This window comes from Phocaeicola coprocola DSM 17136, assembly GCF_000154845.1.
GTDB classification, from domain to species: Bacteria; Bacteroidota; Bacteroidia; order Bacteroidales; family Bacteroidaceae; genus Phocaeicola; species Phocaeicola coprocola.
Window position 1 is genome coordinate 1 of the sequence record NZ_DS981441.1, and the last position, 102,473, is coordinate 102,473.

Below are 102,473 nucleotides of genomic sequence, written 5' to 3' on the forward strand. Positions count from 1 at the left end.
ACTCGACCAATCATGGAATGCTGACTTAGGTTCCATTCAGACGCCGATGTAAGCTGATAATATGACAGAGCTCGTGACTGTACAGCAGCTATCTTATCAGTAGAAAAGACAAGCTACAGAGCCTGTCCAGAACGGTGGTGCAGACGCATCTTTTCCAAGGAAACATTCATAACAACCTATGTGTGAGAACGATTTCCATGTCATCAGCCGCTTTCGGAATGACGTAATCCTGTACTATCCGACATTGGAGCAGAAAACAGGAAAACGTGGTCATCCCAAGTGGTTTGACGGCAGGATTGACTTTGCCAATCTGGATTTGACCCGGTGCAAGGAATACGAGGTGAACAAAGGAAAGCTATACGGATTGAGGGTATATGCAAAAGCTCTCAAAAGGTATGTTTCCTTAGCCGTCTGGTATCCGATGGACGGGAGGACAGACAAGTGGCAGCTTTACTTCTCTACAGACGATTCCATGGATGGACGTGAGGTGCTGGATTATTACAGAACCAGGTTCCAACTGGAATTTTGCTTTAGAGATGGCAAGCAGCATGCAGGAATCACCAACTGCCAGTCAACCGACTTCAGGAAGTTGGATTTTCACTTCAATGCATCGCTCGCAGCTGTCAACTTGGCCAAAGCGGCATGTAAGAGGCTCGGAATAGCCTATTCCATATCCTCTTGCAAGTCTTTCATACACAATGCTTATATGCTTGAACGATTTATTTGCGTGTTCGGGATTAACCCAGACCCGCAAGTTATTGACAAACTTTTCAAAGAACTCATTTTATTTACTGCCAGAGCCGCTTAGGCTTGGCGAATTTTTAACGAACTATTGAAAAATAGTATATGCAAAGTTTATTGCTACGTTAACGTCAAAACGCCCTTTTTCTTTCTTTATTAAATACCTATTCTCGATTAATGCTCTGATATCATTTATAGGGTAATTAAAACATGCATCTCCATCTATAGCATAATATCCTCTATATGGAGCATTTTCACTATTCTTCCATACCCAATATTCCACTTTTGAATTAAATTCCATATTTCATCGACAATTAAAAGGATATAACCTCGTGACTATTTCGTCACAAGGTTATATAAACTCTGATAATCTTTTGCTACTCCATAAACCACTTTACTATCACTTATCGCTGCAAAATGGCGGCGTGCACATTCGATCTTTGCATCCTCAGAATCTCTAAGTTGTGATTCCTGCCAATCATTACCTTTAGTTTCAGCAATGAAATATATATGCTTCACAGTGCCTTCCTTAAATGCAACAGCCCAGTCCGGATTATAGTGTCCCATAGGTGTATTGATATAGAATCCACGTGGCAGTTTGGTATATACTTCCACTGCATCCTCTTTTTCCAATGCTTCTGCAAAATTTTTCTCAATACCCAGACTATCGACAACTACAATATCATATAGAGATTTAGCACTTTCCAATGCATTAATCCCTAGTTTACCTCTAATGGTACTTTCTGTGAAAATATCCATATCATAAGTGTTCGTACTACGCTCGTATGCTATTTTCTGGATAACAGCTATAGCTTTGGCATCATTAATGATATTTGCAGTCTTTATAATGAATTCTTCCGGATTCATCTTAAACTGAGCAAAAGTTGCTGGTTTTATGCCCTTTAATATTTCCACTATGGTTTTTCGTGTTAATCCGGTTGCATTTACCAAATCACCTACCAAATCATAGCGAACACTATTACCAACAGCTTCCGAAACACGGATTGTGCGTGTCTTTCCTGCCGTCATGGCTACTCCAGCCTGTAAAGACTCCTTGTCGCGGATATTTTCTAATGAACCACCCTCTATTACAATTCGTATTTCTGTAACACTCAGATGTTTGTCAATACTTTCTATGGCCTTCTTTATCAATTCATCTGTACTGAAATCCACTTTATAGTAAGTCTTCACATTGATACGTTTCCAGACTTCTGTGAACTTTTCTTTGAACAAATCTTCTCTAAATGTGGCAACTTTTGGCTTACGTGCATTGTCCGGTTTCATGCTATCCGGGTTAAAGATGGTATCAAGTCTGCCAAGTATTCCGGCTTTAATTGGATTCAGTTCTTCTCCCAAATCAATAGTTCCGGATTTCTTGTCATTGAAATACTTCTCTGTAAGTTTGCCTTTCTTCACATAGCCATTACTGATAAGCTCCTCATGAATTTCACACGCCAATTCACGGTTGATTTTTATCTCTTTACCGTCTGAAGATACCATTACAATGTCTTCAAACAAATGCGCCGTTACTTGAACAGGCCTGTCTGCCACATCTTCAGCGAGCTCACTCTGAAGCTGCTTACTGAAATGCTCATAGCTTTCGCTGGCTATCACCGTCAGAATATTGACATCGAACACACCATCACCCAACACATCTTGATCCTGGCGCTCACCATTCTTATTTACGCAAAGACGCATACCACGACCAACTTCCTGACGCTTCTTTATTTCGCTGCCGGTATCTTTCAATGTACAAATCTGGAATACATTCGGGTTATCCCAACCTTCTTTCAGGGCAGAGTGAGAGAATATAAAGCGTACCGGTTCCTCAAAACTCAACAGCCGCTCCTTATTCTTCATAATCAAATCGTATGCACGTATTTCATTATCTCCCTCTTTTTCTTTTGAATCAACGGCTATCCCCTTTTTATCCTGAGAAAAATATCCTTGGTGTACTTTTTCTGCTGAGAACTTATTCAGATATCGTACATATTCTTCATCAGAGAAACGCGGCTGCATTTCCTCAATTACATTTTTGTATTCTTCTTCGAACATATCAGCGAATTTACCGTTGCTTGTACCGTCTTTGTCATAAATACGATAGCTGTTTACATGGTCAATAAAGAAGAGTGAAAGCACTTTAATTCCTTTATGGAACAATTCTCTTTCTCTCTCAATATGAGTGCGAATAGTTTCACGTATCTGAATCCTGCGAAGCACATCCTCATTTACTTTTCCAATAGCATCACCCTCATAAAGAGTTATGCCATTCAGGAAACGGACAGAACCATCTATTCCATCAATGCGTTCAACAATGAAATGATTATCATATTCAGCCAATTCACCGCTTTGTTCATAAAGATTAAATCCTTCACCCACCAATCTCGTTGCTTGCTTGAAACCATTGGCTGTTTTTACATCAAACGAAATACGGGCTTGCGGATTACCTTTTCCTATTACAATTTCATCCAGATAGACAAAACCATTTGTAGCCGTTGAGCCTTTTTGTGATATACCTTTTACTTCAATCTTCTTCACCAACTTACGGTTGTAGGCATCCATCGCATCCAGCCGGTACACCATATTGTACACATCATCTTTCCTATGGGTTGCACTATAAAGCAAAGTGAACAGAGGATGAAACTTCGCAATTCCTTTTCTTGTGGCGTTTGCCTTATTCGCACCAAGAACACTTTGCGGCTCGTCAATAATCATAATCGGATTTGTCTGAGCCAATATATCAATAGGTCTGCGGCTACCGAACTCATCACGTCTGGAGAATATAATACGTGCAGCAGCATCACCACTACGTCCTTCTTGATTTTTATCCTCATTCATGGAGCTGTTGAATGCTTGCATATTGATGATCATCACATGCAATCCGCTATCACTTGCAAAACTATCTATTTTGGAAAGCTGTTTGGAGTTATAGACAAAGAACTGGATACGCTTGCCGTATTCTGTGGCAAAGTGTTCCTGCATGGTTTCAAAACTCTTCTGCACACCTTCACGAATGGCAATACTGGGCACTACTATGATAAACTTATTCCAGCCATACAACTTGTTCAGCTCATACATCGTCTTGATGTATGTATAAGTCTTACCGGTACCGGTCTCCATTTCAATGGTGAACATCGGGTTTGAAATATCACCTTGCAAATATTCAACAGGTTTAAGTCCCCAGTTCATCTGAATTTGTCTCAGATTCTCCGTAATTGACTCCCGGTCAAGCATCAACTTCTGATTGCCAAAACCCGTCAAATCAAACACTCCTTTATTCTTACCCTGGTCTATCAGAAAATCGGCACTATCACAATATTGCTGACCGGTAAATATATCTGTCACACTTTTGGCTGCATCAGCCTGAAAACGTTGGTGCTTATATTTCAGTTTCATTCTGATTCTTCTTTTTTTTCAAGTTGTCCAACATACGGATAGAATCAAGATAATCTTGTTCTACGTCACTGATGGTTCGTTGTTTATATTTACGGTATTCGTTCGTAGCATGTTCCATTGCCTCTGTGTGCGACACTTTACCGGAATCTTGCAATAACTGTTCTCCCGACATGGTCAGGATTCTGTCAAGATAGTTTGCCCAGTCACTCATTGTCATGGGTTGTTCACGCTCTGCCTGACGCTCCGCAAAGTCCAGATATCCGGAAACCAGTTGTCCCATTGCGCGAAGTTCTTTTTCGTCCAGATAATTCTTGGCCGTCTTTGCTTCTGCCAATGTAGGCTGAGTACCCTTAAACGTCAGCAAACCCATAAAATCCTTTTCGGCATCGGCACGCTCCACAATCAGTTCAGCAGCCGTATGTCCGTGAACCGCATAATGAATTTTATTCTGTACTTTTTTAAAGAACTCCTGGCTTACGGAAGCACGAGGATCATAATCTATACTTGTAGCATATATTTCCAACACCTGACGGTAGAACACCTTTTCTGTGGCACGGATATCACGTATGCGTTCCAGCAATTCCTTCCAATAGCCACCGCCACCCAACTTTTTCAACCGCTCATCGTCCAGTGTAAAGCCTTTTATCATGTATTCTTTCAGCCTTTGTGTTGCCCATTGCCGAAAGCGAGTGGCTATCACAGACTTGATACGATAACCAAGTGCTATAATCATATCCAGATTATAGTATGTAGTATTATATGATTTTCCATCTGAAGCAGTTGTTCGGAATTTCCGAACAACTGAATTTTCCTCCAATTCTCCTTCTTCAAAGATATGTTTGATGTGTTCACTCACATTCGACTTGCTCGTCTGATACAGTTCACACATCTGCGCTTGAGTAAGCCAAAGTGTTTCATCCTCCAGTCTGACATCAATCCTGATCTGACCGTCAATGGAGGTATAAATAATCATCTTATTTTCTTCCATACCTCAACACTTTATATAACCTTGATATTTTTTATGGCTTCTTCCTCGCTCCAGTCCAACAACTGTTTCAGGGTTTCGAACACATTGATTTTTGCATCGTCACGGGCAAAACAACTGTCACGGAACAATACACGGAGCGGTTGCTTGTCAGCCATGGCTTTTACAATATTTTCCGTAATATCATCTGCAAAGCAAGCCACAAGGTCACCATCATTAACCGAATAAATCATCTTTCCATCCACTTCTTCACTGGTCATAGGTAAAGAAAGCTGTACACCCCAACTGAGCATAGCTCCAAACAATAGATCGAGATCTGTACGACCACTCTTTACGTTATTGAGGAAAAGGTCAAGCTGCGATTGGTCGTATTCGCTTGGTGCTTTCTTTACTTCCTCAAAATTGCTGTCTGCCAAACGGAAAACACGAAAACCTGTATCAAGGTTTTGGGTTGTCAATGGGGATTCTTCCTTGATTTTCTTGCCAGCACGACGGATACGTTCTTTGGCTATTTCTGGAATTGTGTTATAGCCTGCTTTACGAGCTGCGCTGTCGTCAGGAGTTTCCTCTGGAAGTTGAACCATGATGTATTTACGATTACCATCATCTTCTGCATTTTGCTGCATCACGGCATGAGCAGTAGTAGCTGATCCAGAAAAGAAATCCATAATAACATCTGTATTTCTACATGATATTTGTATAATTTGTTTTATTAATTTTAATGGTTTAGGAGTATCAAAAGGCATTTCATCAGGAAATATTTGTTGTATTTCTCTTTTAGCATCCTGCGTATGACCGACTTCATCATATGTCCAAATAGATCGTGGAACAATTCCATCTTGAACATCCTTTAAAAAAAGTTTTATAGCAGGAGAGCCTGTTCCATTCATGCCAAACATTATACGGCCATCTTTATACATTGCCCAAAACACATCCTCAAGCATTCTCCAATGACTACCTTTGGGAGGAGATATTAAACGACCTGTTGGGGTTTTTATCGTATACATAAGACCTTCATGTCTTTCTCCACTCGCAAAAATTGGCCCTAATCTCCATGGTCCTCTTGGGTCATTATCAGGATTTTTATATTTCTCACTACTTTTTAAATCTCTTGGTAATAGGTTTCTGATATTTTTCCACTCTTCACCAGCTTTTGAATAAATCAGGATATAATTATGGGCAAGAGAAATTGCAGCCGCATTACTTCTACCATAAAAATTTTCCCAAATTACAGTAGAAATAAAAGACTTCTCTCCAAAAATTTCATCCATTAATTTTCTCCCGTTTACGATTTCATGATCATCAAGTGTTAAAAAAATAGATCCACTATCTGAAAGAAGACTTTTTGCCACCATTAATCGTGGATACATCATAGAACACCAATCCGAATGAAAACGCCCATTAGATTCTGTATTTTTACGATAACGATTACCTAATTCATCCACATTTCCAGAAAACAAATCATAATCATCTTGTGAAACCGCAAAATCATCATCATACACAAAGTCATTACCCGTATTGTAAGGCGGGTCAATATAAATCATCTTTACTTTACCCATATATGACTTTTGAAGTAACTTCAATACCTCCAAATTATCACCTTCAATATACAGATTCTGTGTATTATCCCAATCCACACTATCCTCTACCACCGGACGCAAAGTCTTTGTAGTAGGGCGAGCAGCTTCCCGACGAGCTTCCTGTTTTCCCGGCCAAGTAAACTGATACATTTCATCCGCATCTTCAACCGCATTATCTCCAAGCAGTTGACGCAAAGTCTTGAAATTTACCACATGGCGTAACTCTCCGGTTTTATCATCCTTTACTTCCGTAAAACAGGATGGTGCTATCTGATAGAGAGCTTCCAAATTCAGTTGTGTTCCATCAACCGAGTTCAATTCTAATTTATTGGGTTTCATGATTATATATTTTTCAAATATCGTTATTTTATATCTTGCACAGTGATTATATAGTCCTAATTATATACAATAATGCGACCATATTATCTATATCAAACAATTCTAAATAAAGGTTATTAATACTAAATGGGCAGCAATAATAAATAAACATAATAATATTATAACCCACTTATGTTTATATCCGTATTTTGTTTTACTAAGTATAAATAATTTAAGTTTCGCAAGTGCTAAAATGATGTAATAAAAAAGGCTAAAGTGTTTGATAATTCGTTAATTATCACTATATTAAAGTCGTCAAACAAAAAACATAGAACCCTTTAGCCATGAACAAAAATAGACATATTATCGGTGAACTCCAAGAGTTTTTTGCAAACAATGATGCCAGCAAGGCAATAAACAGCATATCAACCATAATGAACAGCATTAGGATACAGAGCAAAGTCATCGGTTCAGTCAAGAATCCGAACTGCAAGTTCACCTGTCTTCAGGTGTTGCAGTTGCTCGTGCTCTTCCCGTTCTTCTCGGTGAAAAATGCTGCCAATTATTCGTCCTCTGCACTCTGCAAGTTGTTTACATGCGATAAGGATATGTTCTATCGTTTCATGAATGACGGCAACGTCAATTGGCGATGTATAATCTACTCGGTTTTCAGACAGCTGTATTCTCGTGTGAGCCGCAAGACAACAGCAAAATCTGATGTCAAATGCGTCATTATCGATGATACAGATCTTCCTAAGACCGGATTCAAGACAGAGAAGATCGGTAAAGTCTTCTCTCATACTCAAATGAAGCCTATACTGGGCTTCAAAGCAATGTTCCTATGCTTTACTGACGGTATATCTCAGTCTATTCTTGACTTCTCTCTTCATGGAGAAGAGGGTAAGCGCAGCGACAAGCCACAGGGCTTATCCAAGAAGCAGGCAAACTCACGTTATACCAAGGAACGTTCTGAGGATGAGCGTATTGCTAAACGTAGCTCTGAGTATCTTGCAAGCAAGATTGAGACTGCTATCAGTATGCTGAAGCGCTCAATCATTGAGGGTGTACGCTTCGACTATCTTCTTGTCGACAGCTGGTTCACCTGCACCGAACTCCTGAAGTTCATAGTCTCAAGGCACTTTGGTTGCCATCTTATTGGAATGATAAAGATGGGCAAGATCAAGTATGAGACAGCTCTCGGAACCAAGACCGCACCTGAACTTATCAAGGTTCTTCAGAAGACAAAGAACTTAAAGTACAGCCGATCAATCGGTTATTATACTGCTACCATCTCTGCAAAGATCTCAGGCATCAAGGTCAACCTGTTCTTCTATAGAAAAGGCAAGAACGGTAACTGGAATGCCCTGCTAACCTCCGATCTTAAGTTGGACGCCAAGGAAGCCTTCAGACTTTACTCAAGAAGATGGGTTATTGAGGTCGCTCACAAGGAAATGAAGCAAAATCTAAAGCTCGGTAAAAACCAGTGTAGGGACTTTGCCGGACAGATCGCCGGCATATCATTATGCGTCTTGCAGTACAATATACTCAGTTATGTCAAACGCAATGAGTCTTACGAGACCATCGGAGGACTCTTTGCTGAAATTACAAAGAACTCTGTTGAACTTTCAGTAGCAGAAAAAATCTGGCTGCTGATCGTAGAAGTTATAAGCGTCATTGCCGAGGCTCTCAACTGTGACGCTATGGCTCTGACCGAACAGGTAATATCAAACGATAAACAAATTAAAGCAGTGAAAATGGCCTTTGACAAGCTGGCGGTCGCCGCCTAACGGGGCTAAAATTCACTTGCGAAACTTAAGTAAAGAGGGAAATGAAATTACCGGAGATTTTGTATTGTGATTGTTTATAGAAAACTTATGTTTAACTTAAAATTATATTATGAAAAAAATTATTTTTTATTTTCTATCTGCGATTGTATTAGTAGTGGGAACATCTTTGGTATATGCTTGCACTCATGAAGATATGAATGAGACCTCTGTTTCTCAACAAGATTCCTATGAGAAATTACGTTATGAATTGAAACAGTATAATGATATTTATGCTCCACCTCAATATGTGGAAACTAGAAGAGGAGGATTTTGGCGTAAATTAGCTAGCATATTTGGAGCAGATGCGGCAGGCGCTTGTTTGGGTTCAGCTTTTGGTGGAGTTGGTGCTGTTGTAGTAGGTATTGGAAACTCATTGCTTTTTGCGGCTATGGGTGATGAATTTCTTTGTACAGAAGAATATACGTATGGTGAGGAATTACATATAGGATTTGTAAGAATTTCTGAAGATTTGGAAAATCAACAGAAAACTTATGCCTCTTTCCCAATGGTTCAGTTGACTCCCAAAATTAATAGTCGCGGTTTGGGTGAAGAAATTACTGATATTAATCCTGTTCCTATTGTATATGAAAAAGTACGAACTCTTTCCTTGACAAGTAATAAAGTGGGATATTTGCATAATAAGATTATATCAGATTTATTAAGTGAAGATGAAAATTTATTGCATAGTTCTACATCTGTTATAATGGATAAAGTTGTTGAAAGTGTTGAGCAAGAAGGGTTTCAAGTTTCATCTCAATTAGAACAAGATGTGTTGGAACAGTTAAATAAAATCGCTATACAATGTCCAGATTTGGAAAGTTCTATAGCTGTATATCGAAATAATTTTCCTGAATATTCTGATATGTTTGATATACTTCAGGACATTACTGTCCCGTAAAAGTGGATAAATAGTTCTTTGAAATAACTGAAATATAGCTTATTATACTCTATTTGTAAAGCGCGACGATTTGAAATTGTACCTTTGAAACCAAATCAAATGGCTTCAAATGAATCAAGACAAATATGTTTTCGCTCAATTGGTAGAGTTTTTGAACAACAATAAATTCAGAAGAATCGTGGACAAATACGATGGAAATCGTTACGTCAAACATTTCACTTGCTGGAACCAGCTTCTTGCTATGATGTTCGGACAGCTAAGCAATCGTGAGAGCCTACGCGACCTGATTGTTGCATTGGAAGCACATCAAGCCAAGTGTTATCATTTGGGATTGGGTCGTGAACCCTTGGCCAAAACCACACTTGCATCAGCTAACCAAAATAGGGATTACAGAATCTTTGAAGATTTAGCATTCTTCATGATGAAAGAAGCCAGTGATAAACGAGCTACTCATATTCTGGATATCGAAGGAAAGAAGTACGCTTTTGATTCAACCACCATTCCGTTATGTTTGGCAACATTTCCTTGGGCTAAATTTCGAAGTAAAAAAGGTGGAGTCAAGGCACATGTCCTTTATGACATTGAGGCTCAGGTTCCGGCTTTTTTTACAGTAACCACAGCTTCAAAACATGACTCAACAGCAATGTCTGCAATTCATTATGAACCAAATGCATACTATATTTTTGATAGAGCGTATGATTCGTTTAAGGAACTATATCGGATTCATCTTACTGGCTCTTTCTTTGTCGTAAGAGCCAAGTCGAATCTTAAATTTAAGTTCTGCAAATGGAAACGCAGACTACCAAAGAATATACTATCTGATGCTGAAGTGAAATTATCAGGATATACCTCTGAAAAGAAGTATCCGGAATCATTCAGGATTATCAGGTTCTATGATGAAGAAGATGATCGTGAATTTACCTTCCTGACAAATGCCAAACATATATCTGCACTTGATGTAGCTAATCTCTATAAAAAGAGATGGCTTGTAGAACTGTTCTTCAAATGGTTGAAGCAGCACCTTAAAATCAAAAGGTTCTGGGGCACCACAGAAAACGCAGTCCGTATTCAGATAAGTGTGGCTATTATCACTTATTGTTTGGTAGCTATTATCCAACATGATTTGCACTTAAGCCGTTCGACCTATGAGGTCCTACAGATTTTGAGCATTTCATTAACGGATAAAACACCTTTACAAGAGTTGTTCAATAAGACTAATTTCAATGATGTCAAAGAGCAATTAAATCCCCTTTTCCCGGGGTTGTTTGATTAATATTTAATTCGTCCCGATTTTAACGGGACACTAATGGAGGAAGGTTTTGAATATATGATTAAGGTTTTTGCTAGACATATTTCTCCTGACTGTAAGAATTGTCCTGATGCTTTGGGTTATGATGAATATACTTTGGTGGAAATAATCAGTAAGAAATGTAAATGCGAGTCTTAACATGAGTTCTAAGAATTCACCAAGTATATTCTCCTGGTTATATGTTAATAATTTATGTTTTATACATTTATGTGGTTTATAGCTTTACTTCTTTTGCTGTTGGTGGATGTAGTTTATGTCACTTCTTTCATTGGCGACTACTATCCTGAATTTGAATTCTTTTATTGGGTTGTCGAACTGGTATTGCTGATACATCTTATTTTTCTCATAAAGAGAAAGACGTACACATGGGAGAAACTGTTTTTCATCGATTCTATTGAACGTTATTTTCCGGCGTTGTGCGGTATGAATCGCGGTTTAAGACAGATTCTTCGATTTTGTATGGTAGTGTATTGGATATTATTGCCGCTTGTTCCGACTTTAGCTGTAGCGCTGTCAATGCAACTTGGGTATAGTTTAGGGTGGATGTCTGCTGTTTTGTGTGTGCAGTGTGTATTGACTTTGCTGCTGTTTGTTGTATTCCAGATAAAGAAATGGAAATTGCAGGGAGAAAGAAACAGGTAATGAGCCGGGTTTACTTTTTAAGTTCAGGTGTGACAAATAAACATTCCCAGTGTTGCCGGAGTATCATTTTCCGGCAGCACAGGGAATCATAATATGCAGGTAGAGGGTATTATTTCCCCCTTACTATCTTCTTTATATCGTTCAGCTTGTTCAGCGCCTCCAGTGGAGTCAGGTTGTTTACGTCCAGATTCAGTATTTCGTCACGTATCTGGCACAGTACAGGGTCGTCGAGCTGGAAGAAACTCAGCTGTACTCCGTCCTGATGAACTGTTTTAGGTTCTACCTTATGATGCGATGACATGCCTTCCTGTCGGTTTTCTTTTTCCAGCTGGTGCAGAATCTCGTCGGCACGCTTCACGATGGTCTTGGGCATACCTGCCATCTTTGCTACGTGAATACCGAACGAGTGTTCGCTTCCTCCCCGCTCCAGCTTGCGCAGGAAGATGACCTTGTTGTCTACTTCCTTCACCGAAACGTTGTAATTCTTGATACGTGGGAAGCTCTCTTCCATATCGTTCAGCTCGTGATAATGTGTGGCAAAGAGCGTACGGGCACGGGCGCGCTTGTGCTCGTGTATATGTTCTACGATAGCCCAGGCGATGGAAATACCGTCGTAAGTAGATGTACCGCGTCCCAGCTCGTCGAACAATACCAGACTGCGTGGCGAAAGGTTGTTCAGGATATCTGCCGCCTCGTTCATTTCTACCATGAAGGTTGATTCGCCCACCGAGATATTGTCGCTGGCTCCCACACGGGTAAAAATCTTATCCACCAGTCCGATATGCGCACTTTCGGCAGGAACAAAGCAACCTATCTGCGCCATGAGGGTGATAAGTGCCGTCTGTCGGAGCAAGGCAGACTTACCTGCCATGTTCGGTCCGGTGATGATAATGATCTGCTGCGTTTCCGTATCGAGATACACATCGTTGGCAATGTATTTTTCTCCTGCCGGAAGCTGTTTTTCGATGACCGGGTGACGTCCTTGCTTGATATCGAGGATATCGTCGTCGGCTACCACCGGACGGATATATTTGTTGGCCCGGGCTGCATTGGCAAACGACAGCAGGCAGTCCAGACGGGCTATTTGCGTGGCATTGATCTGGATGGCGGGGATGAAATCGGCAAGCTCTGCCACCAGTTCGTTGTACAGACGGGTTTCCAGAATCAGAATCTTGTCTTCCGCTCCCAGAATCTTTTCTTCGTATTCCTTCAGTTCTTGCGTGATGTATCGTTCTGCATTGACCAGTGTCTGCTTGCGTATCCAGTCGGCCGGAACCTTGTCTTTATGTGTATTTCTTACCTCGATGTAATAGCCGAACACGTTGTTGTAGGCTATTTTCAGGCTGGGGATGCCTGTCAGTTCGCTTTCGCGCTGTTGTACTTGCAGCAGGTAATCCTTGCCCGAGTAAGCAATGTGACGCAGTTCGTCCAGTTCCTGATTGACTCCGTCAGCAATCACTCCTCCCTTGTTGACCAGCAACGGAGGATCATTGTTTATTTCTTTGGCAATCTTGTCGCGGATGGAAGCGCAGAGGTTCAACTGTTCTCCTATTTTTCGCAGGCTTTCGTTGTCGGCATTCAGACAGGCATTCTTGATCGGCTCTATCGCCTGTAAGGCTACTTTCAACTGAACGACTTCACGCGGAGAGATACGTCCTACGGCAGCTTTCGAAACAATACGTTCCAAATCGCCTATCAGATGTAATTTCTCTTCGATAAAATCCTTGAAATCCGGTTCGCGGAAGAAATATTCCACTACATCCAGTCGTTCGTTGATGGGCTTCACGTCTTTCAGCGGGAAGACAATCCACCGCTTCAGCAGGCGGGCTCCCATTGGACTGATGGTATGGTCGATGACGTCGAGCAGGCTGGTTCCGCCTTCATTCATACTGCCTATCAGCTCCAGGCTGCGTACCGTAAACTTGTCGAGGCGTACATACTTGTCTTCTTCGATGCGCGCCAGTGAAGTGATGTGCCCGATCTGGTAATGCTGCGTCATATCCAGATATTGCAGAATGGCTCCGGAAGCAATGATACCATTCTTCAGATGTTCCACTCCGAAACCTTTCAGGTTCTTGGTTTCGAAATGTTTCAGCAGCTTTTCACGGGCAGACGCTTCGGTAAATACCCAGTCGTCCAGCTCGAAGGTAAAGAACTTACTGCCGAAGTTACCTTCGAACATCGGTTTCTTTCCCCGTTCGAACAAGACTTCTTTCGGGGCAAAATTATTCAGTAACTTGTCGATATAGTCGAAAGGCCCTTCAGCGGTAAGAAACTCTCCCGTCGAAATATCCAGGAAAGCGACGCCGCAAGCTGTCTTGCCGAAGTGTACGGCAGCCAGGAAGTTGTTTTCCTTATACGATAACACATTATCGCTGATGGCAACACCCGGAGTGACCAGTTCGGTGATACCTCTTTTTACCAGCTTTTTTGTTGTTTTCGGATCTTCCAGCTGGTCGCAGATAGCTACACGTCGGCCGGCGCGAATCAGTTTCGGCAGGTATGTATCGAGCGCATGGTGCGGAAATCCTGCCATCTCCACCGTCTTACCCTGTCCGTTGGCACGTTTGGTCAGCGTGATTCCCAGGATTTCGGAAGCTGTTACGGCATCTTCCGAATACGTTTCATAAAAGTCGCCACACCTGAACAGCATAACTGCATCGGGATGTTTTGCCTTTAAGTCGAAATATTGTTTCATCATGGGGGTTAATACCACGTCATTGTCCTTAGCCACGGTTAATCCTTTCTTCTTAGTTATTGTTTATAATCACGTTGTAAAATCGGTGCAAAGATACGTAAATATTTTTAAGGGAGGTATATAAAAGAAAATCCCCGAAAGAATAATCTTCCGGGGACTCCTCGTGGCTGTTTTCCGTTGGACTACCAGGATTCGAACCTGGACAAACAGAACCAAAACCTGTTGTGCTACCATTACACCATAGTCCAAACTTTCTTTGTTTTCTCTCGAAAACGCTGCAAAGATAAGTGATTTATCTAATATATTCCAAATTATTTTTCACTTTTTTTTCTCTTCATGCTTTAATCCTTATCTTTGCGAAAACCATAAAATATATGTTCATGAAAAAACTGTTAGTAACTTTAGCTTTGGGAGCTAGCTCTTTTTCAGCATTTGCAATCACTCCGCTTTGGCTGCGTGATGTAAATATTTCTCCCGATGGTAAAGAAATTGTCTTTTGTTATAAGGGGGATATTTATAAAGTAAAAGCCGCCGGAGGGGAAGCTGTGCGCCTTACTTCTCAAGATTCGTATGAGTCGAACCCTGTGTGGTCACCCGATGGTAAGCAGATTGCTTTTGCCAGCGACCGCTTCGGAAATTTTGATCTGTTCATAATGCCTGCCGACGGAGGCACAGCCAAGCGACTGACTATGAATTCAGCTTCTGAAATACCGTCGACTTTTACTCCTGACGGAAAATACGTTGTGTTCTCGGCTTCTATTCAGGACCCGGCTTCGAGTGCGCTTTTCCCGAAATCGGGAATGACTGAGCTTTATAAAGTACCGGTAGCGGGTGGACGTACGCAACAGATGCTTGGTACACCGGCTGAAATGGTTTGCTATGCTCCGTCGGGCGATTTCTTCTTGTATCAGGATCAGAAAGGAGTAGAAAGTGAATGGCGTAAGCATCATACATCGTCCATTACTCGCGATGTATGGATGTACGATACAAAGACCGGCAAGCATACTAACCTGACTGAAGTAGCTGGTGAGGACCGTAATCCGGTATTGAGTCCTGACGGCAAACAGGTTTATTTCTTGAGTGAACGTAATGGCGGATCGTTTAATGTCTATCGTTTCCCTTTGGATAATCCGAAAGAAATACAGCCTGTCACCTCGTTTAAGACTAATCCGGTGAGATTCCTCTCGATGGGAAATGACGGAACGCTTTGTTATACATACGATGGGGAAATCTATACACAGCCGGTGGATGGAAAACCGAAAAAGGTAGCTGTTTCGCTGGTTCGTGATGATGAGGAATTGCCTGTTTCTTATAGTTTCACTCGTGGAGCTTCGGAAGCGGTTGTTTCTCCCGATGGCAAGCAAGTAGCGTTTATTGTACGTGGAGAGGTATTTGTGACTTCTGTTGAATATGGAACTACCAAACAGATTACTCATACTCCGGAAGCAGAGCGTGGACTTTCTTTCGGAGCAGACAACCGTTCGTTGGTATATTCCAGCGAAAGAAACGGTAAGCGTGATTTGTATATTGCCAAAATCAGCCGGAAGGAAGATCTGAACTTCCCTAATGCTACTCTGATAGAGGAAGAGCCACTGATACATGATAAGAAGCTGGAACGTGATTATCCGCAGTTCTCTCCCGATGGTAAGGAAGTTGCCTTTATAGAGGACCGTAATCGCTTGATGGTCGTTAATCTGGATACGAAGAAGGTTCGTCAGGTGACAGACGGGTCTACCTGGTATACCCGTTCCGGAGGATTCGATTATTCCTGGTCGCCCGACGGCAAATGGTTTACACTTGAGTTTATCGGAAACAAGCACGATCCGTATTCGGATATAGGTTTGGTCAGTGCCGACGGAAAGGGACAGATCATTAACCTGACAAACAGCGGCTATACAAGTGGTTCTCCACGCTGGGTGATGGGTGGAAATGCCATCTTGTTCATTACCGAGCGTTACGGTATGCGTAATCATGCTTCATGGGGTTCGCTGAACGATGTGATGATAGCTTTCCTCAATCAGGATGCATACGATAAGTTCCGCCTGAGCAAGGAGGATTACGAATTGCAGAAGGAACTGGAAAAGGAGCAGGAAAAAGCTGCTCAAAAGGATGATAAGGCTTCTAAGAAAGACAAAAAATCGGACGATAAGGATGCCAAGGAAGAAAAGAAGGTGAAGGATATTGTGGTAGAAACGGAAGGTATCGAAGACCGTATCATCCGTCTGACTCCGAATTCTTCTGACTTAGCTTCGACCATTATCTCGAAAGATGGGGAGAAATTGTATTACCTGTCAGCATTCGAAGACGGGTTTGATATGTGGAAGATGGATCTTCGCAAGCGTGAAACCAAGTTGCTGCATAAGATGAATGCCAGCTGGGCTGACATGGAAATGGATAAGGAAGGTAAGAATATCTTTATCCTGGGCGGAGGTACTATGCAGAAAATGGATGCTTCATCCGAAGGACTGAAGCCGGTTACATTCAATGCCCGCATGAAAATGTTGCCTTCTGCCGAACGCGAATATATGTTCGACAATGTATACCGTGAGGAAAAGGCACGTTTCTATAACGTAAATATGCATGGAGTAGACTGGGATGCCATGACTGCTACTTACCGTAGGTTCCTGCCACATATCAACAATAACTATGACTATGCTGAAATGCTGAGTGAACTGCTGGGCGAACTGAATGTTTCTCATACGGGAGGACGATATTATCCGGATATGAAAACGGAAGCAACTGCCGAACTGGGACTGTTGTACGACTGGGATTATACCGGTGATGGTCTTCGCATTGCTGAAGTGATAGAAAAAGGACCGTTCGACCGTAAAACGACTCGTGCGAAAGTTGGAACCATCATCGAGAAGATTGACGGTGAATCCATTCAGGCAGATCAGGACTATACATCGTTGCTGAATGATAAGGTCGGAAAGAAAATTTTGGTTTCATTGTACGATCCACAGACCAAAGAACACTGGGATGAAGTTGTACGTCCTGTAAGCAAGGGAGTGCTCAGTGATTTATTGTATCAGCGTTGGGTAAAACAGCGTGCAGCCGATGTAGAAAAGTGGTCAAACGGTCGTTTGGGCTATGTGCATATCGAATCGATGGACGATGGAAGTTTCCGTACGGTTTATTCCGATATTCTGGGCAAGTACAATAATTGTGAAGGTATCGTCATCGATACACGCTTTAACGGAGGCGGACGTCTGCACGAAGATATCGAGATATTATTCAGCGGAAAGAAATACTTTACTCAGGTAGTCCGTGGACGCGAAGCCTGCGATATGCCGAGCCGCCGCTGGAACAAGCCTTCTATTATGGTGCAGTGTGAGGCAAACTACTCGAATGCACATGGTACTCCGTGGGTATATAAGCATCGCGGTTTAGGCAAGTTGGTCGGAGCTCCTGTTCCGGGAACAATGACTAGTGTCAATTGGGTGAGAATGCAAGATCCGACACTGGTGTTCGGTATTCCTGTAGTAGGTTACCGTTTGCCGGATGGAAGCTACCTGGAGAATGCAGAACTCGATCCTGATATCTACGTGCTGAATGCCCCTGAAACAATTGTCAAGGGAGAAGATACACAGCTGAAGGCTGCGGTAGACGAATTGCTGAAGGAAATAGATAAGAAATGATATCAGACTATGGTCAATAAAAAAATGCGGTGGATTACACCGCATTTTTTTATGTCTGTCTGCTTCAGGCAGGTTGATTGTTTTTGTTTTGCAAGTAAAGTTCGTCGATGATTCCGTCCGACAAGCCGATAACCGGAACATGGATATAAGAGGCTCCGATAATATTGGCGATGGTCAGGAAAATTTCACCAGCCGGAATGATTACATCCGCGCGGTCGGGTTTCATGCCGAACTGTTCCATACGTTCTTCCAGAGAAAGCGCTTTCAGGCGTGTGTGCAACTCCTGTAAGACGGAAACCTGCATGGTCATTTTCTTCTTGTTCTTCTTGTCGGCAAGACGGTATAGCTTATTGATGTTACCTCCCGAACCGATGATATTGGTCTGCGGGTACGACTTAGCTAGTTCGGCCAGATCATTTTTCAGACGCTCCCATTCACTGTCCTTCACGGCATTGTTCAGCATACGTACCGTACCGATGTTGTACGACCGGCTGCAAACCAGCTGGCCTTCCGACAGCAGGTTGATTTCCGTACTTCCTCCTCCTACGTCCACATACATGTAGTTGCCCTTCTGGTCTTCCATGTGCTCCACATGATTGTTATATATAATCTTAGCCTCTTCCTGTCCGTCGATAATATCGATATGCACACCGGTCTTTTTTTCTATCTGTTTGATGATATCCATACCGTTCTTGGCATCACGCATAGCCGAGGTAGCACATGCACGGCAGTGTTTTACATCGTAAATCTTCATCAGATGGCGGAAAGCCTTCATCAGCCGGATCATATTTTTCTCCTTTTTTTCTGAGATTTTTCCGATATCGAATACGTCAAATCCCAGACGGAGTGGAACACGCAACATCAGTACTTTAGAGAAATGAGCATTGCCTTGCTCTTCCTTTATTTCCTTAATCAGCAACCGTACCGCGTTCGAACCTATATCGATGGCAGCATAGTTTGTTTTTCGAGTTTCGTTTTCATTCATATTTATATGTTTTCATTTAGGTAGTGATTGTATAATGCTTCCTGTGAACGGAAAGGAGTTTCTTCCTCCCTGAACAGATTCTTTCCGCTTCCATCTACAATACGTCCCTGCATGGTATCTTTAAATCCATCCTCTACGATGTGTTTCATTTCTTTCTTTATTACCGGATCGTATACAGGTGTAATGACTTCTATGCGGTTGTTCAGGTTGCGTGGCATCCAGTCTGCCGAACCGATGAAGACTTTCTCTTCTCCCCCCGATGCAAATACAAATATACGGGAATGTTCCAGATAGCGGTCGATGATACCGTTTATCCGGATATTTTCACTTACTCCCTCTATGCCTGTTATCAGTGAGCAGTTGCCTCGTACTACCAGCTGAATATCGACTCCTGCCTGAGAAGCTTCATACAGCTTGTTTACCATAAAGGGATCGGTAATATGGTTTATTTTTATTTTGATATAGGCATCCTTTCCTGCCTTCTTGTTTTTAATTTCGTTGTTGATCAGGGCAATGAACTTGTTTCTCATTTCGTTTGGCGAAACAAGCAGTTCCTTGAACTTGACTGGATTGTAAGGACGTTCGATGAAATCGAAAACAGAATGTACATCCTTCACGATACGTGGAGCAGCCGTCATCAGCATACAGTCGGTGTACATGCGAGCATTACCCTCATGGAAGTTTCCGGTACTGATACATGCTATATCCGGTCCTTTTTTCATCTTGATATGCGTAATCTTTGAATGCACTTTCAAGCCTTCAACACCAAATATTACATTGACTCCCGCATCCTGCATCTTCTTAGACCAGTTGATGTTCGAGGCCTCATCAAATCGTGCCAGCAGTTCGATGACTACCGTTACTTTTTTCCCGTTGCGTGCGGCAGCCATCAGTGCCTTTACTACTTTCGATTCTTTGGCAAGACGGTATAATGTGATTTTAATGCTTTGCACATGTTTGTTCACAGCAGCTTCCTGAAGTACCCTGATAAACGAGTCGAAGCTGTGGAAAGGAACATGAATGAAACGGTCTTTCTTTTGTATCTTGGTCAGGATACTGTCGTTTCCATCCAGTTCTTTTTTCAGGATAGGAGGCCATTGAGGATATTTCAGATTACTTCTTCCACAATCGGGAAACTTCATAAAATCCTTGTGATTCTGGTAACGTCCGCTGGCTATCACCGTATCCAGCTTGTCCAGATCCATCTTCTTCAAGACACGTCTGAGCATATCTTTAGGCATACACGCATCGTAGATGACACGCAGCGGTTCTCCACGACGACGGCTTTTTACTCCTTTCGAAATCTTTTGCAGCGTACCGGTACGCAGGTCGTTGTCTATTTCCATTTCCGCATCACGCGTAAACTTGAAGGCATAAGCCTGAAAATCCGTATACTCCAGTCCCTCGAAAACCAAAGGCAGGCAGCAACGGATTACATCATCCAGATAGATCAGATAACTTTTCTCTTCATGATCCGGCAGACGGATAAATCGTCCACAAATGTTTACCGGAAGTTCAAGAAAGGCATAGTCGGAAATCTGTTTCGTACCCTGCTGACGGCTGACTTTCACTGCCAGATAGATATTCTCGTCATTTTCAAAGTCGAAGTATCTGATAGCAGAAAACCAGATGGGGATAATCGAACCGCTCAGCTTTTCCTTGTAATATGAGCGTATGAAATCCAGTTGTTCACTGGAAACTTCGGTATCCGAAATCAAGTATATATTTTCTTTTTTAAGATCTTCGGTAGTCTGTCGGATTGTTTCTTCAAAAATCTTGGTATATTCCGTATTTTGTTTGCTGATTTGCTTGATCAACTTTTTGGCATGTTCACTTTCCCGTGAAGTCGATTTATCCGTACATTCGGCAATACGGTTCTGAGTTGCCATTCGCACCCTGAAAAATTCATCCAGATTGTTCGAATAAATTCCCAAAAATGCCATACGTTCCAGCAAAGGCACATGAGGACGTGCCGCTTCTTGTAAAATGCGGCGGTTAAAGTACATCCAGCTGATATCTCTTTCCAGATAAGGAAGTTCTTTTTTCTTCTGCGTCATAGGAAAATATATTTTTTTGTAAAGAAAATGCATTCTTGTTACAAGTGTATGACAAAAGAAGAGATTTTTTACATTTTAGACAAATTCTTCCACCATGTACATATGTTCCTCAAAGTGAGTAGGAGCAAGACTCTCCAGTTCGTTTAAAATAATGCTTTCGGCAGACTGTACCCAGTAAGTGAATTTGAAGTTCGGCTGATACTCCTTGCTGAAGTCAAGCAGGCGTTTTAAATTGAATGTTTCGTCCACGATTCCTGCCCCGTTCTGCATCGCATCGTATGCATTGCATTCTTGTTCTATATGTGCCGGAACCATCAGGATAGGTTTCCTGAAATACATTGCTTCGCATATCGATTCAAATCCTGCCGTGCTGGCATATGCCTTGCATCCTGCCATTTGCCGGAGAAAGACCGTATCATCCAGCTGATAGAACGACAAGGTATCATCTATTCTCTTTACAGGCTCTTCTTCCCATCTGTCCCAGAAGAACCGGAGAGGTATGTCCGGATATTCTTTATGCCACTGGTATACATCCTCGGCAAATCCGGAATTAACCATATAGCCATGGATATAATTATGCTGCGAGACTTCCTGATAGAATACATCCTGTCTTAGCAGAGGCGGTACGACATAAATATTTTGCTTCTTGTCCGGGTTCATCGAGTGGAAAGATAAGGCAAGGCGCCGGGATGCTCCCAGTGACGTAAGCCGGCTGAATAAATTCAGAAAGAACAGCTCTGTCTTGTTAATTGTAGGCAAGTGGAAATCTTTGTGCAGGAACAGATACTGGTGTCCGATACAGACTAGCGGTGCGGCAGGGCGATATAAGAAATAAGTAAATCCGGTCAGCAGTTCGTAGAAGTTGATTACGATATCCGCTTCACTTTTCTTGATACGCTGGTGTATGAAGCGCATGCTTTCAACATATTCGGGCAGCTTAAGCAGATTTCGTATCAGGCTGTATGGAATATTGGCCCGTGTATTAGCCCGTGTAGGCAGGAAGTTAGGACTTGAAAACTGTTTGATCGGAGCCTGAATGCTACGTGTGAAAAATCCCGGGAGCCGTTTCGACAAGCTTTTTCCCACCAGTACTTCGGTCACATGATATCCGTTGTTTGTCAGAAGCCTTTCCATGGCAATAGCCTGCGTAAGATGACCTCTTCCCTCTCCCTGAACAATAAATATTACTTTCATGATGCAGCAGGTATAAGTGTAAGAACCATATTCTCGTTGTTTGTATTTTCTTTATCCATGTCAGCGGAATAATACAGAATATCCCAGTTGCCCTCTTCATCCTCAGTGAGCGCCGACATCGTTTCAACCCAGTCGCCGGAGTTCAGATAATGCACATCACCTATCATTTTATTCTCCGGATGATGAATATGTCCGCATATCACCCCTTCGCACTGACGGTTACGGGCAAATTCTGCCAATACCTTTTCGAAGTCCGATATATACGAAACAGCCGATTTCACCTTCTGCTTTATCTCCTGCGACAATGAATAGTAAGGCTTTCCCTGTTTGATTCGCCAGCGGTTATACTGGCTGTTCAGCCAGAGCAGCAGTGTATAGCCGATATCCCCCAGTTTGGCAAGCCATTTCATCTGTGTAGTTACCTTATCGAATACATCCCCGTGAGTGATGAAGTAATGTCTTCCATTACTTTCCAGCATATATTCTTTTACAATACTCAGGTTGGCGAATTTCAGCGGAGCCAGGCTGTCGATAAAATCATCATGATTCCCTCTTATATAGATTACTTCTGTTCCGTAATTTTCCATCATCTTCATGATTATTTTGAAGAACCTTGTATGTTGAGGCTTCCACTTTCCGGCACCGAATTTTTGCAAGCTCCATCCGTCTATGATGTCACCGTTCAGAATCAGCCGTTCACAGTTAGCCTGACTGAGGAAATTACATACCTGTTCTACTTTCGAGTGAGACGTTCCTAAATGAATATCAGAAAGAACAATCGTACGATAATTGCGTCGTGATTCCATGCTAAACTTATTTAATGTCCGTATTGATAAAGATTATACCCTAGATAAAACAGATACAATGAAGAGATGCAGACCATAATCAGGCAAACAGCATATGCTTTCAGCCGGTCGTTCGATAATAGATTTTTCATAGTCGTAATTTTATGCCCAAGCTTCTTGATACAGTTCATTTATTTCTTCCAGAAACTCCGACTCCATTGTTTCCAGATTTTCAAGGGCTTCTTCTTCGCTTTCCCCGTAAGCGCAACACTGTTCGTGCATGAGTGAATAGGCGTAATAACTCCCTTCCGGTGTACACGAAACTGCGTATTTTCCTGAGATAATATTCATAGTAGACTTCTTTTAAAAAACTACCTAAAAGTACTGGTATGCTGTTACGTAGAGATGTATAAGAAGTTACTTTTCTATTAAGAACGGAAACAAAAAAATCCCTCACCCGTAAGGGCAAGGGATTCAGAATATACATATAAGGTTATAAGCTTTTTTATTTCGCTATCAGCAAATAATAGTTCTTCTTACCACGCTGAACCAGCAAGTATTTTTCATCAAGCAGGTCAGCTGTTGTAATTTCCTGGTCGAATGCAGTCAGTTTCTCCTTATTAAGTGAAACACCACCACCCTGAACCAGCTTACGCATTTCACCTTTCGATGCGAATACAGCCGCTTTTTCAGTAAACAAGTCTACAGCCTTGATACCCGCTTCGATATCCGTCTTCGATACCTCAAACTGCGGTACACCTTCGAATACAGACAACAGCGTATCTTCGTCCAGCTTCTTCAGAGCTTCCGAAGTAGCGTTACCGAACAAAATACCCGATGCTTCCACAGCAGCTTCGTAGTCAGCTTCAGAGTGAACCATGATAGTAACTTCTTTTGCCAGACGTTTCTGCAATACACGCAAGTGAGGAGCCGGTTCGTGTTCAGCGATCAGTGCGTCTATTTCTTCCTTAGGCAGTGAAGTAAATATCTTGATATAGCGTTTTGCATCTTCATCACTCACATTCAGCCAGAACTGATAGAACTTATAAGGCGAAGTATATCGAGGATCGAGCCATATATTTCCTGATTCTGTTTTTCCAAACTTACCTCCGTCAGCCTTTGTAATCAGCGGACAAGTCAGGGCAAACACCTCTCCTCCGTTTGTACGGCGGATCAGTTCAGCTCCGGTTGTAATGTTACCCCATTGGTCGGAACCACCCAGCTGAAGCTTGCAGTTTTTGGTTTCATACAGATGCAGGAAGTCGTACCCTTGTAACAGCTGATAAGTAAATTCAGTGAATGAAAGACCGTCGCGAGCTTCTCCGTTCAGACGTTTCTGAACAGAATCCTTTGCCATCATGTAGTTTACGGTGATATGCTTTCCTACCGTACGGGCAAAGTCAAGGAAAGAGAAGTCTTTCATCCAGTCGTAGTTGTTTACCAGTTCTGCACGGTTCGGGGCATCCGACTCAAAGTCGAGGAACTTGCCCAACTGCTTTTTGATACATTCCTGATTATGGCGCAATGTTTCTTCGTCCAGCAGGTTACGTTCTTGTGACTTACCCGACGGGTCGCCGATCATACCTGTTGCACCTCCTACCAGGGCAAGCGGTTTGTGTCCGCAGCGCTGGAAATGTCTCAACATCATCACACCACACAAGTGTCCGATATGCAATGAATCAGCTGTCGGGTCAATACCCAGGTAAGCTGTAACCATTTCCTTTTCCAGCAATTCTTCTGTGCCCGGCATCATGGTGTGCACCATTCCGCGCCATCTTAATTCTTCTACAAAATTCATCGAATGAAATTCTTAGTTTAACATAATAATTTGATTGATAGGCAAAAGTACGACTCTTTCTCTGAATAACCAATTTTATTGATTAAAAAAGAGAAGGCTGGTTGTTTCTTGTATCTCCGATACGAGCTGTTCTACCCCGATATTCCGCTGACGGGCAGCCCGCCGGTATAGTTCCTCTATCGGGCAGATACTCTCGTCCGTTTCCAGCAGCAACCTGTCGGCTGGCACGGCCTGCAAAGCCTCAGCCTGATATTTTTCGCCGAACGACAGATAAAAACCCTGCCGGACAAGACTTTCAGCCAGTTCCTTTTTCCCTCGGAAGCCATGAATGATCCAGGCATTTTCAGGTTTCATCCTTTTTTTCAGTGCGATAAGCTTTTCACTGCTTTTGACGGCATGTATCAGTAACGGAAGCCGGTGCCGGCTTGCCAGCAAAGCAATAGCCTGAAATGCCTCCACCTGCAGATCGAACGGCGTATCACACCGCTTGTCCAGTCCGGCTTCACCCAGTGCGATTACCCGCCGGTCGTTCAGCATAGACACCACCCATTCCAGCTGACGGGGATAATCCTCACGCGTAAGATACCAGGGATGAATACCCGCCGAGATAAATCTCGCCCCTTCAGGCAAAGGCACATCACGCATGCAACAGCTCAACAGGGCAGCCGAAGCATCAGCAAGCAAACGATGAGTATGAATATCCAGTAACATTCAGTAAAAGACAGTAAGCTCAGGGAACAGGGTCATATCCCGATCCACCCCACGGATGACAACGCAGCAATCGCCGTATCGTGAGATACAGCCCCTTAAAAGGTCCGTGTTTCTTCAGAGCCTCTACAGCATATTGCGAACACGTCGGAGTAAAACGGCATGAAGGAGGAGTAAAGGGAGAGATACAGTTCCGGTAAAAATAAATAGGAAGCAACAGCAAGTATGTCAGCAACTTTCTCATAGCATACGCTCCGCAGTAATCTGAAGTAATTTCTTGACCTTCTCTTCTATTTCGTCAGAAGCATGCAGTTCATTGTCCAGCCAGATAAAAGCAATGGCAGCTTTTTTTCCGGCAGCCTTCAGCGGATCGATAAGCAGATACTTGTGTTTACGGTACGCTTCACGTATCTGGCGCTTTACCCGGTTTCTTTTTACCGCACGTTTAAAGCGCTTCTTAGGTACACTTATCAGTACAGAAACAGCCGGAAGTTCCTCACCTTCTACCGGCATGTATACGATACGCAGAGGAAAAGCCGGAAGCGACTTGCTCCCGCCTGCAAACAGCTTTTCTATCAGGATAACACTGCTCAGACGTTCTGTTTTCGGAAAGGTATGCTTTTCTTGTTCTGCCATAATAAAATAATTTAGGCACGGATTACTGTTTCATACGTGAAATCCGTATATTTCTGTAGTCCGTGCCCGAATCTAAAATTGTTTTTATGCGTTATGCTTACGGATAAACATATCCAGTGCAGCTGTCATCGACGGAGCTGCTGCCGTAGGAGCTTCCAGATCCAGGCGAAGTCCTGCATCCTTTACAGCCTGAGCTGTAGTAGGTCCGAAGCTTCCGATGGCAATATCTTTCTGTTCGAAATCGGGGAAGTTCTTCATCAGCGACTGTATACCTGCCGGGCTGAAGAAAATCAGCATGTCGTAATCGAACTTTTCTTCCGGAGTGAAATCATTACTTACAGTACGATACATGATTGCTTCAGTGTGCTGTATCTTATTCTTGTCGAGCAAGTTCTTCACTTCGTCGTTATGTACGTCCGACATCGGAATAAAATACTTCTCCGTGTTATGTTTGACTATCAGCGGAAGCAGATCAGCAAACTTACCTGTTGCGCCGAAGAATACCTTACGTTTACGGTATTGAACATATTTCTGGATGTACAGAGCGATTGTTTCCGACGTACAGAAATACTTCATGGTTTCCGGTATCGTGATTCGCATCTCAGAACAAAGACTAAAGAAGTGGTCAATTGCATGGCGCGAAGTAAATACAACGGCGGTATGATCCAATATAGAAACTTTCTGTTGTCTAAATTCCTTTGCCGACAAACTCTCAACTTTTATAAACGGGCGAAAATCTATTTTCACACCGTACTTCTCAGCAATGTCGAAATAAGGCGACTTCTCTGATGTGGGTTTAGGCTGAGAAACTAGAACTTTTTTAATCTTCAATGTCTTAAATTTTTAAAACCAAAATATTGTTTATATAGGTGATCCCTTTCCAAAACAGTATTAAGGGAATGATTTCGAGTGCACAAAAGTACAGAATAAAATGCAGAAAACCATAAACATGTTTGAAAAAGTTCCTGATAGACTTATAAAATAACAATATTTTAGCAAAAAGCAGGAGAAAAACGATTAAAACTTTACTTGTCTGGATACCCAAATTGAAATAAATAATAAGCAACATGACCGGAAAAAGTAAAAAACTAATTCCGCTCACCAGGTCAAAATAGGTCTGGGTCCAGTAATTATTTCTTTCTTTGTCAAAAAAAATCCAATTGACAAACTGATAAGCCACCCATTTGAAGCTGATGTAAAATAAGGACATTCCGATATAGATTCCCAGCATCAGTCCGTTCGAAACCGAGCGTATCAGCATGAAATCCGTTTCGGATATGTACTCATAAATATATAGTCCGGACAATACACAACTGATAATTGTCAGCGTAAAGACATACCGGTTGCTCGAGGTAGTAGCATCATCGAACAGGCTGAACCGCTCTTTATACTGGAAGAGCGCCTTTATCCGTTGCAGCACATATTTCTTTCCGTTTTTCAGCGAATAAGAAAGCAGGACGAAACAAATCAGGATAATACCGGTAACGAAAGCATCCGATCGCAACTGGTAAGGCAACGGCTGTCCCTGCATACCGGCTTTCGGATTTGCCTGTACGCTTGCTGGCAGAGCCAGGTCGAGCCTTTGCTGCTGCTCGTCCATCTTCTCGGCAATATATTTTACACCTATACGGCAGACGGTACTCATATAGCCGCAAATTTACGAATTTCTTTGCTCCATACCGGTGTATTATACAATAAATTTACAGCTTCTTCGGGTGTCTCCGCCACATGCCAGATAGCTCCATGCTCACGGCGCATGAAATTCTGTTCGATAGCCTGGTTCAGCATCTCCAGCAGCGGATCATAAAAATGGTTGATATTTAAAATAACGACAGGCTTCAGATACAGCCCCAGCTGCTTCCAGGTAATGATTTCCAGCAACTCCTCCAGCGTTCCGCATCCTCCGGGCAGTGCAATCACCCCGTCGGACATATCCGCCATGATCTGCTTGCGTTCGTGCATGGTTTCCGTTTCAATCAGTTGCGTAAGCCCCTTGTGATGCCAGCCCTGCTCCACCATGAAATGCGGAATCACCCCGGTAACCGTTCCGCCCGCCTGTAGCGTAGCATCACTGATGGCACACATCAGTCCCAGACACCCTGCACCGTTTATCAGATTAATCTTCCGTTCAGCAAGTATTTTCCCCAGTTTTTCGGCAGCATCGAAATAAGACTGGTCAATTTTAGTGCTCGAAGCACTATACACACATACATTTTTAATATCGTTCATCAGTCAGCGTTGAAGTATATCAAGACAAAAAATGAGGAATACTCCCTTCGGAATATCCCTCATTCTCTTTATTCATTTACATAACAGTCAGTTATTTAATTCCGAAAGCAGCTTTCACCTTGTCTACATAGTCCAGCTTTTCCCAAGTGAAGAGTTCTACCTCTACATCCTTGTTGCCTTCGTATGTCGATTCAAAATGCTTGGTAATCACCTTCGGTTCACGTCCCATGTGTCCGTAAGCAGCAGTTTCACTGTAAATCGGGTTACGCAGTTTCAGACGTTCTTCGATGGCACGCGGACGCATATCAAAGATTTCATCCACCTTCTTGGCAATTTCACCGTCGCTCATAGCCACCTTACTGCGTCCATACGTATTCACGTAAATATTAATCGGACGCGCTACACCGATTGCATACGAAACCTGAACCAGAATTTCGTCGGCAACACCCGCAGCTACCAGATTCTTGGCGATATGACGTGCTGCATAAGCCGCACTACGGTCTACCTTACTAGGATCCTTTCCAGAGAATGCACCACCACCGTGAGCACCAGCACCACCGTAAGTATCCACGATAATCTTACGTCCGGTCAGTCCTGTATCCCCGTGCGGACCACCGATAACGAACTTACCGGTCGGGTTCACATGATACTTAATCTGGTCGTTGAACAACTTCAGCACTTCCGGATTATGAATTTCAGAAATAACACGCGGCATCAAGATTTCGATTACATCCTGACGTATCTTTGCCAGCATCTCTTCATCCGCCTTCAGCTGAGCCTCCTTCGAGTCGTCAGCAGGCTGGATAAACTCATCATGCTGTGTAGAAACCACAATGGTATCGATACGAACCGGACGGCGGTCGTCATCATATTCTATAGTCACCTGGCTCTTAGAGTCCGGACGCAAGTAAGTCATCACCTTACCTTCACGGCGGATTTCAGCCAGCACCATCAGCAGCTTATGTGCCAGGTCGAGCGACAGCGGCATATAGTTTTCAGTTTCATTGGTAGCGTAGCCGAACATCATACCCTGGTCGCCGGCACCCTGATTCATCGGGTCCTCGCGTTCCACTCCACGGTTAATGTCAGGGCTCTGTTCGTGAATAGCCGAGAATACGCCACACGAGTTACCTTCGAACATATACTCACTCTTGGTATAACCAATCTTGTTGATTACCTCACGAGCTACACGCTGAAGATCGATATACGCTTTGGTTTTCACTTCTCCTGCCAGTACCACCTGTCCGGTAGTCACCAACGTTTCGCAAGCTACTTTTGAACTGGGGTCATAAGCCAACAGTTTGTCAAGCACAGCGTCGGAAATCTGATCCGCCACTTTATCGGGGTGTCCTTCCGACACCGATTCGGATGTGAATAAATATCCCATGTCTTTAAAATTAAAAAAGGATTAATTAAAAGTTTATCCGTGTACGGACAAGAGTAGATAGTTGTATCAGGGAAGAGTGTTATACTATGTGTTTTAGCATTTTTTTCCGTGGTTGCAAGCTACTCAAATCTTTCCACTTTTATTTTCGGCTGCAAAAATACAGATATAAATTGGAATAATTACAAAGTTATCCCTCTTTTAACATAGCTTTATATAAATTGGGCAAGCCTTTTTCTCATTTCCTCCATCGTCAGTCCCGAAACAGGGTGCACCATCTCACCGGCAATTTCCGCCAGCGGGTCCATGACGAAACTCCGTTCCCCCATCAGCGGATGCGGCAGTGTCAGTTCCGGAGTCTGCATCACCGTATCATCGTACATCAGCAAGTCGATGTCTATCGGCCGGTCACTATACACCCTTTCCACCGACTTGGCCGTTCTGCCCATTTCCTTCTCGATAGCCTGCGTCAGATGCAGTACCTCCAGCGGATCGAGCAGCGTTTCCGAGCATGCTGCCGCATTCAGAAAATCATTATCCGACACAAATCCCCAGGGAGCAGTCCGATAAAAAGAAGATAGGGAAGTCACCTTCCCTATCCTGTCATTTATCAATCGGACGGCAGTACGTAAGTTTGCTTCTTTATCGCCCATGTTTGTACCCAGGCCCAAGTAAACTTTTGCCATGGTATCCGTTTATTTATCCAGTATCAGCATTGCATCCCCGTAAGTACCGAAGCGGTAATCCTCTTTCAGCGCAATGTTATAAGCATCCATCACCAGTTCATATCCGCCATAAGAACAAACCAGCATCAGCATTGTAGACAGCGGCATATGGAAGTTGCTGACCATCGCATTAGCCAGTGAGAAATCGTACGGAGGGAAAATAAACTTGTTTGTCCAACCCTCGAATTCCTTCAGGTGTCCGTCGGTACCCACAGCTGTTTCTATGGCACGCATAACATCAGTACCTACCGCACACACCTTATTACCACGATCCTTTGCCTCGTTTACGATGCGGCAAGCCTCAGCCTCCACAAACATCTGTTCCGAGTCCATTTTATGCTTGGTAAGATCCTCCACGTCGATATCACGGAAACCACCCAGTCCACAGTGCATGGTAATGAAAGAGAAATCGATACCCTTTATTTCCATACGCTTCATCAGCTCACGGCTGAAGTGCAATCCCGCAGCCGGTACCGTTACAGCCCCTTCATTCTTCGCGAAGATTGTCTGGAAGCGTTCCTCATCCTCCGGTTCAGCCGGACGGTGGATAAACGGTGGCAATGGCGGTTCACCAAGTGCATAAAGCGCCTTCTTGAACTCATCGTGCGGTCCGTCGTACAGGAAACGGAGTGTACGTCCGCGTGAAGTCGTATTATCGATTACTTCCGCCACCATCGAGTCGTCATCTCCGAAATAAAGCTTGTTTCCGATACGTATCTTACGAGCCGGGTCCACCAGCACATCCCACAGGCGCAGTTCCTCATTCAGCTCACGCAACAAGAACACCTCGATACGTGCTCCGGTCTTTTCTTTATTACCATATAAACGTGCAGGAAATACCTTTGTATCATTGAAGATAAATACGTCCTTGTCATCAAAATAATTCAAGATATCCTTGAATACCACATGTTCAATCTCTCCGGTAGCCTTATGAACCACCATCAGTCGCGACTCATCTCTGTACTTCGCCGGGTGCAGTGCGATCTTATCTTCCGGCAACTTAAATTTGAATTGTGACAGTTTCATCTTATTATCCTTTCCTTAATCGTTTGTAATTTCTATATCCTGTTGGTCGAGCCATGCTTCAAAGTCATCCACCTGCATGCAATCCTCCAGTCTGACATCCCCTACCCGTGTCCGTATCAGTCCGGTAAGGTGCGCTCCGCTGTTCAGCGCTTCACCGATGTCGCGTGCCAGCGCCCGGATATACGTTCCCTTGCTGCATACCACACGAATCTTGATTTCCGGCAGGTTACATTCCAGCAACTCAATTTCATCAATCACCAGCGTCTTCGGTTTCAGCTCCACCTCATCCCCCTTGCGGGCAAGGTCGTATGCACGTTTGCCGTCCACCTTACAAGCCGAAAAAGCCGGTGGAATCTGCTCTATCGTTCCCATGAAATTCTTCAGCGTATCCTCCACCAGCTGGCGTGTGATATGCTCCGTCGGATACGTAGCATCAATCTCCTTTTCCAGGTCATACGAGGGAGTTGTAGCCCCCAGTTGCAGCGTAGCGATATACTCCTTGGTGTGATACTGGAACTCCTCGATACGCTTGGTAGCCTTTCCGGTACAGATAATCATGACTCCCGTAGCCAGCGGATCAAGCGTTCCGGCGTGTCCTACCTTTATTTTCTTCACTCCCAGCTTGCGGCTGATATGATACCTCACTTTATTCACAAGCGCGAACGATGTCCATCGCAGCGGCTTGTCAAAATATAACACTTCTCCTTCTTTAAAGTTCATCCGTTTGTGTTTATGACAGCAAGCTTGTAACAATCGTGATGATACCCACGATGGCACAATACACGCCAAACCAGATCAGCTTGCCCTTCTTTACAATATTAATCATCCACTTACATGCGATACATCCCGAAACGAAAGCAGCCAGGAAGCCTACCACCAGCGATGCCGTGCTGATGCCCGCACTTACCGCAGAAGCATCCTTTATAATCTTCATTCCATCCAGCAAAGCCTCTCCCAGAATCGGCGGTATCACCATCAGGAAAGAAAACTGAGCCAGCGTTTCCTTCTTGTTACCCAGTATCAGACCGGTAGCGATTGTACTTCCCGAGCGTGACAGTCCCGGCATTACCGCACAAGCCTGCGCCAGTCCGATAATAAACGCATCCCTCATGCTGATACGTTCCTTCTGTCTCGGTTTCGCATAATAAGAGAAAGTCAGCAGTACAGCCGTCAGCAGGAGCATACATCCCACAATCAGCAGTCCCGAGTCGAAAATCCCCTCCACATAATCCTTAAAGAACACCCCCACAATGCCGATCGGAATCATCGATACCACGATGTTCAATATATATTTTGTTTCTTCGTTCAGCTGCCATTTAAACAGCCCGCGGAATATCCAGTCTATTTCCTTCCACAAGATAACCAGCGTACTCAGCACCGTTGCCACATGCACCACGATGGTAAACGTCAGATTTTCCTCCCCTTCTATGCCGAACAGTGCCGATCCGATAGCCAGATGTCCACTGCTGCTCACAGGCAGATATTCCGTCAATCCCTGCAGAATACCCAAGATCAATGCTTCTATCCAGCTCATTCCGTCAGATTATTATCGTTATCTTGAATACTTTTCGGTTTGCGCAGTATACCGTAAATCATGAAAATAAATCCCAGGAAGCAAACCAGCGGTGCTACCTTGATACGACGTACACTGAAAATATCAGGCTCGAAAGTCGTTTCCGTAGAGCCCGGTCCCGTCATCAGCAGGAAACCGATGATAATCACCACCATACCCGCAGCCAGCAGGATGAAGTTCGTTTTATCAAAGGCAAAGTTCTTTTTGTCCATATTGAAAAGAAAAATTGATTGGTTAGTTTCACCTATTATATATAATACAATTCACTCACTTTCATGCGGAGATACTTGTTGATGGAAATAAGTGCGCAGAGCGAAGTAATCAGCACCCCGAAAACAAAAACCGCTCCCATCACCACAACCATCACCCCCGGTGTAACCACCGCCAGCAAGTCCGGTTCATAACGCACCAGCATATACGCCAGTCCTATCAGTACCGCATCCGCCATCGTAGCAGCCAGTATCCCTATCCACATGTTGCGCAGCAAAAACGGCCGCCGGATAAACGACCAGCTGGCTCCCACCAGCTTCATGGTATGAATAAGAAAACGTTTCGAATATACCGCCAGCCGGATGGTATTGTTGATAAGCGCAAACGAAATAAGCGTAAGCAGTGCCGCCAGTCCGAGCAAAACAATACTGATCTTCCGGATATTACTGTTTACCGCATCCAGCAGATCCTGCGGGTAATTGATCTCTATCACTTGCTTGTTCTTCGACTGAATCTCATCCTTTATCCACGCAACGCTGTCAGAATTTGCGTAATCCGCATTCAGCTTCACCTCGATGGAAGCCGTAAACGGATTATGCCCCAGAAACTCCGCCGGATCTGTTCCCATCGCCTCCGTCTGCTCCTTCAGGGCCTGCGCCTTCGATATATACGTCGTCTGCTTTACATATACCTCCTTGTTCAGCTGTTTCTGAAAGCGGAGAATATCCGTCTCCTTCATATCATCACTGATCAGAATTGAGAAAGCGATATTCTCGCGGACATATACAGAAAGATTGTTGGCAGCCATTACGAAAAAAACGACTATCCCCAACAACAGCAGGACAAGCATCGTACTGATGCTCGACGTTACGAACTGCATATCAAAAAAAGATCTCGGTTTTCTGCTCATACCCTTACTTTTTTCTGAATATGTAAATCATGGAACTGCTCTGTTCCTTTTTCACCAGCGAAGCAAACCACGCCTCCGTTCCCTTAATCATACCTTTCAGGAAAGGCATACGGCTTCCCCGGTACTTTTCCGAAAGCATGGAAACATAAAACGCGTCAAACGGCATCGGATGCCGTTCGGTCAGGATAAAATCATATTTTGCTCCGAACTGCTGCATGACAGAAGGCGTAAAATGCCACAGATGCCGCGGTACATCATACGCCGCCCACATCTCCCTGTAATGCTGTGCATCGAACGAAACCGGATTAGGTACAGCTACCACCAGTACACCACACTCCTTCAGCATGTCGGCAAGCCGTTTCCAGGTACCGTTTATATCCTGCAAATGCTCCATGACATGCCACAGCGTAATCACATCGAAGCTCCCTTTGCCGTAAGCCGCCAGCGCTTCCGGAGCCTCCACCATCAGCTCGAAATGCTCCTTGGCAAACGCCCGTGCCTGCGGGCTCTTCTCGATGGCAGAAACCTTCCATCCCCGTTTCTGCATGAAATGGCTGAAATACCCCGTACCCGTACCGATATCCAGCAAGCTTCCGTTTCGGGTACCGCAGATCCGCTCTATCAGCGAAGCCTTGCGTCCCAGCATAAATCCCCGTACATAGTGATACAGACGGTTGGCAAGTCCCTTGCGCGTATCCGTGTGCGAGATATAATCCGGCGATTCATAATACCTGCCTATCTCACTTTCGTCGGGCACATGCTGCGTAAACAAAAAACCACACGCCTTACAGCGGTAAATCGTAAATTTTTCACCGGTGGCATAATGGTCCGTGCAAGTCATGACTTCCTCAAAATGCGTTTTCCCGCAGAGAGGACATGTATCTATATTGAGTATATTCACTTTATTCCCTAATTTGCTGCAAAATAACAAATAAATCGGGTATGGAGAGTGTTTTGTTAAGGTTCTTTAAGGGTATAATTCGCGTGAAAGAAAAATTGTAGGGAAATTTATAATCAAAATACTACAAATTAAGCGATGCAGGTTATCTGGGAAACTTCTGTCCGGATAACCTGCATTCATTTATGATAGGATTAAAGCTTATTCAACAAAAGAAATGCTTTTCCATTTATGGTCTTTCCATTCTTCTTCTTGCCAGAACTCATCCCATGTTTCTCCTTTTTTATTGATATTCAGGGTAAGGTCGACATTCTTTGTGATGGTATCGGCTGGTCCGAATGTTGAGTTTTGTACCGAAATGCTTCCTTCGGCGATCAGCTTGATTGTATTTAAGGCTGTACATTCTGTAAATACATCATCACCTAGAGCGGTTGCCTGAGGCAGGTTGACGCTGGTCAGTGCAGTACAGTTATAGAAGGCTTTGTTTCCGACAGTTGTTGCCTGCGGAAGCTCTATTTCTTTCAGTGACTTACAGTTGCTGAATGCATCATCTCCGATGGTAGTTGCTTTAGGCAAGTATACTTTTTCCAGCTGTGAACAGTCGCCAAATGTATTTATTCCTGTACGGGAACCACCTTGTGAAACCAGTGTCGCGTTTCCGATTGTCGTTGCTTCCGGCAAGTTGACTTCTGTCAGTTTGGAACAAAGCCAGAATACACTACCCTCAAGGGTTTGCAATTTGGAGAAGTCTGCAACTTGCAGGGCTGTTGACATAAAGGCATTGGTACCAAGGTAAGTAACTTCAGGCATACTTACTTCTGCTAGTTTGGTGCAACTTTGGAAAGCAAAGCTGTTTACTCTGACTACGCCCGGAGCGGTGATTTTGGTCAGGTTGCTGCATTTATAGAAAGCATAATCTTGCAGTTGCTGTATTTCCTGAGGCAGGATGACTTCCTGTAATCCGGAGAAATCGGAACTGCTTGTATGTCTGAAGCTTTCTGCCGGCAGCTCAGGAAGGCCATTTGCATCCCGGTCTTGCCATCCGGTTACTCCGGATAAGTCGAGTAATTCGATTTGGATACCGCTGAAAGGATTTCCATCATATAGTCCCAGTGCTTCGGAATCTCCTGTGAGTATAAAACGGGTTACACCTGCCTGAGCTGCTTCACTGATGGCTTGTGATACTTGTGCAGCGCTGGCTCCGTCGAGATGGAATGTAGCTTGGTTACCCTCGATATCTACAATAGAGATACTGACAGTGATTGTACAAGTAGCTGTTTTTTCTCCGGCTGTAGCTGTGATGGTAGCTGTTCCCTCGCCTATGGCTGTTACAATTCCTTCGGGTGATACTGTGGCTACTGCTTCGTCGGAAGATGTCCATGTGGCCTCTCCTGCCCCTTCTGGAAGGACTGTAGCGGTGAGCTGTATGGTTTCTCCCTTGCTGGTTAAGGTTGCTGTAGCAGGCGATATTTCTACCGACTGTACTTCTTGGGTAACAGTCACCTCACATGTTCCGCTTTTTCCGCTTACTGTGGCTGTAACGGTGGTCGTTCCTTTGCTTATACCGGTTACAGTTCCATCGGATGATACCGTAGCTATTGCTTCATCGGATGAGGTCCATGTAATATCTCCTGCCGTAGCATTTTCCGGTGATATTTTGGCTGTCAGCTGCTTTGTTTCTCCACATTCCAGACTGATGCTTTCGGGTGAAACGCTTACGCCTGTTATTGTTACAGGTTCGTCTACCGGTTCATTGTCATCGCTTGAGCAAGCTGGTAATATACACGTCAGCAAGCACAATAAATATAAGAATCTTACTTTCATGATATGGATTGTTTGAGGTTCGTTTATCTTACAAAGAAACGGTATTCCGAGAGAATTCTTTGTCACTGAAAACAGTGATTTTTTGTTTGTGGCGTAAAATAAAAAAAGCTTCCGGAGGTCAAATGAATGACTTTCCGGAAGCTTTCCTGTTGATTTATTTATCCTGAGGGTAATTATTTTTTGTAGTTTTTCAATCCTGTCTGGAGGAAGTCTACATATTTAGCAATGTCTTCGTCGTAAGAATATGACTTGTTCAGAGGCATGCCTTCGTTGTCGAGCAATACATAGAATGGCTGTGCATTGGCTCCGAACTTAGAACGTTGCAGGTAGCTCCACTTGTCACCTATTGTACGAAGAGTACGTTCTGTTCCGTTTTCTGTAACCTTTATCGGTTCTGGAAGCTTGGTCTTTTCGTCTACATACAGCGTGATAAGTACGTAGTCGTCGTTCAGCATCTGACTTACTTTCGGGTCAGTCCATACAGCAAGTTCCATCTTACGGCAGTTTACGCAACCATATCCGGTGAAGTCTATCATGACCGGTTTGTTGTTCTGGCGAGCGTATTCCATACCAGCATCGAAGTCGGTAAACTTGGCGTGTACTTCATTCTTGTATAAGTTGAAATCCTGAGTCTGCATAGGAGGTGCAAATGCGCTGACAGCTTTCAGAGGAGCTCCCCAAAGTCCCGGAATCATATATACGGCAAATGCCAGTGAGATGAGTGCCAGGAAGAAACGTCCTACTCCTACCTTATTGTTGTCGTCGTCGTGAGGGAATTTGATCTTACCCAGCAGGTACATACCCAGCAGAGCAAAGATAACGATCCAAAGTGCAAGGAATGTTTCACGGTCGAGCAGTCTCCAGCCGTAAGCAAGGTCGGCTACCGACAGGAATTTCAAGGCAAACGCCAGTTCCAGGAATCCCAGTACCACCTTGATAACGTTCATCCAACCTCCGGATTTCGGCATTGATTTCAGCCATGACGGGAACATAGCGAACAGTGTGAAAGGTAAAGCCAGTGCAATGGCAAATCCTAACATACCGATAGCCGGCGCTACAACACTACCGGTAGTAGAAACTTCTACCAGCAGGAAGCCGATGATAGGACCTGTACAAGAGAATGATACCAATGACAAAGTGAATGCCATCAGGAAGATACTCAGCAGACCGGTTGTTGCTTCAGCCTTGCTGTCGACAGCGTTGCTCCACTTAGACGGCAGGGTGATCTCGAATGCTCCAAAGAAAGAAGCCGCAAAGATAACCAGCATCAGGAAGAATAGGATATTGAAGATGGCATTGGTAGACAATGCGTTCAGTGCACTAGCTCCGAATATCAGTGTAATAGCAAGTCCCAGCGCTACATAGATCACAACGATAGATGCACCATAGGTCCATGCGTCACGAATACCTTTCTTTTTGTCCTTAGTACGTTTCAGGAAGAAGCTGACAGTCATCGGAATAATTGGCCATACACAAGGTGTGAACAGGGCCAGAATACCTCCGATCAGACCGGTGAAGAAGATGTAAATCCAAGAATGTGATTCCTGTTCTTCGGTGCTTCCGTAATTGGATAGCTCTTTGATAACCGGTTTCCAGTAATCGGTAGCTTCCTGCAATGTCTGAGGGGCAGTTGTTACGGCTGCTGTAGAATCTACTGTTTCTGTTGATTCGGCAGGTGCAGTTGCTTCTTCTGTTTTAGCTGGTGCAGCTGTTGCCGAAGCAGCTGCGGCTACAGTACCTTTATAAGAAAAATCAACGCTGGTAGGTGGCAGACAGTTCTGGTCGTTGCATGCACCAAATTCCAGGTATCCGGTAATCAGATAGTCGCCTCCAGTGAGCTTAACTTTCTGTGAGAATTTAGCTGTGCCTTCGAAGAATTTTACTTCCATTTCGAAGATAGGGTCCATCTGTTTGATTTCTTTCCCTATCGGAGTAAGTTTTCCTACCAGCTCTGCTCCTTCTATCTTGTCGATGTTGAAAGTGGCAGAAGTAGGACCTCCTTCTTGCAGGTCGGTAGAATAAACATGCCAGCCCTGGTCCATCGTACCAGTAAAAATAATTTCAGCCTCATTGGCCGAAAGGTTTTTCCATTCGGTCTTGAATCGTACCGGATCTTGCATCTGGGCGAACATGGGCAGGCAGATTAACGCCATGAGCAGCCAACTGAGCGTGATTCTTCTTTTCATTGTTTCTTTTCGGATTTTGAATTATAAATAAGAAATTTGTTTTTATTGTCTGGGGTTATTCGGTTACTTCGATACCTTTCAGGGTAGCAGAACTGGATTCGGTGATACGCACACGTACAAGATCACCGATACGGTGTGTGCCACGGTCGAATACGACTACCTTATTCTGCTCGGTACGTCCGAATAACTGTTCTTTGGAGCGTTTTGATATGCCTTCTACCAGTACCTCGAATGTCTTTCCTACATTGCGGGCATTGCTTTCGGCAGATAACTGGTTCTGCAATTCAATCATTTCGTTTAACCGGCGTATTTTAACTTCTTCGGGAACATCATCAGGCAGATGTTTCGAAGCATATGTTCCCGGTCGTTCGGAATATTTGAACATGAAAGCTGAGTCGTATGCACATTCACGCATCAGCGAAAGACTCATCTGGTGATCTTCTTCTGTCTCGGAGTGGAATCCGGAGAAGATATCAGTACTCAATCCACAGTCGGGAATGATGCGACGGATGGCCTCTACCCTTTCCAGGTACCATTCGCGCGTATATTTGCGGTTCATCAGTTTCAGAATACGCGAACTTCCGCTCTGTACCGGCAGGTGGATATGCTTGCATACGTTAGGTACTTCAGCAATGACATACAGTGTTTCATCACTCATGTCTTTGGGATGTGAAGTAGTAAAGCGTACACGCATTTCGGGCACAGCCTCGGCAACGATACGTAATAGCATCGGGAATGTTACGACCTCTCCTTCCCGCTCGAAGCGATAAGAATTGACGTTCTGGCCTAACAGCGTTACTTCCTTATACCCTTTCTGCTGTAAATCGTGCACTTCGTTCAGAATGCTTTCCACATCACGGCTTCTTTCGCGTCCGCGAGTGTAAGGCACAATGCAATAGTGACAGAAATTGTTGCAGCCGCGCATGATAGATACGAATCCGGAAATGTGATTTCCACAGATGCGTGACGGAATGACATCGCGATAAGTTTCAGTTGTAGAAAGCTCTACATTGATGGCCTTCTCTCCTGCCTCAACTGCGCCGATCAAATCGGGCAATGTGAGATAAGCATCCGGTCCTGCTACCAGGTCGACGTGGTGATTTTCTATCAGATCGTTTTTTACACGTTCTGCCATACATCCCAATACTCCGACAATCAGGTGCTTGCGCTTCTTTCTCAGAGAATGGAAGAACTCCAGCCGGTTCAGGATTTTCTGCTCGGCATTGTCACGGATAGAACAAGTGTTCATAAATACGGCATCAGCTTCATCGAGGCTTTCGCACGGACTGTATCCTGCCATTTGCATGATAGATGCGATGACTTCGCTATCCGCAACATTCATCTGACAGCCGTAGGTTTCGATAAACAGTTTTTTGGTTTCCAGTTCGGTTGCGGATTTAAAGTCCGCTCCCGTAGCTTCTTTTGTCATAATGTTATGTTATTATTTAATAAATTCATTTGCAAAGATATGAGTTTCTTCCCTAAAATCCATGAATGTGTTATATTTATTAGTATCTTTGGGCAAATCCTTAACATTTTGGCAGACTATGGACGAAGTGATAAAAATATTTGTTATAGTGGCGGCTATTGCTTTCGCCACTTATCAGAATTATGCCAAAAAGGAAAAGAAAAGGAACAAACCCTCCCGTAAGAAGATGGCTAAGCCGGCAACAGTCCATGTAGAGCCGGATATTATCATGGCTGGTCAACAAAATGAATGCGTTGAACAAAGTGCTGATAATAAGCTTAATAAGAAAAGAAAAGGAGAGGGGAGAAAGCATCGGAAGTTATCGGAAGAAGCGCTTCAGAAGGATGCGCTATCTACTGCCCAACAGCCTGAGTCAGGTAGCACTGTCCGGTTGAAGACACCTGCGGACGCAAGGCGTGCATTTATTTATTCCGAGATTTTTAACCGTAAATACTAATAAGCAGATTTTGTAAGTTTAATACTAATAATTATAAAAACACCTAATACCATGACTTATAATTTTATGACCGCAGCCGAAGCTGCCAGCTTGATAAAAGATGGAGAGATAATTGCCCTGAGCGGGTTTACGCCGGCAGGAAGTCCGAAAGCCGTAACTGCAGAGCTTGCGAGGCAGGCTGAAGAAAAACACGCCAGGGGAGAACACTTTCAGGTAGGTATTATTACGGGAGCTTCTACCGGAGATTCTTGCGACGGAGTGCTCACTCGTGCTCATGCTATTCACTTCCGTGCTCCATATACCACGAATACTGACTTCCGCAAAGTAGTCAATGCCGGTGAAATCAATTATACGGATATACATCTTTCTCAGGTTGCCCAGCGTTTGCGTTCCGGTTTTTTAGGTCATGTAACTACAGCTATCATCGAAGCCTGTGAAATTACAGAAGACGGACGGATCTATCTGACTGCAGGTGTGGGAATTACTCCGACAATTGCTCGTCTTGCCGACCGGGTGATAGTAGAGCTTAATGCTGCGCACAGCAAAAGCCTGATAGGTGTGCACGATTTGTATGAAATGGAACGCCCTCCTTATCGTCGTCCGATTCCTATTGTACGTCCAAGCGACCGTATCGGATTGCCTTATATTCAGGTAAGTCCGGAAAAGATAGTAGGAGTGGTAGAAGTGAATCTGCCTGATGAAGCGAGAGGATTCCATGAACCGGATCCTATTACGGATAAAATTGGTCAGAATGTAGCTGACTTCCTTGCGGCAGATATGCGCCGAGGAATTATTCCGTCTACTTTCCTTCCGTTGCAGTCGGGAGTGGGAAATATTGCTAATGCTGTACTCAGTGCATTGGGCAAGGATCCCAGTATTCCACCGTTCGAAATGTATACGGAGGTTATTCAGAACTCAGTCATCAAATTGATTAAAGAGGGTAGAATCAAGTTTGGAAGTACTTGTTCACTCAGTGTTACAAACGACTGTCTGCAAGATATTTATGATAATATGGATTTCTTCCGCCACAAGCTTGTACTTCGTCCGTCGGAAATATCTAACTGTCCGGAAGTTGTTCGTCGTATCGGTGTTATTTCAATGAATACAGCCATCGAAGCTGATATTTACGGAAATGTAAACTCAACTCATATCTGCGGTACGAAGATGATGAATGGCATCGGTGGCTCGGGCGACTTTACCCGCAGTGCTTATATCTCTATCTTCTCTTGTCCGTCGACAGCAAAAGGAGGATGTATCAGTTCAATCGTGCCGATGGTTTCTCACCTCGATCATAGTGAACACTCTGTAAATGTGATTATCACCGAACAGGGTATTGCTGATTTACGTGGAAAGAGTCCGATGGAACGTGCACAGGCTGTAATCGAAAACTGTGCACATCCGGACTACAAACAACTGTTGTGGGATTATCTGAAGATTTCTACTAAGGGACAGACTTGCCACAGTTTGTCGGCAGCGTTGGGTATGCATCAGGTTTTCATCAAACAGGGTGATATGCGTCTGACTAACTGGGCTGACTTCGAAAAGTAACTTTTTAATTTATCTGATATCGATTCCCCTCTGGGTTCCGTTATTGGTTCTGCTTTACAGAAAAACGGAAAGCTCAGAGGGGAATTTTCTTTTTGGGTATAGTTGCTGTTAGGAAAAACTCTTTTGATAAGCTTGTTGAAAAGTGTATTTGTATATAAACAGGGGTGTGAAATAAGTGTGAATATCTCTGTTAAAATCCTTGTTCTATATGGGGATGTGATAGATATATATTTCTGATAAATAGAATTTTAGTTATTGTTTCAACAGGTGTTAACAACCTGTTGGTAATAGTTGATTATTCCGTTAAAAACCTGATAAGTATTAGTGTGAAAAGATGCAGTATAATTAGTTGTTGAGTAATGGGGAAAAAGCGGCAGGAATGTCAACTAGGGAAGGAGTATGAGTTAATAGGCTGCAAGATAACGGATTGGTCGGATATTTGTTAGCGGAAAAATCGGTTTTATTCCCGAAGTCTTACTATCTTTGCACGGTATTGTGGGAAATAGTAAAAATCAAATATATAACATCACTATGGAATATAATTTCAGAGAGATCGAGAAAAAATGGCAGCAGAAGTGGGTAGACAACAAAACCTACAAGGTTGTCGAAGACGAATCGAAAAAGAAGTTCTATGTACTGAACATGTTCCCTTATCCGTCGGGAGCAGGACTTCATGTTGGTCACCCGCTGGGCTACATTGCCAGCGATATTTATGCTCGTTACAAACGCTTGCAGGGCTATAATGTATTGAATCCGATGGGATACGATGCTTATGGTTTGCCTGCTGAACAATATGCTATTCAGACCGGTCAGCATCCGGCTATCACTACCGTAAACAATATTAACCGTTACCGTCAGCAGTTGGATAAAATCGGTTTTTCATTCGACTGGGACCGTGAAGTTCGTACTTGTGAGCCGGGTTATTATCACTGGACTCAATGGGCTTTCCAGAAAATGTTCAACAGCTATTATTGCAATACTTGTGGAAAAGCTGAACCTATCAGTGAACTGATCAAGCATTTCGAGGAGAAAGGAACAGAAGGACTGGATGTAGCTTGTAGTGAGGAACTGAGCTTTACAGCAGAAGAATGGAAAGCAAAGAGCGAAAAGGAACAGCAGGAAGTGCTGATGAACTACCGTATCGCTTATTTGGGTGAAACTATGGTTAACTGGTGTCCGCAACTGGGTACTGTACTTGCTAACGATGAAGTAGTGGACGGCGTATCTGAACGTGGTGGTTATCCGGTGGTGCAGAAGAAGATGCGTCAGTGGTGTCTGCGTGTGTCAGCATATGCTCAGCGCTTGCTCGACGGACTGGAAACTGTAGATTGGACTGATTCTCTGAAAGAAACACAGCGTAACTGGATTGGTCGTTCGGAAGGTGCAGAGGTACGTTTCAAGGTAAAAGACAGCGATTTGGAATTTACCATCTTTACTACTCGTGCTGATACTATGTTTGGTGTTACTTTCATGGTACTGGCTCCTGAAAGTGAACTGGTTTCTGTACTGACAACTGAGGCACAGAAAGCAGAAGTGGAAGCTTATCTGGACCGTACTAAGAAGCGTACCGAACGTGAACGTATCGCCGATCGCCGTGTTACCGGTGTATTCAGTGGTTCGTATGCAGTGAATCCGTTTACTGGTGAATCTGTTCCAGTATGGATCAGCGACTATGTATTGGCTGGATATGGTACAGGAGCCATTATGGCTGTTCCGGCTCACGATAGTCGTGACTATGCTTTTGCAAAACACTTCAACTTGCCTATCGTTCCATTGGTAGAAGGTTGTGATGTGTCGGAAGAAAGCTTCGATGCTAAAGAAGGTATCGTATGTAATTCTCCGAAAGCAGGAGCTACTCCGTATTGCGACTTGAACCTGAACGGATTGACTATCAAAGAAGCTATTGCCATAACCAAAAAATATGTGAAGGAGCATCAGTTGGGTCGTGTAAAAGTAAACTATCGTTTGCGTGACGCTATTTTCTCTCGTCAGCGTTATTGGGGTGAACCGTTTCCGGTTTATTACAAGGATGGTATGCCTTATATGATTGATGAGAGCAAGTTGCCGCTGGAACTTCCTGAGGTAGATAAATTTTTGCCTACGGAAACCGGAGAACCTCCATTGGGACATGCTACTAAGTGGGCATGGGATGTGGTTAAAGGTGAAGTCGTAGAAAATTCTAAAATAGATAACGTAACTGTTTTCCCACTTGAACTGAATACCATGCCGGGATTTGCTGGTTCATCGGCTTATTATTTGCGTTACATGGATCCGCACAATGATCAGGCACTGGTTTCTGAGAAAGCCGACCATTACTGGCAGAATGTTGATTTGTACGTAGGTGGTACAGAACATGCTACCGGACACTTGATTTATTCTCGTTTCTGGAACAAGTTCCTGTTCGATCTGGGTGTAAGTGTTAAGGAAGAACCATTCCAGAAGCTTGTTAATCAGGGTATGATTCAGGGACGAAGCAATTTCGTTTACCGTATCAAGGATACTAACACATTCGTTTCATTGGGCTTGAAAGATCAGTACGATGTGACTCCGCTTCATGTAGATGTTAATATCGTTTCAAATGATGTATTGGATGTAGAAGCTTTCAAAAACTGGCGTCCGGAATACAACAATGCCGAATTTATTTTGGAAGACGGCAAGTATATCTGTGGATGGGCTGTAGAAAAGATGAGTAAATCGATGTATAACGTAGTGAATCCGGATATGATTGTAGAGAAATACGGAGCTGATACACTGCGTATGTACGAAATGTTCCTCGGACCGGTAGAGCAGTCTAAACCATGGGATACAAATGGTATCGATGGTGTTCACCGTTTCTTGAAGAAACTCTGGAACTTGTTCTACGACCGTCAGGGCAACTTCATGCCAGCAGAAGGAGAACCGACTAAAGAGGAGTTGAAGGCTGTTCATAAGTTGATTAAGAAAGTAACTGGTGATATCGAAACCTTCTCTTACAATACTTCTATCAGTGCATTCATGATTTGTGTGAATGAACTGACTTCACTGAAGTGCCGTAACAAGGCCGTGTTGAGCGACTTGATTGTCATCATTGCTCCATTTGCTCCTCATCTGGCAGAAGAGTTGTGGGAAGCTTTGGGCAATACAACATCTGTTTGTGATGCACAATGGCCGGCATTTAATGAAGAATATCTGAAGGAAGATAGTGTAAAATATACCATTTCTTTCAACGGAAAGGCTCGTTTCACTATGGAGTTCCCTGCAGATGCAGATAATGACACGATACAAGCTGCTGTAATGGCTGACGAACAATCTCAAAAATGGATTGAAGGAAAGACTCCTAAAAAGGTCATTATTGTTCCGAAGAAGATTGTAAATATTGTACTTTAATAGCAGTCGTTTTATGGAAACGATTCTGAAGAAAAAAATTGGCAGGGAGTCGAAAGACTACCTTGCCATTACTTTCGGACTGATATGTTATGCACTGGGATGGGTAGCTTTTCTGCTTCCTTATCAGATCACGACAGGAGGAGTCAGTGGTATTGCCGCTATTATTTATTATGCTACAGGAGTAGAAATTCAGGTTTCTTACTTTGTGATTAATGCTGTTTTTCTGGGGTTTGCCTTGAAGATTCTGGGACCAAAGTTCAGCGTAAAGACGATATATGCTATTTTCATGCTGACTTTCCTGCTTTGGTGGTTTCAGGTTCTGTTCAGGGGCAGTGACGGAAATCTCCCGCAACTGCTTGGCCCGGGACAAGAGTTTATGGCTTGTGTAATAGGAGCCGGATTGCTGGGCTTTGGAATAGGCATTGTATTTTGTAATAACGGTAGTACGGGAGGTACTGATATTATCGCATGGATTATCAACAAGTACAAGGATGTTACTTTGGGACGTATGATGATGTATTGCGATATTGTAATCATTTCGTCGTGCTATTTTATCTTTCATGACTGGAAGAGAGTTTTGTTTGGCTTCTGTGTTTTGTTCATTATGAGCATAGTTATCGACTATGTAATAAACAGTACTCGTCAGTCGGTTCAGTTCCTGATATTCTCACGGAAATATGAACAGATTGCGGAAGGTATTTCTACCAAGATAGACCGTGGAGTAACTCTTCTTGATGGACAGGGCTGGTACAGTAAACAAGATATAAAAGTTATTGTTGTATTGGCAAGAAAAGGCGAATCACTTGATATCTTCCGTCTGGTGAAGGATATTGATCCTGATGCGTTTATTTCCCAAAGCAATGTAGTAGGCGTGTATGGAGAAGGATTCGACAAGCTGAAAGTAAAATAAACGAAAGTAAAAGTAAATATTTCTCTAAGATATATTTAAAATAGAATGGGTTTTTCCGTTTAATTTGTATTATCGGAAAAACTTATTTTATTTTGTACCATATTAGTGGTATAATTCTTAAATCTGTAATATGAGATGCATGTGGAAAGTTATTCCGATGATGTTTTTAGCTAGTTTTTTATCTTTTGGCACTTCTGTATGGGGCAATGCGTTAGCTCAGAATCTCTTTCTTCATACTAACTGGGAGTTTTCCAAGTATGGAAGCCACGAATGGCTTGCTGCACAGGTTCCGGGCACGGTACATCAGGATTTGATTGCTCACGATAAGTTACCCGATCCTTTTTATGGGATGAATGAAAAAGAAATACAATGGGTTGAGAATGAAGACTGGTTGTATCGTACGTCTTTTGTATTAACAGAAGAACAATCGGCACATGAGGAAATCTTTTTGGTATTTGAAGGACTTGATACTTATGCGGATATATTCCTGAATGGTGCATTATTACAAAGAACCGATAACATGTTTGTCGGATATCGTATTCCTGTCAAGCGAAATTTAAGAAAAGGAGAAAACAAACTGCTTGTACGTTTTCGTTCCCCAATCCGTGAGGTAATGCCTCAATGGGAAACCAATGGTTTTGATTATCCTGCTGCTAACGACCATTATCCACAGAAACTGAGTGTGTTTACCCGTAAAGCCCCTTATTCCTATGGATGGGACTGGGGAATCCGAATGGTTACTTGTGGCATCTGGCGACCTGTATATCTGGAATTTACCAACAAGGCTGTAGTAGAAGATTATTTTGTACATCAGAAGTCGGTTACTTCCGAACGTGCAGAAATAGACAACCGCCTGGAAGTAAACAATATTACCGGAACGGTTCAGGAAGCTCAGATAAAAGTGACTTGTGCTTATCGGAATGAACAGGCTGGAAGTGTAGAAAAGACTGTCCGGTTACAGCCAGGTGTGAATAATTTGTCACTGCCTTTATCGATTGATTCTCCGCATCTTTGGATGCCTAATGGGTGGGGAGAAGCTGCCTTATATGCATTTGAAGTATCGGTATGTGTAGATGGTAAGCTTGTTGCAAAAAAACAACACCAGATCGGATTGCGAACGGTGCGTGTTGTCCATGAAAAGGATAGCTTAGGAATGAGTTTCTATTTTGAAGTGAATGGCATTCCGATGTTTGCCAAAGGTACTAATCTGATACCTTCAGACGCTCTTCTGCCACGTGTAACCCGTGAACGATACGTTCGCCTGCTGGATGATGTACAGGCTGCGCATATGAATATGATACGCGTATGGGGTGGGGGAATCTATGAAGACGATGCCTTTTTTGAGGAAGCTGATAAAAGAGGTATTCTTGTCTGGCAGGATTTTATGTTTGCTTGTACACCTTATCCGCATGATCCGGCTTTTTTGAAGCGAGTTTCGGAAGAAGCAGTATATAATATCAAGCGTTTACGGAATCATGCTTCTTTGGCAATGTGGTGTGGTAATAATGAAATATATGAGGGCTTGCGTTATTGGGGCTGGAAGAAAAAATATGCTCCTGAGATATATCAGCAAATGTTGGATGGATATGACGTATTGTTCCGCCGGCTTTTGCCCGAGAAAGTAAAGGAGTTCGATCCGGGACGCTTTTATCTGGAAGGATCGCCTTATGAAGCCAATTGGGGACGGCCTGAAAGCTGGAAGATCGGCGATAGTCATAACTGGGGAACCTGGTATGGACAGAAACCTTTTGAAACGCTGGATACAGAGATTCCGCGTTTTATGAGTGAGTTTGGTTTTCAGTCTTTTCCGGAGATGAAGACGATACGTACATTTGCTTCGCCGGCAGACTACGATCTGGAGTCAGCGGTTATGAATGCCCATCAGAAAAGTACGATTGGCAATTTCCTGATTAAGAAAACAATGGGTATTTATTATCATGTTCCGGAAAAGTTTGAGGATTTAGTTTATATGGGACTTGTTCTGCAGGGACATGGAATGCGTCACGGAATGGAGGCACATCGCAGAAACCGACCTTATTGTATGGGTAGTTTGCTCTGGCAACTAAATGACAGCTGGCCGGTTGTTTCATGGTCGGGTATCGATTATTATGGAAACTGGAAGGCTATGCATTACCAGACTCGCCGGGCTTTTGCTCCGGTATTGATAGATGCAATTCGTGAAGGTGATAAACTGCGCTATTATGTGCTTTCGGATGTATTGAAGAGCGAAAAAGCAATATTGCAGATTGAACTTATGGATTTTAATGGAAAAGTGTATCGCAGGCATCAGGTAGAAGGTACGTTGCCAGCTAATGCTTCTGCTGTCTTTTATGAAGAAGACTGGAATAAAGCATTCGCAGCTTGTGATACGACCACTTCATTTATACATATGACTTTACGTAGTGATGTTGACCGGAGGGTACTTTCAGACGAAGTATATTATCCGGTGTTTGCCAAAAAGCAACATTTGCCCCATCCTGAAATAAGTTGTAAGATACGAAAGAAAGATGGAGCTTATGAACTGACATTGAAATCCAAACAACTGGCTCGTGATGTATTTGTAGAAATACCTGTTCAAGGAGTACGTTTCTCTGATAATTTCTTCGACCTGCTGCCAGGAGTGCCTAAGAAGATTTTGGTTACTTCGGCTGACGGAACACCTTTGGAAGATATTTCCGTAAGCTTGCATCAATTGAGCGATATTGTGTCATTCTAATTACTAACTTTAATATTATTATCATGAAACCATTTTCGAAATTTAACTGTCTGGGGCTGGCGTTTGCCGGAATGATGATTACATCGTGTACGGATAAGCCAACGGCTTTCGCTGATTATCAGATTGTGCCTATGCCTCTTGAAATTACCACACCTCAACAAAGTGGATTTTTGCTGAAGAGTGGAGAAACTATTTATTACACTGCCGGTAATGAAAAAATGAAGAAAAATGCCGAATTCCTGGCTTCTTTTATTAAAGAACAGACCGGTATTGAACTGAAAGTACAGGAGGGTGATAAAGAAAGCGGAATCGTATTGAAATTAGGACTGGAGGCAACTTCTCCAGAGGCTTACCATCTGACTGTCGACGGAGGAAAGGTTGTCATTGAGGCTCCTTCAGAAGCTGGTGTATTTTATGGAATCCAGACATTGCGTAAATCTGTTTCTGTTCATGAAGGAGGTGGTGCAATCGAACTTCCTGCTGTAGAAATAAACGATACACCGCGTTTCAGCTATCGCGGAATGATGCTTGATGTTGGCCGTCATATGTTTACGATGGATGAAATCAAAACGTATATTGATATGCTTGCACTGCATAATATCAACCGTTTACACTGGCATCTTTCTGAAGACCAAGGCTGGCGTATCGAAATAAAGAAATATCCGAAACTGACAGAAATCGGTTCAAAACGTAGTGAAACTGTTATAGGACGTAACTCGGGAAAATACGATGGAAAGCCTTACGGTGGTTTCTATACTCAGGAACAAGCCAAAGAGATTGTTGCTTATGCTGCAGAACGTTATATAACTGTTATTCCTGAAATAGACCTTCCGGGACATATGCAGGCTGCATTGGCTGCTTATCCGGAACTAGGATGTACAGGTGGTCCGTATGAAGTTTGGCGTATGTGGGGCGTTTCTGATAATGTACTATGTGCCGGAAATGACAAAACAATTCAGTTTATTAAGGATGTGCTGGCTGAAATTATTGAAATCTTCCCGTCAGAATATATTCATGTAGGTGGAGATGAATGTCCGAAAGATAAATGGAAAACTTGTCCGAAATGTCAGGCTAGAATCAAGGCTTTGGGTATCAAAGGCGACAGCAAACATTCAAAAGAAGAATACCTGCAAAGTTATGTGATAAGAGAAGCAGAAAAGTTCTTGAATGAACATGGACGTAACATTATCGGATGGGACGAAATCTTGGAAGGTGGTCTGGCTCCTAATGCAACTGTTATGTCATGGAGAGGTGAATCCGGAGGTATTGAGGCTGCACGCCAGAAGCATAATGTTATCATGACTCCGAATACATACTTGTATTTTGACTATTATCAGGCTAAGGATACAGAAACAGAACCGTTGGCTATCGGAGGTTATTTGCCTATGGAAAGAGTATATAGCTACGAGCCAATGCCGTCTGCCTTGACTCCGGAAGAACAGAAATACATTACCGGTGTACAGGCTAATCTGTGGACAGAATATATACCTACTTTTGCACAGGCACAGTATATGGTATTGCCACGTATGGCTGCTCTTTGCGAAACTCAGTGGAGTGCTCCTGATAAGAAGAAAGATTACGAGGGATTCTTGAAGCGTACAGTGCGCCTGATGGATATTTACAAGCTGAAGGGCTGGAACTATGCTACTCATATTTTGGATGTGAAAGTCAATATTGCTCCAAATCAGGAAACAGGTAAGTTGGATGTCAGTGCATATACCGTTGACAATGCTCCGATATACTATACACTCGACGGAACAGAACCGACAGCAGCCTCTTTGAAATATGAAGATGGACTGTCAATTGACCAGGCTTGTGTATTGCGTATGACAGCAGTGCGTCCGGAAGGCAATTCACGTATTACTTGTGATACTATTTCTTTCAGTAAATCGACTGCCAAACCTATTTCTATGCTTCAGCCCATTAATAAAGCATATGAATTTAATGGGGCGCCTACCTTGGTAGATGGTATGACTGGTAACCGCAATTATAAGACTGGTCATTGGATTGCGTTTTATAAGAATGATATGGAGGCAGTTATCGACTTGAAAGAAGCAACAGAAATCAGTTCGATGACATTGCGTGCCTGTGTAGAAAAAGGTGACTGGATATTCGATGCCAGAGGTATTTCTGTTGAGGTTTCGGATGATAATAAGGCATTCAAACAGGTCGCTTCAGAGTCTTATCCGGCAATGAAGGAAACTGATCCGAACCAGATTTACGTACATACCTTGAACTTTACTCCGGTAAAGACACGTTATGTCAAAGTAAAAGCTTTGTCGGAAAAGAGTATTCCAGCATGGCATGGTGGAAAAGGTAATCCGGGATACTTATTTGTAGACGAAATTATTTTGAATTAATATAGGCTGACTATGTGTGGAAGTCCGGTTTCTGTAAAGAAGCCGGACTTTTTTAGTACGCCCAGCATGGGCGTGCGCTATAGGGTGTAAGTCCCGAACGAGCCCTGATAGTGGGAATCGTTAGCCCAAGGCAAGGGTGTCCTTCGCGAGGAGGAACCTGAAGGAAGCTGGCGGCAAACTCTCGGCTCTACGAACAGAAACTGATTATAAGGCTACATTTGGAGGACAAGTTTGCTAAACAAAATAAAGTCCTATAACTATCCGAATCCCTATGTAGTAGAATCAGAGGGTATATGAGATGAAAGCGTACGTTCTTATCTGGGGAGGTCTCACGTACAGATGCACCACAACTGTATCTGGTTGAAACAAGATTTGTCGTGAGAAGTCAGCCGAAGCCATAGTACCTGTTACTCACCATAATGGGGAAGGGCTGAACCTTAATTATGTAAGATACCTGAATGTTACCTTATGATGGGAAGAAAGCAGAACATAGAAACTCTATCCGACCAATCGGCGCAGAGGGTGGAACCTGAAGTGCTGATTGGTATGCAGACTTTCATTGGGATAACTGAAAATCATCTTACAGCCATTAAACAGGAAAAAGGAGAGTTATTGGAATACATTCTTTCCCCTTCTAATCTAAACCTTGCTTATAAACAGGTAAAGAGTAACAAGGGTAGTGGCGGCATTGACCGTATGGAAGTGGACGAGTTGCTTCCTTATCTTCGTTGCCACAAGAATAAGCTAATAACTTCCATTTATGATGGTAACTACCATCCGAACCCCGTGCGTCGTGTGGAGATTCCCAAGTCGAATGGGAAGACACGTAACTTGGGTATCCCCACGGTTGTTGACCGTTTGATTCAGCAATGCCATCTCACAAGTGCTTCAACCTCTTTATGAACCTCAATTTTCACCAGCCAGCTATGGTTTCCGCCCTCATCGTAGTGCTCATGATGCGTTATTAAAATGTGGCGAATATATCTCTGCCGGTTATGTGTTCACGGTCGATATGGATTTGGAGAAATTCTTTGATACAGTCTGCCATAGTAAGTTGATAGCAATCCTGTCACGTACCATCAAAGACGGTCGTGTCATTTCTCTGATTCATAAATATCTGAACTTATAGGAGGCAAGAAAGAGGACAGTCCGGTCGGAGTTCCTCAAGGTGGTCCATTGAGCCCCTTATTAAGCAATATAATGCTTAATGAGTTGGACAAGGAACTGGAGAGACGTGGGCATTTGTTCGTTCGGTATGCTGATGACTTGGTCATCTTTTGTAAAAGCCGTCGTTCCGCCCAACGCACATTGGATAATCTGCTTCCCTTTATTGAAACGAAACTTTTTCTAAAGGTGAATAAGGATAAGACCCATGTTGCTTATATGCGTGACATCAAATTCCTTTCCTATGCCTTTGGTCGTAGAAATGGCAAATGCCAATTCTACATCCATGTCGATAGTATCAAGAAGATGAAGATTAAGATACGTGAACTCACCAGCCGTAATAACGGCTGGAGCTCCGAATATCGTAAACAACGTTTGACTTGGTATATCCGTGGTTGGCTCAACTATTTTAAGTTTGCAGGTCTCAAAAGTAGGATAAAGGAATGGGACGGTTGGCTCCGTCATCGCATACGGATGTGTATTTGGAAGTCTTGGAAACGAGTCCGAACCCGGTATCGAAATCTGAAGAAGCTTATTCCCGATGAGAGCCGTGTGCGAATGGCTGCCTTTTGTCGTAAGAAATACTGGCGAATGGCAAGTCATCCCACTGTACAGGCGGCTTTGTCGGATGAGCGTTTGCTTCGAGCTGGTTACCCTACTTTTAAGATGTACTATCATCCTGTGTTTAAAGGTTAATTAGGGAACCGCCGTATGCCGAACGGCACGTACGGTGGTGTGAGAGGTCGGAACGGGAATTAATCCCGTTCCTCCTACTCGATTAATGAGGAAGACTGTTTTTGCAGCGAAATAGCAGACGGAAAGTAGAGGATGGTTGCCTGAGTATGTGTATCTTTGTGAAGAAATATGATAGATAAAATTGATTATGAAAAAGAAACTGGTTTTTGCAACGAATAATGCACACAAGTTGGATGAGATACGTGCCATATTAGGAGATAGGGTAGAGGTGCTGAGTCTGAAGGATATCCATTGTGAGGCAGATATTCCGGAAACGGCTGATACGCTGGAGGGAAATGCTGCTCTGAAAGCTGAATATATTTATAAAAACTATGGTCTGGATTGTTTTGCCGACGATACGGGTCTGGAGGTTGAGGTCCTGGGAGGGGCTCCGGGAGTCTATTCGGCCCGATATGCTGGAGGAGAAGGACATGATTCGGAAGCTAATATGAAAAAACTGCTTGTAGAGCTGGAAGGAAAGACCAACCGTAAAGCGCAATTCCGTACGGCTATTTGCCTGATCGAGGGTGGAACGGAGCATCTCTTCGAAGGAGTTGTAAAAGGCGAAATAATCGAAAAAAAACGCGGTTGTTCAGGATTTGGCTATGATCCTGTTTTTGTCCCCGAAGGTTATACTGAAACATTTGCCGAGATGGGCAATGAAGAAAAGAATAAAATCAGCCATCGGGCAAGGGCAACACAGAAGCTTTGTGATTATTTGAAATGTGAATAATACTGATAATCTGCGGGACTGCATCCAATCGAAAAGAACTGCTGAATGATTGATTCAGGCTGGTTCTGAATAGGATGAAGTCCCGTAGTTTTTTGTGTATGATTATTTGCAGATTTCCTTGAGGTATTGTTCTACTTTCTCAAAGAAAAGTGAAATGTGTGCTCCGTCTGTAAAAGCATGACTTACAGTCAGTGCAATAGGCATGATACGCTTGCCTTCGCGTATGATGGCCTTACCGGCATTCATCAGCGGATAATCCAGCGGATGTCCTACCTCCTGTTGGGTGTAGGTTATCGAAGTGAAATATAGTTTTGGAGTGGCACTTAGCAGGATTACATCAAAATCTCCTTGTTTATAAATGCTTTTATCGGTTCCGTATGGATCACCATCTTCAGGAATAGATGTGATAATGTGTCTGGCTTCGGTATAAAATGCTTCGAAATCAACATGATAAGGGATGCGTACCGTATAAAATGTTTTGCCGGGTACAGCAATAGGAGAAATGACATCCACTGTATCATGATAGACTACTTGTCCGTTTTTATCCCAGCGATAACGGAACTCTTTTATCTCGTTGGCAGCGCGCAATATGGCATAAAGATAATACAGAAAAAATGATTTTCCGTTGGCTTTGGCGTGGTTGTAAGCTTCAGTACAGTCTACTTCACTGGTGATAGCAATCCATGAATTCGCAAATCCACGGAAAAAGTTGTAGTTGTCTTTCCGTTCCCAGGTTTCAATATCTACTATATGTTTCATTTATTCTTGAATTTTTGAGCTACTTTTTGATAGGTAGGCATAGATATTCCCAAACGCTCACCCAAATCAATCATATCGAACAACATACCTTGTATCTCCGATGCATGTCCTCGGGCAAGGTCTTTTTGCATGGATGCTGTACTGTGCGGGTCGAGCTTATCTATTACTTTCAAATTGTAAGAAACAGGATCTTCCGGATAAGAAATTCCCATCTTGTGTCCGATTTCTGCACTTTCTCTGGACAGTCCGATAAATGTATCTCGTACTTCGCCTTCGTGTTGTACTTCTCCCATTGGTACATCGTGATATGCTCCAGTACATGCCATTGCCGAAATAAATGCCCATTTGATAAATGTGTCGCGGTTGATATCATCGGAAACATCGACTTTGATACCGCAACTTCTGACATCCTCTGCAATTGCTTCAATACGTTCCTGAGAAACTCCCTGCTCCGGACGTGCTCCGAATACCAGCCGGAAAATGCTTCCCATCTGAGTGATTTCGCCTTCACCTGAAACAAATCCTACGATGTAGATACAGCCATCGAGAACAGTTACTTCAGGTGTCAAACGACCAATACGTGGTCCTGTACCATAAACATTTAAAATAGGAATAACCAGTGTATGAGGTGCTGAAGCACGTTCTATTACCTCCTTGACAGAGTCGATGGAATATCCTTTTACACAGACAAATATCACATCTGCTTTCCCTTGATATTCTTCTGCTGTACAGGCGTTTACTTTCAGATAGTGTTCGCCTTTCAAATCTGATTTCAGATGCAGCCCATAATTACGGATATTCTCGAGGTGTTTTCCCCGTGCAATGCATGTGACTTCTTTTCCTGCCAGAGCAAGAAATCCGGCGATACTTCCTCCTACGCCGCCAGTACCTATAATAAGATAGTTCATGGTTTTTTGTTTTAGGATTAAAAAAAGAAATCGGTCGCTGATGAGCGGCCGATTTTCTAAAATGGTATATTATACGTTAAAGCGGAAATGCATGATGTCTCCGTCTTCTACGATATAGTCTTTTCCTTCTACATTCAGTTTACCAGCCTCGCGTACAGCTGCTTCCGAACCGTATTTGATAAAGTCGTCGTACTTGATGACTTCTGCACGGATAAATCCTTTCTCGAAGTCAGTATGAATAACTCCGGCACATTGAGGAGCCTTCCATCCTTTATGGAATGTCCATGCGCGGACTTCCATCTTTCCAGCAGTGAAATAGGTTTCCAGATTCAGCAGCTTATAGGCTGAACGAATCAGACGACTGACTCCCGATTCTTCCAGTCCCACTTCCTGAAGGAACATCTGACGGTCTTCGTATGTTTCAAGTTCTGCAATGTCGGCTTCTGTCTTGGCTGCAACAATTAATATTTCTGCTCCCTCTTCTTTGACAGCTTCGCGTACTTGCTCTACATATTTGTTACCATTTACAGCACTGGCTTCATCTACATTACATACGTACATTACAGGCTTGGAAGTAAGCAGGAAAAGTTCATGAGCGATCTTTTGTTCGTCTTTAGTTTCGAACTGTACGGTACGTGCTGATTTTCCCTGTAATAATGCTTCACGGTAGCGAACCAGTACTTCATAAGTTTGCTTAGCTACTTTGTCGCCTCCGGTCTGAGCTTGTTTCTGTACTTTTTGAATACGGCTTTCTATTGTTTCGAGGTCCTTCAGCTGAAGCTCTGTATCAATGATTTCTTTGTCGCGTACAGGATCTACACTACCGTCGACATGGGTAACATTTTCATCATCAAAACAACGCAGTACATGAAGAATTGCGTCTGTTTCACGGATATTTGCCAAGAATTTATTTCCTAATCCTTCACCTTTGCTGGCTCCTTTTACCAGACCTGCGATGTCTACAATTTCTACAGTTGTAGGTACTATACGGTCGGGGATAACCAATTCTGCCAATTTGTTAAGACGTTCATCTGGAACAGTGATTACACCAACGTTAGGTTCTATTGTACAGAAAGGGAAGTTGGCTGCTTGAGCCTTTGCATTCGATAAACAGTTGAAAAGAGTCGATTTTCCTACATTGGGCAAACCGACAATGCCACATTGTAATGCCATAAAACTTATATATTTCCTTATTAATTATCAGATTGTATTTCAGTTTGCAAAGGTAGTCATTCTTTTTGTCATTTACTAAAAAAATAATTTTTTCGGAAAAGTTGATATATTCTTATCTTGTTTTTAGTAACAGATTGTTATGTTTTTTGCAAAATAGATTGTCTGATTAGAAGAAGAAATAAAAAAAGAGGCACTTCTCACGAAGTACCTCTTTTACTAGAGAGTTTATGAAAATATTGTTTTTTTGTATGTTGTTTTTACATGTCCATAGTTACAGTCATTTCCGGAACGAGAATGTAATCTTTCTTATTTTTGTTCCATTTGTAGTATTGGATTGTGGTGCTGTTTTCATTATATGTATATTTGATACACATATGGTTACGCCATGTTCCTCTACCTTCGTCCCACTTCTGTAACACGTTTTCTACAACTTGTTTCTTATCGTTGTATTTATAGTTATATTTCTCAAAGTTTGTCAGAATACCTTCATTCATTTTATATACAGTTTCCGACATCTTTACTCCATCTATTTCCTCAGTATTGTATATCAACTCAGTTTCTGGGTTGCTAGCAAAAACTGTAAGGTTAGCAGCGAAAACAAATACTGTTACAAATAAACTCTTGAGTAAATTCATTTTTTTCATATTTTTTTAATTTTAAGGTGTTACTATCTTTTTGTTTTTGATTACGCTGCAAAATTAGTAATACCTTTTGATGTTGCTAACTTTTTGGCAAGAAAAAATGAATATTTTAGCAATTTGTTGCCATTTAAAGATATCTTAACAATTCAAAATATCAATGTGCTTCCAACCAGTTCTTACCCCAATCACAGTCTGCCTGCAAAGGAACTTTCATTTTGTAAGCTGCTTCCATTTCCGAAATCACAATATGCTGTACTTTTTCCTTTTCTTCGGGCACGACGCTGAAATTTAATTCATCGTGTACCTGAAGAATCATTTTGGAACGAATACCCTCTTCCATGAAGCGTTTGTATATACGAATCATTGCCACTTTGATAATATCAGCAGCACTTCCTTGTATAGGAGCATTGATTGCGTTTCGTTCTGCATACCCACGGACCACAGCATTGCGTGAATTGATATCAGGCAGGTAGCGCTTACGCTTGAATATAGTTTCGATATATCCTTTTTCTTGTGCCAGACGGATACTTTGATCCATATATTCTTTTACATGCGGATAGTTTTCGAAATATCCGTCTATAAGTTCTTTGGCTTCTTTACGTTCGATGTTCAGTCGTTCTGCCAGTCCGAATACTGATATACCATATATAATACCGAAGTTAGCTGTTTTAGCTTTACTTCTCTGTTCGCGGGTTACATCTTCCAGTTTCTCCTTATATATCTTGGCAGCAGTAGCAGCATGAATATCCTGTCCTTTCTGGAAAGCTTCTATCATGTGAGGGTCCCCACTCAGATGAGCCATGATACGCAGCTCGATTTGTGAGTAGTCGGCAGAAAAGAATTCACAGCCTTCGTCAGGAATAAAGGCGCGTCGAATCTCTTTTCCATCCTCATTACGGATAGGAATATTTTGCAGGTTAGGGTTGCTCGAACTAAGTCGGCCTGTAGCCGTAACAGTCTGATTGAATGAAGTATGTATATGTCCCGTCTTGGGGTTGATTAGTAAGGGAAGTGCATCAATATAGGTTCCCAGTAACTTCTTCAGTCCACGATGTTCCAGTATTTTTCCTACAATTTCATGCTTTCCTCGTAGACTTTCTAATACTTCTTCGGAAGTAACATATTGGCCGGTCTTGGTCTTTTTAGCTTTGTCTGTAATTTTCAGACGGTCGAACAGTACTTCTCCTACTTGTTTGGGCGAAGCAATATTAAATTCCATTCCGGCAAGCTGATGTACTTCCTCTTCAAGCTGCTTCATACGTGCAGTAAAATGCTGTGATGTTTCTTTCAAGGCTTCGGTGTCAATGCGTACCCCGTTGCGTTCCATATATGCAAGGACAGGAACCAACGGCATTTCGATAGTCTGGAACAGTTCGTTCACATTATTTTCTATCAATTCTTTCTCTAATACCTTTTTCAGTTTCAGTGTAACATCAGCATCCTCACATGCATATTTGTAGACAGAAGTAGGAGAGAGATCGCGCATGTTTTTCTGATTCTTTCCTTTCGGACCTATCAGCTCTTCTATTTTTATCGTTTCATATTTCAGATATACTTCGGCCAGGTAATCCATGCCGTGGTGAAGTTCAGGCTGAAGTACATAATGAGCAATCATGGTGTCGAACATCGGGCCACGGACCTCGACACCATAATTACCCAGTACAAGCATATCGTATTTTATATTCTGTCCGATTTTCAGTGTTTTCTCATTTTCTATGATCGGTTTTAATTTTTTAACTATTGCCAACGCTTCTTCACGATTTGCCGGAACTGGTACATAAAATGCCTGATTTTCGGCAAAGCTGAAGCTCATTCCTACCAGTTCTGCAGTAATTGGGTCGGTTCCTGTGGTTTCCGTATCTAGACTGAAAAAATCTTTTGTAACGATTATTTGTAAAAAATCGTCTATTTTCTCCTCTGAATCAAGTAGTTGGTAGTCGAAATCAAGGTCTTCTAACCGCGTGAGATTTGAATTTTTTGGCTCGTCTGTATTCTCGCCCGAAAAAAATCCAAAGAGATCGCTTTGTACAGGAGCCGAAGGAGCGGCAGTTTTCTTTTCAGTTTTGAGTATACGATCCAGCAGAGTACGGAACTCTAGTTCCTCAAAAATTTTACGGAGTTCTTCTTCATCGGGTTGTTCCCGTTTCAAGGCTTCCATATCTAGTGAGATGGGAACATCCGTTTTGATTGTTGCGAGGAATTTGGAAAAAGTAATCTGCTCGCGGTTATTCTCTACTTTTGTTTTGATAGCTCCTTTCAACTGGTCGGTGTTGGCAAGCAGGTTTTCGATGCTGCCGAACTGGGCAATTAACTTTTGTGCTGTTTTCTCTCCGACTCCCGGACATCCCGGAATGTTGTCGGCCGTATCTCCCATAAGTCCCAACATATCGATAACCTGTGAGGGTGATTCAATATCGAATTTTGCTTTGATTTCGTTTACCCCCATGACTTCAAATTCTTTGTCGCCATATTTAGGGCGATACATGAATACATTTTCCGAAACCAATTGCCCGTAGTCTTTATCTGGAGTCATCATGTATGTCGTAATACCTCGTTTTCCCGCTTCGGTTGCGAGTGTACCAATTACGTCGTCCGCTTCGTAACCACTTACCTCAAGAATAGGAATACGATAAGCGCGGATAATATCCTTAATGATAGGAACAGAAAGACGAATTGCTTCGGGAGTTTCCTCACGCTGAGCCTTATACTGCTCGAAAGCTTCGTGACGGAATGTAGGTCCGGCCGGATCAAATGCAATACCTATATGAGTAGGGTTCTCTTTTTTCAGTACATCCTCCAGTGTATTGACAAATCCCATGATAGCAGATGTATTGAAACCTTTAGAATTGATACGCGGATTTTTGATAAAAGCATAGTACGCGCGGTAGATAAGTGCGTACGCATCGAGTAGAAACAGTTTTTCCATTCGTGTAAAATTATTAAGTTTTCTACGTAAAAGTACAAAAAAATACCGTATTCGCTGTTTTATTATTACTTTTGTACCCAAATAAATCTCCATGGATAAATTAGAAGTAATCAAGAAACCCATAGAAAAGGAATTAAGCGAATTTAAGGCTCTTTTCGATGCCTCACTGAAAAGTTCTACCCCGTTATTAGACGAAGTTTTAGGCTATATCAAGCAGAGGAACGGAAAGATGATGCGTCCTATTCTGGTTTTGCTTATGGCAAAACTTTATGGTGGAATTAACGATTCCACCCTTCATGCTGCGCTTTCGCTCGAGTTGCTTCATACTGCCAGTCTGGTACACGATGATGTGGTAGACGAGAGTAACAAACGTCGGGGACAGTCGTCGGTTAATGCATTGTATGACAATAAGGTTTCTGTGCTGGTAGGCGACTATATGCTGGCAACCAGTCTGCGTCATGCTTCATATACCAATCATATTGAACTGGTCGGCCTGGTAGCACGTTTGGGACAGGATTTATCGGAAGGAGAGATTATTCAGCTGGTGAATATCAGTAACCGTGATTTTTCGGAAGAGATTTATTTTGACGTTATCCGTAAAAAGACAGCAGCCCTGTTTACTGCAAGTGCAGAGAGTGGAGCTATTTCTGTAAATGCCCCGAAAGATGAAGTGGAGAAGGCTGTTCTTTTTGGTGAAATGATAGGTATTGCCTTTCAGATAAAAGATGATATTTTCGATTACTTCGATAATGAAGAGCTGGGTAAGCCTACTGGAAATGATATGATGGAAGGTAAGCTGACTCTTCCGGCACTGCATGTATTGAATACTTGTGCCAATGAAGAAAAGAAAGAACTCGCATTGCGTATCCGTTCACTAAGTGCTTCGAAGGAGGAAATTGCCAGCTTTGTAGATTATGTGAAGCAGGAGGGAGGTATCACTTATGCGGAACAGGTGATGTATGATTACCGTAACAAAGCATTGGCCCTGCTTCCTGAAGCAGCAGATGAAGCAGTCCGTACGGCACTTACAGCTTATATTGACTATGTGATTAAGCGGAATAAATAATATTTCTATTATTGTAACGAGATCTCGAATAATCTTTGATATAAAGAAATGTCCCTTTACTCATGTTGTTATTTACTTGAAAACAACGTGAATAAAGGGATTTTTTTGTACAAATTTTCTAAAAATATCAGGATGTTTTGGGGCATTCTTGAGCATAAATTGGGAAAGATTTCTTGATTTATTGGGGTGAATCTTTGCATAAAATAAATTTTTGATACGATAGTGTAGGGTGTATATTGGTAAATAATATATATATTTATTGTAATTTTCTGTCTGGTCGGATTTTTCAGCTATGATTTTCTATTCTATTCTTTATCTCACTTATATAAAATGAAATACATCTGTATATATTTCCTAGATAATACTGTATTTCTATTTATTTTGTAAAGAAAATATGATAAAAATCTTTGATTAGTGGTAAAAAATATATAATTTAAGCCTCAGTTATATCTTTTATGTTATAAGAAAAATTTTCACAATTAAAAACCTTAAATCTATGGACACTTTGTTTCGTTGGGGTAAAATGCATTGCATGCAAAAAGCTCTATTTGTATTGTTGTCGGTGGTATTGGTAGCCTTGTAGGGGAGAAGAGAAAGTTAATCTGTCTGATGAACCTGAAGCTCCAGAAGCTGAGATTACACTTGCAGAAGGTACCGATAAACATCCATTGTTGGATGCTTCTGGCGGAACTGTAACATTACATTTTACATCTACTGCCGATTGGAAAGCTACGGTTGGCAATGTACGTGCTTCCGGTTGGATTACCGTTTCTCCTACATCAGGTAAGGCCGGAGAAGCATCGGTCACTATTTCGGTTGCCGCGAATGATGGTACAGATGAGCGTACTGCTTCTGTTTTTCTGGACTGCGGTGACAGTCGGGAAACGATTGTTGTTTCTCAGAAGCAGAAAGATGCTTTGATTGTTTCACGCCAAAGTTATGAACTCTCTGCCGGAGAATCTCTTATAGAGGTGGAGGTAGAAGCCAATGTGACATTCGAGGTGGAGGTTTCGGATACATGGATTGAGCAGATTTCGACACGCAGTCTTGAAAAGTCGGTATTAAGTTTCCGCATTTTGGCGAATGACGGCTATGAAAAGCGTAGCGGAAGCATTCTTGTGCGAAGTGGAGAATTGCAGGAAGCTGTACGGATTTATCAGGAGGGGAAAGAAAAAGAAGTGTTGCTTCTCTCCGAAGATATGGTTGAAGTAGGGGCCTTGGGAGGTACAGTAGACGTGCAGTTGCAGTCGAGTGTTTCATATATATGTAAGCCTGTGACAGAATATACATGGGTAAGCGAGATCACTTCGAGGGCTGTTTCTACGCACACGCTTCATTTCGCGGTACAGCCTAATGATACGTATGATATGCGTGAGGCACGCTTCGTTTTCATTGATGAAACGGAATCGCTATCAGATACGCTTACTATCCGGCAATATGCTGCCGACGAAATACTTGTTCCTTCAGATCCTATCATCTGTGAACCGGAATCCGGAACTTTTTCATTTGAAGTCAGTGCGAATATTAGCTATGATGTAACGACAGACGTCAGCTGGCTGAAGCAGGTAGTTGGCAGAGGAATGGAGCGGTCGACCTTGCATTTTAGTGTAGAAGAAAATACCGGATCGGCTATGCGTGAGGGTAATATTATACTCTCTGGAAATGGTGTAGAACGTACGGTAAAAGTAATGCAAAAGGGTAAGGAAGAGGCCCCCTATTTAGTCGTATCACAAGAGCATTTTAATATTTTGCCAGAGGGTGGTACGGTTCGTTTTACTGTAAAAGCGAATGTACCTTATCGGGTAAATACGGATGCAGACTGGATGGTTCAGGCTGTGTCGGGAAGTTCAGACGAAATTGTATTTACGGTAAGTGCCAACGAATCGACTTCTTCCCGTGAAGCGACAATAACGGTCATATCCGAAGACGGTAGTCTGGTGCGTACGGTGCAGGTCGTTCAGAAAGGTGAAGCTGTCTATCTGGACGTATCTCCGTCGAATATTTCTGCGACTGCCGAGGGAGGAAAATTCACTTTTACCGTTAACAGTAATACCCAATATACATTCACATGCAGCGACAACAGTTGGATTAGCGTAGATGGTAACTTAATTGTTATTGGGGCAAATACCTCGACTTCCCAGAGGAAAGGAAATGTGACAGTCCGGGCTGCGGAACTTGTTCGTGTTATAGAAATAACTCAGGCTGGGAAAAAGGAAGAAACGCCTTCTGCAGGTGGAAGTATAGAAGACTTTACAGAGAATGAAGAAGACTGGTAATAATCTTGAAAAACACAGTAAATTATGAAGCATATAACTCTTTTTTTAGGTATATTTCTGTTGTTACTTGCCGGATGCCAGCAAGATGATCTGGTGTCTTTTAAAGATCAGGATAAAAGCCTGAAGTCGGTTCGTGCTACGACATCATCGGTTGTGAAGAGCCGTACATCTCTTTCGGGTAACTCTGTAATATGGGAGAATGGAGACGCGATTGGTATTTTCAGTGATGTTTCCGATTCTATAGCCCGTTATGATTTGACAGGCATGTCGGGTGACGAGGCTCAGTTCGAAAGCAGCAAGCCCGTCAGAGGTAATACGTTTTATGCCTTTTATCCGTATGCGGCAGATGCCATGATATCTGGTACGAATGTTTCTTTCCGTCTTCCGGCGGAACAGTCGTTTAACTTCGACAGTTTTGCTTCCGGTGTATGTCCGATGGTGGCTCAGAGTACCACCAATTCTTTCCGCTTTTTGCAGGTTTGCGGACTGGTACGTCTAAACCTGAAAGGAAACATGAATATTCAGTCTATCTCTTTGTCAGGCAAAAATGGAGAAGCTGTAGCCGGACTTGGTTCGGTTAACATTGCATCGGACGCTCCGGAGTTTCGCCTTTCAGGGGGAGGGCAGGAGAGTTACGGTGAAATTGTACTTCAGGGAAATGTTACCTTATCTCCTTCACAAACTACTTCGTTCTATTTTGTTGTTCCACCTCAGGTCTTCAGCAAAGGTATGACTTTTAAGATTACAGGAACTGTAAACGGTCAGCAACAGACATTGACTAAGGCAACAGAACGGAGTATTACGGTGGCCGCTCTGTTATAACCAGTTTCTCGGCTGTTGATACAAACGACTTGCTGGAACAGGATGAGATGACAGAAAGAGATATTTTGATTGCATTGTACGATGCTACAAACGGCGATGCATGGACGAACAATTCGAACTGGTGCTCGGATGCTGATTTGTCAGAATGGTATGGCGTTTATACAGATTATCAGGGCAGAGTTATGTCAATTGACTTGTCTTCGAATAATCTGACTGGAAGTTTACCGGATGAAATTGGAAATCTTGAAGTATTATGGACTCTGAATTTGTATAATAATGAGTTGACGGGAGAGATACCTGTTTCTATAGGGAAACTGACAGAACTCAGAAATTTAGATTTATCTCAGAATCAGTTGACTGGAGGATTGCCATCTGAGTTGGGCAATATGCAAAATCTGGTGTATAGTTATCTGAGCAATAATCAACTGACTGGTACAGTACCTGAATCTCTTGGCAGATTGACTTCGTTGGAGTATATGAACTTTGGCAAGAATATGCTGTCGGGTGATTTACCTCAGGCTGTTACTTCTTCTTCCTGGTGGCAGAAAAGTGGTTGGGTTTGTATAGGACAAAATTCTCCGGGCGGATTTAACTTCGATACATTTAATCTGTATATGCCCGATTTTACTGCAACTGATTATAAGGGAAATACAATAAATTCTACTTCTATTGTAGCCTCTCATAAGGTAACGTTGTATTATATCTGGGCTTCATGGTGTCCTTTCAGTGAGGCTTTCCATCCTACAGTATCATCTATTTATCAGCGATATAAAAATCATTCTTTAGAAATCATCGGGTTTTGTCATGATGGAACAAACAATCCTGATGCACTCAATATGATAGAAAGTTATAATATGGAATGGCCTACGCTGCTATCTAATCCGGGCGTTATTTCATTTACTGGTTTCCCTACTATTATGGCTTTCGATGAGAATGGTAAATTGATATTTCATAGTAGTGTAACATCGAGAAATTTGCTTCCTGACTTCTTGAAAGAAATCTTGGGTGAGGGAGATTTACCGTACGAATCTTCCGATTTTTCGGAGGATGGAAAGGTGTATACCTTACAAAAGGCTTCCGAAGGAAACGGCATTAATGTGGTATTGATGGGGGATGCTTTTTCTGACAGGCAGGTTGCCGACGGCACGTATGAAAAGGTTATGCGGACAGCAGCCGATGCCTTCTTCAGTGAGAAGCCTTATGCCTCTTTCCGGAATCTGTTTAATGTATATTACGTGACGGCCGTTTCCCAGAATGAAGGATATATAGATGGTGGAAGTACGGCATTTTCCGGTTATTTCGGCAGTGGAACACATGTAGGAGGAGATAACAACAAATGTATGCAGTATGCTTCAACCTGCCCGGGAATGACCGGTCCACTGATGAATGAGGTGCTGATTATTGTTATGATGAATTCGGCTAAGTATGCAGGTACTTGTTATTTTGGAACGAGTACAGCTTATCAAGGTGATTATGGCAGAGGATATGGAATTGCCTATTTCCCGATTGGCACAAGTGATGAAGAACTGGCATGTGTCCTTCATCATGAAGCGGGTGGGCATGGATTTGCTAAACTGCTGGATGAATATTATTATGAGAGTCAGGGTACGATTCCATTAAGTGAGATTTCTGATAATATTAATTCCCGAAATCATTATGGATGGGGAAGAAATGTAGATTATACAAGCGATCCGAACAGTGTGGTATGGAGCAAGTTTATATCCGACTCTCGTTATGCGAGTGAGGGCATAGGTGTGTTTGAAGGAGCTTGTACTTATTATAAGGGCGCATATCGTCCTACGGAAACCAGTATCATGGATGCAAATGTGGGAGGCTTCAATGCTCCTTCGCGTGAGGCGATTTATAACCGTATCCATAAGTTAGCTTATGGAGAGAGCTGGCAGTTCGACTATGAAGAATTTGTCGGTTGGGATTTAAACCGTCAGGGACGTTCGCGGAGTATTTCTGTACAGGCAAAGCATGAGCCGACAGCTCCTCCTGTTATCCTGAATCAACACTGGGAGAACGGGCGACTTGTGGCGAACTAAAGCTTGAGGTTATATAAAGAACAAGGGCACGGAGAAACATTACTAAGATGAATCTTCGTGCCCTTCGCGTATTTAAATTAGAAAAACTTTGTTTCTTTTCCTACAATGTCCGATAATAGCAGGTTAGCAAGGCGGCTTGTTCCCAGACGGAAGAGTTCGTTAGTCAGCCATTCTTTGCCTAAGACCTCTTTTACTATTGTATAGTATACTAATGCGTCGTGTACGGTGTTAATCCCTCCTGCGGGCTTAAAACCTACTTTACGGCCGGTTTCGAGGAAGTATTCCTTGATGGCCTGGCACATTGCGTATGCTGCTTCGGGAGTTGCGGCCGGATTTTCCTTTCCGGTAGATGTCTTGATGAAATCGGCTCCTGAATACATTGACAGGATAGAGGCTTTCTTTATATTCGAAGCACTGCCCAGTGCACCAGTTTCCAAGATTACTTTCAAGTGTTTATCTCCGCATACTTCTTTCAATTCTTCTATTTCGTCACACATACCTTCGTAGTCACCACTCAGGAATTTGCCTACAGAAATCACGATGTCTATTTCATCGGCTCCTGCATGAAGTGCCATAGCTGTTTCGGCAACCTTTACTTCGGTGAATGTTTGTGAAGAAGGAAATCCTCCCGATACGCAGGCGATTTTTACGTTGTCAGCTTCCAGTGTATCGTTTACGATTTCGGCCATGTTGGGATATACACAGATTGCGGCTACGTTATCAAGTTCGGGATATGCATCCACAAAGTCATTGACATGTTGCGTAAACTTCATTACGCTCGGTTCGCTGTCTGTGCATTTTAAAGTAGTAAGGTCAATACAGTGGAAAAGGAATTTTTTCACTTCTACGGTATCGTTTTCCTTTACGTATTTTTCGATGATATGGGCTGTTTGTGCAGCTACTTCTTCATCTTTTAAAACCGTATTGTATTTGCTTAATGCCTCATTATATTTATCTGGCTGGTGCAGATTTTCTGTATCTTCATCTTCGCAGCCGCAGTCGCAGGCATCATCGTCACAGTTGCATTCACATTCATGTTCGTGATGATGTTCGTTTCCGCAGTTACATTCGTGGTCGTGGTGGTGATGTTCGCCTCCACATCCACATTCATGTTCGTGATTGTACTTCATAATGCTTATAATTTGGGGTTGTTTTTATGTCTTTCTTTATCTCTGTTGGTCTTTTTTTCCAGGTTCCGTTGAAATGCTTCTGTTAAGTTTACTCCCGTCTGGTTTGCCAGACAGATCAGCACCCATAATACATCGGCCATTTCATCGTCGAGGTTATCTTTTTCTCCCGGTTTGAATGACTGGTCACCATATTTGCGTGACATGACACGTGCCAATTCTCCTACTTCTTCGGTGAGTACAGCCATGTTGGTCAGCTCGCTGAAATAGCGTACACCATATGTTTTTATCCAGTTGTCTACTGTTTTTTGTGCTTCTTCCAATGTCATCTTTATTCCTTGTTTTTGGTGTCCATGCAGATTGTAACAGGACCGTCGTTCAACAATTCAACTTTCATGTCGGCTCCAAATTCACCGGTTCCTACTTGTTTGCCTAGCCCGATGCTAAGTTCGTTGCAGAAATATTCGTATAGTGGAATTGCTGTCTCGTGGCGGGCTGCACGGATATACGACGGGCGGTTCCCTTTCTTGGTCGAAGCCATCAGGGTGAATTGGCTTACTACCAAAATATCACCTCCTGCCTCAAGAATCGATTTATTCATAACTCCGTTTTCATCGTCGAAAACTCTCAGTCCGATGATTTTTTTACATAACCAGTCGGCGTCTTCCTGATTGTCGGCTTCTTCTATTCCTAAAAGAACGAGGAATCCTTTCTTTATAGCTGATTTGCATGTTCCATTAATCGTGACGGAAGCATGACTTACGCGCTGAATAACTACTCTCATATAAACATATACTTTCTACAAAGATAGAAAATATTCAGTATAATGATAGAATAAATTGTAAGAATGACAAATGTATAGCTTAATTTAATTGTATCTTTGTGGAAGTAGGATTCTGCCGACTGTGAAATGGGTGATATTGATATTTATAATCGCTCTGCGGAAAGACTTGGTATGTCATTTCGCAGAGCTTTTTTATAGGGCCTCTTTTACGCTTTTTGCTGCGGCTTCTCCGATTACTGCTGCAAGTTCTTCGACAGTTGCCTGCTTGATTCTTGCCACACTCTTGAATTCTTTCAGTAGGGCTGTTTTGCGCTTTTCTCCTATGCCTTTTATCCCGTCTAATGCAGAAGCTATTTGACTCTTGCTACGCTTGTCGCGATGGAAAGTAATGGCAAAACGGTGTACCTCGTCTTGTATGTTTTCGAGGAGATGAAAAAGGGGAGTGCCTTGTTTTATTCCTATAGTCATCGGTGGAAATCCGAACAGAACTTCCGAAGTGCGGTGCTTGTTGTTTTTGGCAAGTCCGGCAATAGGAATCTGTAATTTTAATTCGTCTTCTATTACTTGTCTTACAACTTCCATCTGGCCTTTTCCACCATCGGTCAGAATTAGGTCTGGTAGTTCTCCTTGTTCTTCGAGTATGCGGGAATATCTCCGGCGTACTACTTCCTGCATAGAGGCATAATCATCCGGTCCGACTACGGTCTTGATATTGTATTTGCGGTAGTCTTTTTTGCTGGGACGTGCCTTCTTAAATACTACGCATGCCGCTACTGCATCGGAACCTTGTATGTTTGAGTTGTCGAAGCATTCAATATGCATAGGCATTTTGTCCATTTGCAGCTGCTCCTGAATTTCTTTTAAGAGGCGAACGCTCCGCTGTTCCGGATTCAGTTTCTCGGCTTGTTTAAGTCGGTCTACTTTGTATTGTTTTACATTGAGAAGAGAAAGCTCAAGCAGATGTTTCTTATCGCCTCGTTGCGGTATGGTAAATGTTACGTTATTCAGTTCCATATCTAGTTCGAAAGGTACGATAATTTCGCGAGAGCAGCTTTTATACCGTTCTCTCATTTCAATAATTCCAAGCTGGAGCAGCTCTTCCTTTGTCTCATTCAGACGTTTCTTATACTCGAATGTGAACGCCTGGTTTATGCATCCGTTTGTGATGTGCAAATAGTTTATGTAGGCCGAATTTTCGTCCATTTCGATAGAGAATACATCTATGTTATGAAGAATGGAACTTACGACTTCACTCTTTGCCCGATAGCTTTCTATTAGTTCATATTTTTCTTTTACTTTTTGAGCTTCTTCAAATTTCATCTCCTCTGCGAGTGACATCATTTCTTTCATCAGTGCGTCGCTTATAGCCTGAGTATTTCCCTTTAAAATCTCTTTTACTTGGGCTATATTATCCATATATTCATCGTGAGATTGCATCCCGATACATGGACCTTTGCAGTTCTTGATGTGGTATTCCAGGCAAACATTGAATTTCCCCTGACGAATGTTTTCGGGGGTTAGTGCCAGATGACAGGTGCGGAGCGGATATAGTTTCTTTATCAGATCTAGCACAGCTTGCATAGAAGGAATATGACTGTATGGACCATAGTAGGTAGAACCGTTCCGGATAATTTGCCTTGTCTTGAATACCCGTGGAAAATACTCGTTGCTGACGCAGATAGATGGATAGCTTTTATCATCTTTCAGCAAGACATTATAGCGAGGCTTGTATTTCTTGATAAGGTTATTTTCCAAGAGCAGGGCGTCTTCTTCTGTATTTACAACAATATAGCGGATGTCTGCAATCTTGCTGACTAATATACGTGTCTTGGCAGATTGATGCTCTTTTGAAAAATACGAATATACACGCCGTTTCAAATTTTTTGCTTTCCCAACATAAATAATCACTCCTTCTTTGTTGAGGTATTGATAGATGCCGGGAGTGCTTGGCAAATTTAATACGATTCCTCGAAGGTATTCGTTTGTACTAAGTTCTTCCATGTTATAGCTTGTACGTTTAAGGATTTCTATAAAAGAAGAATCCGGCATATACAAAAATGTATTTGCCGGATTCTTCTTTTCCTTATTTATTGTGAATAGGAGATATTAAACTCTTATATGTCCGTCCGGCTGAGCAGCCTTTTAAAGTTGCAACAGCGTGGTCACTTCTACATCGTCGGTAAATGCTTTTCTACCGTTTAATCCTTTCAGCTCGATTACAAAATTTACAAATGCCTGTTTAGCACCGCATCTTTTTACTAAGCGATAGGTTGCAGCCATGGTTCCTCCGGTTGCCAGCAAATCATCGTGCAACAAGACGATGTCATTTTCATTAATAGCATCTTTATGTATCTGTATGGTGTCAGTCCCATATTCTTTTGCATAAGTTTCTTCTACCACTTCTGCAGGAAGTTTTCCCGGCTTTCTTGCCATGATGAATCCGGCTCCTAATCTGGCAGCTAAAGCACCTCCCAAAATGAAGCCTCTAGATTCGATACCGACTACCTTTGTGATGCCTTTATCCTTATACATTTCGTATAGTTCGTCAATCATCCCTTGGAGGCACTCGGCATTTTTAAACAATGTAGTGACGTCGTAGAACAATATTCCCGGAATAGGGAAGTCTGGTATCTCACGGAGGTTTTTTTTTAATGTTTCTTTATTCATATCCAGTAATTTATGTTTGTTTCTTAAACTTGTTGTTTCACGTGAAACATGCTTGCTTTAGCGTCCCAGTAACACGAGAAGCACATTGATGTCGCTTGGAGAAATACCTGGTATACGGCTTGCTTGCGCCAGTGTTTCCGGATCTATTTTTATGAGCTTCTGACGGGCTTCTGTTGACAGAGAGTTCAAGTTGGCATAGTCAAACTTTCCTTTGATACGGATGGCTTCCAAGCGATGTATCTTGTCTGCTATCATTCGTTCACGATCGATATAGCCTTGGTATTTGATTAACACTTCTGCTGCCTCAATTGTTTCTTCTTTCCGGTCGGTTACCTTGTCGAGTGCAGCTTGGAAAGATGGCACATGCGGGGCAATATTCTCGATAGTGATTTGCGGACGACTAAGCAACTCTATCAGTTTGCAGCCATGAGTAAGCCGGGCTGTTCCAAGTCCCTCTAAAGCGTCGTTTATCTTATCTGCCTTGATGGAGTAGGTTTTTGCAAACTCAACCAACCGCTGTATTTCTTCTCGCTTCTGGCAAAGTCTGTCGTAGCGTTCTTTACTTGCCAGACCTAGTTTATATGAGCGTTCTGTCAGACGCATGTCGGCATCGTCTTGACGGAGCAGAATTCTATATTCTGCACGTGAGGTAAACATTCTGTAAGGTTCGTCTACACCTTTTGTTACCAGGTCGTCAATCAATACTCCGATGTATGCTTCGTCGCGTCCAAGTACGAATGGTTCACCTCCATGACAATTAATGTGTGCATTGATACCAGCAATGATACCTTGTCCTCCGGCTTCTTCGTATCCGGTTGTTCCGTTTACTTGTCCGGCAAAGAATAGGTTCTTTACGACTTTCGATTCTAATGTATGCTTAAGCTGTGTCGGATCGAAATAGTCGTATTCGATAGCATATCCCGGGCGATAGGCAACGATGTTTCTGAAGCAAGGAATCTTCTTTAACGCAGCGAACTGTATATCCATTGGAAGTGAAGAGGAGAATCCGTTTAGATAAAGTTCTTGTGTGGTTTCTCCTTCCGGCTCAAGGAACAACTGATGCTGTGGCTTATCGGGGAAAGTCACAATCTTTGTTTCGATACTTGGGCAATAGCGAGGTCCTATGCTCTGAATTTGTCCATTGAAAAGGGGAGAGTCGGCCAATCCGCTACGCAATACTTCGTGTACTTCCTCGTTAGTATAGCATGTCCAGCATTGAAGCTGCTTGAGCTGTCTGGGCTCGCTGATGAAAGAGAAACGGTGAAAATCATTTTCTCCATCCTGTGTTTCCATCAGGCTGAAGTCTACACTTCGTGCATCAATACGAACCGGAGTACCTGTTTTCATTCGTCCGGCAGTAATGCCATGGCGTGTAATGGATTCTGTCAGATGATAGGATGCTGGTTCTGCACAACGTCCTCCGGCAAGCATCTTGTGTCCGATATGCATTAAGCCGTTTAAGAAAGTACCGGCTGTAAGAATAATACATTTGGCATGGAAAGTTACTCCCCAGCATGTAACCAATCCGGTTACTTCACCATTTTCTACTAATAATTCCTCTACTGTATCTTGCCAAATATGGAGGTTGGGAATGTTCTCCAGGATTTCGCGCCATGCCCAGATGAATTTACCTCGGTCGCACTGTGCACGTGGACTCCACATGGCAGGACCTTTGGAACGGTTCAGCATGCGGAACTGAATTGCTGTGCGGTCTGTTACCAATCCCATATATCCGCCGAGTGCGTCGATTTCCCGAACAATCTGACCTTTGGCGATTCCTCCCACGGCAGGGTTACAGCTCATCTGTCCGATCTTATTCATATCCATTGTGATCAGACAGGTTTTCGAGCCAAGGTTAGCTGCTGCCGCAGCGGCTTCGCAGCCGGCATGTCCGGCTCCTATAACAATAACGTCATACTTAAAGTCCATTAATCTTTTGTTTTTATATCTGTTGCAAAAATACGAAAATTTAGTGGCTTAGCTTTGATTCAGGTTCGTAAAAAGAGTTATAGTAAAGAGGAAAGGAGAGGAGGGAGTAAAGAACTGAAAAGTATGAAATAAAATCCGCTGTTGTTTTCCCTGATTCATGCCGATGTTTTTTAGAAATGTCAGCATGAATTTAAGAAAACAACAGCGGAAATTTTCAGCAGTCCTACCCGAATTAGGAATGTGCTCAGGTAATAGGTCTTGAATAGATTCCGAATGGAATTATTGAAAATCTTTCAGCAAATCGAGTGCCTTATTTTCGGCAGCTTCCATGATTTCACGTTCTCCCGGACCTTTATCGTTTATGCCACACAGATGCAGAATACCGTGAATAATGACGCGGTGCAACTCTGTTTCGTAAGTTGCTCCAAATTGCTCTGCATTGGTACGGACTGTATCAAGGCTAATAAATAAATCGCCTGCAATCCGGTTCCCTTCACAATAGTCGAACGTAATGATGTCAGTGTAGTAATCGTGCTGAAGATACTGACGGTTTACTTCCAGAATCTTTTCATCAGAACAGAAAATGTAAGCTATTTCACCTACTTTTTTCCCGTAAGTTTCTGCAACAGCTTTTATCCACGCTGTGGTTTCGCGCTTTTTGATAGCGGGCATTTCTACCCCTTCAGTTTGATAAGTAATCATATCGTATATTAGTTAAAGAATAAATAGCAAATAAGAATTGCGGCTATGACACCAGCCAGATCGGCGAGTAATCCGCATGGTACAGCATGGCGTGTACGGACAACTCCCACACTTCCGAAATAAACGGCGAGAATATAGAACGTAGTATCGGTAGATCCCTGAAAGATGCAAGATAACCGTCCTACAAAAGAGTCGGCTCCGTATGTGTTCATGGCATCTACCATTAGCCCGCGAGCTCCACTACCACTTAATGGTTTCATCAGTGCTGTAGGCAGTGCCCCTACAAAATCACTATTGATGCCGCATAAGCTCACCAAGTTGGCTATACCTTCTATCAAATAGTCCATGCATCCGGAAGCACGGAAGACTCCGATGGCTACTAAAATGGCTACCAGATAAGGGATGATGCGTACGGCAGTAGTAAACCCTTCTTTGGCTCCTTCTACAAAAGCGTCGTATACATTAATTTTCTTTCTCATGCCGGCAACTATGAAACCGATGATAATGACAAACAAGAATACATTGGCTGTAGTTGTAGAATATATATCGATTTGCTGACGTGACAGCATGCTGAAGAAATAAATAATACCTGCAATAACTAGGCTTGTACCACCTAGGAATAACAGAATAGTCCGGTTCAGCAAGTTGATGCGCTGGTATAAGCTTACTGCAATAATACCGGCAAGTGTAGAAAAAAAGGTCGCCAGCAGGATAGGGACAAAAACATCTGTAGGCTGAGCAGCTCCCAGTTGGGCACGATAGACCATAATGCTGATAGGAATCAAGGTCAATCCTGAGGTATTCAGTACCAGAAACATGATCATCGGATTACTTGCCGTATCTTTTTTCGGATTCAGTTCTTGTAATCCCTCCATTGCTTTCAGACCTAAAGGGGTTGCAGCATTGTCCAAACCTAGCATATTGGCGGCAAGATTCATAAAAATACTTCCTGTAACAGGATGCCCTTTGGGTATTTCCGGGAATAATTTAGTAAAGAGTGGGCTCAGTAAACGAGAGAAAACTCCGATAACACCACCTTGTTCTCCGATACGCATGATGCCCATCCAGAGGGATAGTACTCCGGTTAGTCCCAGTGAAATCTCGAATGCTGTTTTGGAAGAATCGAATGTTGAATTAATGATAGCAGGAAAGACTTCCGTATCTCCTAAAAATATAAGACGTACTACAGCTACAATAAATGCGGTCAGGAAAAAAGCAATCCAAATATAATTCAGAACCATGTAGAATATGTTTGAAGTATTAATAATCTTTACCGGACAAAAGTAAAGAATTAATTCAGAAAATGATAACTTTGTTCTTATGAAAAAACCTCGGTGGAAACATATTCGTTGGATAATACTGGCTTTACTTTTGGCTGGTGTGTGTATGTTTCGGTTTATATCTGGTGCAGGTGAATTTTATGCCTGCTGTATTTATCCTGCTGTTTCCGGCTGTTTGTCGCGGTTGGCTTCTCTAGTTTCGTTTTCTCTTTGTGAAGCTCTGGTCGTTGCGACAGTTGTAGCGCTATTGCTGTATCCGATTATAGCCAGGCTTAGAAGACAAACTTGGAAATCGATCGTAGGGAGTGAACTGGAAGTTTTGCTTTGGATATATGTCTGGTTTTATTGGGGATGGGGAATGAATTATTTCCGAGACAGTTTCTTTGAACGGACAGAAGTCACTCCTTGTTCTTATAATGAACAACGTTTCAAGCAGTTTCTTGCTATTTATACAGATAGTTTAAACTGTACATATAAAAAAGACTTGAATGTTTCACAGCCAGACATAGAACAAAAAATCAAGCCGGTTTATGCAGAAGTTCCCGATAAATATGGACTGACTCGTCCAGAAAGTTTTCAGCATCCGAAACAATCCTTCTGTAATGCCTTGTATTCGGGAGTTGGAGTATTGGGATATATGGGACCTTTTTTCGATGAGTCGCATGTGAATCATGAGCTACTACCTGTACAGCTTCCGTTTACTTACGCACACGAACTTGCCCACTTGCTTGGAGTTAGCAGTGAGGCTGAAGCTAATTTCTGGGCTTATCAAGTATGTATTCATGCTGACGATTGCAATATACGTTATAGCGGCTATTTCGGATTGTTACCCTATGTAGCGGTAAATGTTCGTAATTTGCTTGGCGATAGTGAATATTCGAAGTGGTTAAGTATGCTACGTCCGGAAGTGATACAACAGTTGTATGATAAGCAAGCATATTGGGATGTCCGTTATAATAAATTATTAGGAAAGTTTCAGAATGTAGTTTACAACTGGTATTTAAAAAGTAATCAAATTCCCTCCGGACAAAAAAATTATGCGGAAGTTATCGGTATGATTCTTTCTCTACCGGAAAATTGGTGGCAGGGTCTCTTGAGAATTAAAAAAATCGGGGAAGTGTTCAGCTTGAATCTTTTTTTGCCAGTAATGGAGCTCTTTGTTTTGATGCCTTTTCTTTAAATAGTGCTTATTTTGTTTCTTTTTGAAATGCCATACTGTTTATTTCTGTTTATTTGTATTGCATAATACGATTTTAAATTTCTTTTTGGCTCTAGAAAAAGTATTGTAACTTTGGTCGAACTAGAAAAAATAGATAATTTTCTTCTCCTTAATCATTTTTATTTCGGATAATAAGTAAAAAAATCCGCTTCAGAATAAAAAACTTGGTTAGTTATTCTGAAACGGAGATTTTATTAGAAATCACAAATGGAGCTTATTGTGGATTCTGTACGATGTTGGGGTTAGCATCTATTTCCGACTGTGGAATAGGAAGAGCAATACGCGGATCATTGGGTTGGATTGTTTCAGCATTTAATGTATTCAGTGTACTCAAGTGCCATCCTCCTTTACGAACGATCGGTTGTTTGTTTCGCAGATAGTCGAAGAAAATTTGTCCTTCGCCTACCAATTCTTTCCGGCATTCTTTCAAAACACGTTCAATAGTAAATTCTTCTGCGCTGACCGACTTTTCCGGATTGGCACGGCTGACAATCTGATTCAGGAAACCTCTTGCAGGTTCCAAGTATTCTCCTCCTAATTTTACACCGGCTTCAGCAGCATTCAGATAAACTTCCGATAAGCGGATAATACTGATATTATTGTCTTTCGGATCACCGCTCTTTCCTGGGAATTTACTGAGAAATACCTTACGGGTACAGGCTGCTTCGGGAAGACCTTCATTGTTTTCGATAAGCGATAGCTGGGTAATACAATGACGTACGTCATTAGGATCTTCTTCAAGCAAATTCAGAAATTCTTCTGTAAGGATAAGATTGTTCCAGTCTACTCCCTTTTCTTCATTTGCATAAACCATTGGAGCTCCTTCACCACCGGTACCACCTCCCCATTCTGAAGGTTCGGTTGTACTTATGTATAATTCAAACAGAGCTTCTGCCTGAAAGTCTTTTCCCCATATGGTAGGATATTCGTCACGTGTATAAAGCTGATACAATCCTTTACTATTATTGATGACATCGGCTGCAGCTTCGTAAGTTTCTTTATTTTTCCCCATATCAAGATAGACTCTTGAAAGCAATGCTTGTGCTGCCCAGTAATTGATATAACCATCCGTTCTTTCTGTACTTAGGCTAGAGCGTGCTGTTGTTATGTCGTTGACAACTTGTTCATAACATTCTGCTACTGTATTCCGTTTCGGTTGGTGGGATGGTTCTTCCGGTTTCAATTCGATGGGAACTCCCAGAGAAGCACCATTGTCATTTATATAAGGCATTCCGAAAAGTCTGGTCAGATTGAACAAGGCCAGTCCTCGCAACACCAAGGCTTCCGCCTTTATGCGGTCCAGTTCTTTGGTATCACTGCTTTGTACTGCTCCCTGTTCTATCTTTTGGATAATGTTATTTGCCTGTCTGATTACCAGATAAGGGCGACTCCAAGGAAGAGTTATATTCAGGTTGTCAGTTGCTAGTACATTATATGTATAATAAGGAGTAACACGCTTGCCTGATGCTTTGTTTTCTCTGGCTTGTACATCCATGGCGCGGCAGTCTCCGTAGTACCAGTAATTATCTCCGTAATAACTGTGCTGTGATGTTTCGCGATAAACTCCGTTTAACGCTACCTTTATATCCTCCAAAGTTGAAAGGGCCTGATCGGTAGTAACGGATGTAGAAGGATTCAGATTTAGCCAGTCTTCGGAACAAGATACCCCCATAATAGAAGTAGCCGCCAGTAAATAAATATATATTTTCTTCATATGATATGATCGTTAATGAATTTAGAATGTTAATTGTACGCCAAAACTGAATGTACGCATAGGTGGAGCTTCACAATATACTTCGCCGTTAACAGGAGTTTCTGGATCGTATTGTTTCCATTTAGCCCATGTCAGCAAATTGCTTCCAGAGAAGTAGACACGTGCTTTGTTGATCAATGCCTTGCTTGTCCACTGGTCGGGTAATGTAAATCCGAGAGTAAGATTTTTCAGTCTTAAATGGTCTGTACTGTGGATGTAGCGTGATGAATTGGTAACAGTTGCTTTCTCTCCAAATACGAAACGCGGGACATCTGTCTGGTCGCCCGGTTGTTGCCAGCGTTCTAAAGCATATACAGGCAGATTATATCTGGATGTATAAATAGACTCTGTTCCGTTCTCGATGCTGGTTCCCAGTTTATCGTATGAGTAACCTCCCAGTGAATATGTAAGAGTGAAACTCAAATCCAGCCATTTATAATTTAAAATATTTGTCAGACCACCAGATACTTTAGGGTTAACCGATTTGAATGGTATGCTTTCTGCCTCATTCGGATCGGTTGTCAGACTACGGTCGATTGTACCGTCTTCATTAACCTTATTTTTATAATATTCTGCTTTCCCGTTCTGAGTATTTACTCCGGCAAATTCTTTTACATAGAATGTGTGATATGGCAAGCCCACTTTGTGGATAAACCATGTACCTTCAATAGTCTGATCAAGCTGACCGTTTAATGAAACGATTTTGTTTTTATTGTGTGTCAGATTGAAAACTGTTGTCCAGTTGAAATCGTTGGAAGCGAAATTCAATGTACGTAATTCAAATTCTACACCTTTATTATTAAGCTGTCCGACGTTGGCCAGATAACTGGTAAATCCGGTTGTAGCACTGATAGGAAGATTGTAAAGCAAATCTTTTGTATCACGATTATAATATTCCAGGCTTACGAAAATACGGTTTATGAAAGCGAGGTCAAGTCCGATATTCAGGTTGTAGTTCTTTTCCCATCCTAAATTGGTATTAGGTTGAGATGATTCATACGAACCGGATGCTCCCATATAGTTCTGTCCGTAACTATACAGTCCCATATATCCGTAAAGAGATCCTGGCTGGTTTCCGTTTACACCATAAGAAGCACGTATTTTCAGATCGTTCAAGACCTTTTTTACCGGTTTCATGAATGCTTCATTACTGATATTCCACATACCCGAAACAGACCAGAAATTTCCCCATCGGTTGCTTGGAGAAAGTCGTGAGCTACCATCTCGGCGGAAACTTCCTGCCAGATAATAACGGTCGTCATAATCATAGTTAAGACGTGACAAATACGAAATCATGCGGTAATCTTGAGTGGATGAAATAAAACTGTTCAAGACGGCTGCATTATCGGGTTCTGTCAAGATGTCTGAAGGAAGTTTAGACTTCATTCCTGAGGCTTTGTCGGTCTGATAACTTTCTATTTCATAAGCGGCCAGTACATCCAGATGATGTTTGTATGCAAACGTACGTACGTAGTTTAAAGAAGTAGAAGAGATAAATTTTCCATATTCGATAAACCCTTTTGCTGTCTGGGCGTCACTACCACTTTTAGGGCCTGCCGAACTAAGCGGGTTATAGTATCTGGAATCTTTTTGGGTTGTATAGTCGTAGCTTATTGTTTCTTTCAACTTCAGACCTTTTAACGGCTCAATACTTGCGTAGCCGGTAGAAAACATACGTGTCATACGTACGCGGTTGTAGTCGGTCATGATATCGCGTAATGGATTGAGGGTACTACCTTCATATGCACCGATATAATTTCCTTCTTCATCACGTACTGTCATTGAAGGATTCATGGTCATGGCTACACAAAGGAACGGATTGATGGCAGATCCTCGTTCCTCGTTCATTTCCTGATTCATCTGTGTGAACATCATGTTGGCTCCTACTTCTCCATATTTCCCTACTTTCTGAGTAAGATTCAAGCGAGCAGAATATCGGTCAAGACTTGAGTTTTTAGCCAGACCCTCTTGCTTGTTGTATCCCAGTGAAGCATAATAAGTGGAACGTTCGTTTCCACCTGAAACAGATGCTTCATAATCCTGCTGAGTAGCTGTTCGTAACAATTCTTTCCGCCAGTCGGTATACCCCATAGATGGTGCGTATGCATATTGGCCGATTTCCTGATCAGCATATGCTGTTGGTGATTCCATGTTCTGGTCGATGGCATAATTTACCAGTCCTTCATATAATAACTCTCTACGTTGGTCACCATTCAGAGTCGGACGGAAATCGACTGCAGCATTTGAGAAACCACCTGAAATATTCAAGGTTACCTGAGCTCTTCCGGCACTACCTTTTTTAGTCGTGATAAGAATGACTCCATTTGCTGCTCTCGAACCGTAAAGTGAAGCTGCTGCTGCATCTTTTATTACTGTAATATTCTCGATATCAGCAGGGTTCAGCGTACTCATGATGTTGGTTTTTGAGTTATTCATATATGCCGCATCCGAACCGCCTGCACTAAGGCTTCCAGAAGTAACAGGTACTCCGTCTATAACGAACAGTGGTTCTTGAGAGGCATTAAAAGATCCCATACCTCGGATACGGATATTCTGGTTGGCTCCCGGCTGGCCAGAACTGCTGGTAATATTGACACCTGTTGTCATACCTTGCAGTTTCTGTTCCACACTCATGACAGGGATGTCTTTTAACATATCGGCTTTTAGTGTGTTAGCCGAACCGGTAAAAGAAGATTTTGTGAAGTTACCATAACCTGTTACGACAACTTCGTCCAGATTCATTGACTCTGGTTCCAATACAATATTCAGTACTGAATTCTTGCGTGGAACACGAATCTCTGCTGTTTTCATTCCGATGTATGAAACAATCAGTGTCTGGTCTGGTTCAACCTGCAAGCTATACTTCCCTTCCGGGTCGGTTATTGTACCGATAGCTTCATTTCCTTTTATTGTGATAGAAACACCTATCAATGCTTCTTTTTCATCTGCTGAAGTTACTGTTCCAGAGATTGTTCGTTTCTGAGCAAAGACTTGTTGTGTTATTACACAATAAAAAATAAATAAAAAAAATAGTTTTACTTTTTCTCTAGTTTTCATGTTTCCTAATTTTTATGTCGTGTAACAATAATTGAACCAATTTTATTTATTCTTACGATAAAAAATGTAACTTATTGATTTATAGACATGGTTGAAAGCGACTCTCTCTGTGGCTTTTATGTTTATTGGGGACTTTTTACTCAATTTTGGGAAATATCTCCACAATGTTTTACTGATATTTGAGGATGTTAATGTTCCTTATGTCATTTATGATGGTTTGTAAGTATTATATGATAGATAAATGGGAAAAACGAAGGAGCCAATACTCGAATTTCGGGATAAGAGAATTACTCTTCGAATAAAAAATTGTATCTTTACAACCTGAAATTTCATACTATAACGAACAGATGGTCATTATCATTAAGAAAGTAAGCTCTAAAAAAGAGTTGCAGACATTTATTCGCTTCAATTACGAATTATACAAAGACAATCCTTATTCCGTACCTGATTTGTACGATGATATGTTGAATACGTTCAGCCCGAAAAAGAATGCAGCATTTGAATTCTGTGAGGCTGATTATTTTCTTGCTTATGAAGGGAAAAAAGTGGTAGGACGTGTAGCTGCCATTATTAACCACCGTGCGAACGAAACATGGAAAAAAAAGGAAGTCCGTTTTGGGTGGATTGACTTTTTAGATAAGCCGGAAATTTCTGAAGCATTGCTTGGAGCAGTAGAAGAATGGGGAAAAGAACGAGGAATGGAAGCTATTGTCGGACCGCTAGGCTTTACCGATATGGATGCAGAAGGTATGCTGGTTGAAGGGTTCGATCAGCTAGGAACCATGTCGACTATTTATAATTACCCTTATTATCAACAGCATATGGAGCGTTTAGGCTTCGAAAAGGAAGCCGACTGGGTAGAGTTTAAGTTGACTGTTCCCGATAAGTTGCCAGAGAAGTTTATCCGTATTTCCGAAATTATTCTGGAAAAATATAAGCTGAAAATCAAAAAATTGAAACGTAGTGAAATAAAGAGCAAAAACTACGGACAGAAGATTTTTGATTTGATAAATGAAGCCTATGCACCTTTGTACGGCTATTCACAAATGACTCAGGGACAAATCAATCAATATATCAAGATGTATTTGCCATTGATAGATTTGCGAATGGTTTCGCTTGTAGAAGATGAAAATGAAAACCTGGTAGCTGTGGGTATTTCTATGCCTTCTTTGTCGGAAGCACTGCAAAAGGCAAAAGGTAAGATGCTTCCTTTTGGCTGGTTCCATTTACTTAAAGCCTTGTTTATCAAAAAGCCGAAAGTGCTTGATTTATTGCTGGTAGGTGTGAAGCCCGAATATCAAAGTAAAGGAGTAAATGCATTGTTGTTTTATGATTTAGTTCCAGTTTATCAACAGATGGGATTCAAATATGGAGAAAGTAATCCGGAACTGGAAATGAACAAGAAAGTGCAGGCGCAGTGGGGAGCTTTCGAAGCTGTTCAGCACAAGCGTCGTCGTGCATATAAGAAGATGTTGGTAGCAGGAAAGAAAGAAGAAAATTAGTATATCGTTTGAGTGTTGTTTATGGAAGAAGAATACAATGAACAAATAGCGAATCCCGTTTCGTATACAGAGGAGAATATTCGTCATCTGAGCGATATGGAGCATGTCCGTACTCGTCCTGGTATGTATATCGGGCGTTTAGGTGATGGCTCTCAGGCAGAAGATGGCATCTATGTATTGCTGAAAGAAGTCGTAGATAACTGTATTGACGAGTTTAAAATGGGAGCAGGAAAACGCATTGAAATACAGATGGAAGATAATTTGCGTGTTTCTGTACGCGATTATGGGCGTGGTATTCCGTTAGGAAGTCTGGTTGATGCCGTATCTATGCTGAATACGGGTGGAAAATATGATACAAAGGCATTTAAGAAAAGTGTCGGGTTGAATGGTGTCGGAGCAAAGGCTGTCAATGCGTTGAGTTCTCGTTTTATAGCGCGAAGTGTACGCGACGGGCAGATGCGTGAAGCTGTTTTTGCAAAAGGAGAACTGATAAGTGATACTACTCAATCTACAGAGGAAGAAAATGGTACTTATATTTTCTTTGAGCCCGATAACACCTTGTTTCTAAACTACCACTTCCGTCCTGAATATATCGAAACGATGCTGCGTAACTATACATATTTAAATACAGGGCTATCGATATATTATAACGGCCATCGCATTGTAAGCCGTAACGGTCTGGAAGATTTGCTGAATGACAATATGACTTCTCAAGGCTTGTATCCAATTGTTCACCTGAAAGATGAAGATATAGAAATAGCCTTTACTCATAGTCCTCAGTATGGAGAGGAATATTATTCGTTTGTCAACGGACAGCATACAACTCAGGGTGGTACGCACCAAAGTGCTTTCAAGGAGCATATTGCACGCACTATCAAGGAATTCTATGGTAAAAATATGGAATTTCAGGATATTCGCAACGGGCTGGTAGCTGCTATTGCCATTAATGTAATAGAGCCGACTTTCGAAAGTCAGACAAAGATTAAGTTGGGCTCTTTGACGATGGCTCCTGAAAAAGATTCAGATGGTAATCCTTATCCACTTTCAGGAATCAGTGTAAATAAGTTTATTGGTGACTTTATAAAGGAAAACGTAGACAATTACTTGCATAAACATCCCGATGTAGCAGATGTGTTGCTTCAGAAGATTCAGGAATCGGAAAAAGAACGTAAGGCTATCGCGGGGGTTACTAAGATTGCGCGTGAACGCGCCAAAAAAGCAAATCTGCATAACCGTAAGTTACGTGATTGCCGTATTCACTTGAATGACTTGAAAGGGGCTAAGAAAGATGAAGAAAATGATCCGCGTTTGGAAAGTTCTATTTTTATCACGGAGGGAGATTCTGCAAGTGGCTCTATAACCAAGAGCCGTGATGTTAATACTCAGGCTGTATTCAGTTTGCGTGGTAAACCTTTGAATTCGTTTGGATTAACTAAAAAAGTCGTTTACGAGAATGAAGAATTCAATCTGTTGCAAGCTGCGCTGAATATCGAGGATGGCTTGGACGGATTACGGTATAATAAAGTCATCGTGGCAACTGATGCCGATGTGGATGGTATGCATATACGCTTGCTGATGATAACTTTTTTCCTTCAGTTCTTTCCCGATTTAATAAAGAAAGGACACGTTTACATCTTGCAGACGCCGCTTTTCCGCGTTCGTAACCGTAAAAAAGGTGTATACGAAACTATTTATTGCTATACAGATGAGGAACGAATTGCAGCAATAGAAAAGTTGGGTCCCAATCCGGAGATTACTCGATTTAAAGGATTAGGAGAAATTTCGCCTGATGAGTTCCGGAATTTTATCGGAAAGGACATGCGTTTAGAACTGGTTTCTTTGCGTAAAACGGATGCAGTTAAAGAGTTGCTGGAGTTTTACATGGGTAAGAACACCATGGAGCGACAAAACTTTATTATTAATAATTTGGTAATAGAAGAGGACTTGTTGAATTGATAGATCAAGTATCTCTTGATTTGTGATTATTGGCTGAAATGAAAAGAGCGATATTTCCAGGGACATTTGATCCCTTTACAATCGGGCATTTTTCGGTGGTAAAACGTGCATTAACCTTTATGGACGAGATTATTATCGGAATTGGTGTCAATGATAATAAGAAAACTTGGTTTCCTACCGAAAAACGTGTGGAGATGATAAAAAGACTCTACGCAAACGAATCTCGCATACGAGTAGAAGCGTATGATAATCTGACTGTCGATTTTGCGCAACAGAGGAACGCTAAGTTCATTATCAGAGGAATCCGTACTGTTCGTGATTTTGAATATGAAGAAACCATTGCCGACATAAATAGAAAGCTTGCCGGCATTGAAACTATTTTGCTTTTCACAGAGCCGGAACTGACAGCCATCAGCTCCACTATCGTACGTGAATTATTGCAATATGGCAAAGATGTAACACCGTTTTTGCCAGAAGGACTGGATATTAATTTATGATGAAAACTATGAAACAGCGACTTTATTTGATTTTGTTGTGCAACTTCTTCTTTTTCTGTTCAGTAGTAGCACAGAATAAGATGCTCAACTCTCCTTCACGCAAGTTGCAGTTGGCGGAGTTTGCCATATCAAACTTATATGTCGATCAGGTAGATGAAAATAAGCTGGTAGAGTCGGCTATTGTAAAGATGCTGGAGCAACTGGATCCTCATTCTACTTATTCTGATCCGGAAGAGGTAAAAGCGTTGAATGAGCCATTGCAAGGAAACTTTGACGGCATAGGAATTCAGTTTAATATGGCTACTGATACGCTATTTGTTATCCAGCCTGTTTCCGGAGGGCCTTCGGAGAAAGTCGGAATTTTGGCAGGCGACCGTATTATTGAGGTAAATGATACGGTGATTGCCGGTGTAAAAATGAGTACGGAAGATGTGATGCGTCGTCTGCGAGGTAAACGAGGTACAGAGGTAACCGTAAAAGTTATGCGTCGTGGAGTAAAAGAGCTACTTCCTTTTACTATCAAACGCGATAAGATTCCTGTATATAGCCTTGATGCTTCGTATATGGTTGATAAAAAAATCGGCTATATTCGTGTAAATCGTTTTGCCGCAACTACAGGAAAGGAATTTGCTGATGCTCTTCATCGTTTGCAGAAGGAAGGTATGCGCGACCTTATTCTCGATTTGCAAGGAAATGGTGGAGGATATCTGAATGCAGCGATTGAATTGGCTAATCAGTTCTTAGGTAAGAAAGAACTTATCGTTTATACAGAAGGACGTCGTAATCCTCGTGCTGAGTTTGATGCTGAGGGAAATGGTGATTTCTTAAATGGACGTTTGGTTGTATTGGTCGATGAATTTTCTGCGTCGGCAAGTGAGATCGTAACAGGAGCATTACAAGACTGGGACCGTGCTATAGTTGTGGGCAGACGTACTTTTGGAAAAGGGCTGGTACAGCGTCCGATTGATTTACCTGACGGTTCTATGATTCGTCTGACTGTTGCTCGTTATTATACGCCTTCCGGTCGTTGTATTCAGAAGCCTTACGAGAGTATTGAACAGTACAATAAAGATTTGATAGATCGTTACAATCGTGGGGAAATGTTGAGTGCAGACAGTATCCATTTTCCGGATTCTTTGAAATACAAGACATTGAAGCTGGGACGTACTGTCTATGGTGGAGGAGGTATCATGCCGGATTATTTTGTGCCTGTAGATACAACCATGTATACTGATTATTATCTTGCCTTGCGCGATAAAGGAGCTATTGTGCAGATGAACTTGAAGCTGGTAGATGCATATCGTGAAGAATGGCTGAAAGAGTATAAGGACTTCCGACATTTTAATAAGAATTTTGAAGTGACATCTGCTATGCTTGAAGAACTGAGAAAGCTAGGTGAAACATTAGGAGCAAAATATGATGAGAAACAATATCAAATTGCACTTCCACTCATAAAAGCTCAAATGAAAGCTCTGATTGCTCGTGATTTATGGGATATGAGTGAGTATTTTCAGGTAATAAATCTCATGAACAATAGTATGCTTAAGGCGGTAGAACTATTAGAGAAACCAGGAATGAATTTCCCGGAACGTAAATAACTGCTTAGAGTATTTATTAGATTATAAGTAAGAAGGGGCCGTTTTAGCAATGTAGTAAAAAGCTAAAACGGCTCTTTTTATGCTATTAAGATAAGGGATGTCCTGAATATGTTGCTTTGCCTTGAAAGAAGCTTCTTTTACCGGTTTTCAGAAAAACTATGGATAGTAAAGTAGAACCTGTCCTGAATTGTTCATAATGAAATGGTTATTGACCAACAGCGAAGGTAAAATGTTCAATAACTTCTTTAGTCTTATTTTCTCCTTGCTGAAGCACATTCATTATTTTTGTTGCTTAAATCACTGGACAGATTAAAGAATTATTTCCGTAATCCCTTGTATTATATAGGGAAAACTTCTAATTTTGTATCGTATTTTAATGTATGTAGTAAGAAATTTTAGTTCTAACAATTAAATAATTTAAATTCAATCATTTATGTGGTTAAGTAATTCATCTATTGGAAGGAAAGTGGTGATGAGTGTAACTGGTATCGCCCTTGTCCTGTTTCTGACATTTCACATGGCGATGAACTGTGTTGCTTTGTTCTCGGGCGAAGCTTACAACATGGTTTGTGAGTTCCTGGGTGCTAACTGGTATGCGCTGGTAGCAACTGTGGGATTGGCTGCCTTGTTTGTAATTCACATTATCTACGCTTTCTGGTTGACAATGCAGAATCGTGCAGCTCGCGGTAACGAACGTTATGCTGTAAATGCTCGTCCGAAGAATGTAGAATGGGCTTCTCAGAACATGTTGGTATTGGGTATCATCGTAATCCTGGGCTTGGCTCTTCACTTTATGAACTTCTGGTACAAAATGCAGTTCGCTGAAATCATCGGTAACCCTATGTTGGGTGGTCTTCATGCAGCCGACGGTTATGGCTATATTATGCAGACTTTCTCTAATCCGTTGTTCTTCGTGTTGTATATCATTTGGTTGATTGCTTTGTGGTTCCACTTGACTCACGGTTTCTGGAGTGCAATGCAGACTTTGGGATGGAACAACATGATTTGGATTAACCGTTGGAAATGCATCTCTAACATCTATTCTACTATCATCGTTCTTGGTTTTATGGTAGTAGCTGTTGTGTTCTTCTTGAAGAATATGATGGGTTGCGGTGCTTGCTAATTTAAGTGTAACTGATTTAAACTGAAAAAACATTATGACTAAAATAATTGATTCTAAAATTCCTGAAGGCCCGATAGCTGAGAAATGGACCAACTATAAAGCTCATCAGAAACTGGTGAACCCGGCAAACAAACGTCGTCTGGACATCATCGTGGTAGGTACAGGTTTGGCTGGAGCTTCTGCTGCTGCCTCTTTAGGTGAAATGGGATTCCGCGTATTCAACTTCTGTATTCAAGACTCTCCTCGTCGTGCACACTCTATCGCTGCACAGGGTGGTATTAATGCTGCAAAAAATTATCAGAACGATGGTGACTCTGTTTATCGTTTGTTCTATGATACTGTAAAAGGTGGTGACTATCGTGCTCGTGAAGCAAATGTTTACCGTCTGGCTGAGGTTTCAAACAACATTATCGACCAGTGTGTTGCTCAGGGTGTTCCTTTCGCTCGTGAATACGGAGGTACATTGGCTAACCGTTCTTTCGGTGGTGCGCAGGTATCTCGTACTTTCTATGCTAAAGGTCAGACTGGTCAGCAGTTGTTGCTGGGTGCATACTCTGCATTGAGCCGTCAGGTAGGTGCTGGAACCGTAAAACTGTATACTCGTTATGAAATGGAAGACGTGGTATTGGTTGACGGTCGTGCTCGCGGTATCATTGCCAAGAACTTGGTAACTGGTAAGTTGGAACGCTTCGCTGCTCACGCAGTAGTAATTGCCACCGGTGGTTACGGTAACGCTTACTTCTTGTCAACCAATGCAATGGCTTGTAACTGTACTGCTGCAATGGCTTGCTACCGCAAGGGTGCTTGGTTTGCTAACCCGGCTTACGTACAGATTCACCCGACTTGTATCCCTGTACACGGCGACAAGCAGTCTAAGCTGACTTTGATGTCTGAGTCATTGCGTAACGATGGTCGTATCTGGGTTCCGAAGAAACTGGAAGATGCAAAAGCATTGCAGGCTGGAACGAAGAAGGGAAGCGATATTCCTGAAGAAGACCGTGACTACTATCTGGAACGCCGTTATCCGGCATTCGGTAACTTGGTTCCGCGTGACGTTGCTTCACGTGCAGCTAAAGAACGTTGTGACCACGGCTTTGGTGTAAATAACACAGGCTTGGCTGTATTCCTCGACTTCTCTGAAAGTATCGAACGTCTGGGTCTTGACGTAGTTCGTCAGCGCTATGGTAACTTGTTCGATATGTACGAAGAAATCACCGACGTAAATCCAGGTGAATTGGCTAAAGAAATCAATGGCGTAAAATATTATAATCCGATGATGATTTATCCGGCTATCCACTATACAATGGGTGGTATCTGGGTTGACTATGAACTTCAGACTTCTATCAAAGGTCTGTTCGCTATCGGTGAATGTAACTTCTCTGACCACGGAGCTAACCGTCTGGGTGCTTCTGCATTGATGCAGGGATTGGCTGACGGATACTTCGTATTGCCTTATACTATCCAGAACTATCTGGCTGACCAGATCACTGTTCCTCGCTTCTCTACTGATCTGCCTGAGTTTGCTGAAGCAGAAAAGGCTGTTCAGGATAAGATCGATCACCTGATGAATATCAAGGGTAAGAAGTCTGTAGATTCTATTCACAAGGAATTGGGTCGCGTGATGTGGGAATACGTTGGTATGGGACGTACTGCAGAAGGTTTGAAGACTGGTTTGGCTCGTTTGAAAGAAATCCGTAAAGAATTCGAAACAGAATTGTTTATCCCAGGTTCAAAAGAAGGTATGAACGTTGAATTGGATAAGGCTATTCGTTTGAATGACTTTATTACAATGGGTGAACTGATTGCTTACGATGCATTGAACCGTAACGAATCTTGTGGTGGTCACTTCCGTGAAGAATACCAGACAGAAGAAGGAGAAGCTAAACGTGATGATGAAAACTTCTTCTATGTAGCTTGCTGGGAATATCAGGGTAGCGATGATAAGGCTCCGGTATTGTATAAAGAACCGCTGGTATACGAAGCAATTAAAGTTCAGACTCGTAACTATAAGAGCTAATCAGTGAAGTTAAACAATTAAAGAATCTAAGTAAAATGGATAAAAATATATCATTTACGCTGAAAGTTTGGCGTCAGAACGGACCTAAAGAAAAAGGTCATTTCGATACATTCCAGATGAAAGATATCCCGGGAGATACTTCATTCTTGGAAATGCTGGATATTTTGAACGAACAGTTGATTGAAGAAGGCAAAGAACCTATTGTATTCGATCATGACTGTCGTGAAGGTATCTGCGGTATGTGTTCTTTGTATATCAACGGACATCCTCACGGACCTGCTACTGGTGCTACTACTTGCCAGATTTACATGCGCCGTTTCAAAGATGGCGATGTAATCACTGTTGAGCCTTGGCGTTCTGCTGGTTTCCCGGTTATCAAGGATTTGATGGTAGACCGTACAGCTTACGATAAGATTATGCAGGCTGGTGGTTTTATCAGTGTACGTACAGGAGCTCCTCAAGATGCAAATGCTATTCTGATTCCGAAGCCAGTTGCTGACGAAGCTATGGATGCTGCTTCTTGTATCGGTTGTGGTGCTTGTGTAGCTGCTTGTAAGAATGGTTCTGCAATGTTGTTCGTTTCAGCTAAGGTTAGCCAGTTGAACTTATTGCCTCAGGGTAAGCCGGAAGCTTTGCGTCGTGCAAAAGCCATGTTGTCTAAGATGGATGAACTTGGTTTTGGTAACTGTACAAATACACGTGCATGTGAAGCTGAGTGTCCGAAATGCGTTTCAATCAGCAATATTGCTCGTTTGAACCGTGACTTTATCAAGGCTAAGTTGAAAGATTAATTCCTTGCTGTAAAGCTTTTATTTGATAGAGAAATCCCTGCTGAAGTAGAATTCGGCAGGGATTTCTTTTTTGTATGCTCGGCATGAGTATTAGCTAACGGGTGCAAGTCCCCAATGAGCCCTAATAGCGGGAATCATACAGCCAAAAGCAAGGGTGTCCATCGCGAGTTGGAATCTGAAAGAAGCTGGCGGCAAACATCTGGTCTGACGAACAGAAACTTCATATAAGGCATATGACCGTGGGTAAGGTTGCGAAACAAACTAAAGCCCTATAGCTATTCGGGACGGTTAGTGTAAATGGAGCAGACATAAGATTGAAAGTTAATACCCTTATCCGAGGATGTCTCACGGACATATGGTGAGGATGAATGATTCGAAGTACCATGATGGAGTAAAGCTTGCCGTGAGAAGTCAGCAGAGGTCGTAGTACCCAAGGCATGTATGCCTATAGGGAAGGACCAAACTTTATTTAAACGGCATAACTGAAAACTACCGTTTGTTGGAACGAATGCATAAAACCAAAACAGAAGTATTGGGCTACCTTTAAAGAGATAGGACGGAATGCGAAGGGTATAAAGGAGCGCAGACCTACAAATGGATGGTTGAAGAAGATGTCGTGGAAGTGTCTTTCGAAGAATACGAAAGGCATCCATAGTAAAGAACCGCCGTATGCCGAACGGCACGTACGGTGGTGTGAGAGGTCGGAAAACGAAAGTAGGAAGAAAACTACTTCGTTTTCCTCCTACTCGATTTGATAAAATCAAAGTGTTATTTTGTGTGCGCAAACGTCTTTAAATGTAAAATAGTTTTAAACATTTTGTAATATTGTTGTTTGCTCTTGCGTGATATCTTACGAATTATTACATTTGCAATGTGATTTTTTTCATAGTATTAGATTTAAGGTTAACAAGGTTGGGAGAAAGCGTTCTCCCATTTTTTTTGCCCTTTTCTTATTTTGTTCACGGGCTATGCTTTATTAATCTTATATCAGTTTATATACCCCTCCGGCAAGTGTACGGATTATTCCTTTCATTTCCAGCTCAAATAAAATGCCCGTCATTCGGTTGATGGCGATATTGCTTTCTACAACAAGTGTGTTTATTTGGATTCCGTCTGGGTGCTTTTGGAGTAAGGATACTATTTTTTCTTCATTTTCATCGAGTTCGGGGAATAACTGCCGTTGTATAACCGCAGGAGCTTGTGCTTCACTATCCCAGTTCATAGCCTTTATCAATTCCTCGGCACTCTGAAGCAATACAGCACGATTCGAACGTATCAGTTCGTTGCATCCAGCCGAATACATATCATTAATGCGTCCTGGAAAAGCGAAACAGTCGCGGTGATAACTTTCTGCTATTTCTGCCGTGATAAGCGATCCCCCTTTATTTGCCGATTCGATAACAATGGTTGCGTCACTGATACCTGCTACGATACGGTTTCGTTTGACGAAGTTCTGCTTGTCGGGATTTGTACCACTCATAAATTCGGTAAGCAGTCCTCCGCATTGTGTCATTTCGGCTGCTGTACGCCGATGTACAGACGGATAAATTCTGTCCAAACCATGAGCCAGAACACCTATTGTTTCCATTTTATGTTGCAAGGCCGCACGATGAGCATGTATGTCAATCCCATAGGCCAGCCCACTGACAATTATTACATCCGGTAACAATTCTTTCAGTTCACCGATAAATCGCATGCATATATCTTTTCCATAATCAGTCGCATTACGGGTTCCCACCATGCTGATGATATGACGCTGGTTCAAATCACTTGTTCCCCGGTAAAACAGGACAAGTGGAGCATCATCACATTCCCGGAGCCGGGAGGGATAAGCTTCATCATCACAAGTAAGACAGGCTATATGATTTTTTTCTGCGAACGAAAGCTCTGCTTCACAACGGCGCAAAACCTCCGGTGCATCGAATACAGAAGCGATCTTCGGTGAAATGTCGGGAATGATATCTCCCAGATCCTTGGGATGGTCAAAAAGCATAGCAGCTTTTCCTTCCGTAGCATCCAGCAGCTTATGAGCTCCTACAATACCGATTCCCGGAAGCTGAGTTAATGCCAGACGGCAAAGTAATTCATGGTTTTTCATTCTGAAAGATAGGGAGCAAAAGTCGTATCGAAAAGTTCACTGTTGCCCAGTCGTCCGTTTATTACACATACGGTTTCTACCGTCGATTTAATGACAATTTTCATGTCGGGCAATCGGAATATGTCTTGATAGAATACATATTTTATTCCTTCTTTCTTCATATACAGTTTCGAAACGAACTCGTCGCCACTTTTCAGAGGAGTTTTGAACGCCATAGTTAGACGTGCTACAACCGGATCTATTCCTTCTTCGTGCAGTCGGGCAAAACTGATGCCTGTAGAAGTAAGAAACTCATGTCGTGTGTGCTCTATGTAATGTTGGTAATTGGCATTGTTTACGATGCCTTGCAGGTCACATTCATAATCGCGCACCTTCATTTTCAATTCATAAATGTATTTATCCATGGGGATGATTTTTTAATGTATTCTACAAAGGTAACGAATTATCCGTATATTTGCGGATGTATGGAACAGAATATACCGGCAATTTATGCAGCTCCGTTGCAAGGGTTTACGGAGGCTGCCTGGCGTAATGCACACGAACAGACGTTTGGAGGTGTAGATGCTTACTATACCCCTTTTATTCGTTTGGAAAAAGGTGAAATCCGTAACAAAGATAAGCGGGAAGTACTGCCTCGGCAAAATACAGTAAGTCATCTGATACCTCAACTGGTAGCTTCAGAACCTGAAGAACTGAATCAGCTAGCCGGCTTTCTGGCTTCAAAAGGTTATCGGGAGATAGACGTTAACATGGGATGTCCTTTCCCGCTTATAGCCAACCGTGGAAAGGGATCGGGCATATTGCCTTATCCCGAAAAAGTTGCTGCGCTGCTGGATGCGATGCGTCAGTTGCCGGAAATCCGTTTCTCTGTCAAGATGAGACTTGGGTGGCTACATGCCGATGAATGGAAACAGGTATTACCTTTACTGAACGGCTCAGGGGTGTCTCAGATAACTCTTCATCCACGTATCGGAAAACAGCAGTACAAGGGAGAAGTGAACCGTGTTGCTTTTAAGGAGTTTTATGACTCCTGTGAACTGCCATTGGTGTATAATGGAGATTTGTGTACACTAGAAACTGTTCAAGAGTTGCTGGAGGAATATCCACGATTGAAAGGTGTGATGCTAGGCAGAGGGCTGCTTGCTGATCCTTCGCTTGCCCTATCTGTTCGCAAAGGTCAATCTCCCGATAAAACAACATTATACCGTCAGGTATCTGCAATGCACGGGTTGATGTATGAACATTATTGCCGGATTATTGAAGGAGGCGAGGCTCAGTTGCTTGCCAAACTGAAAACCATGTGGGAGTATTTACTTCCCGATATAGACAAGAAGAGCCGTAAGCTTATCTTAAAAAGTAATCGTCTGGACACTTATCTCAGAGCGGTAGAAGAAGCCTTGCGCTAATCAATAAGAATTTATCAGCAAGAAGTGACAAAAACATCGTCTTCTTTTTTTATTTTTTGTACGAAAGACGGGGACTTTCGTACAAAAAAAAGAGTAAATATGCTGATGTTTTTTGAATATGTGCAGATGTATTTTCTGCATCGTTTTAATCAATTTGACTTCTTACCTTTTATGCTTTCATAGTTCTGGATTTTTCTTGGTAAATTAACTTCTTTTTGCGAATGCAACATAGTGACTTAGGCATTTTTGTACGTCATTATGTAAAACATGATTCATAATATCAAAACTAGAAGTAAGTGATATGAATTTTGATAATTTGTTCAGATACCATTACAGACCTTTATGCTTGTACGCCATACACTATATTCACGATGTAGATGCAGCTGAAGATATCGTGCAGGAGTGTTTTTCGGTTTTGTGGGAAAAAATGGAACAGGAAGGTGGGGAGATCGTTAATATTAGGTCGTACCTCTATACGATGGTCAGAAACCGTAGCCTTGACTGGCTGAAACAAAGTAGTATGTTCGATACTAGTCTTTCTCCATCCGATCTGGAAGACAGGTTACCCGAGGAAGATGTAGAAGAACGTACGATCATGGAAGCACGTATCTGGACTGCCATTGATTCATTGCCCGACCGTTGCAGGGAAGTGTTTCTGTTGAACAAACGGGATGGCATGAAGTATAAAGACATAGCCGACAAGTTTCATATCTCCGTTCATACGGTTGATAATCATATACAGAAAGCACTTCGACTGATACGTGAGGGAGCATATAAAGTATATACTTTCTTTTTCGGCTAAAATTAGCTTGCTGGCAATAGTGAATTTCAACCTTTGTACAGTCTTGTCTATGAAACTTAAAATCGAAGAAGTATGAAAGATTTAGAAGAAAAATGTCTCCGGTTTGTACTGAAGCATTACCGTGTAAATAAACTTGATACGCAGAAGGCATTGCAGATTTTTAAGCACAAACATGCTATATCCGAAAGCAAGTCAGGTTCTGGTTCGTATGTGATGGCTTTTGCGGGGATAGCGGCTGCCGTACTTTTGGTGTTTGTCATAAAGATATACCTGTTTACTGATGCGAAATGGACGGAGATTACGGCATACGAGCATCCGGTCGATTGCCTGTTGCCGGATAGTTCTGCCGTAATGCTCTATCCTCATTCTTCCATCCGCTATTGTTCTCGTGAATATTTGTCTGTCCGTCGGGATGTCCGTCTACGGGGAAAGGGTTTGTTTAGGGTTCGTCATCATGCTGCCCGGCCGTTTACGGTAAGTGGCAGATTGTCGGAAGTGAGGGTGTTAGGGACTCGTTTCTTGCTGGATGAAAGCCGGAATGATATGGCATTTGTACACGTTGAGGTGGGAAAAGTACAGTATACGGCTGTAGGACAACCGGATGCGGTAATTCTGACACGTGGAATGAGGGCGCAGGTTGTCAAAGGACAACAGAAACCTCAAGTACTTACGCAGAGAGCACAGACACGTAAAGGTAGCTTTGTGTTCAGCAATACGCCTTTGAAAAAGGTACTCGATGAACTTTCCAGGTATTACAATGTCCGTCTGACAGCTGACAATACGGATAAACGGCTGACTGCCAATTTTAATTCCCGAAGCTTGGATGAAATAATCGAGATAATAGAAAAGGTGCTGAAAGTAAAAATTGAAAAGAAGAAGTGATGAGAACATTTTTCTGTGCTGTTCTGCTGTGTCTGCATGTGGCGGCGAATGCTTCGTCCGAATCCACAGAGATGAAAAGAGTGATAGATACCATGCAGGAGGTATATCATGTAAGTTTTGTATACGATTCTGCTTTGGCTGATGTGACACCTGCGGGCAGACCGTTGCCCGACAAGACACTGGCGGAGAATCTGAATATTGTTTTTGGCGGGACTGGTATCAAGTGGGAAATCAAGGATGAATATGTGCTGCTGTTCAGGCAGAACAAGTATACCTTTTCGGGTTATGTCTGTCAGGATAATGGTGAATCACTGATTAATGTGACGGTGTATGACAAGACTACGCGTACCGGAACACTGACTGATGAGCATGGCTTTTTCAGTATTACTTTACCCGAGGGGAAGCATGTGCTTCGTGTGTCTTATATTGGCTATGAGGAAGTGGTAAAGGAACTCGATTTGCAGTCTGATTATTTTGGAACTATTTATCTGAAGGAAAGCACAACGGCACTGGCAGGTGTGGAGGTTACAGCAAATCTGAATGATCCGCTTTTTACCACTCAGACCGGAAAGGTTTCTTTTACTCCCGAATTGCTGAATACGGAATTCTCTCTGTTGAGTTCTCCGGATCTTGTCAAGTCCATTCAGAACTTGCCGGGTGTTTCTTCCGGTACGGAATTGCTTTCCGGGCTGTATGTACATGGCGGTCGGAATGATGAGAATATGTGTTTGCTGGATGGTACTCCGTTGTATCAGGTCAATCATTTGGGTGGACTGTTTTCGGCATTCAATACGGACGTGGTGAAGAATGTAGACTTCTATAAGAGTGGTTTCCCGGCTCGTTATGGAGGAAGAACGGCATCGGTCATCGATGTTCGTACCAGGGAGGGGGACATGAAAGAATATCATGGCACTTTTTCCATCGGACTGCTGGATGGCAGGTTCCAGTTTGAAGGACCTGTCATCAAAGATAAGACTTCGTTTAGTTTTGGTATGCGAAGGAGCTGGATGGATCTGCTGACCACACCTGCCTTGTGGATAGCGAATCGAAATTTTTCAGATAAAAATATTAAGACCCGTTACGTTTTCCACGATATCAATGCTAAAATTACGCATCGGTTTTCCGATCGGAACAAGTTGTCGCTCAGCGTATATTCTGCCCGTGATCTGTTCAAGTCGAGAGTGCTGCAACAGTTTCCGGAAGGATATATGTTCCAGAAGTACGAGGAACGGGATGAGAATACATTCCATATCCGTTGGGGCAACTTGTCGGTCGGATTGAACTGGAACGGTCAGCTTACTCCTAAACTGTCGGGCAATGTATCACTGGTGTATGCCCGTAATCTGGCAAAGTATAGTTTCCTGTCGGACGAAAGCTATTATGAACAAGACAAGAGGGTGTCGATGGAACGGATGCAAAGAAGCAATTATTCGACGATTGATGATGTGGGTTACCGGATGGAGTTCAGTTATCGTCCGGCTGCGAGTCATCATATTCGTCTGGGTAGCAACTATTTGTTTCATTTGTATCATCCGCAGCGTATCGCTTCGCAGGATATAAGAGAAACGGCAGGGATTGCCGATACCTTGTCGTCGGCGGGTGAAGGTCGTTATCGGGGGAGTGAAATCTCTTTTTATGTGGAAGATGATATGCAGCTGACCGAAAAGTTGCGGGTAAATGCGGGTCTGCACTATGTCTTGTATCGGGTTACGGGAGCGACTTATCATTCCTTGGAACCGAGATTATCTGTCGGTTACCGGCTTTTCGATTGGGCTACCTTGAAGGCTTCTTATACCGAAATGAGTCAGTTTGCCCATCAGCTTTCGAACTCTTATTTGAATCTTCCTACTGACTGCTGGGTTCCTTCTACCAGTCGCATACGTCCGATGCGTTCACGTCAGGTGGCGGGAGGTATTTATATGAAGCTTCCATGGAACTTGAGCATGGACATAGAAGGCTATTTCCGTATTACCGACCGTATGCTGGAATATGATACCGGTGGTAACCTGACACTTCCTGCCGATAACTGGGAGAAATGGGTGAGGGTAGGCAAAGGAAAATCGTATGGATTGGAAGCCTCACTGGCGTACCGTCACGCGAAGAATGTCTTTCAGGCCAGTTATACGCTGTCGTGGAGCAAGCAGAAATTCGAAGATTTTTACCCCGACTGGTATGCCAGCAAGTTTGACAACCGTCATAAGCTGAACCTGATGTTCCGTCATAAGTTTAATAACCGTATCGATGCGTACGCAGCATGGACTTTCCGTAGTGGCGATCGGGCTACTGTGCCTATGCAGTATGTAGAAAATCCTTCTTTGCCTGGAACCGTCCAGCCGTCTGATGCGGCAGGAAGCTGGGTCTACGAAAAGCCGAACAATATTACCCTGCCAGCCTATCATCGGCTGGATGTAGGCATCAATTTCCGGCGGACAACCAAACGAGGTTTCGAACGTATCTGGAATATCAGTATTTACAATGCCTATTGCCGGATGAATGCTTTCTATACTCAAGTAGAACGGCAGGCCGATGGTAGTTTCAGAGGCAAGGCGATAGGACTGTTTCCTGTAATTCCTTCTTTCAGTTATACTTTAAAATTCTAATAAGGATGATGGTAAAATATATTTCTTTCATGATCATACTTGGGGTATCCTTACTGTTTACATCTTGCGTATATCATTTCGATCTGGATGAGGCGGAAGGAATCCCTAAGTTAGTTGTATACAGTTATCCCGGGAGTGGAGATACAACCGTGGTACGTTTTTCACGCAGTCTTCCAGTCACAGGCAAGGGGGAAATTGTTTCTGGTTTGACAGGGACGGATGTCCGGCTGGAAGTAAACGGTACACCTGTCGGTCTGTTGTGGACGGACAAAGCTTTACCGGGTGTTCCCGCCAAAAGTTATTATACGGTGCAGAGATACGAGGAAGGCGATCGTATCCGGCTGACAGCTTCTGCTGAAGACTTGGAAACAGTTTCGTCTGTTACGACAATTCCAGCTCCGTTTCCGTTGAATTCTGTTCATATGGAGCGAAAGCCATCCGATCCTGGTACGCTTCAGTTTCAGATAAACTTTACCGATAAGGCAAGTACAGTAAACTATTATGCCGTAACGGTGAAAGAAAGAGCAAAGTATTGGAGGGATGGAGATTCACGGGTGTATTATGACGAAGAATATACGGCGTATATGGATTGGAATGATGAACCGCTCCTGAAGGTCTCAGCCGGTTTGGATGAAATTCTTATAGGTGACTATACGTATTATGAGCAGTTGTATATTTGGAGCGATGAGAAGATTCAAGGGAAGAACTACACACTTCGGCTGAACAAAACTTATATATCCGATTATGAAACCTCTATTCAGGGTGAAGTTTATACAAACAGGAAACAATATAAGGTTTGTCTGTATAGTTTGTCGGAAGAGTTCTATCATTATCTGAAATCGATGAATGAACAAGTAAACAATAAATTGGGAGAATCGGAATTGGCTCCTGTACGCCCTACCTATACCAATGTAGAGAATGGTTTTGGACTAGTAGGGGGCTGTCGGATGATGCAGACAGAATGGATGGATGGTGTGAAAGAATGAGTTGGAAGTAATTGATTAAACACAAAAATTGATTGTATGATAAAGCGTTTGACTGTTCTTATATTGTTATTTAGTGGCTGGCTAGTTACTTACGGACAGACAGGCCGTTCCTCAGGTCTGACAATTTATGGAGGAAAAGATATGGTAGGTTATGATATGGTTCCTCCATCAGCCGGGGTACCTCCTTTTGATGCTGGGAAGACTTATTTTGATTCCAGATTCTCTTTAGGTTTCGGTTATCGTTGGCGGTTGAAGCCGATTGATTCCCGATGGTTTTTCGATTTTGCGATAACAGCCGGATATCATCGTTATAAGTATGGATTAAGCTATCTCTCTCCGGACGAGCACATAACTTATGCGGGAAATGCAGGAGTTTGTAATTTGTTGTCGGTTTCTCTCTCCGGAAGTGTGGGATATTATTTGTATAAAGGATTGAATTTGTCTGTAGGGGTAGAATCTGCTTATTATTTTTATGATAAAGATTTTGTAAATGTACCTGTGTTTGTACGTTTGGGTTATGACTTTGGTTGTATGGAAATTGCCATACAATATAAGCGGGGAATGACTCGGAAATTTGATTTATTCCCTTTTGCGAACAACCGTTTGTCTGGCTGGGAATTGATGGTATACATACCTTTGTCTAAAAGAAATACAAATTAATTGAAGGTACAGAAAACGTGCCTTCAACAATAAATTCATAAAAATATTGGTACATACCTAGTGAAATATTGGGCTATGTACCAATATTTTTTGTATCTTCATAGATATAAAAATAAATTTTTGCTTCCTCCAGCTCTTTGTCAAAGTTCCGTAAACTACGTTTGAAAGGCAAGGACCTGTTCGATTTTCTCATTAGTAAGACTGTTTTCATCGTAATCGAAAAAGGAATCATAACGTGTTGATAAATCCTTATAAAATATTTGGATGACCTTTTTGTTTTTTTTACATTTGTAAATGTAACAATACTTCGGTAAATTTTTACCGAAAGATTAAAAGTTAAACAACAGAACCGGCAAAAGCTGGTTCGGAAACACTAAAGAGGTCATTGAAATGTTGTCAAAAACGAATGGTTAAGCATGAAGAAATGTGCTGAAAAAAGAGAGCTAACCTGCTGATAATAAAGGAGGAAAGTATTGCATAATTCGTTATTTCTTAGTAAATTAGAAGTCTCTGAACTCTTCTGATTATGACTAAAGAAACACTCCTTATGCAATACCAATCCGAGTGCCTGTCGGCTCTCAAATCAGTAGCGAATATACACAAACCTTTTGAAAAAGCATTCATGGACACCATGAAATTATTCATGGCCATCCCGGATCGTATAAATTTCCTTCAATTGGGCAGAGATGGCTGTTTCTCAGAACAGACTTATCGTAACCTTTTTGAGCATGAAACTTTCGACTGGTTTGCGTTCAACGGATCTGTCATCAGCAAGCATTTCACAGGCAAAAGAAAAGCCATTGCCATCGACCCTTCCATATTCCCAAATCAGGCAAGAAGACACCTTGGATAGGTTACTTCTGGTCCGGTTGTGCAGGAGAGTACAAGCGTGGACTGGAAATCATGGGCATCGGTGTCATTGACATCGACAACCATGAATGCATGACTTTAGGTTCCATTCAGACGCCGGATTGTAAGACCTTGGATAATATGGACAAGAACCTTGTTGACTGGTACAGCTGCTATCTTATCAGCAGAAAAGACAAGCTGCAAAGCATATCCAAAACGGTGGTTGCAGACGCATTCTTTTCCAAGGAAACTTTCGTAACGCCTATGTGTGAGAACAGTTTCCATGTTATCAGCCGCTTTAGGAATGATGTTGTCCTGTACTATCCGACATTGGAAAAGAAAACAGGAAAACGTGGTCATCCCAAGTGGTTTGACGGCAGGATTGACTTTGCCAATCTGGATTTGACCCGGTGCAAGGAATACGAGGTGAACAAAGGAAAGCTATACGGATTGAGGGTTTATGCTAAAGCTTTCAAAAGGTATGTTTCCTTAGCCGTCTGGTATCCGATGGACGGAAGAACAGACAAGTGGCAACTTTATTTCTCTACAGACGATTCCTTGGATGGACGCGAGTGCTGGATTATTACAGAACCAGGTTCCAGTTGGAATTTGCTTAGAGATGGCAAGCAGCATGCAGGAATCACCAGCTGCCAGTCTACCGACTTCAGGAAATTGGATTTTCACTTCAATGCATCGCTTGCTGCTGTCAACTTGGCCAAAGCGGCAAGTAAGAGGCTCGGAATAACCTCTTCCATATCCTCCTGCAAGTCTTTCATACACAATGATTATACGCTTGAATGATTTATTTGCGTGTTTGGGATTAGCCCAGACCCGCACGTTATTGACAAACTTTTCAAAGAACTCATCTTATTTTTGCCAGAGCCGCTTAGGCTTGGCGAATTTTTATCGAACTCAGATCATAATATTAGTGGAATTAGTTTTATTCATTATTA

At 42.4% G+C, this 102,473-nt stretch carries 76 protein-coding genes, 1 tRNA gene and 3 pseudogenes; 33 read left to right on the forward strand and 47 right to left on the reverse strand.

The genetic code is table 11. The annotated features are described in order from the left end of the window. Positions 1-80: 80 nt before the first annotated feature. Positions 81-808 (forward strand): annotated as a pseudogene (locus BACCOP_RS02070) (transposase); the annotation flags it as partial. 21 nt (positions 809-829) lie between these two features. Here the strand turns inward: BACCOP_RS02070 and BACCOP_RS02075 are convergent. The 4 genes from BACCOP_RS02075 to BACCOP_RS02090 are packed head-to-tail and all read right to left on the reverse strand — an operon-like array spanning position 830 to position 7,041. Further along, on the reverse strand, positions 830-1,042 hold the full coding sequence (locus BACCOP_RS02075; RefSeq protein WP_007565681.1) for a hypothetical protein: 213 nt from the start codon (positions 1,040-1,042) through the stop codon (positions 830-832). A 35-nt stretch (positions 1,043-1,077) separates the two neighbouring features. Further along, entirely contained in the window at positions 1,078-4,137 is a 3,060-nt protein-coding gene (locus tag BACCOP_RS02080; RefSeq protein WP_007565682.1) for a type III restriction-modification system endonuclease, read from the reverse strand. Next, on the reverse strand, positions 4,121-5,125 hold the full coding sequence (locus BACCOP_RS02085; RefSeq protein WP_007565683.1) for a virulence RhuM family protein: 1,005 nt from the start codon (positions 5,123-5,125) through the stop codon (positions 4,121-4,123). The genes BACCOP_RS02080 and BACCOP_RS02085 overlap by 17 nt, the downstream gene beginning before the upstream one ends. Before the next feature lie 11 nt (positions 5,126-5,136). Next, positions 5,137-7,041, reverse strand: a complete 1,905-nt coding sequence (locus BACCOP_RS02090) for a site-specific DNA-methyltransferase (RefSeq protein ID WP_007565684.1) — start codon at positions 7,039-7,041, stop codon at positions 5,137-5,139. Between the two features lie 323 nt (positions 7,042-7,364). Here BACCOP_RS02090 and BACCOP_RS02095 point away from each other — a divergent pair, with 323 nt between their 5' ends. The 4 genes from BACCOP_RS02095 (at position 7,365) to BACCOP_RS02110 (ending at position 11,695) form a co-directional block, all read left to right on the forward strand. Further along, positions 7,365-8,807, forward strand: coding sequence for an IS4 family transposase (locus BACCOP_RS02095; protein ID WP_007565685.1), 1,443 nt, complete (start codon positions 7,365-7,367; stop codon positions 8,805-8,807). Positions 8,808-8,916: 109 nt separating this feature from the next. Continuing rightward, complete coding sequence (locus BACCOP_RS02100; protein WP_007565686.1) at positions 8,917-9,744, forward strand: hypothetical protein; 828 nt, start codon at positions 8,917-8,919, stop codon at positions 9,742-9,744. Positions 9,745-9,853: 109 nt separating this feature from the next. Continuing rightward, positions 9,854-11,017: an IS4 family transposase gene (locus tag BACCOP_RS02105; RefSeq protein ID WP_007565687.1), complete on the forward strand. Its 1,164-nt coding sequence runs from the start codon at positions 9,854-9,856 to the stop codon at positions 11,015-11,017. 228 nt (positions 11,018-11,245) lie between these two features. Then, positions 11,246-11,695, forward strand: coding sequence for a hypothetical protein (locus BACCOP_RS02110; protein WP_007565689.1), 450 nt, complete (start codon positions 11,246-11,248; stop codon positions 11,693-11,695). A 109-nt stretch (positions 11,696-11,804) separates the two neighbouring features. Here the strand turns inward: BACCOP_RS02110 and mutS are convergent, their stop codons facing one another. Together mutS and BACCOP_RS02120 are read right to left on the reverse strand one after the other, a co-directional pair. Continuing rightward, positions 11,805-14,396: a DNA mismatch repair protein MutS gene (mutS, locus tag BACCOP_RS02115; RefSeq protein WP_022126178.1), complete on the reverse strand. Its 2,592-nt coding sequence runs from the start codon at positions 14,394-14,396 to the stop codon at positions 11,805-11,807. Between the two features lie 174 nt (positions 14,397-14,570). Further along, positions 14,571-14,641, reverse strand: a tRNA-Gln gene (locus tag BACCOP_RS02120). A 132-nt stretch (positions 14,642-14,773) separates the two neighbouring features. Here BACCOP_RS02120 and BACCOP_RS02125 point away from each other — a divergent pair. After that, positions 14,774-18,031: a S41 family peptidase gene (locus tag BACCOP_RS02125; protein WP_040311734.1), complete on the forward strand. Its 3,258-nt coding sequence runs from the start codon at positions 14,774-14,776 to the stop codon at positions 18,029-18,031. Between the two features lie 64 nt (positions 18,032-18,095). Here BACCOP_RS02125 and BACCOP_RS02130 read toward each other — a convergent pair whose 3' ends face one another. The 23 genes from BACCOP_RS02130 to miaB all read right to left on the reverse strand — a co-directional run bounded on the left by BACCOP_RS02130 (position 18,096) and on the right by miaB (position 40,588). Beyond that, on the reverse strand, positions 18,096-19,016 hold the full coding sequence (locus BACCOP_RS02130; protein WP_007565692.1) for a Ppx/GppA phosphatase family protein: 921 nt from the start codon (positions 19,014-19,016) through the stop codon (positions 18,096-18,098). A gap of 2 nt (positions 19,017-19,018) precedes the next feature. Then, positions 19,019-21,073, reverse strand: coding sequence for an RNA degradosome polyphosphate kinase (locus BACCOP_RS02135; RefSeq protein WP_040311735.1), 2,055 nt, complete (start codon positions 21,071-21,073; stop codon positions 19,019-19,021). A gap of 75 nt (positions 21,074-21,148) precedes the next feature. Beyond that, the gene (locus tag BACCOP_RS02140) at positions 21,149-22,267 is read right to left on the reverse strand and encodes a glycosyltransferase family protein (RefSeq protein WP_007565696.1); all 1,119 of its coding nucleotides are present in this window, start codon (positions 22,265-22,267) and stop codon (positions 21,149-21,151) included. Then, positions 22,264-23,073: a UDP-2,3-diacylglucosamine diphosphatase gene (locus tag BACCOP_RS02145; RefSeq protein WP_007565698.1), complete on the reverse strand. Its 810-nt coding sequence runs from the start codon at positions 23,071-23,073 to the stop codon at positions 22,264-22,266. The genes BACCOP_RS02140 and BACCOP_RS02145 overlap by 4 nt, the downstream gene beginning before the upstream one ends. A 141-nt stretch (positions 23,074-23,214) precedes the next feature. Beyond that, the gene (locus tag BACCOP_RS02150) at positions 23,215-23,403 is read right to left on the reverse strand and encodes a hypothetical protein (protein ID WP_007565702.1); all 189 of its coding nucleotides are present in this window, start codon (positions 23,401-23,403) and stop codon (positions 23,215-23,217) included. Positions 23,404-23,557: 154 nt separating this feature from the next. Further along, on the reverse strand, positions 23,558-24,850 hold the full coding sequence (gene tyrS, locus BACCOP_RS02155) for a tyrosine--tRNA ligase (protein WP_007565704.1): 1,293 nt from the start codon (positions 24,848-24,850) through the stop codon (positions 23,558-23,560). Positions 24,851-24,925: 75 nt separating this feature from the next. Further along, positions 24,926-25,561, reverse strand: a complete 636-nt coding sequence (locus BACCOP_RS02160; RefSeq protein WP_007565706.1) for a TatD family hydrolase — start codon at positions 25,559-25,561, stop codon at positions 24,926-24,928. Between the two features lie 19 nt (positions 25,562-25,580). Next, entirely contained in the window at positions 25,581-25,802 is a 222-nt protein-coding gene (yidD, locus tag BACCOP_RS02165) for a membrane protein insertion efficiency factor YidD (RefSeq protein ID WP_007565708.1), read from the reverse strand. Beyond that, positions 25,799-26,194, reverse strand: a complete 396-nt coding sequence (gene rnpA, locus BACCOP_RS02170; RefSeq protein WP_007565710.1) for a ribonuclease P protein component — start codon at positions 26,192-26,194, stop codon at positions 25,799-25,801. Before rnpA ends, yidD begins: the two co-directional genes overlap by 4 nt. Positions 26,195-26,278: 84 nt before the next feature. Next, positions 26,279-27,025 (reverse strand): uroporphyrinogen-III synthase, encoded by a 747-nt coding sequence (locus BACCOP_RS02175; protein WP_007565712.1) that lies wholly within the window; start codon positions 27,023-27,025, stop codon positions 26,279-26,281. Positions 27,026-27,029: 4 nt separating this feature from the next. After that, the gene (locus tag BACCOP_RS02180) at positions 27,030-27,839 is read right to left on the reverse strand and encodes a DUF4271 domain-containing protein (RefSeq protein ID WP_007565714.1); all 810 of its coding nucleotides are present in this window, start codon (positions 27,837-27,839) and stop codon (positions 27,030-27,032) included. Further along, complete coding sequence (locus tag BACCOP_RS02185; RefSeq protein ID WP_007565716.1) at positions 27,836-28,423, reverse strand: LOG family protein; 588 nt, start codon at positions 28,421-28,423, stop codon at positions 27,836-27,838. Before BACCOP_RS02185 ends, BACCOP_RS02180 begins: the two co-directional genes overlap by 4 nt. A 91-nt stretch (positions 28,424-28,514) precedes the next feature. After that, complete coding sequence (gene metK / locus BACCOP_RS02190) at positions 28,515-29,810, reverse strand: methionine adenosyltransferase (protein WP_007565718.1); 1,296 nt, start codon at positions 29,808-29,810, stop codon at positions 28,515-28,517. Positions 29,811-30,019: 209 nt separating this feature from the next. Continuing rightward, a complete protein-coding gene (folK, locus tag BACCOP_RS02195) occupies positions 30,020-30,493 on the reverse strand; it encodes a 2-amino-4-hydroxy-6-hydroxymethyldihydropteridine diphosphokinase (protein WP_007565720.1) in 474 nt (157 codons plus the stop codon). A 9-nt stretch (positions 30,494-30,502) separates the two neighbouring features. Then, positions 30,503-31,558 carry a tRNA preQ1(34) S-adenosylmethionine ribosyltransferase-isomerase QueA gene (gene queA, locus BACCOP_RS02200; protein ID WP_007565722.1) on the reverse strand — a complete coding sequence of 352 codons (1,056 nt, stop codon included), beginning with the start codon at positions 31,556-31,558 and terminating at the stop codon, positions 30,503-30,505. 15 nt (positions 31,559-31,573) lie between these two features. Further along, a complete protein-coding gene (gene truB / locus BACCOP_RS02205) occupies positions 31,574-32,278 on the reverse strand; it encodes a tRNA pseudouridine(55) synthase TruB (protein WP_007565724.1) in 705 nt (234 codons plus the stop codon). A 10-nt stretch (positions 32,279-32,288) separates the two neighbouring features. Next, complete coding sequence (locus tag BACCOP_RS02210; protein WP_007565726.1) at positions 32,289-33,092, reverse strand: undecaprenyl-diphosphate phosphatase; 804 nt, start codon at positions 33,090-33,092, stop codon at positions 32,289-32,291. Continuing rightward, positions 33,089-33,343 carry a DUF3098 domain-containing protein gene (locus tag BACCOP_RS02215; protein ID WP_007565729.1) on the reverse strand — a complete coding sequence of 85 codons (255 nt, stop codon included), beginning with the start codon at positions 33,341-33,343 and terminating at the stop codon, positions 33,089-33,091. Before BACCOP_RS02215 ends, BACCOP_RS02210 begins: the two co-directional genes overlap by 4 nt. 35 nt (positions 33,344-33,378) lie before the next feature. Next, on the reverse strand, positions 33,379-34,251 hold the full coding sequence (locus tag BACCOP_RS02220; protein ID WP_007565731.1) for a cell division protein FtsX: 873 nt from the start codon (positions 34,249-34,251) through the stop codon (positions 33,379-33,381). A gap of 4 nt (positions 34,252-34,255) precedes the next feature. Continuing rightward, the gene (locus tag BACCOP_RS02225; protein WP_040311731.1) at positions 34,256-35,152 is read right to left on the reverse strand and encodes a class I SAM-dependent methyltransferase; all 897 of its coding nucleotides are present in this window, start codon (positions 35,150-35,152) and stop codon (positions 34,256-34,258) included. Positions 35,153-35,350: 198 nt separating this feature from the next. Then, entirely contained in the window at positions 35,351-36,973 is a 1,623-nt protein-coding gene (locus tag BACCOP_RS02230; protein ID WP_007565735.1) for a leucine-rich repeat protein, read from the reverse strand. Positions 36,974-37,146: 173 nt separating this feature from the next. After that, positions 37,147-39,159 (reverse strand): protein-disulfide reductase DsbD family protein, encoded by a 2,013-nt coding sequence (locus BACCOP_RS02235; RefSeq protein ID WP_007565737.1) that lies wholly within the window; start codon positions 39,157-39,159, stop codon positions 37,147-37,149. Between the two features lie 55 nt (positions 39,160-39,214). Then, entirely contained in the window at positions 39,215-40,588 is a 1,374-nt protein-coding gene (gene miaB, locus BACCOP_RS02240) for a tRNA (N6-isopentenyl adenosine(37)-C2)-methylthiotransferase MiaB (protein WP_007565738.1), read from the reverse strand. Between the two features lie 118 nt (positions 40,589-40,706). Between miaB and BACCOP_RS02245 the strand changes: the two genes are divergently transcribed. The 8 genes and pseudogenes from BACCOP_RS02245 (at position 40,707) to BACCOP_RS02280 (ending at position 54,616) form a co-directional block, all read left to right on the forward strand. Then, complete coding sequence (locus BACCOP_RS02245) at positions 40,707-41,084, forward strand: hypothetical protein (protein WP_148315647.1); 378 nt, start codon at positions 40,707-40,709, stop codon at positions 41,082-41,084. 51 nt (positions 41,085-41,135) lie between these two features. Next, positions 41,136-42,632, forward strand: coding sequence for an acetyl-CoA hydrolase/transferase family protein (locus BACCOP_RS02250; protein WP_007565743.1), 1,497 nt, complete (start codon positions 41,136-41,138; stop codon positions 42,630-42,632). Between the two features lie 531 nt (positions 42,633-43,163). Continuing rightward, a complete protein-coding gene (leuS, locus tag BACCOP_RS02255) occupies positions 43,164-45,998 on the forward strand; it encodes a leucine--tRNA ligase (RefSeq protein ID WP_007565744.1) in 2,835 nt (944 codons plus the stop codon). A gap of 13 nt (positions 45,999-46,011) precedes the next feature. Continuing rightward, positions 46,012-46,908: a YitT family protein gene (locus BACCOP_RS02260; protein ID WP_007565746.1), complete on the forward strand. Its 897-nt coding sequence runs from the start codon at positions 46,012-46,014 to the stop codon at positions 46,906-46,908. Positions 46,909-47,065: 157 nt separating this feature from the next. Beyond that, on the forward strand, positions 47,066-49,624 hold the full coding sequence (locus BACCOP_RS02265; RefSeq protein ID WP_040311736.1) for a beta-mannosidase: 2,559 nt from the start codon (positions 47,066-47,068) through the stop codon (positions 49,622-49,624). 23 nt (positions 49,625-49,647) lie between these two features. Continuing rightward, positions 49,648-51,984 (forward strand): glycoside hydrolase family 20 protein, encoded by a 2,337-nt coding sequence (locus BACCOP_RS02270; RefSeq protein WP_007565750.1) that lies wholly within the window; start codon positions 49,648-49,650, stop codon positions 51,982-51,984. A 468-nt stretch (positions 51,985-52,452) separates the two neighbouring features. Next, positions 52,453-53,844, forward strand: a pseudogene (gene ltrA, locus BACCOP_RS21510) (group II intron reverse transcriptase/maturase). A gap of 187 nt (positions 53,845-54,031) precedes the next feature. After that, a complete protein-coding gene (locus BACCOP_RS02280; protein WP_007565757.1) occupies positions 54,032-54,616 on the forward strand; it encodes a non-canonical purine NTP diphosphatase in 585 nt (194 codons plus the stop codon). 102 nt (positions 54,617-54,718) lie between these two features. Here BACCOP_RS02280 and BACCOP_RS02285 read toward each other — a convergent pair whose 3' ends face one another. From BACCOP_RS02285 to polA, 5 genes are all read right to left on the reverse strand, one after another. Beyond that, on the reverse strand, positions 54,719-55,375 hold the full coding sequence (locus BACCOP_RS02285; protein WP_007565759.1) for a chloramphenicol acetyltransferase: 657 nt from the start codon (positions 55,373-55,375) through the stop codon (positions 54,719-54,721). Beyond that, complete coding sequence (locus BACCOP_RS02290) at positions 55,372-56,283, reverse strand: ketopantoate reductase family protein (protein WP_007565761.1); 912 nt, start codon at positions 56,281-56,283, stop codon at positions 55,372-55,374. The genes BACCOP_RS02285 and BACCOP_RS02290 overlap by 4 nt, the downstream gene beginning before the upstream one ends. A 69-nt stretch (positions 56,284-56,352) precedes the next feature. Next, a complete protein-coding gene (gene ychF, locus BACCOP_RS02295; protein WP_007565763.1) occupies positions 56,353-57,456 on the reverse strand; it encodes a redox-regulated ATPase YchF in 1,104 nt (367 codons plus the stop codon). A gap of 257 nt (positions 57,457-57,713) precedes the next feature. Then, positions 57,714-58,100, reverse strand: a complete 387-nt coding sequence (locus tag BACCOP_RS02300; protein WP_007565766.1) for a DUF3836 domain-containing protein — start codon at positions 58,098-58,100, stop codon at positions 57,714-57,716. Positions 58,101-58,251: 151 nt separating this feature from the next. Next, a complete protein-coding gene (gene polA / locus BACCOP_RS02305) occupies positions 58,252-61,023 on the reverse strand; it encodes a DNA polymerase I (RefSeq protein WP_040311732.1) in 2,772 nt (923 codons plus the stop codon). A 91-nt stretch (positions 61,024-61,114) separates the two neighbouring features. Between polA and BACCOP_RS02310 the strand changes: the two genes are divergently transcribed. The 4 genes from BACCOP_RS02310 to BACCOP_RS19185 all read left to right on the forward strand — a co-directional run bounded on the left by BACCOP_RS02310 (position 61,115) and on the right by BACCOP_RS19185 (position 67,235). Next, on the forward strand, positions 61,115-62,089 hold the full coding sequence (locus BACCOP_RS02310; RefSeq protein WP_007565768.1) for a polyprenyl synthetase family protein: 975 nt from the start codon (positions 61,115-61,117) through the stop codon (positions 62,087-62,089). A 671-nt stretch (positions 62,090-62,760) separates the two neighbouring features. Then, positions 62,761-64,365 (forward strand): BACON domain-containing protein, encoded by a 1,605-nt coding sequence (locus BACCOP_RS02315; RefSeq protein WP_007565771.1) that lies wholly within the window; start codon positions 62,761-62,763, stop codon positions 64,363-64,365. Positions 64,366-64,389: 24 nt separating this feature from the next. Further along, entirely contained in the window at positions 64,390-65,187 is a 798-nt protein-coding gene (locus tag BACCOP_RS02320; RefSeq protein ID WP_007565773.1) for a fimbrillin family protein, read from the forward strand. Positions 65,188-65,234: 47 nt separating this feature from the next. Beyond that, positions 65,235-67,235 (forward strand): M64 family metallopeptidase, encoded by a 2,001-nt coding sequence (locus tag BACCOP_RS19185; protein ID WP_022125399.1) that lies wholly within the window; start codon positions 65,235-65,237, stop codon positions 67,233-67,235. 77 nt (positions 67,236-67,312) lie between these two features. Here BACCOP_RS19185 and deoC read toward each other — a convergent pair whose 3' ends face one another. From deoC to BACCOP_RS02365, 8 genes are all read right to left on the reverse strand, one after another. Continuing rightward, positions 67,313-68,365 carry a deoxyribose-phosphate aldolase gene (gene deoC / locus BACCOP_RS02330; protein ID WP_007565777.1) on the reverse strand — a complete coding sequence of 351 codons (1,053 nt, stop codon included), beginning with the start codon at positions 68,363-68,365 and terminating at the stop codon, positions 67,313-67,315. Between the two features lie 5 nt (positions 68,366-68,370). Next, positions 68,371-68,691, reverse strand: a complete 321-nt coding sequence (locus tag BACCOP_RS02335) for a nucleotide pyrophosphohydrolase (RefSeq protein ID WP_007565780.1) — start codon at positions 68,689-68,691, stop codon at positions 68,371-68,373. 2 nt (positions 68,692-68,693) lie between these two features. Next, a complete protein-coding gene (dtd, locus tag BACCOP_RS02340) occupies positions 68,694-69,146 on the reverse strand; it encodes a D-aminoacyl-tRNA deacylase (protein ID WP_007565782.1) in 453 nt (150 codons plus the stop codon). A 192-nt stretch (positions 69,147-69,338) separates the two neighbouring features. Next, positions 69,339-71,147, reverse strand: coding sequence for an excinuclease ABC subunit UvrC (gene uvrC / locus BACCOP_RS02345; RefSeq protein ID WP_022125397.1), 1,809 nt, complete (start codon positions 71,145-71,147; stop codon positions 69,339-69,341). A gap of 141 nt (positions 71,148-71,288) precedes the next feature. Further along, positions 71,289-71,813, reverse strand: a complete 525-nt coding sequence (locus tag BACCOP_RS02350) for an adenine phosphoribosyltransferase (RefSeq protein WP_007565785.1) — start codon at positions 71,811-71,813, stop codon at positions 71,289-71,291. 57 nt (positions 71,814-71,870) lie between these two features. Next, positions 71,871-73,742, reverse strand: coding sequence for a tRNA uridine-5-carboxymethylaminomethyl(34) synthesis enzyme MnmG (gene mnmG, locus BACCOP_RS02355; protein ID WP_007565788.1), 1,872 nt, complete (start codon positions 73,740-73,742; stop codon positions 71,871-71,873). A 279-nt stretch (positions 73,743-74,021) separates the two neighbouring features. Then, on the reverse strand, positions 74,022-74,444 hold the full coding sequence (gene ybeY / locus BACCOP_RS02360; RefSeq protein ID WP_007565791.1) for an rRNA maturation RNase YbeY: 423 nt from the start codon (positions 74,442-74,444) through the stop codon (positions 74,022-74,024). An 8-nt stretch (positions 74,445-74,452) separates the two neighbouring features. Next, positions 74,453-75,685 (reverse strand): nucleoside recognition domain-containing protein, encoded by a 1,233-nt coding sequence (locus tag BACCOP_RS02365; RefSeq protein ID WP_007565793.1) that lies wholly within the window; start codon positions 75,683-75,685, stop codon positions 74,453-74,455. A gap of 79 nt (positions 75,686-75,764) precedes the next feature. Between BACCOP_RS02365 and BACCOP_RS02370 the strand changes: the two genes are divergently transcribed. After that, positions 75,765-76,904 carry a DUF3810 domain-containing protein gene (locus tag BACCOP_RS02370; protein WP_007565796.1) on the forward strand — a complete coding sequence of 380 codons (1,140 nt, stop codon included), beginning with the start codon at positions 75,765-75,767 and terminating at the stop codon, positions 76,902-76,904. Positions 76,905-77,157: 253 nt separating this feature from the next. Here the strand turns inward: BACCOP_RS02370 and BACCOP_RS02375 are convergent, their stop codons facing one another. After that, positions 77,158-78,657, reverse strand: a complete 1,500-nt coding sequence (locus tag BACCOP_RS02375) for a RagB/SusD family nutrient uptake outer membrane protein (RefSeq protein ID WP_007565799.1) — start codon at positions 78,655-78,657, stop codon at positions 77,158-77,160. 21 nt (positions 78,658-78,678) lie between these two features. Further along, complete coding sequence (locus tag BACCOP_RS02380; protein ID WP_007565801.1) at positions 78,679-81,753, reverse strand: SusC/RagA family TonB-linked outer membrane protein; 3,075 nt, start codon at positions 81,751-81,753, stop codon at positions 78,679-78,681. 347 nt (positions 81,754-82,100) lie between these two features. Here BACCOP_RS02380 and BACCOP_RS02385 point away from each other — a divergent pair, with 347 nt between their 5' ends. The 7 genes from BACCOP_RS02385 to BACCOP_RS02415 all read left to right on the forward strand — a co-directional run bounded on the left by BACCOP_RS02385 (position 82,101) and on the right by BACCOP_RS02415 (position 91,237). After that, entirely contained in the window at positions 82,101-83,255 is a 1,155-nt protein-coding gene (locus tag BACCOP_RS02385) for a hypothetical protein (RefSeq protein WP_007565804.1), read from the forward strand. A 21-nt stretch (positions 83,256-83,276) separates the two neighbouring features. Next, positions 83,277-85,211, forward strand: a complete 1,935-nt coding sequence (locus tag BACCOP_RS02390; RefSeq protein ID WP_007565806.1) for a DNA topoisomerase IV subunit B — start codon at positions 83,277-83,279, stop codon at positions 85,209-85,211. 38 nt (positions 85,212-85,249) lie between these two features. Then, positions 85,250-85,708, forward strand: a complete 459-nt coding sequence (gene coaD, locus BACCOP_RS02395) for a pantetheine-phosphate adenylyltransferase (protein ID WP_007565808.1) — start codon at positions 85,250-85,252, stop codon at positions 85,706-85,708. An 8-nt stretch (positions 85,709-85,716) separates the two neighbouring features. Beyond that, entirely contained in the window at positions 85,717-87,306 is a 1,590-nt protein-coding gene (locus tag BACCOP_RS02400; RefSeq protein ID WP_040311739.1) for a S41 family peptidase, read from the forward strand. Positions 87,307-87,739: 433 nt separating this feature from the next. Next, entirely contained in the window at positions 87,740-88,429 is a 690-nt protein-coding gene (locus tag BACCOP_RS02405) for a succinate dehydrogenase/fumarate reductase cytochrome b subunit (RefSeq protein WP_007565811.1), read from the forward strand. Between the two features lie 34 nt (positions 88,430-88,463). Beyond that, on the forward strand, positions 88,464-90,446 hold the full coding sequence (locus BACCOP_RS02410) for a fumarate reductase/succinate dehydrogenase flavoprotein subunit (RefSeq protein WP_007565814.1): 1,983 nt from the start codon (positions 88,464-88,466) through the stop codon (positions 90,444-90,446). Between the two features lie 35 nt (positions 90,447-90,481). Next, positions 90,482-91,237 (forward strand): succinate dehydrogenase/fumarate reductase iron-sulfur subunit, encoded by a 756-nt coding sequence (locus BACCOP_RS02415; RefSeq protein WP_007565816.1) that lies wholly within the window; start codon positions 90,482-90,484, stop codon positions 91,235-91,237. Positions 91,238-91,512: 275 nt separating this feature from the next. On the opposite strand, the gene BACCOP_RS21355 is transcribed toward BACCOP_RS02415, so the two are convergent. The 3 genes from BACCOP_RS21355 to BACCOP_RS02425 form a co-directional block, all read right to left on the reverse strand. After that, a complete protein-coding gene (locus BACCOP_RS21355) occupies positions 91,513-92,001 on the reverse strand; it encodes a hypothetical protein (RefSeq protein WP_007565818.1) in 489 nt (162 codons plus the stop codon). 218 nt (positions 92,002-92,219) lie between these two features. Beyond that, complete coding sequence (dprA, locus tag BACCOP_RS02420; RefSeq protein ID WP_007565820.1) at positions 92,220-93,335, reverse strand: DNA-processing protein DprA; 1,116 nt, start codon at positions 93,333-93,335, stop codon at positions 92,220-92,222. Continuing rightward, a complete protein-coding gene (locus BACCOP_RS02425; RefSeq protein WP_007565823.1) occupies positions 93,332-93,739 on the reverse strand; it encodes an acyl-CoA thioesterase in 408 nt (135 codons plus the stop codon). Before BACCOP_RS02425 ends, dprA begins: the two co-directional genes overlap by 4 nt. A gap of 60 nt (positions 93,740-93,799) precedes the next feature. Between BACCOP_RS02425 and BACCOP_RS02430 the strand changes: the two genes are divergently transcribed. The 7 genes and pseudogenes from BACCOP_RS02430 to BACCOP_RS21360 form a co-directional block, all read left to right on the forward strand. After that, positions 93,800-94,741 (forward strand): tRNA-dihydrouridine synthase family protein, encoded by a 942-nt coding sequence (locus BACCOP_RS02430; protein WP_007565825.1) that lies wholly within the window; start codon positions 93,800-93,802, stop codon positions 94,739-94,741. Positions 94,742-95,042: 301 nt separating this feature from the next. Continuing rightward, positions 95,043-95,543 carry an RNA polymerase sigma-70 factor gene (locus tag BACCOP_RS02435; RefSeq protein WP_007565828.1) on the forward strand — a complete coding sequence of 167 codons (501 nt, stop codon included), beginning with the start codon at positions 95,043-95,045 and terminating at the stop codon, positions 95,541-95,543. 72 nt (positions 95,544-95,615) lie between these two features. Continuing rightward, the gene (locus BACCOP_RS02440) at positions 95,616-96,425 is read left to right on the forward strand and encodes a FecR family protein (protein ID WP_007565829.1); all 810 of its coding nucleotides are present in this window, start codon (positions 95,616-95,618) and stop codon (positions 96,423-96,425) included. Continuing rightward, complete coding sequence (locus BACCOP_RS02445) at positions 96,425-99,025, forward strand: TonB-dependent receptor (RefSeq protein ID WP_007565830.1); 2,601 nt, start codon at positions 96,425-96,427, stop codon at positions 99,023-99,025. The genes BACCOP_RS02440 and BACCOP_RS02445 overlap by 1 nt, the downstream gene beginning before the upstream one ends. A gap of 5 nt (positions 99,026-99,030) precedes the next feature. Beyond that, positions 99,031-100,011, forward strand: coding sequence for a DUF4249 domain-containing protein (locus BACCOP_RS02450; protein ID WP_007565831.1), 981 nt, complete (start codon positions 99,031-99,033; stop codon positions 100,009-100,011). Between the two features lie 36 nt (positions 100,012-100,047). Continuing rightward, on the forward strand, positions 100,048-100,671 hold the full coding sequence (locus BACCOP_RS02455) for a hypothetical protein (RefSeq protein ID WP_007565832.1): 624 nt from the start codon (positions 100,048-100,050) through the stop codon (positions 100,669-100,671). Between the two features lie 526 nt (positions 100,672-101,197). Beyond that, positions 101,198-102,393: pseudogene (locus BACCOP_RS21360) on the forward strand (transposase); the annotation flags it as partial. Positions 102,394-102,473 lie beyond the last annotated feature (80 nt).

Excerpts from the sequence above, each read along its gene's own strand:
- BACCOP_RS02075 (WP_007565681.1), bottom strand. The coding sequence starts at position 1,042 with ATGGAATTTAATTCAAAAGTGGAATATTGGGTATGGAAGAATAGTGAA.
- BACCOP_RS02080 (WP_007565682.1), bottom strand. The coding sequence starts at position 4,137 with ATGAAACTGAAATATAAGCACCAACGTTTTCAGGCTGATGCAGCCAAA.
- BACCOP_RS02085 (WP_007565683.1), bottom strand. The coding sequence starts at position 5,125 with ATGGAAGAAAATAAGATGATTATTTATACCTCCATTGACGGTCAGATC.
- BACCOP_RS02090 (WP_007565684.1), bottom strand. The coding sequence starts at position 7,041 with ATGAAACCCAATAAATTAGAATTGAACTCGGTTGATGGAACACAACTG.
- BACCOP_RS02095 (WP_007565685.1), top strand. The coding sequence starts at position 7,365 with ATGAACAAAAATAGACATATTATCGGTGAACTCCAAGAGTTTTTTGCA.
- BACCOP_RS02100 (WP_007565686.1), top strand. The coding sequence starts at position 8,917 with ATGAAAAAAATTATTTTTTATTTTCTATCTGCGATTGTATTAGTAGTG.
- BACCOP_RS02105 (WP_007565687.1), top strand. The coding sequence starts at position 9,854 with ATGAATCAAGACAAATATGTTTTCGCTCAATTGGTAGAGTTTTTGAAC.
- BACCOP_RS02110 (WP_007565689.1), top strand. The coding sequence starts at position 11,246 with ATGTTTTATACATTTATGTGGTTTATAGCTTTACTTCTTTTGCTGTTG.
- mutS (WP_022126178.1), bottom strand. The coding sequence starts at position 14,396 with ATGATGAAACAATATTTCGACTTAAAGGCAAAACATCCCGATGCAGTT.
- BACCOP_RS02125 (WP_040311734.1), top strand. The coding sequence starts at position 14,774 with ATGAAAAAACTGTTAGTAACTTTAGCTTTGGGAGCTAGCTCTTTTTCA.
- BACCOP_RS02130 (WP_007565692.1), bottom strand. The coding sequence starts at position 19,016 with ATGAATGAAAACGAAACTCGAAAAACAAACTATGCTGCCATCGATATA.
- BACCOP_RS02135 (WP_040311735.1), bottom strand. The coding sequence starts at position 21,073 with ATGACGCAGAAGAAAAAAGAACTTCCTTATCTGGAAAGAGATATCAGC.
- BACCOP_RS02140 (WP_007565696.1), bottom strand. The coding sequence starts at position 22,267 with ATGAAAGTAATATTTATTGTTCAGGGAGAGGGAAGAGGTCATCTTACG.
- BACCOP_RS02145 (WP_007565698.1), bottom strand. The coding sequence starts at position 23,073 with ATGGAATCACGACGCAATTATCGTACGATTGTTCTTTCTGATATTCAT.
- BACCOP_RS02150 (WP_007565702.1), bottom strand. The coding sequence starts at position 23,403 with ATGAATATTATCTCAGGAAAATACGCAGTTTCGTGTACACCGGAAGGG.
- tyrS (WP_007565704.1), bottom strand. The coding sequence starts at position 24,850 with ATGAATTTTGTAGAAGAATTAAGATGGCGCGGAATGGTGCACACCATG.
- BACCOP_RS02160 (WP_007565706.1), bottom strand. The coding sequence starts at position 25,561 with ATGTTACTGGATATTCATACTCATCGTTTGCTTGCTGATGCTTCGGCT.
- yidD (WP_007565708.1), bottom strand. The coding sequence starts at position 25,802 with ATGAGAAAGTTGCTGACATACTTGCTGTTGCTTCCTATTTATTTTTAC.
- rnpA (WP_007565710.1), bottom strand. The coding sequence starts at position 26,194 with ATGGCAGAACAAGAAAAGCATACCTTTCCGAAAACAGAACGTCTGAGC.
- BACCOP_RS02180 (WP_007565714.1), bottom strand. The coding sequence starts at position 27,839 with ATGAGTACCGTCTGCCGTATAGGTGTAAAATATATTGCCGAGAAGATG.
- BACCOP_RS02185 (WP_007565716.1), bottom strand. The coding sequence starts at position 28,423 with ATGAACGATATTAAAAATGTATGTGTGTATAGTGCTTCGAGCACTAAA.
- metK (WP_007565718.1), bottom strand. The coding sequence starts at position 29,810 with ATGGGATATTTATTCACATCCGAATCGGTGTCGGAAGGACACCCCGAT.
- folK (WP_007565720.1), bottom strand. The coding sequence starts at position 30,493 with ATGGCAAAAGTTTACTTGGGCCTGGGTACAAACATGGGCGATAAAGAA.
- queA (WP_007565722.1), bottom strand. The coding sequence starts at position 31,558 with ATGAAACTGTCACAATTCAAATTTAAGTTGCCGGAAGATAAGATCGCA.
- truB (WP_007565724.1), bottom strand. The coding sequence starts at position 32,278 with ATGAACTTTAAAGAAGGAGAAGTGTTATATTTTGACAAGCCGCTGCGA.
- BACCOP_RS02210 (WP_007565726.1), bottom strand. The coding sequence starts at position 33,092 with ATGAGCTGGATAGAAGCATTGATCTTGGGTATTCTGCAGGGATTGACG.
- BACCOP_RS02215 (WP_007565729.1), bottom strand. The coding sequence starts at position 33,343 with ATGGACAAAAAGAACTTTGCCTTTGATAAAACGAACTTCATCCTGCTG.
- BACCOP_RS02220 (WP_007565731.1), bottom strand. The coding sequence starts at position 34,251 with ATGAGCAGAAAACCGAGATCTTTTTTTGATATGCAGTTCGTAACGTCG.
- BACCOP_RS02230 (WP_007565735.1), bottom strand. The coding sequence starts at position 36,973 with ATGAAAGTAAGATTCTTATATTTATTGTGCTTGCTGACGTGTATATTA.
- BACCOP_RS02235 (WP_007565737.1), bottom strand. The coding sequence starts at position 39,159 with ATGAAAAGAAGAATCACGCTCAGTTGGCTGCTCATGGCGTTAATCTGC.
- miaB (WP_007565738.1), bottom strand. The coding sequence starts at position 40,588 with ATGACAAAAGAAGCTACGGGAGCGGACTTTAAATCCGCAACCGAACTG.
- BACCOP_RS02245 (WP_148315647.1), top strand. The coding sequence starts at position 40,707 with ATGGACGAAGTGATAAAAATATTTGTTATAGTGGCGGCTATTGCTTTC.
- BACCOP_RS02250 (WP_007565743.1), top strand. The coding sequence starts at position 41,136 with ATGACTTATAATTTTATGACCGCAGCCGAAGCTGCCAGCTTGATAAAA.
- leuS (WP_007565744.1), top strand. The coding sequence starts at position 43,164 with ATGGAATATAATTTCAGAGAGATCGAGAAAAAATGGCAGCAGAAGTGG.
- BACCOP_RS02260 (WP_007565746.1), top strand. The coding sequence starts at position 46,012 with ATGGAAACGATTCTGAAGAAAAAAATTGGCAGGGAGTCGAAAGACTAC.
- BACCOP_RS02265 (WP_040311736.1), top strand. The coding sequence starts at position 47,066 with ATGATGTTTTTAGCTAGTTTTTTATCTTTTGGCACTTCTGTATGGGGC.
- BACCOP_RS02270 (WP_007565750.1), top strand. The coding sequence starts at position 49,648 with ATGAAACCATTTTCGAAATTTAACTGTCTGGGGCTGGCGTTTGCCGGA.
- BACCOP_RS02280 (WP_007565757.1), top strand. The coding sequence starts at position 54,032 with ATGAAAAAGAAACTGGTTTTTGCAACGAATAATGCACACAAGTTGGAT.
- BACCOP_RS02285 (WP_007565759.1), bottom strand. The coding sequence starts at position 55,375 with ATGAAACATATAGTAGATATTGAAACCTGGGAACGGAAAGACAACTAC.
- BACCOP_RS02290 (WP_007565761.1), bottom strand. The coding sequence starts at position 56,283 with ATGAACTATCTTATTATAGGTACTGGCGGCGTAGGAGGAAGTATCGCC.
- ychF (WP_007565763.1), bottom strand. The coding sequence starts at position 57,456 with ATGGCATTACAATGTGGCATTGTCGGTTTGCCCAATGTAGGAAAATCG.
- BACCOP_RS02300 (WP_007565766.1), bottom strand. The coding sequence starts at position 58,100 with ATGAAAAAAATGAATTTACTCAAGAGTTTATTTGTAACAGTATTTGTT.
- polA (WP_040311732.1), bottom strand. The coding sequence starts at position 61,023 with ATGGAAAAACTGTTTCTACTCGATGCGTACGCACTTATCTACCGCGCG.
- BACCOP_RS02310 (WP_007565768.1), top strand. The coding sequence starts at position 61,115 with ATGGATAAATTAGAAGTAATCAAGAAACCCATAGAAAAGGAATTAAGC.
- BACCOP_RS02320 (WP_007565773.1), top strand. The coding sequence starts at position 64,390 with ATGAAGCATATAACTCTTTTTTTAGGTATATTTCTGTTGTTACTTGCC.
- BACCOP_RS19185 (WP_022125399.1), top strand. The coding sequence starts at position 65,235 with ATGACAGAAAGAGATATTTTGATTGCATTGTACGATGCTACAAACGGC.
- deoC (WP_007565777.1), bottom strand. The coding sequence starts at position 68,365 with ATGAAGTACAATCACGAACATGAATGTGGATGTGGAGGCGAACATCAC.
- BACCOP_RS02335 (WP_007565780.1), bottom strand. The coding sequence starts at position 68,691 with ATGACATTGGAAGAAGCACAAAAAACAGTAGACAACTGGATAAAAACA.
- dtd (WP_007565782.1), bottom strand. The coding sequence starts at position 69,146 with ATGAGAGTAGTTATTCAGCGCGTAAGTCATGCTTCCGTCACGATTAAT.
- uvrC (WP_022125397.1), bottom strand. The coding sequence starts at position 71,147 with ATGGAAGAACTTAGTACAAACGAATACCTTCGAGGAATCGTATTAAAT.
- BACCOP_RS02350 (WP_007565785.1), bottom strand. The coding sequence starts at position 71,813 with ATGAATAAAGAAACATTAAAAAAAAACCTCCGTGAGATACCAGACTTC.
- mnmG (WP_007565788.1), bottom strand. The coding sequence starts at position 73,742 with ATGGACTTTAAGTATGACGTTATTGTTATAGGAGCCGGACATGCCGGC.
- ybeY (WP_007565791.1), bottom strand. The coding sequence starts at position 74,444 with ATGATTACTTATCAAACTGAAGGGGTAGAAATGCCCGCTATCAAAAAG.
- BACCOP_RS02365 (WP_007565793.1), bottom strand. The coding sequence starts at position 75,685 with ATGGTTCTGAATTATATTTGGATTGCTTTTTTCCTGACCGCATTTATT.
- BACCOP_RS02370 (WP_007565796.1), top strand. The coding sequence starts at position 75,765 with ATGAAAAAACCTCGGTGGAAACATATTCGTTGGATAATACTGGCTTTA.
- BACCOP_RS02375 (WP_007565799.1), bottom strand. The coding sequence starts at position 78,657 with ATGAAGAAAATATATATTTATTTACTGGCGGCTACTTCTATTATGGGG.
- BACCOP_RS02380 (WP_007565801.1), bottom strand. The coding sequence starts at position 81,753 with ATGAAAACTAGAGAAAAAGTAAAACTATTTTTTTTATTTATTTTTTAT.
- BACCOP_RS02385 (WP_007565804.1), top strand. The coding sequence starts at position 82,101 with ATGGTCATTATCATTAAGAAAGTAAGCTCTAAAAAAGAGTTGCAGACA.
- BACCOP_RS02390 (WP_007565806.1), top strand. The coding sequence starts at position 83,277 with ATGGAAGAAGAATACAATGAACAAATAGCGAATCCCGTTTCGTATACA.
- coaD (WP_007565808.1), top strand. The coding sequence starts at position 85,250 with ATGAAAAGAGCGATATTTCCAGGGACATTTGATCCCTTTACAATCGGG.
- BACCOP_RS02400 (WP_040311739.1), top strand. The coding sequence starts at position 85,717 with ATGAAACAGCGACTTTATTTGATTTTGTTGTGCAACTTCTTCTTTTTC.
- BACCOP_RS02405 (WP_007565811.1), top strand. The coding sequence starts at position 87,740 with ATGTGGTTAAGTAATTCATCTATTGGAAGGAAAGTGGTGATGAGTGTA.
- BACCOP_RS02410 (WP_007565814.1), top strand. The coding sequence starts at position 88,464 with ATGACTAAAATAATTGATTCTAAAATTCCTGAAGGCCCGATAGCTGAG.
- BACCOP_RS02415 (WP_007565816.1), top strand. The coding sequence starts at position 90,482 with ATGGATAAAAATATATCATTTACGCTGAAAGTTTGGCGTCAGAACGGA.
- dprA (WP_007565820.1), bottom strand. The coding sequence starts at position 93,335 with ATGAAAAACCATGAATTACTTTGCCGTCTGGCATTAACTCAGCTTCCG.
- BACCOP_RS02425 (WP_007565823.1), bottom strand. The coding sequence starts at position 93,739 with ATGGATAAATACATTTATGAATTGAAAATGAAGGTGCGCGATTATGAA.
- BACCOP_RS02430 (WP_007565825.1), top strand. The coding sequence starts at position 93,800 with ATGGAACAGAATATACCGGCAATTTATGCAGCTCCGTTGCAAGGGTTT.
- BACCOP_RS02435 (WP_007565828.1), top strand. The coding sequence starts at position 95,043 with ATGAATTTTGATAATTTGTTCAGATACCATTACAGACCTTTATGCTTG.
- BACCOP_RS02440 (WP_007565829.1), top strand. The coding sequence starts at position 95,616 with ATGAAAGATTTAGAAGAAAAATGTCTCCGGTTTGTACTGAAGCATTAC.
- BACCOP_RS02445 (WP_007565830.1), top strand. The coding sequence starts at position 96,425 with ATGAGAACATTTTTCTGTGCTGTTCTGCTGTGTCTGCATGTGGCGGCG.
- BACCOP_RS02450 (WP_007565831.1), top strand. The coding sequence starts at position 99,031 with ATGATGGTAAAATATATTTCTTTCATGATCATACTTGGGGTATCCTTA.
- BACCOP_RS02455 (WP_007565832.1), top strand. The coding sequence starts at position 100,048 with ATGATAAAGCGTTTGACTGTTCTTATATTGTTATTTAGTGGCTGGCTA.